At 65.4% G+C, this 115,343-nt stretch carries 94 protein-coding genes, 1 tRNA gene, 1 rRNA gene, 2 pseudogenes and 4 riboswitches (1 of these 102 running past the window's edge); of the genes and pseudogenes, 55 read left to right on the forward strand and 43 right to left on the reverse strand.

Translation table 11 applies throughout. From position 1 onward, the window contains the following. The first annotated feature begins 44 nt into the window (after positions 1 to 44). A 5S ribosomal RNA gene (gene rrf / locus LY44_RS14700) occupies positions 45 to 159 on the forward strand. Positions 160 to 232: 73 nt separating this feature from the next. After that, a tRNA-Met gene (locus tag LY44_RS14705) sits at positions 233 to 309 on the forward strand. Here LY44_RS14705 and LY44_RS14710 read toward each other — a convergent pair. The 8 genes from LY44_RS14710 to LY44_RS14740 all read right to left on the reverse strand — a co-directional run bounded on the left by LY44_RS14710 (position 266) and on the right by LY44_RS14740 (position 9,219). Continuing rightward, complete coding sequence (locus tag LY44_RS14710) at positions 266 to 2,014, reverse strand: recombinase family protein (RefSeq protein WP_081024477.1); 1,749 nt, start codon at positions 2,012 to 2,014, stop codon at positions 266 to 268. The genes LY44_RS14705 and LY44_RS14710 overlap by 44 nt on opposite strands. 743 nt (positions 2,015 to 2,757) lie before the next feature. Next, positions 2,758 to 4,980 carry an AAA family ATPase gene (locus LY44_RS14715; RefSeq protein WP_055210847.1) on the reverse strand — a complete coding sequence of 741 codons (2,223 nt, stop codon included), beginning with the start codon at positions 4,978 to 4,980 and terminating at the stop codon, positions 2,758 to 2,760. Between the two features lie 78 nt (positions 4,981 to 5,058). Next, entirely contained in the window at positions 5,059 to 5,595 is a 537-nt protein-coding gene (locus tag LY44_RS14720) for a hypothetical protein (protein ID WP_055210845.1), read from the reverse strand. 142 nt (positions 5,596 to 5,737) lie between these two features. Next, the gene (locus tag LY44_RS14725; RefSeq protein ID WP_146707253.1) at positions 5,738 to 6,238 is read right to left on the reverse strand and encodes a hypothetical protein; all 501 of its coding nucleotides are present in this window, start codon (positions 6,236 to 6,238) and stop codon (positions 5,738 to 5,740) included. 872 nt (positions 6,239 to 7,110) lie between these two features. After that, entirely contained in the window at positions 7,111 to 7,668 is a 558-nt protein-coding gene (locus LY44_RS17710; protein WP_146707254.1) for a hypothetical protein, read from the reverse strand. A 420-nt stretch (positions 7,669 to 8,088) separates the two neighbouring features. Continuing rightward, positions 8,089 to 8,586: a hypothetical protein gene (locus LY44_RS14730; protein WP_146707255.1), complete on the reverse strand. Its 498-nt coding sequence runs from the start codon at positions 8,584 to 8,586 to the stop codon at positions 8,089 to 8,091. Between the two features lie 25 nt (positions 8,587 to 8,611). Then, positions 8,612 to 8,956, reverse strand: coding sequence for a helix-turn-helix transcriptional regulator (locus tag LY44_RS14735; RefSeq protein ID WP_055210839.1), 345 nt, complete (start codon positions 8,954 to 8,956; stop codon positions 8,612 to 8,614). Beyond that, positions 8,953 to 9,219, reverse strand: coding sequence for a type II toxin-antitoxin system RelE family toxin (locus LY44_RS14740; protein ID WP_055211120.1), 267 nt, complete (start codon positions 9,217 to 9,219; stop codon positions 8,953 to 8,955). Before LY44_RS14740 ends, LY44_RS14735 begins: the two co-directional genes overlap by 4 nt. A 184-nt stretch (positions 9,220 to 9,403) precedes the next feature. Here LY44_RS14740 and LY44_RS14745 point away from each other — a divergent pair, with 184 nt between their 5' ends. From LY44_RS14745 to LY44_RS14755, 4 genes are all read left to right on the forward strand, one after another. Then, positions 9,404 to 9,640, forward strand: coding sequence for a hypothetical protein (locus tag LY44_RS14745; RefSeq protein WP_188323864.1), 237 nt, complete (start codon positions 9,404 to 9,406; stop codon positions 9,638 to 9,640). Positions 9,641 to 10,014: 374 nt separating this feature from the next. After that, on the forward strand, positions 10,015 to 10,974 hold the full coding sequence (locus tag LY44_RS17715) for an ATP-binding protein (protein ID WP_146707256.1): 960 nt from the start codon (positions 10,015 to 10,017) through the stop codon (positions 10,972 to 10,974). Between the two features lies 1 nt (position 10,975). Continuing rightward, entirely contained in the window at positions 10,976 to 11,329 is a 354-nt protein-coding gene (locus LY44_RS14750) for an STAS-like domain-containing protein (RefSeq protein WP_081024476.1), read from the forward strand. A gap of 1 nt (position 11,330) precedes the next feature. After that, the gene (locus tag LY44_RS14755; protein WP_081024475.1) at positions 11,331 to 11,879 is read left to right on the forward strand and encodes a type II toxin-antitoxin system VapC family toxin; all 549 of its coding nucleotides are present in this window, start codon (positions 11,331 to 11,333) and stop codon (positions 11,877 to 11,879) included. Positions 11,880 to 12,161: 282 nt separating this feature from the next. Here LY44_RS14755 and LY44_RS14760 read toward each other — a convergent pair whose 3' ends face one another. After that, positions 12,162 to 14,798: a relaxase/mobilization nuclease domain-containing protein gene (locus LY44_RS14760; protein ID WP_081024474.1), complete on the reverse strand. Its 2,637-nt coding sequence runs from the start codon at positions 14,796 to 14,798 to the stop codon at positions 12,162 to 12,164. Then, the gene (locus tag LY44_RS18580) at positions 14,795 to 15,163 is read right to left on the reverse strand and encodes a plasmid mobilization protein (protein WP_081024473.1); all 369 of its coding nucleotides are present in this window, start codon (positions 15,161 to 15,163) and stop codon (positions 14,795 to 14,797) included. The genes LY44_RS14760 and LY44_RS18580 overlap by 4 nt, the downstream gene beginning before the upstream one ends. A gap of 936 nt (positions 15,164 to 16,099) precedes the next feature. On the opposite strand from LY44_RS18580, the gene LY44_RS17720 reads away from it, so the two are divergent. The 5 genes from LY44_RS17720 to LY44_RS14790 all read left to right on the forward strand — a co-directional run bounded on the left by LY44_RS17720 (position 16,100) and on the right by LY44_RS14790 (position 32,941). Continuing rightward, entirely contained in the window at positions 16,100 to 16,576 is a 477-nt protein-coding gene (locus tag LY44_RS17720; RefSeq protein ID WP_146707257.1) for a hypothetical protein, read from the forward strand. Positions 16,577 to 16,664: 88 nt separating this feature from the next. Continuing rightward, positions 16,665 to 19,811, forward strand: a complete 3,147-nt coding sequence (locus LY44_RS14770) for a hypothetical protein (protein ID WP_146707258.1) — start codon at positions 16,665 to 16,667, stop codon at positions 19,809 to 19,811. After that, positions 19,808 to 25,846, forward strand: coding sequence for a DEAD/DEAH box helicase (locus LY44_RS14775; protein WP_055210831.1), 6,039 nt, complete (start codon positions 19,808 to 19,810; stop codon positions 25,844 to 25,846). The genes LY44_RS14770 and LY44_RS14775 overlap by 4 nt, the downstream gene beginning before the upstream one ends. A gap of 146 nt (positions 25,847 to 25,992) precedes the next feature. Then, positions 25,993 to 31,908, forward strand: coding sequence for an ATP-binding protein (locus LY44_RS14785; protein ID WP_146707259.1), 5,916 nt, complete (start codon positions 25,993 to 25,995; stop codon positions 31,906 to 31,908). Positions 31,909 to 32,344: 436 nt separating this feature from the next. Further along, positions 32,345 to 32,941 (forward strand): hypothetical protein, encoded by a 597-nt coding sequence (locus tag LY44_RS14790; protein ID WP_055210828.1) that lies wholly within the window; start codon positions 32,345 to 32,347, stop codon positions 32,939 to 32,941. An 18-nt stretch (positions 32,942 to 32,959) separates the two neighbouring features. Here the strand turns inward: LY44_RS14790 and LY44_RS14795 are convergent, their stop codons facing one another. Continuing rightward, positions 32,960 to 33,829: a hypothetical protein gene (locus LY44_RS14795; protein ID WP_055210826.1), complete on the reverse strand. Its 870-nt coding sequence runs from the start codon at positions 33,827 to 33,829 to the stop codon at positions 32,960 to 32,962. 396 nt (positions 33,830 to 34,225) lie between these two features. On the opposite strand from LY44_RS14795, the gene LY44_RS14800 reads away from it, so the two are divergent. From LY44_RS14800 to cas2, 6 genes are all read left to right on the forward strand, one after another. Then, positions 34,226 to 35,950 (forward strand): hypothetical protein, encoded by a 1,725-nt coding sequence (locus LY44_RS14800; protein ID WP_055210824.1) that lies wholly within the window; start codon positions 34,226 to 34,228, stop codon positions 35,948 to 35,950. Then, positions 35,947 to 37,830 (forward strand): hypothetical protein, encoded by a 1,884-nt coding sequence (locus LY44_RS14805; RefSeq protein WP_055210821.1) that lies wholly within the window; start codon positions 35,947 to 35,949, stop codon positions 37,828 to 37,830. The genes LY44_RS14800 and LY44_RS14805 overlap by 4 nt, the downstream gene beginning before the upstream one ends. After that, positions 37,830 to 39,404, forward strand: coding sequence for an RAMP superfamily CRISPR-associated protein (locus LY44_RS17725; protein ID WP_055210818.1), 1,575 nt, complete (start codon positions 37,830 to 37,832; stop codon positions 39,402 to 39,404). Before LY44_RS14805 ends, LY44_RS17725 begins: the two co-directional genes overlap by 1 nt. After that, entirely contained in the window at positions 39,401 to 41,377 is a 1,977-nt protein-coding gene (locus LY44_RS14810) for an RAMP superfamily CRISPR-associated protein (protein ID WP_055210817.1), read from the forward strand. The genes LY44_RS17725 and LY44_RS14810 overlap by 4 nt, the downstream gene beginning before the upstream one ends. 401 nt (positions 41,378 to 41,778) lie before the next feature. Next, positions 41,779 to 43,791: a CRISPR-associated endonuclease Cas1 gene (gene cas1 / locus LY44_RS14815; protein WP_055210815.1), complete on the forward strand. Its 2,013-nt coding sequence runs from the start codon at positions 41,779 to 41,781 to the stop codon at positions 43,789 to 43,791. A 2-nt stretch (positions 43,792 to 43,793) separates the two neighbouring features. After that, complete coding sequence (gene cas2, locus LY44_RS14820) at positions 43,794 to 44,081, forward strand: CRISPR-associated endonuclease Cas2 (RefSeq protein WP_055210813.1); 288 nt, start codon at positions 43,794 to 43,796, stop codon at positions 44,079 to 44,081. A 422-nt stretch (positions 44,082 to 44,503) separates the two neighbouring features. On the opposite strand, the gene LY44_RS14825 is transcribed toward cas2, so the two are convergent. Together LY44_RS14825 and LY44_RS14830 are read right to left on the reverse strand one after the other, a co-directional pair. Then, positions 44,504 to 45,274 carry a hypothetical protein gene (locus tag LY44_RS14825; RefSeq protein WP_055210811.1) on the reverse strand — a complete coding sequence of 257 codons (771 nt, stop codon included), beginning with the start codon at positions 45,272 to 45,274 and terminating at the stop codon, positions 44,504 to 44,506. Then, positions 45,271 to 46,902 carry an ABC transporter permease gene (locus tag LY44_RS14830; protein ID WP_146707260.1) on the reverse strand — a complete coding sequence of 544 codons (1,632 nt, stop codon included), beginning with the start codon at positions 46,900 to 46,902 and terminating at the stop codon, positions 45,271 to 45,273. Before LY44_RS14830 ends, LY44_RS14825 begins: the two co-directional genes overlap by 4 nt. 81 nt (positions 46,903 to 46,983) lie before the next feature. On the opposite strand from LY44_RS14830, the gene LY44_RS17730 reads away from it, so the two are divergent. Then, positions 46,984 to 47,220, forward strand: a complete 237-nt coding sequence (locus LY44_RS17730; RefSeq protein ID WP_146707261.1) for a hypothetical protein — start codon at positions 46,984 to 46,986, stop codon at positions 47,218 to 47,220. Positions 47,221 to 48,615: 1,395 nt separating this feature from the next. Here the strand turns inward: LY44_RS17730 and LY44_RS14835 are convergent. The 15 genes and pseudogenes from LY44_RS14835 to LY44_RS14905 form a co-directional block, all read right to left on the reverse strand. Further along, a pseudogene (locus LY44_RS14835) lies at positions 48,616 to 49,320 on the reverse strand (IS30 family transposase); the annotation flags it as partial. 104 nt (positions 49,321 to 49,424) lie between these two features. After that, a pseudogene (locus LY44_RS14840) lies at positions 49,425 to 49,926 on the reverse strand (IS66 family transposase zinc-finger binding domain-containing protein); the annotation flags it as partial. Positions 49,927 to 50,228: 302 nt separating this feature from the next. Then, positions 50,229 to 50,831, reverse strand: coding sequence for a GntR family transcriptional regulator (locus LY44_RS14845; RefSeq protein ID WP_055209144.1), 603 nt, complete (start codon positions 50,829 to 50,831; stop codon positions 50,229 to 50,231). 43 nt (positions 50,832 to 50,874) lie between these two features. Further along, on the reverse strand, positions 50,875 to 51,603 hold the full coding sequence (locus tag LY44_RS14850; RefSeq protein ID WP_055209145.1) for a methyltransferase domain-containing protein: 729 nt from the start codon (positions 51,601 to 51,603) through the stop codon (positions 50,875 to 50,877). Next, on the reverse strand, positions 51,600 to 52,196 hold the full coding sequence (locus LY44_RS14855; RefSeq protein ID WP_055209146.1) for a pimeloyl-ACP methyl esterase BioG family protein: 597 nt from the start codon (positions 52,194 to 52,196) through the stop codon (positions 51,600 to 51,602). Before LY44_RS14855 ends, LY44_RS14850 begins: the two co-directional genes overlap by 4 nt. Beyond that, positions 52,196 to 53,467, reverse strand: coding sequence for an adenosylmethionine--8-amino-7-oxononanoate transaminase (bioA, locus tag LY44_RS14860; RefSeq protein WP_055209147.1), 1,272 nt, complete (start codon positions 53,465 to 53,467; stop codon positions 52,196 to 52,198). Before bioA ends, LY44_RS14855 begins: the two co-directional genes overlap by 1 nt. Further along, positions 53,464 to 54,081 carry a dethiobiotin synthase gene (gene bioD, locus LY44_RS14865; protein WP_055209148.1) on the reverse strand — a complete coding sequence of 206 codons (618 nt, stop codon included), beginning with the start codon at positions 54,079 to 54,081 and terminating at the stop codon, positions 53,464 to 53,466. The genes bioA and bioD overlap by 4 nt, the downstream gene beginning before the upstream one ends. Beyond that, entirely contained in the window at positions 54,078 to 55,211 is a 1,134-nt protein-coding gene (locus LY44_RS14870; RefSeq protein ID WP_055209149.1) for an 8-amino-7-oxononanoate synthase, read from the reverse strand. The genes bioD and LY44_RS14870 overlap by 4 nt, the downstream gene beginning before the upstream one ends. Next, positions 55,208 to 56,155 carry a biotin synthase BioB gene (bioB, locus tag LY44_RS14875; protein WP_111396050.1) on the reverse strand — a complete coding sequence of 316 codons (948 nt, stop codon included), beginning with the start codon at positions 56,153 to 56,155 and terminating at the stop codon, positions 55,208 to 55,210. Before bioB ends, LY44_RS14870 begins: the two co-directional genes overlap by 4 nt. Before the next feature lie 215 nt (positions 56,156 to 56,370). Continuing rightward, positions 56,371 to 57,057 carry an adenosylcobinamide amidohydrolase gene (locus LY44_RS14880; RefSeq protein WP_055209151.1) on the reverse strand — a complete coding sequence of 229 codons (687 nt, stop codon included), beginning with the start codon at positions 57,055 to 57,057 and terminating at the stop codon, positions 56,371 to 56,373. Beyond that, positions 57,054 to 57,788: an ABC transporter ATP-binding protein gene (locus LY44_RS14885; RefSeq protein ID WP_055209152.1), complete on the reverse strand. Its 735-nt coding sequence runs from the start codon at positions 57,786 to 57,788 to the stop codon at positions 57,054 to 57,056. The genes LY44_RS14880 and LY44_RS14885 overlap by 4 nt, the downstream gene beginning before the upstream one ends. Next, positions 57,785 to 58,768, reverse strand: a complete 984-nt coding sequence (locus tag LY44_RS14890; RefSeq protein WP_055209153.1) for a FecCD family ABC transporter permease — start codon at positions 58,766 to 58,768, stop codon at positions 57,785 to 57,787. Before LY44_RS14890 ends, LY44_RS14885 begins: the two co-directional genes overlap by 4 nt. Further along, on the reverse strand, positions 58,765 to 59,574 hold the full coding sequence (locus tag LY44_RS14895; protein ID WP_055209154.1) for an ABC transporter substrate-binding protein: 810 nt from the start codon (positions 59,572 to 59,574) through the stop codon (positions 58,765 to 58,767). Before LY44_RS14895 ends, LY44_RS14890 begins: the two co-directional genes overlap by 4 nt. Positions 59,575 to 59,576: 2 nt before the next feature. After that, on the reverse strand, positions 59,577 to 61,430 hold the full coding sequence (locus LY44_RS14900; protein ID WP_055209156.1) for a TonB-dependent receptor plug domain-containing protein: 1,854 nt from the start codon (positions 61,428 to 61,430) through the stop codon (positions 59,577 to 59,579). 128 nt (positions 61,431 to 61,558) lie between these two features. Then, positions 61,559 to 61,754, reverse strand: a riboswitch (cobalamin riboswitch). Positions 61,755 to 61,773: 19 nt separating this feature from the next. Further along, positions 61,774 to 62,637, reverse strand: coding sequence for a DUF4198 domain-containing protein (locus LY44_RS14905; RefSeq protein ID WP_055209158.1), 864 nt, complete (start codon positions 62,635 to 62,637; stop codon positions 61,774 to 61,776). Between the two features lie 153 nt (positions 62,638 to 62,790). Then, positions 62,791 to 62,953, reverse strand: a riboswitch (cobalamin riboswitch). Between the two features lie 82 nt (positions 62,954 to 63,035). After that, a riboswitch (cobalamin riboswitch) is annotated at positions 63,036 to 63,222 on the forward strand. Between the two features lie 209 nt (positions 63,223 to 63,431). On the opposite strand from LY44_RS14905, the gene LY44_RS14910 reads away from it, so the two are divergent. The 7 genes from LY44_RS14910 to LY44_RS14940 all read left to right on the forward strand — a co-directional run bounded on the left by LY44_RS14910 (position 63,432) and on the right by LY44_RS14940 (position 73,369). Then, positions 63,432 to 63,803, forward strand: coding sequence for a thioredoxin domain-containing protein (locus LY44_RS14910; protein ID WP_146707262.1), 372 nt, complete (start codon positions 63,432 to 63,434; stop codon positions 63,801 to 63,803). Between the two features lie 69 nt (positions 63,804 to 63,872). Then, entirely contained in the window at positions 63,873 to 65,447 is a 1,575-nt protein-coding gene (locus tag LY44_RS14915; protein WP_055209162.1) for a cobyric acid synthase, read from the forward strand. Further along, positions 65,444 to 66,898 carry a cobyric acid synthase gene (locus LY44_RS14920; RefSeq protein ID WP_055209164.1) on the forward strand — a complete coding sequence of 485 codons (1,455 nt, stop codon included), beginning with the start codon at positions 65,444 to 65,446 and terminating at the stop codon, positions 66,896 to 66,898. The genes LY44_RS14915 and LY44_RS14920 overlap by 4 nt, the downstream gene beginning before the upstream one ends. A 109-nt stretch (positions 66,899 to 67,007) precedes the next feature. Then, entirely contained in the window at positions 67,008 to 68,045 is a 1,038-nt protein-coding gene (locus LY44_RS14925; RefSeq protein ID WP_081024430.1) for a homocysteine S-methyltransferase family protein, read from the forward strand. After that, positions 68,042 to 70,768, forward strand: a complete 2,727-nt coding sequence (gene metH / locus LY44_RS14930) for a methionine synthase (RefSeq protein ID WP_081024431.1) — start codon at positions 68,042 to 68,044, stop codon at positions 70,766 to 70,768. Before LY44_RS14925 ends, metH begins: the two co-directional genes overlap by 4 nt. A 59-nt stretch (positions 70,769 to 70,827) precedes the next feature. Beyond that, positions 70,828 to 71,023, forward strand: a riboswitch (cobalamin riboswitch). A gap of 57 nt (positions 71,024 to 71,080) precedes the next feature. After that, on the forward strand, positions 71,081 to 72,316 hold the full coding sequence (locus LY44_RS14935) for an aromatic ring-hydroxylating oxygenase subunit alpha (protein ID WP_055209165.1): 1,236 nt from the start codon (positions 71,081 to 71,083) through the stop codon (positions 72,314 to 72,316). Positions 72,317 to 72,319: 3 nt separating this feature from the next. Continuing rightward, a complete protein-coding gene (locus LY44_RS14940) occupies positions 72,320 to 73,369 on the forward strand; it encodes a hybrid-cluster NAD(P)-dependent oxidoreductase (protein WP_055209167.1) in 1,050 nt (349 codons plus the stop codon). A 75-nt stretch (positions 73,370 to 73,444) separates the two neighbouring features. On the opposite strand, the gene LY44_RS14945 is transcribed toward LY44_RS14940, so the two are convergent. Then, the gene (locus tag LY44_RS14945) at positions 73,445 to 74,566 is read right to left on the reverse strand and encodes a CobW family GTP-binding protein (protein ID WP_055209169.1); all 1,122 of its coding nucleotides are present in this window, start codon (positions 74,564 to 74,566) and stop codon (positions 73,445 to 73,447) included. 169 nt (positions 74,567 to 74,735) lie between these two features. On the opposite strand from LY44_RS14945, the gene LY44_RS14950 reads away from it, so the two are divergent. From LY44_RS14950 to LY44_RS14965, 4 genes are all read left to right on the forward strand, one after another. Then, a complete protein-coding gene (locus tag LY44_RS14950; protein ID WP_055209171.1) occupies positions 74,736 to 75,524 on the forward strand; it encodes an exodeoxyribonuclease III in 789 nt (262 codons plus the stop codon). 67 nt (positions 75,525 to 75,591) lie between these two features. Further along, complete coding sequence (locus LY44_RS14955; protein WP_111396051.1) at positions 75,592 to 76,503, forward strand: tetratricopeptide repeat protein; 912 nt, start codon at positions 75,592 to 75,594, stop codon at positions 76,501 to 76,503. A 26-nt stretch (positions 76,504 to 76,529) separates the two neighbouring features. After that, positions 76,530 to 77,168 (forward strand): LON peptidase substrate-binding domain-containing protein, encoded by a 639-nt coding sequence (locus tag LY44_RS14960; protein WP_055209315.1) that lies wholly within the window; start codon positions 76,530 to 76,532, stop codon positions 77,166 to 77,168. Next, positions 77,165 to 77,377, forward strand: a complete 213-nt coding sequence (locus tag LY44_RS14965) for a Trm112 family protein (RefSeq protein ID WP_055209175.1) — start codon at positions 77,165 to 77,167, stop codon at positions 77,375 to 77,377. The genes LY44_RS14960 and LY44_RS14965 overlap by 4 nt, the downstream gene beginning before the upstream one ends. Here LY44_RS14965 and LY44_RS14970 read toward each other — a convergent pair. Next, positions 77,374 to 78,600, reverse strand: a complete 1,227-nt coding sequence (locus tag LY44_RS14970) for a UbiH/UbiF/VisC/COQ6 family ubiquinone biosynthesis hydroxylase (RefSeq protein WP_055209204.1) — start codon at positions 78,598 to 78,600, stop codon at positions 77,374 to 77,376. The two genes, LY44_RS14965 and LY44_RS14970, sit on opposite strands and share 4 nt — an antisense overlap. A gap of 78 nt (positions 78,601 to 78,678) precedes the next feature. On the opposite strand from LY44_RS14970, the gene LY44_RS14975 reads away from it, so the two are divergent. The 4 genes from LY44_RS14975 (at position 78,679) to LY44_RS14990 (ending at position 85,097) form a co-directional block, all read left to right on the forward strand. Continuing rightward, a complete protein-coding gene (locus LY44_RS14975) occupies positions 78,679 to 79,995 on the forward strand; it encodes an amidase (RefSeq protein ID WP_055209206.1) in 1,317 nt (438 codons plus the stop codon). Positions 79,996 to 80,112: 117 nt separating this feature from the next. Next, positions 80,113 to 81,291 carry an aminotransferase class I/II-fold pyridoxal phosphate-dependent enzyme gene (locus LY44_RS14980; RefSeq protein ID WP_055209208.1) on the forward strand — a complete coding sequence of 393 codons (1,179 nt, stop codon included), beginning with the start codon at positions 80,113 to 80,115 and terminating at the stop codon, positions 81,289 to 81,291. Between the two features lie 12 nt (positions 81,292 to 81,303). Beyond that, positions 81,304 to 84,402: a DNA translocase FtsK gene (locus LY44_RS14985; protein WP_055209210.1), complete on the forward strand. Its 3,099-nt coding sequence runs from the start codon at positions 81,304 to 81,306 to the stop codon at positions 84,400 to 84,402. An 83-nt stretch (positions 84,403 to 84,485) separates the two neighbouring features. Next, positions 84,486 to 85,097 carry a LolA family protein gene (locus LY44_RS14990; protein ID WP_055209211.1) on the forward strand — a complete coding sequence of 204 codons (612 nt, stop codon included), beginning with the start codon at positions 84,486 to 84,488 and terminating at the stop codon, positions 85,095 to 85,097. 5 nt (positions 85,098 to 85,102) lie between these two features. Here the strand turns inward: LY44_RS14990 and LY44_RS14995 are convergent, their stop codons facing one another. Then, complete coding sequence (locus LY44_RS14995) at positions 85,103 to 85,681, reverse strand: transglycosylase SLT domain-containing protein (protein ID WP_055209213.1); 579 nt, start codon at positions 85,679 to 85,681, stop codon at positions 85,103 to 85,105. A 188-nt stretch (positions 85,682 to 85,869) separates the two neighbouring features. Between LY44_RS14995 and hspQ the strand changes: the two genes are divergently transcribed. Beyond that, positions 85,870 to 86,196, forward strand: a complete 327-nt coding sequence (gene hspQ / locus LY44_RS15000) for a heat shock protein HspQ (protein ID WP_013069021.1) — start codon at positions 85,870 to 85,872, stop codon at positions 86,194 to 86,196. Here hspQ and LY44_RS15005 read toward each other — a convergent pair. Both LY44_RS15005 and LY44_RS15010 read right to left on the reverse strand, forming a co-directional pair. Continuing rightward, the gene (locus LY44_RS15005) at positions 86,189 to 86,680 is read right to left on the reverse strand and encodes an ATP-binding protein (protein WP_055209215.1); all 492 of its coding nucleotides are present in this window, start codon (positions 86,678 to 86,680) and stop codon (positions 86,189 to 86,191) included. The genes hspQ and LY44_RS15005 overlap by 8 nt on opposite strands. Then, entirely contained in the window at positions 86,670 to 87,017 is a 348-nt protein-coding gene (locus tag LY44_RS15010; RefSeq protein WP_055209217.1) for an STAS domain-containing protein, read from the reverse strand. The genes LY44_RS15005 and LY44_RS15010 overlap by 11 nt, the downstream gene beginning before the upstream one ends. Before the next feature lie 91 nt (positions 87,018 to 87,108). On the opposite strand from LY44_RS15010, the gene LY44_RS15015 reads away from it, so the two are divergent. Beyond that, positions 87,109 to 87,564 carry a GAF domain-containing protein gene (locus LY44_RS15015; RefSeq protein WP_055209218.1) on the forward strand — a complete coding sequence of 152 codons (456 nt, stop codon included), beginning with the start codon at positions 87,109 to 87,111 and terminating at the stop codon, positions 87,562 to 87,564. A 38-nt stretch (positions 87,565 to 87,602) separates the two neighbouring features. Next, positions 87,603 to 88,256, forward strand: a complete 654-nt coding sequence (locus LY44_RS15020; RefSeq protein WP_055209220.1) for a pseudouridine synthase — start codon at positions 87,603 to 87,605, stop codon at positions 88,254 to 88,256. A gap of 191 nt (positions 88,257 to 88,447) precedes the next feature. On the opposite strand, the gene LY44_RS15025 is transcribed toward LY44_RS15020, so the two are convergent. Beyond that, entirely contained in the window at positions 88,448 to 89,029 is a 582-nt protein-coding gene (locus LY44_RS15025; RefSeq protein WP_055209222.1) for a LabA-like NYN domain-containing protein, read from the reverse strand. Between the two features lie 96 nt (positions 89,030 to 89,125). Here LY44_RS15025 and folK point away from each other — a divergent pair, with 96 nt between their 5' ends. From folK to recO, 12 genes are all read left to right on the forward strand, one after another. Continuing rightward, positions 89,126 to 89,761, forward strand: coding sequence for a 2-amino-4-hydroxy-6-hydroxymethyldihydropteridine diphosphokinase (gene folK / locus LY44_RS15030; RefSeq protein WP_223230707.1), 636 nt, complete (start codon positions 89,126 to 89,128; stop codon positions 89,759 to 89,761). A gap of 60 nt (positions 89,762 to 89,821) precedes the next feature. Continuing rightward, positions 89,822 to 90,175, forward strand: a complete 354-nt coding sequence (rpoZ, locus tag LY44_RS15035) for a DNA-directed RNA polymerase subunit omega (RefSeq protein WP_055209224.1) — start codon at positions 89,822 to 89,824, stop codon at positions 90,173 to 90,175. Between the two features lie 18 nt (positions 90,176 to 90,193). After that, on the forward strand, positions 90,194 to 92,311 hold the full coding sequence (locus tag LY44_RS15040; RefSeq protein WP_055209226.1) for a RelA/SpoT family protein: 2,118 nt from the start codon (positions 90,194 to 90,196) through the stop codon (positions 92,309 to 92,311). A 21-nt stretch (positions 92,312 to 92,332) separates the two neighbouring features. After that, a complete protein-coding gene (locus tag LY44_RS15045) occupies positions 92,333 to 93,004 on the forward strand; it encodes a DUF2062 domain-containing protein (RefSeq protein ID WP_055209228.1) in 672 nt (223 codons plus the stop codon). Between the two features lie 61 nt (positions 93,005 to 93,065). Beyond that, complete coding sequence (locus tag LY44_RS15050; RefSeq protein WP_055209232.1) at positions 93,066 to 93,809, forward strand: pyridoxine 5'-phosphate synthase; 744 nt, start codon at positions 93,066 to 93,068, stop codon at positions 93,807 to 93,809. Positions 93,810 to 93,826: 17 nt separating this feature from the next. Further along, on the forward strand, positions 93,827 to 94,273 hold the full coding sequence (locus LY44_RS15055; protein ID WP_055209234.1) for an ABZJ_00895 family protein: 447 nt from the start codon (positions 93,827 to 93,829) through the stop codon (positions 94,271 to 94,273). Then, positions 94,270 to 94,671 carry a holo-ACP synthase gene (gene acpS / locus LY44_RS15060; RefSeq protein WP_055209236.1) on the forward strand — a complete coding sequence of 134 codons (402 nt, stop codon included), beginning with the start codon at positions 94,270 to 94,272 and terminating at the stop codon, positions 94,669 to 94,671. Before LY44_RS15055 ends, acpS begins: the two co-directional genes overlap by 4 nt. Before the next feature lie 52 nt (positions 94,672 to 94,723). Further along, complete coding sequence (gene lepB, locus LY44_RS15065) at positions 94,724 to 95,521, forward strand: signal peptidase I (RefSeq protein WP_055209237.1); 798 nt, start codon at positions 94,724 to 94,726, stop codon at positions 95,519 to 95,521. Continuing rightward, a complete protein-coding gene (gene rnc / locus LY44_RS15070) occupies positions 95,518 to 96,204 on the forward strand; it encodes a ribonuclease III (RefSeq protein ID WP_055209239.1) in 687 nt (228 codons plus the stop codon). The genes lepB and rnc overlap by 4 nt, the downstream gene beginning before the upstream one ends. After that, positions 96,201 to 97,112: a GTPase Era gene (gene era / locus LY44_RS15075; RefSeq protein WP_055209241.1), complete on the forward strand. Its 912-nt coding sequence runs from the start codon at positions 96,201 to 96,203 to the stop codon at positions 97,110 to 97,112. The genes rnc and era overlap by 4 nt, the downstream gene beginning before the upstream one ends. A 2-nt stretch (positions 97,113 to 97,114) precedes the next feature. After that, positions 97,115 to 97,450, forward strand: coding sequence for a DUF1491 family protein (locus LY44_RS15080; protein WP_055209243.1), 336 nt, complete (start codon positions 97,115 to 97,117; stop codon positions 97,448 to 97,450). 85 nt (positions 97,451 to 97,535) lie between these two features. Further along, on the forward strand, positions 97,536 to 98,258 hold the full coding sequence (gene recO / locus LY44_RS15085) for a DNA repair protein RecO (RefSeq protein ID WP_055209245.1): 723 nt from the start codon (positions 97,536 to 97,538) through the stop codon (positions 98,256 to 98,258). On the opposite strand, the gene LY44_RS15090 is transcribed toward recO, so the two are convergent. The 4 genes from LY44_RS15090 to LY44_RS15105 form a co-directional block, all read right to left on the reverse strand. Beyond that, the gene (locus LY44_RS15090; protein ID WP_055209320.1) at positions 98,249 to 98,752 is read right to left on the reverse strand and encodes a GNAT family N-acetyltransferase; all 504 of its coding nucleotides are present in this window, start codon (positions 98,750 to 98,752) and stop codon (positions 98,249 to 98,251) included. The genes recO and LY44_RS15090 overlap by 10 nt on opposite strands. 44 nt (positions 98,753 to 98,796) lie before the next feature. Then, positions 98,797 to 100,440, reverse strand: a complete 1,644-nt coding sequence (locus LY44_RS15095) for an acyl-CoA dehydrogenase family protein (protein WP_055209247.1) — start codon at positions 100,438 to 100,440, stop codon at positions 98,797 to 98,799. 149 nt (positions 100,441 to 100,589) lie between these two features. Then, on the reverse strand, positions 100,590 to 101,690 hold the full coding sequence (locus LY44_RS15100; RefSeq protein WP_055209249.1) for a Hint domain-containing protein: 1,101 nt from the start codon (positions 101,688 to 101,690) through the stop codon (positions 100,590 to 100,592). Positions 101,691 to 101,697: 7 nt separating this feature from the next. Beyond that, complete coding sequence (locus LY44_RS15105; protein WP_074555245.1) at positions 101,698 to 102,315, reverse strand: Hint domain-containing protein; 618 nt, start codon at positions 102,313 to 102,315, stop codon at positions 101,698 to 101,700. 279 nt (positions 102,316 to 102,594) lie between these two features. Here LY44_RS15105 and dapE point away from each other — a divergent pair, with 279 nt between their 5' ends. The 5 genes from dapE to LY44_RS15130 all read left to right on the forward strand — a co-directional run bounded on the left by dapE (position 102,595) and on the right by LY44_RS15130 (position 110,069). Continuing rightward, positions 102,595 to 103,734, forward strand: coding sequence for a succinyl-diaminopimelate desuccinylase (dapE, locus tag LY44_RS15110; protein ID WP_055209253.1), 1,140 nt, complete (start codon positions 102,595 to 102,597; stop codon positions 103,732 to 103,734). Next, the gene (locus tag LY44_RS15115; protein ID WP_055209254.1) at positions 103,731 to 104,150 is read left to right on the forward strand and encodes a GNAT family N-acetyltransferase; all 420 of its coding nucleotides are present in this window, start codon (positions 103,731 to 103,733) and stop codon (positions 104,148 to 104,150) included. The genes dapE and LY44_RS15115 overlap by 4 nt, the downstream gene beginning before the upstream one ends. Before the next feature lie 114 nt (positions 104,151 to 104,264). Further along, positions 104,265 to 108,125: an EAL domain-containing protein gene (locus tag LY44_RS15120; RefSeq protein WP_055209255.1), complete on the forward strand. Its 3,861-nt coding sequence runs from the start codon at positions 104,265 to 104,267 to the stop codon at positions 108,123 to 108,125. Between the two features lie 98 nt (positions 108,126 to 108,223). Further along, a complete protein-coding gene (locus tag LY44_RS15125) occupies positions 108,224 to 109,405 on the forward strand; it encodes an anaerobic sulfatase maturase (protein ID WP_236692507.1) in 1,182 nt (393 codons plus the stop codon). A 97-nt stretch (positions 109,406 to 109,502) separates the two neighbouring features. After that, a complete protein-coding gene (locus tag LY44_RS15130) occupies positions 109,503 to 110,069 on the forward strand; it encodes a hypothetical protein (protein ID WP_055209258.1) in 567 nt (188 codons plus the stop codon). Here LY44_RS15130 and LY44_RS15135 read toward each other — a convergent pair. Beyond that, a complete protein-coding gene (locus tag LY44_RS15135) occupies positions 110,061 to 110,945 on the reverse strand; it encodes a choline sulfate utilization transcriptional regulator (RefSeq protein ID WP_055209260.1) in 885 nt (294 codons plus the stop codon). The two genes, LY44_RS15130 and LY44_RS15135, sit on opposite strands and share 9 nt — an antisense overlap. 103 nt (positions 110,946 to 111,048) lie before the next feature. On the opposite strand from LY44_RS15135, the gene LY44_RS15140 reads away from it, so the two are divergent. Next, positions 111,049 to 111,993: a choline ABC transporter substrate-binding protein gene (locus tag LY44_RS15140; protein WP_111396052.1), complete on the forward strand. Its 945-nt coding sequence runs from the start codon at positions 111,049 to 111,051 to the stop codon at positions 111,991 to 111,993. 15 nt (positions 111,994 to 112,008) lie between these two features. Continuing rightward, positions 112,009 to 113,523, forward strand: coding sequence for a choline-sulfatase (gene betC / locus LY44_RS15145; protein WP_055209262.1), 1,515 nt, complete (start codon positions 112,009 to 112,011; stop codon positions 113,521 to 113,523). A gap of 31 nt (positions 113,524 to 113,554) precedes the next feature. Here the strand turns inward: betC and LY44_RS15150 are convergent, their stop codons facing one another. From LY44_RS15150 to LY44_RS15165, 4 genes are all read right to left on the reverse strand, one after another. Beyond that, positions 113,555 to 113,833 (reverse strand): hypothetical protein, encoded by a 279-nt coding sequence (locus LY44_RS15150; RefSeq protein WP_055209263.1) that lies wholly within the window; start codon positions 113,831 to 113,833, stop codon positions 113,555 to 113,557. Between the two features lie 72 nt (positions 113,834 to 113,905). Then, positions 113,906 to 114,931 carry an FAD-dependent oxidoreductase gene (locus LY44_RS15155; RefSeq protein WP_055209266.1) on the reverse strand — a complete coding sequence of 342 codons (1,026 nt, stop codon included), beginning with the start codon at positions 114,929 to 114,931 and terminating at the stop codon, positions 113,906 to 113,908. A 32-nt stretch (positions 114,932 to 114,963) separates the two neighbouring features. Then, a complete protein-coding gene (locus LY44_RS15160; protein ID WP_055209268.1) occupies positions 114,964 to 115,221 on the reverse strand; it encodes an RnfH family protein in 258 nt (85 codons plus the stop codon). Then, positions 115,218 to 115,343, reverse strand: partial view of an electron transport complex subunit E gene (locus LY44_RS15165; protein ID WP_055209269.1) — the 3' portion only. It continues 606 nt past the right edge of the window; the window shows 126 of its 732 coding nt (coding positions 607-732); its start codon lies off the right edge, out of view — the gene reads right to left on this strand; it ends in the stop codon at positions 115,218 to 115,220. Before LY44_RS15165 ends, LY44_RS15160 begins: the two co-directional genes overlap by 4 nt.

Raw genomic sequence — 115,343 nt, forward strand, 5'->3', positions numbered from 1 at the left:
AGCTTCTCCTGATACTTGACTTGGACAGATGGCTTCTTCCTCGGTTTGGTGGTCATAGCGTTGGCTAAACACCCGATCCCATCCCGAACTCGGCCGTTAAGGGCCAACACGCCGATGGTACTGCGTCTCAAGACGTGGGAGAGTAGGTCACCGCCAAACCTAGTAAGAAGCCAAAGTTCTCTCAAAACGATACCAATAAACCCCGATCGCAAACAAAGCCCTCGGGACATAACGCGGGGTGGAGCAGCCCGGTAGCTCGTCAGGCTCATAACCTGAAGGCCGCAGGTTCAAATCCTGCCCCCGCAACCAACACTAATTCCTCCATAATATCAATGGCTTGCGAGCGCGACGCCGTCCCGTTCGACACAAGTTGCATCTCCGCGGCCCCAGTTCCCGTCGCAACGCGCGTCACCACATGCACGGGCTGACCCGTCGCCAAACGCAACAGCCCTGCCAGCGAGCCGTGAAGATCCGCAACCAGCTCAAAGCCACCCTTCGCCGTCGTTGACGGCACAGGATGCAGCACGATTTTCTCGATCAGGCCGCGGAGCGCATCCTTCGCCTCGCTCGCATGCGCAGGCTCGGTCAGCGCCGCGATCAGCTCCCGGATCCGCTTCCGATACGTCCCCGCCATCGACGGGTGAAACCGCACCACCGACGGGGCAGGGGAGGCCGTAAGCAACGCCTCAAGCTCCGCCTGACGCGCCGCAAGCGCCTCCATCTTCGACTTCACCCGTGCGGCAGGAATGCCTTCCAGAAGCGCATCGACCAGCTTGTCGTGGTCGCGCTTCACCTGGCGCAGCTCCGCCTCTCTCGTCGCCCGAAAGGTGTCCGCCGCCTTCTCGAGCCGGTTCCGCTCCGCTGCATATTCCTCGCAGAAGACCCGCACCGCCTCGTCGTCCATCAGATGGTGCTCTAGCGCATGCAGCACCCGGCCCTCGATGTCGTCCTTCTTGATCACCGTCATGTTGGTGCAGACCGCACGGCCCTTGTTGCGAGCGCCGGAGCAGCCAAACCCGTCCTTGCCGACCTTCGCGAACCCCGAACCGCAGCAGCCGCAAACCATCAAACCCGAAAACAGATACTTCGGCCGACGACGATCCCAGATCGGCACATCGGTCCCCGTCGACTTCAGCGCCCCCTGACGGGTTCTGGCGGCTTCCCACAGCGCCTCATCGACGATCCGCAGGTGCGGCACGTCGATCCTCTCCACGATCTCTTCCGGGTTCTGACGCGACACCCGTTTGCCAGTGTCCGGATCTTTGGCGTAATTGAGCCGGTTCCAGACCCTGACCCCGGCATAGAGAGGGTTGTTCAGGATCCCGGTGCCGCGTTCCCGATTGCCGTGCAGCGTCGAGGCGCTCCAATGCCTGCCGCGCGGGGCAGGGATCCCCTCGAGGTTCAATGCCTCGGCGATCTTTTTCGGCGAGAGCCCTTTGACCGCGTAATCTTCGAAAATCCGCACTACCACCGCAGCTTCCAGAGGAGCAATCTCGAGATCGCCCCGTTCCTCTTTGCCGTTCGCCTCCACGGGGGCCAGCACCTTGTACCCGTAACTCTTTCCTCCGGCATTCTTGCCAGCCTTGATCCGGCCTTTCTGGCCGCGGCGCGTCTTCAGGGCGATGTCTCGCAATTGGATCTCGTTCATTGTCCCCTTCATACCGATCAGCATCTTGTCGATCTTGCCCTCGGTCAGGGTGTGCAGTTCGATCTTGCCGAACTCCAGATCATCGTGAAATCCCGCGATGTCGGCCAACTTGCGCGACAGTCGGTCCAGTGCCTCAGACAGAACGATATCGAACTCCCCTGCCTTGGCATCCCGCAGCAACGCCTTGATGCCGGTGCGGAACATCGACGCCCCGGAAACGGCCTTGTCGCTGTATTCGCCAGCGATCTGCCAGCCCATCCGAAGCGCATGCTCGCGGCACGAATCCAGTTGGTCCTCAATCGAGGCGTCACGCTGCTTGTCCGTTGAAAACCGCGCATAGAGCGCAACACGCTGGGGCTGGGTCATGGGTGTCTCCTCCAAGATAGGGCGCCCATCGGAACGCCACGATGATCGGCGGGCTGCTGCGCTCGCGCAAGAAAGAAATGCGGCCAAGGAAGAGCGCGGTCTTTACCGACGCCGCTTTGGGCTCCCAAGCTTCGTGGCAATGCCCCTGTGGGATGTGTTGCCCGCTGCCGCGCTTTGATGGTCCAACCGCGCGGCCTCCCGCGCCAGGATCCGGATGAAGTGGAGATACTGTTCTCTCAGCATCTCCCTCTCGGCGTGCGAAATCGGTCGCGTGACCAGTCCGGCGGTTGCCGGTGTCGCCAGCACATGGACCGGCGGCGTTGACGCCGCGTCCGCACCCGGCGCATCCGGCCCGGCCTTTTTGTTGACATGCCTCGTTCGATCCCGCGCCATCGGCCGAGTTTCTCCGTTCTCGCGAACGAAGAATCATTCGCCGCTTCGATATGTTTTCGGTGGGGGCGGGGTTTTAAATCCGCGTCCTTCCCGTCAAACATAATCTGTAAGCTGAAGTTTTTAAATGCTCGATCGGAATTGCAGGTTGTCAAGTATGTGGATAACCGTATTGCTGGAAATTTGGTCGCCATAAATTTTTGAAAAGATGTGACAATATTATTTTTACGGAATGGTTTTCGGGCAATATTTTTCCGCATATTTCCGCGGTTTGCGAAAAAGAATTTCACATCCCGGCGTTGAGGTGTCGCGTGAGGCGGCAGGAAATATTTGGTGCTCGCGGTCATATTCCATTACTCCCCTGAGAAATTCGGAAACGGGATCACCTCGGCGCCGACATTGGGCGCGTCCTCATATTCAGTGACCTCCAGCATTTTGAGGATCCCGTCAGAGTTGAGTTCCCGCTCCCGCATCAGCGCTTGCGCAATGCGCTGCACATAGGGCAGACGCCGGGACAGAAGGTGCATCGCCTCGGCCTCGGCGGCATGCAGCCGGGCCTCCACGCGATCTTTCAGAAGCGGATCGGCCACCAGGAGCGGCGTGTTTTCGGTATCGTGCCAAGCGAGTCCGCTGTCGGTCAGGCACCACTCCCGCTCGATCTGCAGGGCGAGCCGTGTCGCAAGCGCAAGGTCGCTGCGGCGCCCTTCGCCCGCCCCGCTGGAGGCGTTGCCGAAGAAAAGCTTTTCCGCCACCCTGCCTCCGAACAGGGCCACGAGTTCGTCATTCGCGCTCCGCAGCGTGTGGAACGCCGCGCGCCGGGACTCGACGAACCCGCCCTGCCGGGTCAAGCGGACGAGATGCGGCACCGGACGGCGCATCGCCCAGGCGGCTAAGACATGGCCCGCCTCGTGAATCGCGATGCGCTCCTCCTGCTCGAGATCAGGCTTCGGAGCAATTTTGTCCGCCGCGGCCTGCAGATCCGCCGCAGACAGCCTGCGGCCCGCCTCGCGGGCGCGGGTTGCCGCGGCCCGCAACAGGGCGGCCACATCGGCGCCGGAGCAGCCGAGGATCTGGCGCGAGATCTCGGCGACCGTCTGGGCCGAGATCCGGGGGCGCGGCTGCAGTTTTGCCAGCGAGGCGGCGATCTGTGCGGAAATCCCGGCTAGATCCGGCGCCGTGAGACCGATCCGCAGGTCGATACGGCCGCTGCGAATGACCGCGTCATCAACTTGATCGGGATAATTGGTCGCCGCCAGCACGATGACGCCGGGCGTCTCTGCCAATCGGGTGAGTTCGGTCAGCAGGCCGTTGACCACGCCGCGGAGGTAGCGATCCGTCTGGCCGTTGCCGCCGCGCTTCGCGAAACTGTCGATTTCATCGACAAAAAACACCGAGGGCGCTCGCCGGATTGCCTCACTGACCTTCGCGCTCAGCGCCGCCAGCATATCCCCTTGGTGGCCATGGCGCTGGCAATCGGCATACGAGGTGCTGATCAGAGGGATACCCGCCGTCCCCGCAAGTGCCTGGGCCATCAGCGATTTGCCCGTGCCGGGCGGCCCAAACAGCAGCCCTGAGGCCGTCACCTGCGCCCAGTCGAGGCTGCCCTGCGCCCAGCGTGACAGATCCGTCGCCATCACACGCAAGGCCCGCACGGCCGTGTCCTGACCGTAAACGTCATCAAGCGTGACGCCTGTCGCCGCGGCGGACGACCGCGCGAGATCCGCCAGACGGCGCGCCGCCTCGGCGGCGGTTTCGGCGCGAAACGCCGCGCCGATCGATCGGGGGGAGAGACGCGCCAGATCGGCGGGCGACGGCAGCAGTGTGGTGATGTCGGCTGCCTCCCAATCGTCGGGGTGCGTGAGGCGCAACACGGCAAGCACCGCCTCCGGCGTGGGGCGCGGCAAGGCCAGATGCAGCACGGTCACCTCGGCAAGCTCGTTGTCGATCACGTCACGGTCGGCGGTCACGAGCAGGATCGACGCGCCTTGCTCCAGCAGCGGCTCAAGTTTCACGCGAAAATTGCGCTGGTCCGCCGTGCGGTCTCGGGATGCACTGGCCCCTGACTTGAAAACCCGCAGTTTCGGATCGGCGTGATCCGTGCCGACAGCAGCCAAGGCACGCAGATGGCGCAACGTTGGCCATGACAGGGCCTGCGCGACGGCGGATTCATAACCGGGCGGCGTCTGCAGGACGGTGACGGTGCCCGGCCAATAGAGGCGGCCCAGCGCCGCTGTCGCGGGCAGGGCGGTGGCGAATGCGGCGAGAGACAGGAGTGTGACCGCCTCCGATCGGTTCGGGCGGCGCCGTTGCGGTCCCGCTTCTGCCGCCTCTCGCCGGGCGATCTCGGCTTCCGCTTCGGCGATGCCCTTGCGCATCAGCTCAAGCAACGGATCGGGCGAAATATCCGGATTTGTCAGCCCCTCCGAGCCCGGAAAATGCGGATAATCGCTCTCGGCGGGCTGAAACTCGGGCGGATCGTCTTCCGACGAAAAATCCAGGGACAGATAGGCTGTCAGAAATTCCGCAATTTTGTCAGCGGCGACGGGCGGGATGGTGTCGTTCTGGCGAGTGGTCATGGCGCACCTCAAGGCATGTGGAGACTGGCCCCGACCGCGGCGGTCGGGGAGAATGGCTGTGCGGACTGGGGGGGGAAATCAGGCGCCGAGGGCGCGGCGCTCCCGATAGGCAGCTATCGCATCGAGAAAACTGGCCTGCGGTTTGCGCCGGAGATAAGCGATCTCCGTGGTTGCCACGCGCTGGACGCGGTGGGGATCGGCGCTGAAATAGATCACGTTCTCCGGCAGGATGACCAAGGCCGCGACATCATAGGCCCCGTGCCGATACTTGTGTCGGCCGCCCGGACTGCGCCGGTAGCCCTGTTCCAGGGTGAAGGTGAAGAACCCGCCGCGGGGGTGTGTGACGGTTTTGACCTGAACCTTGATCGGATCGTCCCCCACGAACAGCAGGCGATCATAGGGCTCGGACTCGGGCGCCTCGAGCGGGTGAAACCCCCAGCGTATTAGAAGGGAGTCGGTGAGCCGCTCCCCGGCGGCGCCAATCCTTTTTGCGTGGGTGGCGCGAATGGTTCCCGGAATGTCGGGATAATCGATCATCTCCGTCGGCGCGCTGACGGCACGCAGCGGCGGCGGCTCGACGGGGGGCAGAAGCCCAGGCAGGAGCATTTGGGACATGGGTCACCTCGGCAATAAGGGAGAGACCCCCGGCCGGGGGCCGGGGAGGCATGCGCTGTCGGCCGCGCAGATTGCGCGCTGCGCCATCACATCAGGGCGATGGGGAAGAGCCCAACGGGATAAGATCTGTTCGGGCTGGATCTCAACTCGCCGTGGCGAGCTCTGCCTCGACCTCAGCGTCATAGGGATCGACGCAGGCGGAAAGCGTTCCCAGCTCGGCGAGCCTCTCGCGGGCGGTTTGCAGCATCTGTTGCACCCGTGCTGAACTGCCAGTCGGCGCCCCAAATGCGCCGGGATGAGAGCCGAGGAGTGCGTACGCCTGCAGAAATTCCGCGGTGGACGAGGCCCGGATCAGGATGCCTGCCAGCATCGCCGTGGCCTTGAGCGCAAAATCCCCGTGGTCACGCAAGGTCTGATCCGTGATACTCTGGATCTGGCACAGAACGGTGCTGCGCGCCCGTTCGGCATCGTGCAGCCATTCCATGCAGGCGGGGTCGGTGGCCCAGTCGCTCTCGGCGTCGCGTTCCGCCTCGATGTACGCCGCGAGGGCGACGATGACGCGGGGGAACATCCGCGCGATCGGCGACGGTTGAGGGACGGGTTTCATCACGGCACGTGCCGTGGTAGGGGAATGGGTAGCCATGAGTGATCTCCTCGTAAGATCAGTTGTGGTCAGGATTGAGGAGGTGTTGGTAGCGCCTCCTTGATCCGCATATCGGACATATGCTATATTCTCGGTATTGTCAATATGCGATATATCGGTTATGTGGTTTTATGGCTAGAGAAACCGCATACCCCGTCAAGAAGCTTGTCAACCTCACCGACGAGCAAGCGAAACGCATATCCGATTTCCGGTTCGATCAACGTTTGCAGTCTGAGAACGAGGCGATCCGACGGCTGATAGAGCTGGGTCTAGAGGCGATCGAAAAGGATCGCCCTTCGGGACAGTAACAGCGTCTCCCTTTCGGCTGTCACGAATGTCCGGGGCTTCACGAAATGCCAGATCGGCAGGGGTGATCTGAACAAACGGAAAGCCGCGACCACTTTCCGCCAAAACCGCGGTTGGAGCATGCTGTAGAGATTGCACCGATCAACTCTTTGCTGTCGATCCTGCGTGGCGCAGCACGAAGCTTGGCGCCGTCGAGCAGGGCGGAGAACCGACTGTTAGGTCGCGGCATCATGCCTGCGGCAATCGGCGATAGCCGCCGTTCGAGGGCTCCATGGTGCGTGGCTGCGAAGCGTAGAGAATGGACACTCCACTCCTGCTCGACACCGCGCGTCAATATGGCGCCTCGGGCACTGGGCGAAACTCCACTCTCTGGCCCTTGTGTCATCTCCAATTGTTTCGCCGTAACCCGCACCGCATTCGCCTAAGGCTATCAACGCCTCTTGCTACAGCAGGATAGAGTGCGCGCTGTGAATTCTTGCGCCGGGAGGGTCTATTGGCCGGTAATTTCGCGACATTCAGCGATAGCAGCCATTCACTTTTAAAGATGTCCGGAAATTTGCGGGCCATCATATTACAAAGCCTTGAATTTCTGCGGCAACACGCTTTAGATCATCTACTCTTCTCGCGAGGATCCAGTTACTGGTGTCAAATCCGCCGTTTCTTAGGGATCCAGTTATGGCGCCTACCATTGAATTCGATCCTTGCTGCATCTTAAGAGTGAACGTCCCGCTTTCTGGGCCATTTTTCTCTTCCCAGTAACCATGAAGGGTCCAGCGATCAGTTAGGTATCCAACCCCTCTCCAGTCGTAGTCTAAAGAGTTAAATGTTGTGGAAAAATGCACTTCTCGGCGGAAAGACTGATATTCCCTCCGGAATCCGAAAAGTGATACTTCTTTCTTCACGTAGAATGGCGTTATTTCGATACACTCAGAAATGGCGCGATCTGGCTGTTCTCCTTCATTGGGCTTCCAAGCCGAGTGCCATGATCCATTAAGAAATCGAAACTTATCGGTATCAAAACTTCGCTGCCAAAAAATCCACGCCAGTGCCGCGCTCATAAATCCAAAAATCAGAGAGGCAGTGACACTCGCGACCACTGACAGAAAAAAGCTCCAGCCATCCATCTCAATCACTCGGCAGAGGTTGAACTTGCTCGAATGCTCGCAGGTATGTGTTCTCAGATCAAGATTCGCCTGATGAGACTACGACAGCAGTTTTCGTTCAGTTCTAGGCAGCAGTCCTTAGCGCATCGGCTGGGAATGCTCACTTTGTCCAAGCTTGGCAAGTCGCACCAAGTTCACATAGCGGCCAAGTCCTGCCCCTCGCGTCAGCGCTTGCCGTCGTTCGGCCCCGCGCATGCACGAGGGGCAGGACTTGGCTGCTCGGTCCCTTACTGCGCAAAGCTCGACCGGCCGCTTCGGCGGCATCCGCTAGGAGGGCCGACCGGCGGCTCAGGGCCGTCAACGCCCCATGGATCCGGCTCACCTAGGCGAGGAGCCTGCTGCGCCGCCGCATGACCGCTTCGAGCCCGTTGCGGACGGTCGCTAGGCTGCTTTGTATAGCGTCCTGAAAGCTGATCTCTTCGGGTCAAACGCGATGTCGGCGTCGATCAGGCTGATCCCCATGCCCATATCGTGGCAGGTCGCGATCACCGATTGCAGCATATCTCGAACCTCCCCAACATCGTTGCGCACCTTTCTCTTCGGATAGGAGAACCCGGCAAAATCATCGTGATTGCAGAGATTTTTCCAGCCATTCGCTTCGAGGGCCGGTCTGGCCATCACATAGCGGGCAGGGTCGCCAACGAGGTAAAGCGTCAGCCAGAATGTCCCACCCGGAGCGAACACCTCGGAAGGCAGAGGGAACTGCGCGAGTGCGATTGCAAGTATATCCTGAGTGGAGGTCATCTCCGAATAAAGCCGCAAATCGGTCGAACAGGCAACGTCTGCAAGGTCCGCATCAGCGACATTCGGCCCAAGATTTTTCTGCGCCAAGCCATGACTAACCGCTTCGGGGAAGCCGCGCTGCGGCGTATGTGTCACCCCAAACGGCTGCATTGGGCCGACGTTACTCCGTCAGATCATCCAGACTCACACCAAGCGCATCGGCCAAGGCGCGCAATGTTGCGATCGAGCCGTGCTTTCGTCCGGTCTCGATCTCGGCAACGGTGACCCGCTTCACGCCCGATTTTTCGGCCAGCGCCGCCTGGGTCAGGCCGCGCAGATCGCGGAAAACGCGCAAGGCGCTTTCGCCATTCAGAAGGCGGTTCGCATAGTCCGCCGGTATCAATTCGTCCTCTCCCGCCGCGAGCCGCGCCCTGGCGCGGTCATAGCTTTGCAGGTCGGCCAGATCCTCCGCAGCGGCCCGCAGGCGGTCATATTCTTCGCGCGGGATCGTCACCATCTCGTTCATCTCAAACCCTTTCCGTCGTAGACGCCGCCGCGCGGCCCGATATCGAGAACGGCCAGAACATTGCCCTGATCATCCATGATTACCCGCCAATCCCCCACCCTCAGCCGGATACCCTCCCGGCCTTTCAAGGGCTTCACGTTATTGGCCTGCGCGCTTGGGTCCTGCGCATAGGCTTCAATCTCGGCGCGGATCGGCGCAGCGGTATTCGAGGGCATCCGCCGCAAGGCCTTGATCGCGGCTTTGGTGTAGCTGATCTGCTTCATGATGTAGCTTTGCGCGACATTCTCGCGGAAGTCAAGCGCAATGTCGCCTTGCGCGACATGCCTGGCCGACCGGGGCCGGCCAGGCAAAGGTCACAGATCAATCCCCTCCGACAACGTCAGCGCATCTTCCAGATCGACGCCCAGATACCGAACGGTGCTGTCCAACCGACGCGACGTGGGGAGTTTGCACATCGATGAGTTGCGGTGCGCCGCCTCGGATCTCGCCCAAAGAAACATGCTTGCAGTCCACCCAGTTGCAGGTTGGTGGAAGTCGAAGTCGGCCCAGAACGTCGGCCAAAAGACGGTGCGCTTCGCTCTCGTCGTTGAACTGGATACCGGTGATGTCGAAACGGACCTCTATACGGAGGTTGAAGCAGCAATTGCAGCGATGAACGCCGCGCAGGTGCAGGTGGTTGTTTGAGTGGAGATCTTTTCGGTGGCACCCGCGATGCGCTTGAGGACCGAGCGCGCTGGTCAGGTCGTCCCCTTCGCAAGGGGCGGAGAGCGGCCTGTGAGGTTGCGGCGTTGCGGACGCAGCAAACGGCGATAGCGGCCATTCGCGCCTCGCGCGGAGAGACTCGCACTGCGCAGTTTGCGGACATGGCGAAAAAGAGGGCGCGCCTTGCTCGGTCGATGCAGCGGTCCCAAAGTGGTCGTTGATTTCTGCAAGTCCCTCGCAAATTCCTGAATGAGATGCCGTGACTCGCGCAAGGGTTGCACTGAAGTTTGGCGGGCGGAAAGCCAGGTTGCGTATTTGCCAAAGCAATCTAGTATCATGTACAGAATCCGGGATAGATGAGCAAAACGACCGCCAGTTGGCGTGGCGCGCACTGGAGGCCGCAAGATGTGCAACTTTCACATGAGGATTGGATCACACCTGTGACCCGTGACGTCATGGTAACTTTGGGGACGCGTGAAGTCGCCGCTGATATCGCCGGCTTTCAAGCCTTGGCAACGTTGCATGGCCAAATCTCAGAGTACGAGCATACAAAAATCGGGATCGACTGCTCAAGCTTGCGGTGGATCGATGCACAGCTCGGGGCATGCCTGATGACGATTGTCAACTCGTGCCGCGAAAAGGGCAATGAAGTTATTATTTATAATATATCTTTCAACATCCAGACCATCCTAAAGAAAAACAAAACACTTCAGGGGTCTTTAAGCGATAATTACGGGACCACAATTCCAGTAACAGGCTTCAAACTCGATAACGAGGTTGAGTTCTCGCGGTATTGCAGTTCAAATATCCTCCGGCCTGAAGTTCCTAAAATGAGTCGAGGCCTTAGAGAGAAATTTCTCGAAGGTTTGGATGAGCTTTTCGCCAACAGTTCACTCCACTCTAAGGCGAAAATTCCGGTGTTTGCCGGAGGTCAGTTTTTTCCAAAAAAGGATCGACTCACTTTCGTTATTTCGGATGCTGGACAAGGTATAAGCGGATCTCTTGGGGCCGCTGGGCTGCATTTTTCCTCAACTTCTGATGCTATTGACTGGGCGATGCAAATGAACAACAGCGCAAGGAGCGGAGATATACCGGGTGGCCTCGGCTTGGGGATTTTGCAGGAGTTCGTGAAATTAAACGGAGGCTGCCTCCTTGTTTGCTCCCATGATGGCTACTGGGAGTTGAGAGGCAATCGAGTTTCAAAGCACGACCTTAGAGGCATCTTCCCTGGAACGGCCGTGTCACTGGAAATTAACACCGCGGATACAAGGTCGTACCACATGGCCTCACGCGTGAATCCACATGAGATCTGGTGAAATGACAAAAGTAACTCGGATAACGATATCGTCAATTGTGGATGGGGGCATCTGCGTCGCGGCATCTGATGGGCAAAAGGTTTATCGCGCGCTCCACGAAGTGATTGAGCGTGGCGGCAGAGCCGAGATCTCATTCTTTGGTGTTACAAGAATGACGACTGCTTTTCTAAATGCCGCTGTGGGTCAACTCTATGGGGAGTTTGATGAGGCTACTCTGAAATCCCGCTTGGCATCTCCTGTCGATTTTGAGGATTGGCATCTCAGAAGACTTAAGCTCGTTGTGGATCGTGCGAAACTCTATTTCTCGGATCGCGAGCGAGTTGAGGCAGTTTATCGAGACAATTTGGAAGATTAGAATGGCGGAAATATTTGATGCGCGCGCGGAGTGTGTGTTTGAAGGGAAGAATATTCTCTTTGACACAAATGTCTGGATCTCAATTTATGGAAACGATCCGACGGGAGAGCACGCAGTCTATAGTGATTTTTATCGAAGCGCCATTAAAAACAAAAATTCCATTGTGACCAATTCATTGATTATATCGGAATTATTTAACAGAATGTGCAAGATCGAGTACGAGCTTCTGTTTGGAAAAGAAGAGTATCATCTCCTGAAGGAGAGAAGAAAGAGTGACGCGGATTATGTTGAAAGGGTGGAGTCTGTTCGAGACACTTGCCTGAATGTGCTTGATGACTGTTCTTTCCTTTGCCGTGAGGTCAATGCTGCATCTCTTGGAGGGCATCTTGAAGCAGCAGCCAAAGGGAACCTCGACCTGACTGATGCCGCTTTGGTCGAATGCTGCATTTCAAAAGACTTGATATTCGTCACTCATGATAAAGACTTTGAAGGCATCGACTTCAAATTAGTGACGGCCAACAGGGGGATACTAAAGAGGGCGGGCCTATAATTCCGCGCGTGCAGTTTGATCATCAAGTTGTTTGCACCAGCCGGTCACTTTCGGAGCTAACCAGTCAATCTTGTTGATTGAGACGGATGCTCGTCCCTCCTGGCCGGCCCCTTGGTCATGCTGCGCTACGTACGACCGACAGTAAAGGCCTGCCTAACCCTGTCGCTGCAGCTCGGTCGAGCGGCAGCTTCGAAAACAGGAGCGTTGAGGCCCGACCGGCGTCAATGGGCCGGGTGCATCAATGACGCTGGACGCGCTATCCTCGTATTGCTGTTGGGCGTTTCAGGTGAAGTCGGGACTGGTCCGATCTTCCTCTGCCCCGAGGCGTTCGTCGTTGTCGCTCTCTCGATTGATCCCGGTGACGTTCTCCGCGCTGATCCGGTGCGCCGCGCTTGCTTCTTTTCGGGCATTCAGAACGTCGAGCCAATCATTGCAGTTCACATCCGCCCCCGGCACCCGGCTTGGCGGTGCCAACCGTTTTGTCCCGGTCACGATCTTCGCAAGCGCCGCATGCATGGACTCACCGGCGCGGTCATTGTCGAAGCCTCCAAGCGTTTCCCGACTAGCGGCAAGCCTCACCAAGGCGCGCTCGGTCTCCGGGCCGAAGCCGCCTCCCGTAGACACGTAAATCGTGTCGAGCCGGTTCTCGATCTCCGCCAGTGCCAGGGCGTCAAGGCCGCCTTCGAGGACGACCATGCGAGAAGACGAGTTCGGGTCGCCCAATATGCAGACCGACTTGCGTCCACCTTTTCCAAATCGAGCCTTGTTCTTTTCCCCATCGCGCTCCCACCGCTGCTCGAAACCCTGAATGTGCCCCGTGGCCAGATTGCGATGCGCGAAATAGATGCCGCCGAATGCCCCACAGCGTAGGGCGTCGGCGAAGCGATGCAGGGTCGCTTTCGAGATCCCACGCTTTTCCGCATAGCTCGTGCTCTGGCCGACGAGTCCGGCAGCTTCCCAGCGGCGCCGAACCTCGGTGTGATCGGGCGGTGTCGGAGATCTGCCGGTCGGTGCTGCCTCGACCATGACAGGCGCGGTGCCCGCGAGATCCCGCAGCGCCGCCCGCGCGTGGCCCAGTGTCCGACCCGGATTGTCCCGCCGCCACAGGTCAAAGGCGGTGCCGCTTTCACCGGTTTTGTTCGAAACCCAAAGCCAGCGGCCATCGGGCTTAAGTGTGCATTTGATCGTGTCGCTGCCGCGCTGATAGATGCGGAAGGCGCGGCCTTGCTTGTCCGAGCTGTCGCGATGCGTCCGCGACACGTCCACCCAGCCTCCGGCCGCCGCGATGACGCCGATATCGAGCCGTTTGAGATGTTCCAATTCGTCGCGATCATTGTCGCGAACGGTTTTCCGGCTGTTCCTGATCTTCGCCAGAGCGTGACGCGCCGCATTTGGGGCAGGTTGCGGTTCAGGCACATGTCGCGCATCCAACGGGGGAGATAGTTCGTGATCGCGCCGGCCGTCCATGGCGCGTTTCTCGGCCGCGACCTCCATCCGAAACCGGCTATTTCGTTGCAGCGCATCTTCGCGCTCCGTCATCTCTTCGAGATGGGCCGCCTGCGCCGCATGCTCGGCAGCTTCGAGACGTCGTCTCTGCCTCTGTGCCTCGATAATCCGGTCGGCCTCGGCCTGGACATTGGCGGGAACACCCGTCACCCGCAGCCCCGCCTGCGCGGCCTCGACCGAAATCTGCCGAACGTAGTCTGCGCTGCCCGTCGGGGTCACGCTCGACCAACCTTTCGCTTTCGCCATCGCGATCATCGTTGCCCTCGTCTCGTGCGAGGAGGCCGTCGTCGACAGGCGCGCGCCATGATCCATGACGACCGCGCCGGAACGGAACGTGATCTGCGGCGGCAGTTCTGCCAGATCGACGAAGCGGATTTCCCGCGCGACATGCGAGTCGATGTGAATTTCAGTGTAGATGCGGCGCAGAAGGGTTGTCTTGAACGCTGCGGCGCGCGTCGCCTTCTCGTCCTCGGGCGCCACCTGACCGATCAGGCCGCAGGTAGAGGATAGATCGCTGCCGGGATTTCGTTTCGGCATAGCCTCGGCTGGCTTTAAGGCGCCGAATAGCTTTTCCATCCGCGAAATCGAGAGGCGCGCGCCGAAAGAGCTGGCCTTGGCGAATTCCGTCGAGCCGACCAAATAGACCCGCGCACCGGATCCGAACCTGTCATACCGAAGCCCCAGATCGTGAAATGCGGTGTGAACGTCTTGCCAGGTCCTGCATGTGTCGAGCGCTTTCCAAAGCTTGATCTTGAGCGCGTCGGGGATCGCGTGATCGAATACCTCGATCCCTGTCTTTTTTTCGACCTTGATCTGTGCCGAGGTCCTCTTCCGCCGCCCGTGTTCACGTGCCATCTTGATCTCCCGGTAGTACTCCTCCGGCCGCGCGACCAACTTGGCGGTTTTTCTGCCCTCGATTTCCTGCACGACGACATCATACTGTCCGCGATCGTGGGGCCATCCCATCTCGAGCTCGATCTGCCGACACGCCTGTTCCGCTCTGCGTCGATCATTCGATTTCGACCAGGCCCTCCCGGTGAGCGGATGGACCGTATTGATCACGGCATGCACATGACGGCGCGGTGTATCATCGTGCGTTGCGATAACGGCCTGATGCTCATGCAACCCCAGGGCCCGGAGCATGCGGTCCATCGCCGCGATTTGCTGCGCCTCAGTTGGACGCTCGGTCTCATGCCAGGAGAGGACAATATGATAGTACGGCTTTTTCACTTTCGCAGAAAGCCGAGACATCAAAATCATTTCCTCAGCGGCATCCGTCCAGTTGCTGCATGACAGATTTCGCAGTTCGACGCGCGAAGCTTTTTCGCAGTCGTAAAGAATACCGGGATGGAAAGCATTGCGCCCTCCACCTGAACCGGGTTCTCCTTCCTTGGTAATCACCTCGCAGATCATTTCAACGTATCTCGTATTGCCCTGCCGAACGACTCCAGTTGGCTGGGAATTTCGGTAATAATATTCATGTCGTCAACACTGATCTTGTTAATTTTCCCCGAGTTTAGGCGTCGCGCGATCTGATTGATGTTCGACCCGAGTTTGCCGATGTGTCCGAGAATCACGGTCAGGTCACGCCGTTGAATATTCCTAACCTCTGTGTCCCCCAAGATAAGCGCATTCAGAAATTCCTGCCCGCTCTCGAATCCCTCTGCGCGAGCGCGCTCCTGAAATGCGCCCCACTCGTCCGCTGAGATCCGCTTTGAAATCCTATGTGTCGCGCGCCGTTTCTCAGATCGTGGTTTTCCATCCCCAGCCCGTGCCATTTTTGCTCCGTGTTTTTTTTAGTTCCACACGAATCATAACTATTACCCCTGAAAATCTTTGCAAACATTTTTCTCTCTACCGCCCCACCTGCGGCGCGGAGAGCTCTGCTCGACAAGCTGCAGGAAATAATAGGAAAAACTATTTCACGAATCGAGTACCTGATTTGGCGACAAAAAGACCGCTCGACTGAATCTCTATCCTTCTTAGGTGGGTCGCATGCCGGGTCGAATATTTTCCGGATTTTGTGTTCAGGGATGCGGCTGGTCATCCAAGCTGAAATTTCCGTTGACCCGGTAATGATGTTGATTTTGTGGGAGTATGCGAATAAGGATATGACAATCAGCATTTGAAAAATGACGTTCAAATTCTTTAGCAGGGTATGGGGACGGGTTCCCGTCCCCCGACTGCAAGCAGTCGCCCTGACCCAGATCTCGGCGCGCCCGGCAGCGCTTCTCGATTGGGTAAAAAGCGAACCGTCGGCGCGCATCGGCTGCGCGTCTCGGGTTCGGTTGGGGCGGTAGAAAGTGGGAATGATGGATAGCTGCGGCACAAGTCGACAGGCACGACGACGAGGCCCAGTTCATTGGTTCGACGGCAACAACGCTCTTTGATTGGCTTCTTTCTCGACCCTGTCGGAACTCCGGTTCGCGGAGTGGAGTTGGCTGGGGATCACTTGATGCGGTCAGGTTTGCGTTGGGCCTAGATCATATTGCGGATGTATCTCTCCGTCACAAGAATTGCTTGGATTTGCAAAAAGATGCTCTTTTGCGAGTTATTTTGATCGGCGGTCGGTCATGCCGGATTTCGAGGTTTTCCACAACGTCGGCGTACCAGAAGCCCAATTGTTGCTCGGGACGGCCAAGAATATCTTTCGGTCTTTTTGAGTTTTTCTTCGGGACCCCGGACGATGGGGGTGAAAATCTCTTGAGGCTGGCATGCACTATGAACAGAGCGACTTGTTTGCAGATATTCACTGTGCCGACCGTTGGGGTGCGGTTGCTGGTTTTGACCATCAGCAACCGCGATCCGCGACCGACAAAACCGATGGAGAGGTCATCTCCGCGCGCCTGTTTGACGACATCCATGCGCTGGCGAACCTTTGCGCCAATGCCGTCATCCCTGAGAGTTCGTCCGCACCGACTGCTCTGGAAAGTGTTCCAGATTTCGTGCCGCCGCGCGATGATGCACGGTCGTTTCCTCTGGATGGACCGATCGGCACGGCCCCGTCGTTTTTCGTGCCCGTCTCGGTACCGCTCAAACGACGATGGGGTGCAATGCGTCGAGCCGGATCCCAGAAGAGGCTTCGGATCGACTGCAAATTCCGGGGACGGGAAGGGAATTGGGTCCGGCGACAAGCTCCGCGCGAAAGGAACCAGAAGCGATTGCCGCGTCGCGCATCGGCAAATTCGTGAGGCCTGTCCTTGACGCATCGGCCTGAGCATGTAGAAGTCTGGGGAGTGGAATCCTTTTTTGTTAAGGGCTTACAATCTTTGCCCTGAAATGGGGCAGACCTGTCAACGACCTGAGCATTCCTTTTGTTTCCCTTTGGTCATCGGGGCGAACATGACATATGACGAGCGTTTCTTTGCGTCACGCGGACTGGAGGGAGCCGATGGCCGCCCGCTGCACGGTTGGCGGGTCTCCGACGTAGAAAAGGCCGAACTGAGGCGAAATCTCTTTGTTCGGGTCTCTTCCGGGCAGGTTCTCGAAAGCACGGCAAAATGGTTTGTGCTTTGGGCTGCCGAGCATATCAACCGGACCTATGCCCGCGGTGTGCTTTCCTGGGAGCTCGTTTTCGGGGGGCTTGGGGTATCGGTTGACATTAAGCTGGCACACGCTCTCACGGGGCTGGGGCTGAAAGCCTGGGGGCGGCCGTTGCGTCGTCGCGCGTCGGACAATGCGGCGCTTTACCTGCAATCGCTCTTGGCAGAGGGGGGGCTTCCCGACGCACTCCTGAGCCGCGAAAGCGGCTATCAAAAGGCGGTTCTGGCGGCGGTGGAGGAATTGGAGCGCCACGGCAATGCCGATCCTGAAACGGCTCGGCTCATCGCCGATCGCACCCTGAACCGGCTGCCGGAGGTCTTCGGTCACGCTGACTCGAGCTTGCTTCTGGCTGAACTTGCATTGGCGATCGTCGAACTGCGCCGCGCCCTGCCGCCCGAAATCGACGAGGCTGCGATCGAGACTTGGCTTGATCGCGCCGTGCCCGGCTGGGCGGATCGCTTCCCGATCCGATTGTCGGAGGCCGCGCGGGCGGCGATCTTGCGTCCGGCATTGCGGCGCGAAAGCACGCGTTCCGAAAGCAACGGGCCGCCGCTGTTGCGGGCGCTGCGGCCCCGCGCCGATGGGGCGGGCTGGCTCGGGATCATCAAGGCCACCGGAGGGGTCCTGCCCGATGCGCTGATACCCGCTGCGGCTCGGGGGCAGATCCTGCGCCTGACCTCGGAACAGGGGTTGATCCTGCGCGCGCATCCCGAAGCTGGCGGCTGGCGACTGGATCCGGTCGGTCGCAACTTCACAGTTATGCCACTTGTCGAACCGGCAATCTTTACCGCCAACCTTGACGGAAGGGCGCTGTGCGATGTCGTGCTGGAGGCTGGTCTGCCCGAGCCTGAAGAGATCCTCAGCTTTTGGGTTTCGGGCGAGGAGGGCGGCTTGAAGCCCGCGGCACAGCCGCGAACACGCTCGGACCGGATCTGGGTCTTGGCTCCTGAGGGCGTGACGGGGGAACCGGACGCGGGGGTAACGATCCTCGGGGCCGCGTCAGCTCCCGGCGGGCGGCTCTGGGAGCTTTCCGGTGTTGGTGAGATCAGGTTCGGTCCTCACAGGACGAGCATCGCAACCGGTGCCGAAACTGATGCGCAATCGTTGCAGATCCTGCCTTTCGGCGAGATTTTCCGGGGGTGGCGGGCGCTGGGCAGACTGCCGGTTTATCAAGGCAGGATGCGTTACCTTGGGGCGGATCTGGGGCTTCCTTTGCGCGATCTTCAGGGGCAAATCCGCGAAACCCCGATGCGGCGCGTGCTTGGCGGGCGGATCGTGCAATGGCATCTCGGGGGAGACTTGTGCGCGGCGCTGCGTTGTGTCGTTCTGCCGGCCGATCTGCAGATCGATGCGGGGGAAATCGCCCCCGGGGTGGTTGAAGCGCGGGCCAAGGGGTTGCCGGTCGGGTGGCGGATGAGCCTTGCCGCAGCGGGCGTGCAAACGCCGTTCGGAACCGAGGCCCGGCTTGACGTCGGCGCGCGCGATCCCGGTGATATCGTGCTGACCCTGCATGACACCGCCTCCGGCCTTTCGCTCGATCTGGTTCGAGCCTGGCCTGCGCGTGCGCCGCTGCTGATCTCGCCCGAGGGGGAGCGTTTGCGGTCGAACCGGGTCTTGGCGCTGCGATCGATCCATGGTTGGCGTGGGGTGCTGCCCGAGCAAGGGGCGGCGGTGCAACTGCGTATCGCGAAGGCCGCGCACGCGATCGGCTTCGCTGAAGCGGGGCAGATCCGTCTGGCCAGCTACGGCGCGTTGCTGGGTCAGGCCCTTGCGATGACCGGGGCCGATGGCAAGGTCAATTTGCGGCTTGTTGCCGGGGTGGAAACCAACCGGCTCGAGATCGGGCGCTATGACTGGGAATTGCCGCGCGGCGATGCGCCGGACCTTGGCGCCGAGCCGTGTCGTCTGACGGCGCTGACCGTGGCGCCGCCCCATGAATTGCGGGTGAAAGAGGTGGAGGGGCCGCTCGATCTCTCGGGCTGGTTGTCGGATGTGTCCGGGATCTGGTTCGTGCAGGGGCAATCCGCGCGCGGGGTGATGCGGCCATTCCCCTGGTCGAGCGATCCCTTACCGCGATCGACCCGCGAGGCCCGCATCGAAACCTATCTGGCGCAAATACAGGGTCTCATGCGTCGGCCGACAGATCCGGGATGGGGGGAGATCGAGGCGCTGATCCGGCTTGGCCGCGCGGGGGGAGATTGTGGCGCGCTCGATCAGGTCCAGGCGCTGGGAGCGGTGCCCGAATGCGCCGTTGCGCTGCTGTTGCGCACGAATACCCCGGCAGAAATCCTCGATCTGGAAACCGAAGCGCCACTGTGGTGGCCCCTCACACCCGTTTCCGCCTGGAGATCGGCGGTGTTGCATCTGCGCGATCTGCTCATGCCCAAGCTTGAGGCCGCAGGATTTTCGGCCGCCGAGGCGAAAGAAATGTTCTTGACCCGACTGCGGCAGCAGCTGGGCCACGTCGTCTCGCTGCGGCGGGAATTGAGCGGGCACGTGGCGCAGGCGCTTGGCGGGCTGGGATTGGCGCATGAGGTGATCGGGCCTGATGGCAAGGTGATTTCGCTTCGGGTGATGAATGCGCCCGCGCTTTTGACGGTGAGTGCTGCGGGACTGGTCGCCCGCTCGCCGGTGATGCCGCAAGGCAGCGGCGGGTTGCATCCGAAACAGTTGGTTGCGCCCAAGGGCTTCAGTCGCAAGGTTTTACCGGCGCTCGAAGCGCCTCTGATCGTCGCAGAGGTGGCCGCGGGGCTTGCGAAGCACCCGGTGCCTGCCGACATTCTCGAACTTCTGGCGCTGCGCCTCGTCGATCCGGACTGGTTCGACACCGCATTGCCGTTGGCGATTCAGATTGCGCTCTCAAATCCAGGACAGCGGAAATGACCCTGACCAACTCCAATCTCGATCACGCCCTGTCGCGCATGGCCCGTCGCTCTGCCTCCGCCGTCGTCGCCAGGGCCCGCACGTCGAATACGGCGCTGAATTCGGTGCTGTTGCGTCGCCTCGCTGCGGCACCCGGGCACCCCGAGGCACTTCTCGCGGCGCCGGTATTTGAGGCGGCAAAGGCTTGGAAACCGGGCGACAAGACCCTGGGCGATCTTTCGGGCACCTTGCTCGAGCCGCAGTTGGTCGAGGCTTTGAGTGCAGGACAGAAATATCGCCTGCCGAAGGAACGTCCGCCCTATTTCCATCAGTTGGAAGCCTGGCGCGCGGCACTCGAGGCGCAAAAATCCGTTCTGGTGACTTCGGGGACTGGTTCGGGCAAGACCGAATGCTTCCTGATCCCCTTGCTCAATGACATTCTCAAGCGCGTTCGGGTGGGGGCCGGGGTGCAGGCGATCCTGCTCTATCCGCTCAACGCGCTGATCGAGAGCCAGCGTGAGCGGCTCTCGGACTGGGCCGAAGGTCTGGACGGGCGGGTGAAATTCGCCCTTTACAATGGCGACACGCCCGAGACGGCCTTCAAGGCAGGACACCCCTCGACGCGCGTCGAACTGAAAAACCGCAAGGATATCCGGGACAATCCGCCCGACATTCTGGTGACCAACATCACGATGCTGGAATACCTGCTGTTGCGCGCGCAGGATCGGGCAATCCTCGAGGCCTCGCAGGGGGCCTTGCGCTGGATCGTCCTGGACGAGGCTCATTCCTATGTCGGCTCGCAGGCCGCCGAGATGGCGCTGCTGTTGCGCCGGGTCCGGGCGGCTTTCGGTGTCGCGCCAGAGGATGTGCGGTTGATGGCCACCTCGGCGACGATCGGGGGAGAGGAGAACGCGCTTGAAAAGCTGACCGATTTCACCGCGGCTCTGGCCGGGGTTGGCCGCGACCGGGTCGCCGTGATCGAGGGGGTCGAAGAAGACCCGCAACTGCCGATGCCGGGTCCGGATGGGCCGCTTGACCCCGCTGCCCTTGCCGCGATGACGCCGTCAGAGCTTTGGTCCGCACTTTCACCGCATCCACGGATTCAGGCGCTGCATCGGGAGTTGAAAGCCGACCCGTGCAGCTTGACACAGATAGCGGGGGTGCTCTTTGCCGATCAGGGTCGCACTGAAGCGGCACAGCAGGTGCTTGATGCCGTGGCGCGGGCCGAGGGCAACGGTCGCGCGCTCTTGGCGTGGCGAGCGCATCTGTTCCATCGCGCGCAAGGCGGGGTTTATGCCTGTGTCGATCCGGCCTGCCCGCATCGCGATGCAGAGCTGATCGCCCCCGAAAGCGGCTGGAGCTTCGGCGCGGTTTACACTGCTCCGCGGCCGCTGTGTCGCTGCGGAGCGCCTGTTTTCGAGGTGGTAGCTTGTGGCGGCTGCGGCGCGGTGCATCTGCAGGCGCGGCTCATCTCTGGCGCTCAAGCCCGCCTCGAAACCCCCGATCCGGTCGAGGGAGATGACTTCGCGCTTGACGCCGAACCCGAAGAAGATGTGGCCGAGGGCGCGGCATCGATGGTGCTTCTGGCCGGTCCGCAGGGCAAGGGGCGGCGCGTCCATCTGGAAAAGACGACCGGGCTCATCTTCGACAACGCGCCGCCTGAAGGCACGACGTCATGGCCGGTGGCGCTGGTCGAAGAGCCCGCAACACGCGCATGTTGCGATCAGGCCGACGAAGCGCGTCTGCAAGAAATGCGCTTCGGGCCAGCGTTCTTCATGGGTAATGCCTTGCCGCAGGCACTTGAGGACCTGGCCGCGCCCGAGGATCGTCCGGGTCTGCCTTCGGGCGGTCGGCGCGCGATCAGCTTTTCCGACAGCCGTCAGGGTGTGGCACGGTTGGCGGCGAAGCTGCAACAGGAGGCCGAGCGCAGCCTGACGCGCGCCTTCCTTTATCATGCGGTGCAGGAGGGTGGGGCCGCGGCCGATCCGCACCAGCTGGCCGAACTCGATGCGAAGATCGCCAAGCTGAAAGCTGTCGATGCCGAGATGTTCGCACGCGAGATCGCCGATGCCGAAGGCAAGCGCGCCGAGATGACGGGCGATGCCGGGGCGGTGGTGCGTTGGGCCGATCTGGTTGCCCGCTTTGCCGCGCATCCCGAGCTGCGCAATTTCGCTGGAGAGGTCTGGCGTCGGCGCAAGCTTGGCGGGCGGATGGGCGACAACCCTGCGGATCTGGCGCAGATGTTCTTGTTGCGCGAACTCTTCCGCCGTCCGAAGGTCCAAAACAACCCCGAAACGATGGGCCTTGTGCAACTCGTGTTTCCCGAGCTCGATGCCGCGGCGCTGAATGATCCGGTGCCGGGGGCACTGGCGCGCGCCGGTGTCGATGCTGCGGGCTGGCTCGGGCTTGCCCGCGCCGCGATCGACTTCGTGTTTCGGGATGCACTGGCTTCGCGTATTCCCGACTGGATGGTGCCAATCGTCTCGCCGCGCTTTGGCAAGCTCAACATGATCGCCGCGCCCGAGTTGCGCTTCGAGGACCGCCCGAACAACACCCGTAGCTGGCCCGGCCCGGTCTGGAAAAGCCGTCCGATGCGGCTGCAATCCATGGTCTATGACCTGATCGCTGGTGACCCCGCCAATCCGCAACATCAGGACCTCGCGGGAGAGGTGCTTGAAAAACTGTGGAACTTGCTCAAGCGCACGGTTCTGGTCAGTGCCGCGCCCGGGGCCTACCAGCTTGATTTTGCGAAAGCCGCCGTCACGCGCCTCGACGCGGCCTGGCTTTGCCCGGTGACGCGGCGCCCCTTCGGCTATTCGGTGGCCGGGCGAAGCCCGTTCGACTGCAAGCGCAAGATGGACAAGGTGATCTTTCCGCGTCTGCCTGTGGCCCGGGCGGTCGGGGTGACGACCGACGAGCGGCGAGCCCTGTCGCATTGGTGCGAGACCGACCCGGAGGTGGCTGAATTGCGTCGCCGCGGGCTTTGGAGCGATATGACCGATCGCGTTGCCGCCTATCCGGCGTTTCTGCGCGCGCAGGAGCATTCGGCGCAGATAAAACGAATTGAGCTGAAAGACTACGAAGACCGGTTCAATGCCGGTGAAATCAACCTGCTGAATTGTTCGACGACGATGGAGATGGGTGTCGATCTGGCTGCGGTGCCGCTGGTGGTCAATGCCAACGTGCCGCCCGCGCTCTCGAACTATCGCCAGCGCGTCGGGCGCGCCGGGCGGCGGCGCGAACCCTGGGCCTTTGGATTGACCTTTTGTCGCGATCTGCCGCTCGATCGCCAGGCCTTCCTGAACCCGGCCGCCTTCCTGACCCGCAAGATCGCAGCGCCGAAGGTCTGGTTTGACAGCGCGCCGCTCGTGCAGCGGCATGTCAATGCCGCGCTGATCGGGCGGTGGCTGGCCGAAGATGGCGGGATGAAGATCAAGGCCAACACCGGGTCGTTCCTTGGTTTGCCGGGCTCCATCGAGAACGCGACGCCCACCGAGGCGCCCGTCGATCAGTTCTTGCGCGCTCTTGCCGGAGAGTGGGGCAGGGGAGCGGCGCTTGCAGCGTCTCTGCGCGATCTGGTGCGAGGAACCGCGCTCGAGGCGGTGACGCCCGCCACGCTGGTGGCACAGACCTCCGCCGCGATGGAGCGCCTGACGGTGAGTTGGCGACAGGAATATGCCGCCCTTCTCGATCGCAGCCTTGGTGCCGATGAAGACACCGCCAAAGCCTTCGAATTCCGTGCTCGGCGCATGGCCGGTGAATTCCTGCTGGGCGATCTTGCGCGGCGTGGCTTCACTCCGGCCTATGGCTTTGCCACCGATGTCGTCAGTTTCGATCCGCTGGTTTCTGGTCGCTCCGATGTCGATACCGAGATCAGTTTCAATGCCCGCGGCGGTGCCTCGCGCGAATTGCATCAGGCGATCCGCGAATATGCCCCGGGGTCAGAGGTGGTGATCGATGGTCTCGTCTATCAAAGCGAGGGGGTGAGACCCGCGTGGGGGGGCGAGCAGGATAGCTCGAAACTCGAAGATTTTCAGGAGATGTGGGACTGCGGCAACTGCCATGCTTTCGGCGTTTCGGCGCTGGGGCGGCCCGACACCTGCCCCGACTGCGGCTCGATTGTGAGCGACCTGCGCAGGATCCTGCGCCCGGCAGGGTTTCTGACGGCCAAGCCGCCGCATACCGGCTATGAATCCCTCGCCTTCAGCCCCTTTGTCGCGCCGCGCGTTTCGGCGCAGGGCGGCGACTGGGTCGCCTTGCCCGATCCGGCGGCGGGGCGCTATCGGTATGATCCCGCAGGCTTGGTGGTGACGCGCGCGAGCGGTCGGTTGGGGGGCGGTTTCGCGATCTGCCTTGAATGTGGTCGCGCAGCGCCGATGGAGGAAGGTGTTCAAGGCGTCGCGGCCCCTGTGCCCGAAAGCATGGTCCGGCATTACCCGCTGGCGCGCGGGCGGGCGACCAAATTGACGTCGGATGGTCATTGTCCGGGCGGCTACACCCTGCCGAACCGGCTGCAAAAGCATGTGCATCTGGCGCAGACCAGCCATACGGATGTGTTCGAATTGCAACTTCCGCCCCCCGCGACCGAGGCGCAGGCACTGGCGCTCGCGGCTGCGTTGCGCGAGGTGCTTTGCGCGCGGCTGGGGGTCGAGATCCCCGAGATCGGTCTGACCAGCGGGCCCTCGGTCGGAGCCGATGCGACGCGACAGGTCTCGGCCTGGCTCATTGATCGCGCGGCCGGTGGTGCTGGTCTCGTGGCGCGTCTGCAGGAGGTGGATCTGTTCTCATCGGTGCTGGCGGAGGCGGCGCAACGTCTGGCTTGCCCCGAGGAGTGTGCGCATGGCTGCCCCTCGTGCATCTTGCAACCCGATCTGAGCCTGCGCGACATCCGGCTGGACCGACGCGGCGCGCGCAGGCTTGCTGAGGCGCTCGTCTTGCGGCTGCAGATACCCGAGGCGTTGCGGGTGTTCGGCCCGCAGACCCGATCGCTTGGCGGTGCGCTGGTTCCCGCGATCGATCGACTTCGTCGTGGCGGCACTCTGGCAAAAGTCGTTCTCTGCCTGCATGGGATGCCCGACACATGGGATTTTCAGGGCTGGCCGATGCGGGCATCGCTGGCAATGCTGGCCTCGGCGGGAATTGCTGTCGAGTTGCGGCTGCCGAGCGGCGCATTGACCCATGCGGGGTTCGATCTTTCGATCAAGCTGGCGCTGCACCGGATCGCGCAACATGCGCGGATATCAGCCGTCGAGAACGCACCGCATGTTGGGGGGCTGCCGGTCGTTTCGATGCTGGCCGATGCTGCCGGCGGGTGGCGTGGCGTCGCGGTTCATGCCGCCGAAGAGGCGCAGACGAATGAGTGCTGGGCGATGGGCGGGCAGGGAACAGTCCTGATCGGGCCAATGGAGCCGCCGGCGCTGCTTTCCTCGCTCTCGATTGAAAAACTCTTCGAATTCGGCACCGGCAATGGTCGGGTGCTCACCCCCGAGGGCGATCTTGACGGCCCGGTCGCAGGTTTCGGGCGCCGGTTTTGGGGCTGGATCGGCAAGACCGCTCTGCTGGAAGTCGGCGCGATGAAGGCAGTTGGTGTGACCGAGGTCAGCTATTCCGACCGCTATCTGTTGACCCCGATCACGCTTTGCCTTCTGGCCGAGACGATCAAGGCGACGCCCGGTCTGGGGGGCGCTGCGGTTCATATCGATCTTGCACCGAACGGTGAGCGTCGCGGTTTGAGAGATCCCTCAAAAATCTTCGAAGGTTACGACGATGATCGGGCTCGGCAGCAGACCTTGGCTGCGCTATTGCCCAAGGCGAAGTTGCGGATGGCGGCGCAGAAGAACGATCTGCCGCATCGCCGGGAACTGGCTTTCACCCTTAGCGACGGGCGACGCTATCGGCTGCTGTTTGATCAAGGCTTCGGCGGTATGCGCGCCGAGGGCCGTGACCTGCGCCACGATTTCCGCGCGCCGCCGGAACTGCAGGCGGCAAAGTTGCACCAAATCGATCTCAACGTTCATGCTGGCGATGAGCCGGTGATTCTCGAGACACGACCATAGCGCGGTACGTGCAGGGTGACAAATTGGGACATCCTCGCGCTTGGAAAGATGGCCGCACCGAAGATCGGGGCTTGCCGACTATCTCCATGATTGTATGGTCAAACAATTGACGTGACACTGACCTGTCCAAAGAGCGGATTGCCGAAATGCTGGAACTGGACGAGAAAACTGACGCCGCGGATGTGATTGAGCTGACTCCTGAAATTTTTGCGAAGATTTTCCCGGTTGCCCGGAGTGATCGCCGGAGGTTCTCGAAGCTTTTCGATTTCATTGATCGAAATCATCTTTTCGATGATAACGTGTTCTATGAGGCCTTGCTGCAGCGATTGCGCGAAGATGATGAGTATTGTTCGCGCTTAAATCGTGCTTATTGGCGCACATCCCGGCCCAAGGACAAGAGCCGATCCTTGGCAGTGCGACTGACCCAATGGTTCAGAGTGAATGCGCCTGATTGGGATTTGGCGAATGCACCGATGAACGAGGCCAAGGCCGTTTTCCTTTCACCAATCGAACGAGAATTGTCTGATTTGTTCTGCCGGATGTGCGTTGGAGGAGAGGACCTCTCCGCAATTACGCCAATTTCGGACGACTACTGTGAGGAAGAGGAGACTGGCTGCATTGACTGGTCCGAGTTGCTCCACGACGTTAACGAGGAACTTGGTGCCCTGGCAACGCGCGAGACCGATCGGGCGGAAGAACTTCTTGCCCTCGCAAGGACACTGGTAGAGGCCTGCCGAGAGGACCGTCAATCGCATGCGCAAACGGCGGCGAAAGTCCTGCGTGCGAAGCGAGAGGCGTTGTTGCAGGCAATCGGCGACCTCCACACCTGTGAAGCAGGGGCGCAATTGTCTGCGATTGTTGCCGCCTGCGAGGATTCCGATATCGTCGATCGTTTGGGAGAAGTGTGTGCGACGCCTCTCGAAGCGTTGCATGACCTTCACGACGCGGAGGATGAACTGCGCGCAGTGCAGGACAAAGAAGACGCCCTGCGAAATGATCGAAGCGCAGGACGAGCGGAGTTGCGTGCTGCAATGGATGAGGTCGACCGTGCTGATGCGGCTGTGACTGAACTTCGTCGAATATTTGCGACGGCCGTCGAGAGCGCGCTAGAGGCCGCAATCTCCCTCGCGGGTACGCCGGCGTGTATTTCTGCGGAGGATGTGATCGGGCAAAAGCCTGCCTTGATCCCGGTTGTTCCGACTATGAACGACACGGTGGCCTCCTCCGAAGCTTTCGACGGACCGATGGGCGAGACTGCGGAAGAGCTGACCGAGGTGCCACTGATGTCAGATGCGGCGCAGGTCGCGCAGATGACCGAAATGCCGGATGAAGGTGTCGCGGCGGTCAAGGAAGACGTTACCGTCAGCGCCGCCTTGAATGAAGAAATCGAAAACGAAGGCAATTTCGACACCGTTATTTCCGTGCCGCTCGAAGAGTTCCGTGCCGAACTGCAGATCGAAGCGCAGCCGTGTCAAGAGGCCGAGATTGATACAGATGATCTGCCGGCTGTCTGGACTGCTTCGAAATCGCTGGAGAGCTTGATCACCGATTATCTCAATGATGGTGAAACGGCGCTTGCTTGGCATCTGACATCGCTTGCGAGCGAGTCGGGATTTGAGACGCCGATACCTGCGCCGTTGTTGAAGGCGCTGGCGGCCGCGCCGATGATCACCGGCCCGTATGATCACTCGATGCAGGTGATGGGCGAGATTTTGGCGGATGCGATGTCCGCCGTCGACAGCACCGAGGAACAGGGAGCCGCCGCCGAATTGCGGGCACGCTCGATAGCTTTCGCAGCGCTGTTGCGCCCCGCCCTGATGGCACGTGATACCAACGCGCGCGAACATCTGGCCAATCTTTCGATGGCAGGGGGGCTCTCGGGCTATGCCAGCCTCGCCAATACGCTTGCAGGGCTACGCCATGATCTGCAGCCGGGTCTTGCAGACCTGAATGATCTGGTTGGCGCAGAACAGACGCGTCGCCTGCCGCAGATTTCGTCCGAAATCCGGGATTGGTTGCCGAGGGCACGTGCTGCACAGACGATGCACGCCCCTTCGAGCGTGGTCTTGCACAATCTTCTGGCGCCCGATCATACCCTTGGCCGCCTTCTCGAGGCGGCGTTGACACAGGATCTTGCGAAGGTCGAGGAGGAACTCGATTTTCTGTCCTCGCTGGCTGAAAGCCGCGCGACGGCGGAGGCTTTGGTGGAGGAGGAGGAACGCGCGCTGGATCGTCCACGCCGAGATCGCATCCGCGGCATGGCCTTCGACTGGATCTGGCGTCGATTGCAGGAAGGGGCGTGCCTTCTGTTGCGCTGGCAGGAGGCCGCGCGCGTTGATGCCTGCTCTGACGACCGTCGCAGGGAGGAGTTGCGCCGGGTCGTGAACAATCTGCGCAAGGAACTCACTTCGGTGCGGTCCTGGAGCTCGCAGGAGGACGGTCTTGACTCGGCCGTGCAGCGTCGTCTGGATGCCGCGATCGAGGATTTGATTGCTGCCGTCGAGGGGAAGCAAAGCAGCGGGTCGCGGCTGCGTGTTCTTGAGGCTCTTGATTGGCCCTTGACGCGCTTGCGCGGGCCGTGCCAGCCCTTCGAACGCGACGGCGAGAGGTTTGATGCCGAGGTGAGGGAACGTCGCGCGGTCCTGTTTGACACGCTGCGGCTGCCTGCTCGGGTCGCGAAAACCGAAATCGAGGCGTTGGAGTGGCACATCGAGGATGCGGCGATCCTTCCCGCCCGTTCGCTGCTTGCGAACCTAGAGCGCGATCAGGTCCTGCCCGCCGAGCAGATTGAACGATTGCGCCAGCGCATCGAAGAGGCCCGGGTTGCCGCTGAACAGCGGGCCAAGGACATGATGATGGCTTTGCGCCACGAGTTGGAGCCCTTGCAGAGCATCGATTTGCAGGAATCGCAAAAGATCCAGATATGGCTGGATCGGCTGCAGGTGATCTCCGAGGCGATCGCGGGCCGCAGTGGAGAGTTGTGTCTGCCGATGCATGATGATGTGCGATCGCCTGACGTGCCGCCCGATTTCCCGCAGCTTTGGCCGTTGCTTGATCAAGCTCGTGTCCTGCGTGATGACGTTCGCACGCGGATCATGGGCGAGCAGAAGGCGCGATTGGAGGCGCTTGCCAGCCGTTTTGATGCTGATCGGCGGGCCGATCTTGCCCGCGAGGCACGCGAGGTGATGGCGGAACTCGCCGATAGCGATCTGATCACGGTCGAGGATACCCTGATCCGGTTGCAGGATGGGCAGAGCCTTTTGGCGCAACGCGAGGAATCTGAAGACCACTTTGCGACCTTCTATCCCGGTTTCGTCACTGATGTGACGGCGGCTTCGATCGAGATGGGCGCGATCATGCAGGCGATCGAGGCGGGCGCGCGAATCGATCCGCTCGACTATTCCGCACTTGAAGAAAACAACAGGGCACGGTCCAAGGATCTCTTGGAAAACTGGCGCCAGGTCGGAAACTCGATGCGCTCGAACCGCGCCGATCTCAGCGGGGCGCTTCAGCGCTTTATCGAGCGGCTCGGATTCACTTCGGTGGTGATCGAAAAGGAAACGACGCTCACCCCGAACCTGCGCTGGATGCGGATGCGCGCCGATGTGCCGGTGGCAACGCATTGGTTCTTGCCGCCCGTGTTCGGAAGCGGTTCTGGGGGCAGCTATCCGATATTTCTCGCGCGCCGCGAGGTCGAGGATGCGCAGCTTGTGTCGGAACTTGCAAAGATTGGCCGTGATGCGCCCTGCATCTTGCTTGTTTTCGACCGCATGACCAAGGCGCGGCGCGAAGGTTTCGCGCTGGCGATGCGTCGGGCAAAACAGACGGTCTTGTTGATTGATGAGACGCAGGTGCTCTACTTATCCACCCGAAGCTCGTGGATGGAGCGGATTTTCGCCTGCGCCACCCCGTTTGGCTATCTGCAGCCCTACACGACGTCTTCGGGCAACATTCCGAGCGAGATGTTTTTCGGACGAGAAAAAGAGATTGCCGCGATCGAGTCCGTCGAGAACAACGGCTGCCTCGTTTATGGGGGGCGCCAGCTTGGCAAATCGGCTCTGCTGCATCATGTGCGCAAGCGCTTCGATCAGCCTGTGACCGGCCGCCGCGCCTATTATCTCAAGATCGACGAATTCGGCGGCCCGGTTCAGCCCGCCACCCAGATCTGGGAAGAGATCCGTCGGGTTCTCATCCCCGATCAGGTTGTCCCGAAAACGGCCGATAGCCCCGAGAACATTGCCGCAGCCATTCTTGACTGGCTGGCGCGGGGCGGTGAACGGCGCATCCTGTTCCTGATCGACGAGGCGGATATGTTCCTTGCCTCAGAGGTTCGAAACAATTTCCCGAACCTCAATCGGCTCAAGGACATGATGGAGTCGAGCGCACGGCGCTTCAAGGTGGTCTTCGCGGGCTTGCACAACGTCCGCCGTCTGGCGAAGGCGCCGAATTCGCCGTTGGTGCATCTGGGCGAACCGATCTGCATTGGCCCACTCAACACCTCGGCCGAGAGCGGGCATCAGGCACGTCGACTGGTGATCGAGCCGATGAAGGCGGCGGGCTTCGATTACGCCGCGCCCGATCTGGTGCATGCGCTGTTGACGCGGGTGAACTATTATCCCTCGCTGGTGCAGGTGTTCTGCAAGGCGCTGCTTGAGGGAATTGCCAATCTGCCACGCCCGCCGGGCACGGGGCCGCGCTGGCGGCTGAATAAGGAGCAATTGTTCGAAAGCAGTTCCGCCGGGGGCATCCGGTCGCAAATCCGCGAGCGGTTCCAGTGGACGCTCAACCTTGACCCCCGCTATGAGTTGATCGCCAAGGTGTTGGCGCTGCACCGGCTCGAAGGGGCCGATGCGTCGGGTGGCGCGATGTCTGTCGCTGAACTGATGCGTGAAGTGGACGTTTTCTGGCCGCGCGATTTCGAGCGGCTCAACCCAGATGACTTCCGTGCTTTCCTCGATGAGATGGTCGATCTGGGCGTCTTGATCCAGCAATCACCGGGCCGCTACGGGCTGCGTGGGGCGCAAGTGGCGCAGATGCTGGGCGATCGAGAGCAACTTGAAAACGAGATCGAGGAAATCGCCACCAAGGAGCCGCGCGTCGATTATGATCCGGGGCTCTATCACCGCCGTTTGCGGGCATCCTCCGGCGAGCAAAGGGCGCCGCTTTCTGATGGCAGCCTTGCGACACTCCTTGATCCGCGCAAACCCGGATTGCGGTTTGTCGTCGCCACGTCGGCGGTCTGGGGCAATGACCTGCCGAAGCTTCTGGCCGAGATTGCGAAAGATTGGCAGGCACAGGACGGCAGGCTCACCGGGGATGTCTTCCGCGGCACCGAGAGCGAGCTGCGTAGCGCGGTTGATCGCGGTCAGTCGCGTCATGTGATCGTGTTTTCGGCGTCGGGGCGGATTTCCCCCGCTTGGCTGATCTGGCTTCGCAAGCATCCGCGGGTTTTGCGGGGCGACATCCTGCCGGTCTTCATCGGCGATCCCGAACACATCGCCGCTTTGTTGCCGAACGGCCCGGTCGAGGGCGACTTCGGCCTCTACAAGGCACGCAGCTGGGAGCGCACCATGGTGCGCGCCTGGTTGGCAGAATTTGGGCTTTCGGTGCTCGACACGCCCGACTGCCGCGAGGCGATCCTGTCGGTGACCGGCGGTGTTCCCGCCTTCATGCCGAAATTGCGCCCGAAGCTTGAGGCCATCGTCGCGCAGGGTCGGGGCGGCGACTTTGAACCGCGGATCCGTGACCTTGCCGGAGAGTTCCAGCTGCGCCCTGCGGATGTCGGGTTGCCCGACACGCTTGTGCCGATGTTTTGCACCGTGGCCGAATGGCTCGGCGTCGAATACCAACCCCAGCGCTCGACGGGGGGACGTTGGAAGGCCGAGAATGTTGACGATCTGGTCGAATTGCTCGCGTCGGAGGGCAACGCGAATCCTGACAGGGCCTTGCGGCAGATGGCAGATCTGGGCCTCTTGCTGCGCGAACAGGATCAGGTTTCGTTGACCCACCTCGGTGCCTTGCTGGCGCGTTCCGCCGAGGCGCCCGCGACGCGCAAGGGCTGAGCGGGTGAGCACTGGCAAGCCGACGCAATGGCAGCTTCCGTCGGCGGGGGAATTCCTCGCCGACGTGGAAGCGATGATCTGGGGCGGCGGCGGCATGATCGGCGTTGACGCCGCCATGCCGCCTGGCCTTGCTTGTGAGGTCGCCCGTCGGATGCGCGACGATATGACGGTGACACAGGTTGCAGCGACCGCAGATGACCAGCCGCTCGCCTCCCTTTGTGGCGCGACCGGGGTGGGCGTTGATCTTGGTGCCTTTGCGGCCATGTCAGGCGCACTGGTGATCGTCGATCTTACCGGGCTCGATACTGCGGCCGCGCGCCCTTGGGCGACCTTTTTACCGCGGTTTCACGAGGTGAGGAACGCTTTGCCGTGCGGCATCGCTCTTGTTGCGCTTTGCCCGCCCCACTTCGTCCCTAAAGGCTTGCCCCGATTGCAGATGTCGGGCCGCATCCGTCGCGGCGATGCGATGATCTGGGCGGAATTCGGCGTTGGCACGCAAAACTCCGACGTTGTCACGCATCTGGCGGTCAGTCTTGCCGTCGAACTTTGCGGCTGGCGGCTCGATCTGATCGAGGATCTGGTGAGCCAGCGCCCCGAAGACATTCTGGACCCGAGAGGATGGCTGAGACGCAACTCCGATCTGCGCAGCGATCTGGTGGCAAGTTTCGCCGGAAAACCCTTTGCCTGTCCGATCTCGCTCATGGCCGATGGCAAGGTGGCCGAGGTCGAGCATCGGATCTGGAAGGCGCAGGTCAGTGCCGTCTTTCCATGGATCGAGCAGCAGCGGTTGCAATGCATCGACCATTTCCGCAAATCCCTGCGTCTTGATGAGCAGGCGGCAAAGCTGGGGGTCACGCAGGTCGAGGATCTCGAATTCGGTGCGCTGAAATACCAGCTCCGCTCGACCGCCTCGCGCAATCAATCCGAATTGATCAGTGCCTTTGCCACGATGCGCAACGCGCTGGCGCATCGAAAGCCCGTCGCCCCCGCCGATCTTGGTTTTGCGCTTTCGGCGGCCCCCGCCTTTGGCTGAGCGGCGAAGGCGGCCGCGCTACCACGGACGCGGATAAAGGTCGTATCGCCCGCAGCCTTTCGAGACCGACCCGCCCGCGTGCAGCACCGTTCCGGCGGCCAGCAGCGCCAGAACCTCCTCGTCGGCGCCCGTCACCGCCAGCCGCCCGATATAGCCCGAGGCCTTGGTGCGACCGTTGACCGAGGAATACATGTCCCATGTCACCGGACGCAAACCGCTGCACTCATAGTTCAGCGCCCGGGCCCGGTCGCGCCACCAGCTCAGCCGCGGCTCGAAGCGCAGCCCGATCCACGGCTCCATCTGCGCCGCCCGGTCGGCCAGCCCCACCAGAATGTCATCGAACGCGGTGCCAAGGACGCCCGACGGGCCAAGCATCAGCGGCGTGTGAAACTCGAGCACCACGGCCCGGGCGGGGTCGGGCGGCTCGACCCCTTCGCTGCGGGTCCAGTTGGCCGACACCAGCCGCAAGGGCGCGCGGCGGCCGTTGCGCCGATCCAGAAGCAGCCCCGGCGGAGTGGTCAGCGCGGTGATCATCGCCTCAAAGGCGGCGTCGCGCCAGCGCCCGGCAAAGCCGATCAGCATCAGCGTGACGTGAAACCGGCCGCCCTCGATCCGCGCGGCGAGGCGGTAGGGCGGCCCGGCATGGCCCGCCCCCCCGATCTTGTCGGGAAAGAACAGCGCATGGGCCCGGATCGCTTCGGGCTGACCCGCTGCGGCGGCGGCGCGCAGCGCATGGCCCCATGCCCCGCGCAACCGCGCCACCAGTTCGAAATCGGCGTCAAGGCGCGGATCGGCCTCGCATTGCAGATCAAGCCGCGTGACGGCAAGGCCCGCGACAAGATCGCGGGCTGTTTGCGCGCAAGCAAGGGGAGAGGGGGCTGCGGTCATGGTGCAAGGATGCACCGGAAGAGCGGAACCGGCAAGCATCGGCAGGGGCGCCGGACGTGGTGCCAGACTGATGAAACTGATCAGCGCGAAGCAATTCGTGCCAACCGGCAGGGGCGCCGGACGTGGTGCCAGACTGAGCCCTTGGAAACCCTCTGTCAAGAAGGGAAATTTCCACCATTTTCCAATGGGTCAGCATGTTTGGCCTTGCTGGCTTGACATAATTCCTTCGGGGCTTAACCAACATCATGAATAATAATGACAATATGCACTCCACTGGGTCCTTTGTTCGCCGTGGACTGGTTCACGCTGCCGCACCGGCGCATCCGTCCCTTGCAAAGGCTTGATTTGATGCGGGATTCGACGCAGGCTTGGGCCGGGTCAAGGTGGTTGGGTGACGTGGGCAAAGCTGCGTGCTGGGTAATCCTTGAAGGTCAGAATTTCGCGGCGTCGATCCTTGATACGCAGGATCTTTCGACGATCCGCGGCGGCTCGCTGTTGCTGCGCGATCTGGTGCCCAAGGCCGGGGCGGCGCTGGAGCGGCATTTCCCCGGCAAGGTGCGCTGTGCGACGGCGGGGGGCTCGCTCGGCATCTGGCAGGTTGCGGCGGATCAGGGGGCAGTCGCCCCGGCGCTGGAAAAGATCCGTGCAGAGCTGACGGCCGGACCGGCGCGGCATCTGGGTTTTGGTCTGGCGGCGGTGGTCGATGACGGCACCGGCTATGCGCGCCAGCGGTTGCGGCTGCGCGCGGCGCTGCAACGGGCACGGCTGGCCGAGGTGCGTGTGCCCTATCCCGATCTGACCGATACCGAGCCGATGGTCTGTCAGGTCGATTTCGTGCGCCCGGTGGGCAAGGGCAAGCGCCAGCGCATCGACCGCGAAGAGGCGGGGGAGCGTGCCGTTCTCAAGCTCAGCACCTCGGTTTACGATCGACGCCGCTTTGGCATCGACAAGAAACAGGCCTTGATTGCCGAGGAAACCGACCCGAAAAAGCTGAGCCACGCAGCGCAAAAAGCTTTGGCGCGCGCGGGGCGGGCCTTTGCGATGCAGATGGGCTCGATTTCCGAACAGGCGGCACCGCCGGAGGGGCTCAAGCAGAGCCTGCAGGACAAGGTTTGCGTCATCACGCTGGACGGCAACGGCTTTGGCGCGATTCAGGATGCGGCGCTTGCGAAGTCCGACACGATCGAGGCGCAGATCATGTTCGATCAGGCCCTGGCCGGGATGCGATCAGAGCTGATCGCGCAGGTGTTTTCGCAGGTGATCGACGCTGGCGGCGAGGGGGTGCCCTGCGCCGAAGAAGAGGCGGTGCGGCGGGAATTGAAAGACCCGATCCGCGATGGCGCGCCGGTGATCCGGTTCGAATTGCTGCTGTGGGGGGGCGACGAGATCATGTTCGTCGTACCCGCCCGGATCGGCTGGCAGGTGCTTGAAAGCATCGGCACGGCGGCGGCGCGGCTGCGGGTGCTGGAAAAGCCGGTCAGTTTTTCGGTGGGGGCGGTGTTTTGCCATCACGATGCGCCGATCGTGCGGGTCAAGGCTTTGGCCGATGGCTTGTGTGGCCATATCAAGCGGCTCAAACCCGATACTGGCGGTGGCCGCGATGGCAAGGCGGCGACGCTTTTCATGATCGAGGTGCTCGAGTCCTTCGACCATGTGGGGATGGATCTTGCGGCCCATCTGGCGCGGCGTTTGCCGAAGCCGATGGGGGAAAAGCTTTCGCCCGGTGCAGAGGGGGCCTTTGCGGTGCTTGATTGCGCCGAACTTGCGGCCTTGCGGCTTTCGGCCGAGGCTTTGGCGGCGGGGACCGGAGGGACGGTGTCACGCGGGCGTTTGCGCCAGACCGCCTTTGCGCTGCATCGCGGGGCGGTGCCGGGGGCGGAATTCGTTGGTCCGAAATGGGTCGATTATGTCCACGACAGCACGAAACGGCTGCGCGGCAAGGCGGTCGAACTGGCCGCGACGGTGTTTCATGTGCATCACGGCGAAGGTGCGCCGAAGGGGGCTGCCATATCGGCCGACGACATCGGTCAGGCGCGGTTCTTCACCTTGCTTGATGCCTATTGGGACTATTTGACACCGATCCGGCAAAAGGCTGAAGCGACCGAAAGGGGGGGCAGATGATTTCCATCGTGCCACTGCGTCTGATCGTTCGGGCCCCCTATGCCAGCCGAGCTTCGGAAACCGGGGCGATCGGTGTGGATTTTCCGCTGGCGCGGGATGCCTTGGGGCGCGTGATGATCCCCAATTCGCTTGTGATCGGCAAGATGGCCGATGCGATGCGGGAGTTGCGCGATCTGCTGCAGGGCGATCCGCTCGAGGACGAATTCAAGCGTGATTTGGCTGAACTCTTTGCCGATGATGGCACGGAGCGCTCGGAGGAACGCGACGAGGAGAGCGATGGGCGCGATGCACGGCGCAATCTGACCGCATCGGATTTCGTGTTGCAGACCGAGGAACGTCCCACCGGCATGCGCACCCGCATTGCGATCGAAAATGCCACCATGACGGTTCAGGACGGCATGTTGCAGGTGATCGAGCAGCCCTTTGCTGCGGGGACAGAGCTTGCCTTCGATGGCTGCCTTCGGGTCTTTGGGGAGATTTCGGACGCGCGCAAAGCCCGGTTGCGCAAAGCTTTGGCCTTTGTCACGCAGGTTGGTGCGCTGCGCAGCGTCGGTTTCGGTGAGATTGTCCGGCTGGAGGATGGCACCGCGATCGTGGCCGAGAAACGGGAGTTGCCGGAGGCCCCATCGAACAAGGTTCTGTTACGGCTTTCCTTTGAGGACGTGTTCTGTGCGGGTGAGGCGCGCAATACCCCCAACACCTTTACCTCGGCCGATCACGTTCCGGGCGGGGTGATCAAAGGCGCAATCGCGCGCCAGATGCTTGCTGCCAAGGCGCGATCGGGTTTTCTGGATGAGGCCCCTGAAGATCTTTTCGACGGGGATGTCGGTGCTCTGGCGCAGTCGTTTTCCGCCGTGAGGGTCCGCCATGCGCAACCGGTGCCAAGAACCCAGATGCACAGGCCGTACCGGTATCTTCCGGAGTCGCTTGCAGCGATCGATGGGCCCGATGGACAGCCTTGCATCGTCGATCTGGCCGGACTGGTCGATCCCTCGGCAGCAGTCTTGATCGACGGACAGGTCCCGCTTGCGCCCTTTGACTGGAAGCAAAAGCACTTAGATGCGGCGCTGGCACTCATGGGGGTTGGGGAGGGGCCGTCACGCGTTCTTCGGATCCGCACGCAGATCAGCGAGGACAATCGTGCTGCGATGACCTCCCGTCTGTTCGGGGTGGAATATACCCGTGGGGATCAGCACGATTTTCTGGCCGAGGTCGATCTTTCGTCTTGCGCGGACCCCGAGGCCACGCTTCGCGGACTGGATGAGGTTCTGACCACGGGCCTCGGGGGTATCGGACGTGGCGGCGCATATGCCAAGGTGTCCCTCGAACCGGGATGCGCGGCAGAGCGTTCGCAAGTTGGGCAACGCGTTGTTGCGGTCCTGCAATCTCCGGCGCTGCTTCGGGATCCGAGCGATCCTTCAATCGGGTTACTTTCCGCTTATGCCAACGCCTTCGCCGAACTCGGATTGCCGGATTGCTGGCGGCTGATCTCGGTTTTCGCGCGCGAGCGCTTGGCTGGCGGAACCTTTTTCCGCAACCGGCTCGAGGGGGCGGGGGGGCGTTATGCGCCTTGGCTCTTGACCGAGCCCGGTGCGACCTTCGTTTTCGAGTGCGAGGACGATCATACATCCTGGCCCGCAGAACTCTTTGCGCGAGGACTTCAGGTCCCGCTGACGGTAAAGCTGCACAACGGCATCGAAAGCGTTCCCAAGCTTTACCGGGTCTGTCCCTATCTGCCCGAAAATGGCTTTGGGGACCTTGTCGTTGATCCGTTCTGCATCGGTGGAGTACCAGTTTGGCAGGTCAGATCCCCAACAGCACTGGGGCTTGCGGTCGAACCGGTGGGTGATTTCGGGCCAGACCGCGGGGGAGAAGGCTGATGCGCTGGATCATCCGTGGTGTTTTCGAAGCGCTGAGCCCGATTGCCATCCATACCGGGAGTGATGAAGACGAATGGCCCGAAGGCGTCTGTCCAACGGAGATCAATCATCTCTCTCAGATCGCTTCCGAACAAACACGCATCATTCCAGTGCAGGGGATCGAACTCGACGCAACTGGGCGGCCATTTCTGCCGGCAACTGCGATCAAGGGTTTGTTGCGCGCCAAGGCTTCCCAATGCTGCGACCTTGATCTTGACCAGACGACGCGCCTGTTCGGCGATGCACCGCAGGAAGATGCATCGCAAAGCGCAAAAGTTCCGAAGGGCGGAATGATCGAGTTTCGGAACGCCTGGGCATCCGCTTCCGGCCGCGTCATGCGTCCGGCGGCGCGCGGCAAGACTGAAATTGCGGAAGGCACACGCACTGCCGACGATGGGCAGTTGCGGCATGATCGTGTGGTGGCAAAGGGGGTTTGCTTTGATGTCGATCTGGTGCTGACCCGGGCCAACCGGTCCGATGTCGAAACCGTGCTTAGCCTTCTTGCGCAGGTCAATGGCGCATCCAGTGAAAGCGCAATCGGTTCTTCCACTTCGCAAGGTGACGGGCGCATCAAATGGATCAAAGAGCAAGTCCTGTGTTTTGACAGGGTGCAGGCGCAGGAATGGCTCAAGGCTGGTGCTGAGAAACCTTGGGCAGACTACGCGACCGAGGTCGACGTCGCCGCCATTCCGTTGACGTTTCAGTCGCGCTTGCTTCTTGAAATCTCGCTCGAGATTCACATTGAAGGCCATTTCCTGGTTGCCGCTCTGGGCGAATATGTGAATGAAGAGGGCAAGAAAGCGTCGCTTCATCGGCCCTTCAGGCTTGCTGCCAGTGATGAGACGACGGCCCGACTTCCCGGAGCGAGCCTTGATGGCGCGTTGCGGGCACAGGCGCGGCGCATCTATCGCACCATTAGCGGCGATGCCCTTCCCTGGGCGCCGAACGACACCGAATTGCCGATCGCATTTGCCTCTCTCTTTGGTTCGCCGGATTATGGGTCGATGCTCGAAACCGAGACGCTCCTGGCCACCGATATCACCCCGGTTCGACAAGAATTCGTGGCCATCGACCGTTTTACGGGCGGGCAGACCGACGGGAAGAAATTCAAGCTCGAAGCCTTCGAGAAACCTGTTCTCAAGGGCAAGCTGGTTTTGCAATTGCTGCGACGCGCCACGCAGGACCTCTCGGGCAAGCGGTTGACTGTCGCGAAACACGCCCTGACGCCCGAGGCGCTGGGCCTGCTTGCGCTTTGCCTCAAGGACCTTGCGACCGGGGACATCCCGCTCGGTCATGCCACGCGCAAAGGGTACGGCGGCGTTAAAAAAGTCATCTTCGATGACGGGGATTGGCCCGGCATGCTTGAAACCCTCGGCAAGACGGCGGTGTCTCACGCGGCTGATCTACCCGAGTTCGAGGTATTCGAAGGCCTTTCGGGGCGCGAAGCCATCGGCAAGGCCGTCGCGCTCCTGCATGACGAAGCGACGGCATGGGCCGATCGGCGCAAAGGGGCAAAATCCGGAGAGGTGACATGACGACCTTCCGCAACAGCTATCACTTCGTGCCCCGGGCGCCGAACGATGCGAAAGCGAAGGGGCGAACCCTGCCCGACAAAGCGCGTGACTTCGGGCTTCGCCCCGGGCACGAGGCCGAAGGTCACGCCATCTACGCCGCCGACGCCCATTCCGGACGCATCACCTGCACGGTAACCCTTGAATGCCCCACGATCATCGGCGGCCAGCGCCTGAAAGGGGCCGACAACACATCTCCGGCCCGTGTCGCGCCGTTCCTTTTCGTTGGCAAACCGGCGATCCCGGCGTCCAGCCTCAAAGGGATGCTGTCGGTCATTGCCGAATCCGCCGCCCGCGCGCCTTATCGCGTTCTGCGCGACATGAACCTGACAGTTGCCTATTCCAAACGGGATCCAGAAGCGGGAAATGCACTCTTCACCGTTCGGCATCAGGTTCTGGACGGCAAAGCCAGCCGCAACCGCCCCAAGCTGAGCGCCGCCACTCAGATGCAAAGCAGCCGCGCCTATTTTGATCCCTCTCTGCTCCCGCTCGAGATCAAGAACCGGACCGTGTCGCGCGCGCTTGTCAACCCGGTCGAGTCGATGTTCGGATTTGTGGCCGAGGCGGAAAAGGGACAGGCAAACGCAGGACGCGGCAAACTGGTCAGTGCGGCGGGCAAGTTGCGGTTCAGCCACGCGCTGCCGGCGGGTGCATCGGCAGACAAGGAGACATCCGAGTTCTTTCTGAAGGGCAATATCGATCCGAAGTTCGACAAGGTGCCCGATGGCGTCAAGCTCACCCTGCTGAAGGAACAGGGCGCACCGATGAAGCCGCCAAAGCGCGTAAGCAACCCGCCGCGCCCGCCGCAGTTCCCGGACAAGAATTACGAAGAACTCAATTCAGCGACGCCGAATTTCTATTTCTTCGAAAAGAACAACCCCAAGGCCTTCATCTCCAAGAAGGATTTCGCCACCAAGGGCCCCGAAACCTACGCCGCCCAAGGAGCGAAATTCTATTTGCACACCTCTGGCACTCCTGTCAGCCAGCAGTGGAAATCGGTGGCCCCCGCGACCGGGACCGGTGTCGAGCGCAAGGCTGCGGCCGCCGTGCTCGCGCCGAAAAACACCTTTGAATTCCACATCGATTTCGACAATCTGACGCAGCACGAGTTGAACATCCTCTGCTTTGCCTTGCGCCCGAGCGAACGGTTCCGCCACAAGATCGGGCTGGGCAAGGGGCTGGGTCTGGGCTCGATCTGCCTCGAGGTGACCGGGCTTGTCCTGATTGATCGCAACGAACGCTATCGGGCGGATACCCTTTTCGCGGCGGACCCTCGGGCGGGCTCTGCAACCGGGGCAGAGAGCGCCAAGCGCTTCGCCAAGGCACATTCCGATTGGCTGGAGGAAAACGACAAGGGCGCCAAGCGGGCACTTCTTGCCATTGGCGAGACGCATCGGTTTTGCGAGGGCGACCCGGAACCGGAGCCTGTTCTTTGGGTGCCGCTGACCGAGGAGAAGTATCAGGCTGCGCAGCGCGGCGGCGCGGAGGCCGAGGATGAAAGTTTCGAATGGTTCACCAATAATGACCGTTCACGGGCGCAGAAACTGCCCCCCATTGGCGACTCGGGTGTGCCGCTGCTCAAGACCAATTCTCGCCCGCCGAAACCGCCCAAGACCGGGGCGAACGCGGGGGCCGCGCGAAAGCCGCAGCAGGACAGCGCAGGTCGCGCCCCCGCGCAGGCGATCCGCCCCGAGACGCAACGCGATCCGGGCGAGCGTCGGGGGGTGCTGGCGTGGCATGTCGTGCCCGCGACGGGCACCGTTTTCGGCAAGGTGGTCGATGCGCAGACCGGGCAACGGTTTCACGTCATCCTGAAGCACTTGCAGGAGGCTGGTCTGGGCGCGGAAGACACCGGTGCCACGGTAGTCTTCGTGCCTGACAAACGACCACCCAAGTCCGGACATGACCCCGCCGTCTGGAGAATTCGGAAGGCTTGAGCCGCCGCAATCTCGGAGATTTGGTGCATATGACAAAGGACGCCTTCGGGCGTCCTTTTCCGTGTTGCACATATGCCAAAACCGGCAGGGCCGCCGGACGCGGTGCCAGACAAAAGCGAACACTTCCACGACTCGATCGAGTGCCAACCGGCAGGGCCGCCGGACGCGGTGCCAGACATCTTCAAAAACTTATGAGGCAGTAAAAGTGCCAACCGGCAGGGCCGCCGGACGCGGTGCCAGACTGAGCCTCTGGAAGGGCTTCGTCAAGAATGATTTTTTTTATCGCTTTTCCAATGGGTTCATGTTTTCATCATCAAGAATTGGGCCGGATTCATCCAATCCCCACTCAAGTCATTGGCGAACATGAAGAATAATCACTCCACTGGGTTCCTTGCATGAGAATGTTCGACGCTGCCACCTCGGTGCCCGCGCTGACCGAGGCCTGGATCAAGACCCTGCGCAAGGGCGGTGGGCCGGGGGGCGATGGCGAAACCATCGCGCATTTCGCCCGGCAGGCCGAATTTCGCCTTGCCCGGCTTGCGCATGAATTGCAGGCTGACCTGTATCGCCCCGGCCCGCTGCGGCAGATTTCGGTGCCCAAGCGCAAGGGCGAGGGGATGCGGGTGCTCTCGATCCCCTGCGTGGTCGATCGCATCGCGCAACGGGCCACTGCGGCGGTGCTCTCGGCCGCGCTGGAGCCGCAGTTTTCCGATGCCAGTTTCGGCTATCGCCCCGGCCGTTCGGTGGCGCAGGCGGTGGCGCGGGTCGATGCGCTGCGCCGGCAGGGGTTCACCTGGGTCGTCGATGCCGACATCAAGGCGTTTTTCGACAGTGTTCCTCATGCCCCGCTTGCCGCGCGGCTGCACGCCGCCGGGATCGAGCCGCAACTGATCGAGCTGATCGACCTTTGGCTGGACAGCTTTTCCGCCGAGGGGGTGGGGCTGGCGCAGGGCTCGCCAATCTCGCCGGTGCTGGCCAATTTGCATCTTGATGCGCTTGATGACAGTTTCGGGCCGCGCGGGTCGGTGCGGATCGTGCGCTTTGCCGATGATTTCGTGCTGCTGACCCGTTGCCGTCCGGGGGCCGAGGCGGCGCTGGCCAAGGCGCGTGACCAGTTGGCCGAGGCGGGGCTGCGGCTCAATCTCGCGAAAACCCGGATCGTGCCTTATGATCAGGCCTTGCGCTTTCTGGGCCATCTGTTCGTGCGCGGCATGGTTCTGCCCGAGGGCGACGACGAGGAGCCCGCCGAACCCACGCGTGCCCTGACCTATGGGGGTGTGCCCCCGGAAGAAGAGGCCGCGGCGCAGGCGGTGCTGCGGGGCGAAGAGCCCGAGGCGCCGCCCGAAGATCCCGCGCCGATCCTGCCCGAGGAGATCGAGGCGGACGATCTGTCCCCCGGTCAGGTGCCGCTTTATCTTTTCGAGCCGGGCTATCGGCTGGTGGCCGAGCGCGAGGGGTTTACGGTGATCGGCCATGGCCGGGCGCGGCTGCGGCTGCCCGCTACGATGATCTCGCGCATCGATCTGGGGGCCGAGGTCGAGGCCGAGGATGCGGCGCTGCGCCTTGCCGCCGCGCATGGCATACCGGTGGCGCTGTTGAACGAGGCCGGGCTGCCGCAATCGGTGCTGATGCCCACGCTTTCGGGGGATGCGGCGCTGCACATGGCGCAGGCGCGGCTGGCGCTGGATCCGGTCCGGGCAGCGGACCTCGCATCGCTTCTGGTGGCGGGCCGCATCCGCAATGCGCAGGCGCTGCTCAAACGGCTTAACCGGCGCCGTGCCGATGCGGAGGTCGATCAAGCCTGTGAGCGGCTCAAGTCCCAGTGGCGCAAGCTCGAGGTGCCGCGCCCGCTGGCCGATGTCCGCGCGATCGAGGCCGAGGCGGCGCGCAGCTATTGGCCCGCGCTGTCGGCCTGTCTTGAACACGGCTTCGCGCTGCCCTCGCGCCGCGATCCGGGGCGGGCGACGGCGGTCAATGCCGTGCTTGACTACACCGCCGCCCTGCTGACGCGCGACATGCGCGCCGCCGTGTTGCGGGCGCGGCTGCATCCGGGCTTTGGCGTGCTGCATGTGGCCAGCGACGGTCACGATGCCTGTGTCTATGACCTGATCGAGCCGTTCCGGGCGCCGCTGGCCGAGGCGCTGACGGTTTACCTGCTGAACAACCGCATCCTGAAAGCCGAGGATTTCCACCTCGAGCCGCCCAAATCCGCCCGCGCGCATGGGGTGCGGCTTTTGCCCGCCGCCGGGCGCAAGCTGGTGCAGGGCTACGAGGCCTGGGTGGCGCGGGCGATCATCGACCCGGTCGCGGGCCACCGCACCACCTGGCGCAGCCTGATCGGGGCCGAGGCCCGCCGCTTTGCCCGAATGGCGCAGGATGGCACCCCCTGGACCCCCTACAGGATGAAGCACTGACCATGGCCGACCGTCCGCAATTGCGTCTGATTGTTTACGACATCGCCAGCGACCGGCGCCGCCGCAAGGTGGTGGCGTTGCTCGAGCCACGTGCGGCGCGGGTGCAGGAAAGCGTGTTCGAGGCGCGGCTGAGCCAGGCGCAACTGACCCGCCTGCGCGTCAAGCTGGAGGCGGTGATTGCCCCCGAGGATTCGCTGCGCATCTATACCGTCCCCGATGCCGCCCTGCGCCGCTGCCACATTCAGGGCGGGCCGATGCTGGCAGACGGGGCACGGTTCTGGCTGATTTGATCGCCGGGACCCAGTGGAGTGGCGAAAGTTTATCTATCACAGTGGGTTAGGCAATGTCCGTGGGAATTATGTAATCCGCCTCACAGCGAAATGCCTAACCTAGTGGAAAGTGGCCAAAAAATCCCTTGTTGACAGAGGGCTTCCAGAGGCTCAGTCTGGCACCATGTCCGGCGGCCCTGCCGGTTGGCACGTGACCGTCGCCATCAGAACGCCCCCGTTCGTCTGGCACCATGTCCGGCGGCCCTGCCGGTTGGCACAATATCAGTGACCCCCCGACATCAGTTTTGTCTGGCACCACGTCCGGCGGCCCTGCCGGTTGGCACCCACGGGTTGCTCTCCAGGCCTGTGTTGGTCTGGCACCGCGTCCGGCGGCCCTGCCGATGATGCGGAGTGCGTACGGTGATCTGAGGGAAAGGCCCGGCTCAGCCGAGAGCGGCGAGAAGCGCGGGCAAGGGGGGGCTGGCGGCAAGGCCCCAAAATCCGCGCCGGGGCAATTCGCCACCGCGCCAGCCGCCGGGAAAGGCCGCATCGAGCCGCGCGATCCGCGCGCCCGCGCCAAAGAATTGCACCGTATCCGGGCACAGGATCAGAAGATCGCGCCGATCCCCCGCCGCCACCAGCGGATCTGCCACCGTTGCGGTGCGCCCATGCGGCAGGGTGATCACGATCAGACTGCCCGCCAGCGCGGTCTCGGCCTGCGCCAGCGCCGCAAGGCCCTGCGCCTCTTCCTCAGCGGTGATGCCCTGCGCCTGCCGATCGCGGCGGCGGATTTCGGCGATCTCGGCGGTCGTGGCGCCGAACCGCTCCAGCGCCGGAATGTGGCCGATATCATTGGCGGCAACCAGTTCGAAATCCCGCGTCCAAAGGCTTTCGGGCAGATCGAGCAGCGTAAAGACCTGTCGCAGCGCCGCCGGTTCGGCGCTGCGGGGCCCGTGGTGGTCGATCTCGAAACAGCCGGGGGGCAGGGGCATGTCGCACGTCAGTTCCACCAGCACCGGGCTCAACCCGCGCGCCGCCGCCGCCGCGATTTCGCTGCGGTAATCCGAGGCCCGTGCGCCCCAGGGCAGGCCCTTGTCGCAAATCTCGGCCACGCGCGGATCGCCCGCGCTCTGCCGTTCGTGCAGCAGTTCCGCAATGGTGACCATTTCCAGATCATGGCCACCCAGAAAAAACACGTAGCGCGGCGGGATCATCGCGGCCAGACCGCGACCGAGGCCAGCGCCGCGCCCAGAAAGAACAGCACGGCGAGCCCCCTGCGCACAAAGGCCTCGGCGGGCCGTATGCGGCGGTGATCGGTGCCGGTGCGCACGGCGATGGCATGCGAGAGGATCCAGGCAAGGCCCGCCGCAGCCAACAGGCCGAAGCCGAAAGTCGTGACATGCATGATGGGCTTGTCAGAGGGGGAGGGCATTTTGAACAGCCCCTCGATCAGGCTTTCGGTGCTCAGGATGTTCATCGAGAAAAAGCCCATCACCAGCGCGATGACCACGCCGAGGCTGGCGATGATGTTCAACCGCTCTGCCGCTTCGGTGGCATGGCGGGCCTCGCGGCCCTGACGCTCCGCCTCGCGGGAGGACAGGAAGGCGACGGCGGTTTCCAGCTCGGATTTGATGTCGGCAAACATCGCGTCGAGCCGCATCACCCCGCGCAGTCGGGCATAAAGCTCGCCTGCCTGCAATTGCCCCGAGACGCCGGTGAAGCGGAAACGATGGACGTAATGCAGGAAGTCGCGTTCGATATCCTGCAGACCGGTGGAAAGTGCGGGTTCTGACCGGGTTCTGTCAAAGCGCGCGACGGCACGGGTGATGCGCGAGGACAGGCCCAGCATCATCGCCTTGTCGATCACCTGCAGAAGGAACATCTGATAATAGTGTCGCTGCATATGGACTTCGAGGGTTTCGGCATAGTCGTTGCCCTCGGCATATGTCACTGCGGTCATCGCGTAATCGCACATCAGATACCGCGTGCAGGGAACAGGTTTTCCATTCTCCTCCAGTTCCTTCGCGTGGTGAAAGCGGTCGTAGCAATGCCCCTCGAAGCCATTGCGCAAGAAGGCCTCGGCATAAGGGAAGGGGCTTTTGCCGGGTTGCTCGACGAAGGCCAGCCGCATCCAATGGCCGTCGGAGAGCGCGTAATAATCGGCGCGGCTCCGCAAGATGACCGTGGTCATCAGCGGTAGCCGGTCATCGGAAAGATGCCGCCAGCGAAAGCCGCCGCGCGCGGCGCAAAGCGGCATGCGTTCGGTGTTTTCTTCGTCTCCGTTCAACAGCCAGCGCCAGTGCCGGGCGGGCAGAATACGGCGATCCTCCGGCGGGGTTTCGAGCAGTGTGGAATAGGGGGTGCGGGTCCGGACGTGCTTGCGTTCCGAAGGCGGGGCAGCCTCTGCGGGCACAGAGCGAAATTCCACCCCTTCGTCGCTGGGCAGGAAGGCGCAGGATGTGCCGTCTTGCAGGTGCCAAGCGACGCTGTCGGGCAGGCCGCGCGGCCCGATGGTTGTGTTATGGTTCGCGAAATAGGGAATGTGCGACCGACGCATGCTTTCGTTGAAGCGCAGGACATCCTTCAGGTTAAGATCTGCGGCCGCTTCGGCACGGCATTGCAGCGCGACGACCGCGATGCCGCCCGAGAGCAGATAAAGGTTCAGTCGCTCGACGGCGAAACGGCGCGGGGCCGTCCAGTCGAAGAACTTCACATCGGCGGCACGGATGTCGCTACGCTGGAACAGGCGCAACGGGCCGGCCCCAGGACCACCGGTCTTGCCGAAAAGCGCGCGCTGAACGAAGTCGTGGAAATAGGCGAATTCGCCATAGGCCAGGGCCATCGCGTTGTTCTGCTCGGTTGCGGCTGCGAGACCGCCATCCGAGGCACAAGATGCAGGCCCCGCGGGGTCGGGCAGGGGCAAATGCAACAAACCGTCGTCAACCCTCTTCCAAGGCGACCCCTCGGGGCAAAGCCACTTTTCCTGTGCTTGCAAGAAGGCCGCGTTGTCGAAAGCCGCATCCGTTTCTCGGTCGCTGATCTCGAGCGTCAACGGCCAGAAGAAAGTCGTCCGAAGCTGCGAAATCTGGATATCATCAAGCGCGGTGACGCCGCCCGTATTAAGGTCGGAAGCCTTTTCCCCAGTGGTGATGTTTTCTGACAAGCATGTACCTTACGCTGCAAACCAACGAGACGCAGTTGCGTTTGAGGAATCCTCAGAATCTTGACGCATTTGACCCCACTTTCGGCAAGGGGCGCTCAGATATCAAGCTGCGTTCTGCAACTGCGGCAAGTTGAGCGCCCTTGAGAGTGTAAAACAGTGTTGTGATCCTGCCCCCGCAACCAAAATCTACTAGCTAGATCAACTACATGCGCCCCGCCATCCAGCGGGGCTTTTTGCTTTGGTAAGTCGCCCGGTGCTACGCCGGTGCTACGCTGCGGCGCAATGAGGGGAGAGGGCGAGGGGGCAGGGGACAGGGAGCGCGCACTAAGCCGGATCGGAAAGGCCCAAGCCCAACCCGCGCCCCTAGGCGTAAGCCGATGGGTGCACGCCGAACGGCACAGCGCAACCACCAATGAACTTACGGCTCGAATTGCGGGTCGGCACTGTGCCGCCAATACGGCCCTTCGCAACGCTTCGGCGAGATCGTTGCAGCAAGAGGAGCGAAAGCAATTGGCCGCGCCCGGCATGGCCGCAAAGCGGTATTCGGATGGCTAAAGAACTCCCATTGAGATCCGCCGCAAGAGCGCTCACCAAGGGGTGAAATGCGGTCAGCACGCCCGCTCGCAACGTTTGTGCTTGTAAAAACGAGCCTTGCCACGCGAGGGATTGTGAGTACAATTCAAATTTTAATTGAGCCGCTAGCGGGGTGAATGCATGATCAGTGAAATCCAGCAACGAGGTGTAACCCGACAAAAACACCCGGTACATCGGACAAAAACCGGGAACAGCTGGGAATAGCCGGTAACAGACGATTTGTGTCTATAGATCATAGCGTTATGGATGCTATGGGCTTTCAAAGTGAGCTCGAACTTTGCACTTTGTGCCACGCGGTGATGACGGTCCCATCGCCACATGACGCTTGATCTCCTATCCACGTCACTTCGGTACGCTCCAGTGCAAACCCCATTCAAGCCTTATTTTATTGGGATTTTGCGTTGCGGTAGCGACTTTGGCGCGGCGGGAACTTTGCACTTTTGACGCATCTTGTTGCGCCTGGTGCAAAGTTATTTAATATCAGTTACTTACACGGTAAATCCATGCAGAGGCGCCGCTTTGGCCGCGCCTGGCACCGGAAAAGGGCAATGCGATCAAGCTATGCGCCCACCGCATAGCCTTGCGGGTACAGCCCAGACCTGCCCCTCAGTTCTCGACGCGCAGCATGCGGTATCCGGTGCCGCCGCTGTCCGCAGCACCTACGCGGACCTTTTTGGCCACAGTGACGCCACCGATCTGCGTCAGCAGTGTCGCCGAGGTTTGGTTGTCGCCTTTGGGCGAGGTGAAACTCGCGATGACCAACCCCGCCGCGATCAGACCCCAATAGTCATCGCTCGCCAGCCGTTTCATTCGCCGGGTGAAGCCTTCCAACGCCGCGTCAGCGGTGCAGCCGCGCATCTTGCTGAGAATGAGATAGCGGGTCTTGCGCTCGACCACCGTACCGACTGCCGAGCGGTTGAACGCCCCCTTGATCAGATCGCCCTCCCAGTGGCCGGGAACAAGACGGCCCTCGATTTCTTCGGGGCGGTGGATGATCCGCAACGATTTCGGGGCGATAGAGCCGCCAGACAGGGTGGTGCGCCGCAACCCGCGGGCGGGTTTCGCCTGCCGCAATGCCGCGAGCATCTCCGCCTTCAGCCCACCCCTCGGTTGCGCGTAGATCGCGGCATAGATGGTCTCATGGCTGATCTGGCGGGTCGGATCCTCGGGATGCATGGTCCGTAGTTTGCGCGCAATCTGCTCGGGTGACCAGCGCCGGTAGATCAGCTTGCCTTGCACAAAGTCATGCAGCCAGCCGCCAAGAGCAAGCTTTCGCCGCCGTCCGCAGTGCTTGCGGCGCGCCCGATACGCCAGCCCGCCGCGGTGCGCGCAGTAGGGCTGGGCGGGCAACCCATCCGGGCGACCACGCCGCAGTTCCCGGCCGATCGTGCTCGGCGCACGCCCCATAAGCTCACCGATCTCCCGAAGGCTCGCCCCGCGACGATGCTCCGCCAAAATCACGCCACGTTCCTCGCCGTCGAGGTGCTTGTATCGTTTGTCCATCGCAACATCCTATGCCCTGCGGGCCGTGGGTGTTGCACTTGAAGTTTGAGTCTAAGCTGTTGCTGAACGTGCGAAAGCGCATGGGGCCGCATGGCATCGGGAAAATCTACGGGCAGGCCGCGCGGCACCAGCCATTCCGGCGCGGGAGCCTGGGCGTGCTGCGCCCCCGCGCAGGTCCGGCAGACGTATTTCGGGCGCACCGTCACCAGCACGCGGAATTGTGCCGGGATCACATCGAGCCGCTCCGTCCGGCTTTCGCCAACCCGTTGCATCGCGCCGCAGCCGCAGGGGCACAGGATGCTCTCCGGTTCGAGGATCTGCTCGATCCGGGGCAGATGCGCGGGAAGATTGCCCGTCGCCAGCGGCGCTCGAACCGATGACGCGCTCGCTGCCGACTGCGCTGCGGCGGCGACATCGGCGCTTTCTTCGGGCCAATCACCTTCTCGGCCGCGTCGCTGGCCGCCGCCAGCATCCCGGCCGCGGCTTCGACATCCTCGAATGGCAGGTGATGCTGGTCGGGATCGCCCTTCTCGGACTTCGCGCCGAAAGCATCGCGGCGCAGTCTCGCGAGAGTAGCCGTTCCAGCCGCGCACGCGCCTCCTCGACCGCGGCAGGATGCCCTCGCCGGTTCGTTGGAACCGGTGGCGCTCACCGGCTTGACCTCAAGGCCTTCAGCGACTGCATCGCCGCAAGAGACCCGGACCGCCAGACCGCCGAAATCCGGATCCGAGTTCTTCGCGGCGGCGTTTGACCCAATGGCACTTGCCGCTCAGTCATCAACCGCTTCGATGACCTCGGCACCGCCGGGGTCGTTCGCGTGACGCGAAGCCTGACGGGAAAGGAGACATTGCGCCTCACGCCGACGTTGTGCAACAAGCCCAACAAAGCCTCCCTTTTGTCAACACTTCCTAGCTCAGGCGTTGCAGGTGGCGTTCGAGGATCGCGGCCGCGCCCTTCGCGTCCCGGCGGCGGATCGCGGCGATGATGCCGTGGTGATCGGTGTCGATCCGCGGCCGCCAGCGCGCCCGGTAGTGGACAAGGATGTAACGGGCCGCAAGATTTTGCATGTTCTCGACCGTTTCCAAAAGCCGCGGCATCTCGCAGGCCGCGTAGATCTGCATGTGGAAGGCGCGGTTCATCTCCTCCCAGCTGTAGATGTCGGCGGCCTGATCGCAGGCCTCGCGCAGCCGGTCGGCCTCGCGCACCTGCGCGGCGTTCAGATGCGGCACGGACTGCAGCAGCGTCAGCGGCTCCAGCGCCAGACGCATCAGTTTCAGCTCGCGCTGCGCCAGCGGATCCAGCGGGGCGACCTGCACGCCCTTGTTGTGCTGCGACACCACCAGCCCGCGCGCGGCCAGCTTCAACAGCGCCTCGCGCACCGGGACATGGCTGACGCCGAATTCCGCCGCCACATAATCCTGCCGCAGTCGTTCGCCCGCGATCAGCTCGCCGCGGATGATGCGGCGGGCGATTTCGTCGGCGATCAGCTGCGGAGTGGGCGAGACGGGCATGAAAGGCGGTATCCGAAGGGCTTTTCAACGGCGAGAGGGCCGCTCAGCACTTGCGCGCCATACAGTAAGACGGGCGATAGGTCAAAGTTGTCGGCCCGGCGCGGTTCATCTGCCGCATCAGGTCGCGCAGGCCCGGCGCCGACAGATGGCCCGCCCGCAGCCCGTTCACCCCGGTCGCGCGCAGATGTGCCATCAGCGTGCGGGCATCGGGGAAGACCAGGGGAATGCTCTCGTCCCAGGCGGCAAGCACCTGCATTCCCTCGGGCAGAGCGGCGCAAAGCCCCGCCGCATCGCGATAGCCGGGCGCCCCGGGCGGCAGGCCCAGCCCCGCCAGTTCGGGAAAATTCCCCGGCCCGAAACTGCTGACCGCCAGAATGCCCCCCGGGCGCAGCGCCTGCGCGGCCCGGTGCAGAAGCGCCGCCGGATCGGCGAGCCATTGCAGCATCGAGGCCGAGGCGATTAGATCCAGCCCCGCGGGAAAGCGCAGCGCCGCGGCATCGCCGGGCAGCGCCCGTACCCGGGTTGCATCGGGCCAGCGCAGCGCGGGCAGCGGCGCGACAAGGTCATTGAGCCAGACCTCTCCGGGGTCAAGCCGCGCCAGCTGGCGCGTCAGAAACCCGGTGCCATGGCCCAGTTCCAGCATCCGCGCCGCGGGGGTGATCAGCGGCGCGATCCGGGCCGCCAGCCGGTCGGCGATCTGCGCCTGCGCCGTGGCGGCGGTGTCGTAGCTTGCCAGATGGCGGGCAAACCCCGCGGCGATGCGCGGGATCATCCGGTGATCTCCTGCCAGTCCCGCCAGCGCGCAAAGGGGCTGTGGCCGCCTGCGATCCAGTCGATCTCTGCGCCGGGCCAGGCGGTTGCCATCGTGGCGCGGGGAAAGATGCGATCTCCGGTCGCGGCAAGGATGCGGTCGAAAGCCGGGGCGGGGGCGGCCGGGCGGGAGGCCAGCGCGTGCAGTTCCGCGGCCAGTGCCGCGATCTCGGCCCCGGGCAGCACGGTGGCCCCGGCGCGGCGGGAAAATTGGTCAAGGCTTCGCGGGCTCAGCCCGGCAAGGGTGGCGTCATAGATCGCGGGGCCGATCACCGCGCGCGGATCGGGGGCGCCGCAGATCGCCACGGCGCGCTTGTGCCGCAGCCGCGGCAGATGCCGGGCGGCGACGGCCACGCCCATCGAATAGGCCACGACATTCAGGCGGCTGCGGGACGCCCAGAGCGCCTCGGGCAGAGTCTCGTCGCGATAATCCGACAGCACCAGCACATCCGCCGCGCCGGTCAGATGCCGGAGCGGATCAAGCCCCACCGCCCAGCCCGCAAAGACCAGGATCAGATCCGCGCCCCCCCGCCGTCGCAGCCAGTCTGCCCGCATCACAGCCCCCCGGCGATCGTCCGCATCGCGGCGCTGACGCGGCTCAGCTCGTCCGGCGCGATCGTCAGCGGCGGCATCGCGTAAAGAAGTCGGCCAAAGGGGCGCAGCCAGACACCGGTTTGCGCGCAAAAGCGGTGGATCGGGTCCAGCGGCAGGGGGGCTTTCATCTCGATCACGCCGATGCCGCCCAGACAGCGCACATCGGCCACGCCCGCAAATCCGCGCGCAGGCGCCAGCTCCTGCGTCAGCTGCGCCTCGATCCGGCGGGCCTCGGCCGACCAGTCGTGGCCTTGCCACAGATCCATCGCCGCTGCCGCCACGGCGCAGGCAAGCGGATTGGCCATGAAGGTCGGCCCGTGCATCAAGGTGCCCACGCGCCCGGCCAGATCGCGGCGGGCGACCGTGGCGGCAAGGCTCATCATGCCGCCGGTCAGCGCCTTGCCGAGGCATAGGATATCGGGCACGACCCCGGCCTTGTGCAGCGCGAAATCGCTGCCGGTGCGGCTGAAGCCGGTGGCGATCTCGTCGAAGATCAGCGCGATGTCATGGCGGTCGCACAGCGCGCGCAGCCCCTGCAGATAGGCGGGGTGGTAGAAATGCATCCCGCTGGCGCCCTGCACCACCGGCTCGATGATGAAGGCGGCGATCTGATCGCCGTGCCGGTCAAAGAGATCCTCGACCTCGGCCAGCCCGTTCAGCCGGCCCTCGTCCGGCCAGTCGGCGCCATGGGCCACCGGCGGGCGGGCGACGAAATGTTGCGGCGCGATGGCGCGGCCGAAATGGGCATGCATCCCGGTCTCCGGGTCGCACAGGCTCATCGCCGTCCAGGTGTCGCCGTGATAGCCGCCGCGCGCCGTGGCAAGGCGGGTGCGTCCGCGTCGCCCCTGCGCCAGCTGCGCCTGAACAGCCATCTTCACCGCCACCTCGACCGCGACCGAGCCGCTGTCGGCGTAAAACACCTGATCCAGCCCCTCAGGCAGGGCCTTGACCAGACGGCGGGTCAGATCGATGGCGGGGCGATGCGTCAGCCCGCCGAACATCACATGCGGCAGGGTCGCGGCCTGTTCCTGCACGGCCCGCACCAGCGGTTCGGGCGCATGGCCGAAAGCCGCGCACCACCACGACGACATCGCGTCGATCATCTGCCGCCCGTCTTCCAGCGTCAGCCAGATCCCCTTGGCGGCCACGATCTTGTGCTGCGGCGCGGCAGAGACCCGCGCGGTATAGGGATGCCAGACATGGGCGGCATCAAAGGCCAGATCGTCGGTCACAGCGCCCCCCGGATCGTTGGCAGGTCGATGGTGCGGAAGGCCTGGGCCAGCGTCGCGCGGCTCAGATCGGGCAGCTGCGGCAGACGGCCGAGCGATGGCAGACCGGCCAGACGGCAGATCGTGTCCTGACTGTCGCGGACCTCCGCACCGATGAAAGCCAGGCCCAGCAGCGGCACGCGGCGGGCACGCAGCGCCTCGATCGTCAGAAGGCTGTGGTTGATCGTGCCAAGCCCCGTGCGCGCCACCACGATCACCGGCGCCTGCCAGTCCGCCATCTGATCGGCGTAAAGCCTGCGCCCCGCCAGCGGCACCAGCGCGCCGCCCGCCCCCTCGACGACCAGCGGGCCGGGCAGATCGGGCAGGGCCATCGGCGCGATCTCGACCCCGTCCCGCGCCGCTGCAAGATGGGGCGAGGCCGGGCTGCGCAGCCGGTAAGCCTCGGGCAGGGTCGGGCAGCCGGTCAGCCGCGCCACCGTCTCGCGGTCGGTCTCCTCCTCCAGCCCGGCCTGAACCGGTTTCCAGTAGGTCGCCTGCAGGGCCAACGTCAGCCCGGCGCTGAAGACGGTCTTGCCGACGCCGGTATCGGTGCCGGTGATCACCAGCGCAGAGGTCATCGCAGCCCCCCGATCCGCAGGCTGGCAAGCGCGTCGAAGAGCGCGTCGATATCCGGGACCTGCAGCCCGCCGGTGAGCGAAAGCCGCAGCCGCGCCGTGCCCTTGGGCACGGTCGGCGGGCGGATGGCGCGCAGATCGAACCCCGCCCGTTGCAATTCCTGCGCGGCCTGCAGCGCGGCGAAATCCGTGCCCAGGATCAGCGGCAGGATCTGGCTTTGCCCGGCCTCCCAGCCGATCTGCGCCGCGCGGTGCCGCGCCCGTGCCCGCAGGGCCGCCGCATGGGCGCGCAGCCCGGGCCGCGCGGGCAAGAGCCGCAGCGCCGCCCGCACCGCCGCCGCCAGAAGCGGCGAGGGCGCGGTGGCATAGAGGAAGGGCCGGGCACGGTTCACCAGCGTCTCGATCACCACCCGATCGGCGCAGATCAGCGCGCCGCTTGCCCCCAGCGCCTTGCCGCAGGTATGCACGACGATCAACGCCAGATCGCCCGGATCGGGCGCCAGACCGCGGCCGTCGCGGCCGTAAAGCCCGGTCGCATGCGCCTCGTCGAGGATCAGCACGGCGTCTTCGCGCCGCGCAAGGGTGGCGAAATCGTCAACGGGGGCGAAGTCGCCCTCCATCGAATACAGCGTCTCGAGCGCGATCCAGACCCGGCCGCGCCCGCCCGTCGCCCGCCAGAGCCGGATCTGATCGGCCGCATCCTGCGGGTCATTGTGGCGAAAGCTGCGCGCCTCGGCCGCGCCAAGCCGCAACCCCTCATGCGCGCTGGCATGGATCAGCGCATCATGCAGCACCAGATCCCCCGCCATCGGCAGCGTCGCAAAGACCGCCTGATTGGCCTGAAACCCGCCGCCCATGTAAAGACAGGCCTCGGCGCCGAAGAACGCGGCGGCTTCCTGTTCCAGCGCCTCAAATTCCGGGTCATTGCCGCGCAGAAGCCGCGATCCGCCCGCCCCCACGGCGACCCCGCGCGCCAAAGCCTCGGCCACCGCCTGCGCCAGATCCGCCGAAGCCCGCAGGCCAAGGTAATCGTTCGAGGCGAAATCAAGCCCCCGCGCCGGGGTCAGCGCCCGCGCCCGCCCGCGTTCGGCCATCCGGGCAAGCCGCTCGGCATGGCGGGGATAAGGGCTCATGCCGCATCCCCACAGGGCCGCGGCGCCTCGGGCTGCAGGCCAAGCTTGGCGAAAAGCCGGGCATCGGCGCTGTCATCGGGGTTTTCGGCGGTCAGAAGCGTGTCGCCGACGAAGATCGAATTCGCCCCCGCAAAGAAGCACATCGCCTGCAGCTCGTCCGACATCGCGCTGCGCCCGGCCGAGAGCCGCACATAGGATTTCGGCATCAGGATCCGGGCGGTGGCGATGGTGCGGACCATCTCGATCGGGTCGAGCGGCGCGACATCGGCCAGCGGCGTGTCGGCCATCGGCATCAGCATGTTGATCGGAACCGATTGCGGCGGCTCGGGCAGATCGGCGAGCGTCTGGATCATGCTGATCCGGTCCTCGGCGGTCTCGCCCATGCCGACGATCCCGCCCGAGCAGACATTGATCCCCGCCGCGCGGACGCGATCGAGCGTGTCGAGCCGGTCGGCAAAACTGTGGGTGGAGATGACCGAAGGGTAGAACCGCTCCGAGGTGTCGATATTGTGGTTGTAGTAATCGAGCCCCGCGGCCTTCAGTTGCATCACCTGCGCGTCATCGAGCATGCCCAGCGTCATGCAGGTTTCCAGACCGAGCGCCTTCACCCCCTCGACCATCGCCAGCACCGCGGGCATGTCGCGGTCCTTGGGCGAGCGCCAGGCCGCGCCCATGCAGTAGCGGGTGGCCCCCGCCTCCTTGGCCTTTTGCGCCTCGGTCAGAACCTTTTGCACCTCCAGCAGCTTCGCGGCGGGCAGCTTCGCGCCGTTGCGCCGCGATTGCGCGCAATAGGCGCAATCCTCGCCGCAGCCGCCGGTCTTGATCGACAGAAGCTTCGCGCATTGGATGCGGTTGGGGTCGAAATTCTGCCGGTGCACGCTTTGCGCCCGGAACAGAAGATCCATCAGCGGCAGGGTGTAAAGGTCTTGGGCTGTGCTGTGCATGGCGATCCTCTCGGCTGTCGTGGTCAGGGGATCGCAAATCGGACGCGGCCTCAATTTCGAAAACTATCTATGATCCTGTCGCTTGTCCGCGACTGTCTTTGCCCTGTTTTCAAGGACTTGGGCGTTTTTCGGCCGGAAGCCCCGGCGAAAGTTCCGCGACTGCCTGACTATAATATATGATCCGAAGGCCGGATCGGTCCGGGCCGGGGCGGAGGCTATCCGGCGCAGGGCCGCCGGTTCTCTTCCATCCAGTCGCGGGCGCCGCGGCCCACGGCCTGCAGGACGGCATGGCCGATCGCCTCGCCAAGCGCGGTGTGCAGCCCGGCATGGGCTTCGCGGCCGGGGCTTGCGGCGATGGCGATGCAATCGGTGCCGGTGCCGGTGGCGCGTCCGGTCGGCAGATCAAGCCCCACCGCCATCACCGCCGCCGTGCGGGCCTGCGCTACCAGGCTCAGCGCCTCGATCTGCGCGGCCACCGTCAGACCATGACCGGGCAGGGTGGAGGCGATCCGCAGCGCAAGGTTGATCGTGCCATAGCCCGCGGCCTCGGGGTCGCGCGGCGGCAGGCGGTGCCCGACCGCTTCCGCATTGCCCAGCCCCACCGTCGCCAGCGCCTCCACCGTCCAGTCCGCCACGGTGCAGCTGGCGCGGGTGACCCGGCGGATATCGCGCGAGGTCAGCATCGCCACCGCATCCTGCAGCCCGCGCTCGGCCAGCACGTCGGCAAACCACGGCCCGACATCAAGCCCCGGCGGCAGATCGGCGTTGCGCACCTCGCGCCAGACGATCTGCCGCGCGGTGACCAGACCCGGCCGGTGCGGCGCGAAGGACAGGACCTGCAGCGGTGCCCCCAGATCGACGACCAGCCAGGGCGGCTGCAGCCCGACCTGCAGCGGCGTCATGGCGCGACCCCGGCCAGCGGCTGCAGGATCAGCCCGCCCTCGGCCTCGGCCAGATGGCAGCGGATGGCGAAGACCTCGCGCAAGAGCGCGGGGGTCAGCACGGTGCGGGGCGGGCCGTCGGCGACGATCCGGCCCTGATGCAGCACCCAAAGCCGGGTGCAATGCCGCGCCGCCAGCCCCAGATCATGCGCCGAGGCGATCACCGTGCGGCCCTCGGCGGCAAGGCGGGCGAAAAGCGCCATGCAGGCGATCTGATGCGCCGGGTCCAGGCCCGCGATCGGCTCGTCGGCCAAAAGAAGCGGGGTGTCCTGCGCCAAGGCCCGGGCAATCAGCACCCGCGCCTGCTCGCCGCCCGAAAGCGCCGTGGCCGGGCGCTGCGCCAGCGCCGCCACATCCATCCGGGCCAGGGCGGCGGCCACCTGCGGCGCGTCTTCGCGCCCGTCCTGCGCCAGCGCCACCAGCGCCGCGACGCGCAGCCCCCAGGCGATCTCGCGCTGCTGCGGCAGCCAGGCGGCGGCCCGCGCCCGGGCCCGCGGCGAAAGCTGCGCCAGCGAGGATTGGCCCCGCGCCGCGATCAGCCCCAGCGCGGCGTGCAGAAGCGTCGATTTCCCCGCCCCGTTCGGGCCGATCAGGCCGATGAACTCGCCCGCCTCGACGCGCAGGCTGGTCGGATGCAGCGTCACCCGCCCGCCCCGCCGCACGGTCAGATTGTCCAGCTGCATCAAGCTCATGGCTGGCCCCGCATCCGCCAGATCAGGTTCAGGAACACCGGCGCCCCCACCAGCGCCATCAAGACGCCCAGTTTCAGATCCTGCCCCGGCAGCACCTTGCGCACCGCGATATCGGCGATCAGCACCAGCACCGCGCCGCCCAAAGCCGCCGCGGGCAAGAGCCGCGCCGGGCTGGCGCCGACGAGCGGGCGCAACAGATGCGGCACGACAAGGCCGACGAAACCGACCGTCCCCGCCACCGCTGTCGCCGCCCCCACCGAGGCCGCCGTGCCCAGGATCACCGCCAGCCGCAGCCGGGTCAGATCGATGCCCATCGAGGCGGCGGCCTCCTCGCCGAGCGTCAGCGCGTCAAGGCCGCGGCCGGTGCGGGCCAGAAGCAGGCCGCCCAGCGCCATGAAGGGCGCGGCGATCGCGACATGGGTGAAGGAGCAATCGGCCAGCGACCCCATCATCCAGAACACGATATCCTGCGCCGCAAAGGGATTGGGCGAGAGGTTGAGCACCAGCGAGGTCAGCGCCGAGGCCAGCGCCGAAAGTGCGATCCCGGCCAGGATCAGCGCCAGCGTGCCGCCGCGCCCGGCCAGAAACAGGATCGCGGCCACGCCGATCAGCGCCCCCAGCAGCGCCGCCAGCGGCAGGGCCAGGGCAAAGCTGGCGGCAAGGCCCGTCTGCAGCGCGATCACCGCGCCCAGCGCCGCGGCGGCGGAAATGCCGATCACCCCGGGCTCCGCCATCGGGTTGCGCAACAGCCCCTGCATCGCCGCGCCCGACAGCCCAAGGCTTGCCCCCACCAGCACGGCCAGGATCGCCCGCGGCAGCCGGATTTCCCGCATCACCAGGCCCAGCGGCCCCTCGCCCCCGGTGACCAGCGCCTTGAGCGCAGTCAGCGGCGCCACCTCGGCCACGCCGGTCAGCAGCGAGGCGACAAGCAGCCCCGTCAGCGCCAGCCCAAGGCCGATGTGCAACGATCTTTCCGTCATTTCATATCCTTGAGCCGGTCGGTGGCATCGAGAACCGAGGGCAGGCCGCAGATCCAGTCGCGGTCTTCCACGGCGGCGCGGTGGCCGGTCAGCGCGCCGAGCGCCGGATGGGTCAGCGGTTCCTCGGCGCGGGAGGACCCGGGACCGATCCGCCCGGTGACCACCAGATCGGGATCGGCCAGCACCAGCGCCTCGAGCGGCAGGGTGCTGCCCTGCGCCCGCCCCATCCGCGCGGCCAGCGTGTCGAAGCCGGCGGTGGTCAGGATCTCTCCGGCAAGGCTTTCATGGCCAGACATGTAGCCGCGCGCCGACCAGGTGGCGGCGAGCGGCCGCGGCCCGGGCAGGCTTGCCGCGCGGATCCGCGCCAGCCTTGCGGCGAAAGCCCCGGCCATCGCGGCGGCCTCGGGCTCGCGGCCGAGCAAGGCCCCCATCCGGGCGATGTCGGCCTGCATGTCGGCAAAGCTGTCGGCGGGCTCGAAGACCGCGACCGGGATGCCAAGGCGGCGCAGCATCGCCACGGTGGGCTGCGCCGTGTAGCGCCCGGCCAGCACCAGATCGGGATGCAGCAGATAGACCTCCTCGGCCTGACCGCGGTTCACCGGCCAGGCCATTGCGGCCTCGGCCATCACCGAGGCGGCGGGATCGCGGGCCAGACGGGTGATCGACACAAGCTGCCCCGGCGCGGCCAGCATCATCGCCAGCTGATCGGTGCACAGGTTGATCGAGACGACGCGCCCGGGCGCCGCTGCAACGGGCAGCACCGGGGCAAGGCACAGGAACAGGCCGCAAAGCAAGGCAAGGCGCATGCTCAGAACGTCGTGCCGATGCCAAGATAGATGGCGCGCTCGGGCTGGTTGAAGCCGGTGGCGGTCTCGTAATCGGCGTCGAACAGGTTCTCGATGCGCAGGCTTGCCCGGGTCGTGTCGGTGATCGCAGCGCTCAGGGTCATGTCCGCAACGGTGTAATCGGGCATCGACACCAGCGCGCCGTTGACCTTGTCGAGCCGGTCGGCCACGTGACGGGCGCTGAAGGCCGTTTGCCAGCCCGAGGCAAACTCGCGGCTGAGCCCTGCCACGAGCACATGGCGCGGCGCGCGGGCGGCGGGGGTGGTAAGCCCCTTGTCGTGCACATCGGCATCGGCATAGGTGTAGGTGCCAAAGACCTGCCAGCCCGCCGCCAGATCGGCCTTGCCCTCAAGCTCGATCCCCCGCGCGCGGGTGGTCCCCGAAACCGTCACATAGCAGCCCGGCCAGCCCGTCGTCGTGACGCTTTTGCAGCTGGTCGCATTCTGGTCCCAGTCGATCTTGTCGGTGATCCGGGTGTCGAACAGCGTCGCCTTGATCGTGCCAGAGGCAAAGATCCGCTCGGCGCCGATCTCATAGCTGCGGCTCTGCTCGGGTTGCAGTTCCGTATTGCCGAAGTCGCTCCAGAGTTCATAGGGCGAAGGCGCGCGGAACCCGGTGGCGGCGACGGCGCGGATCACCCAGGCGTCCGAGGGCCGGAACGCCAGACCGAGCCGCCCGGAGGTTTCGCCGCCGAACAGGCTGTGCTGATCGTGCCGCAGCGCGACCGACAGGTCGAGATCGTCGCGCGCGGCCCAGAGCGCCTCGGCAAAGACCGCATTCGTGGCGATGCCCTTGTCGATCCGGCTGCCCCAGGAGGACACATCGAGATTCTCCTCGGTCCGGTCCGCCCCCCAGCTGAGCGACACCGGCCCGCTGCCCGTCCAGCGCCCGGTATAGGCATAGCCTGTCCGGTCGCCCTCATAGACCGCAGGGTAGGAATAGTCCCGCTCGGTGCGCAGCCGGGTCAGTGCCAGCTCCTGCGTCACCGCCCCGGAGATCAGCGTGCCGAACACCCGCGCCCCGCGCAGGCGGCTGTCCACGGTGTCGGCGCTGTCGGCGCCGGTTCCGTCCAGATCGGCCCGGCTGTCCTCGGCAATCAGGTTCGCGCCAAGGCTCAGGCTGTCGGTCAGCGCGTATCGGCCGTGAAGGCGGGCCGAGGTGCCGCGGAAGCCGTCCTTTTCGGTGCCGCGCGAGGAGGCGGAAAACCCGTCGGTCAGCGTGCGCGCAAGGCTCAGCGCCAGTTCGGCCCGGTCGGACTTGACCCCTACCGACCCGGCAGCCGACAGCGTCCCCATCGAGCCGCCCTCAAGGCTGGCGCGGCCGGAGGTGCCCTCGCGTTCGGGCCGCCAGCTGGTGATGTCGATCACCCCCGCCACCGCCTCCGAGCCGTAAAGCGCCGATTGCGAGCCGCGCAGCACCTCGATGCGCGACAGGCCCGCCGTGGTCAGCCCGCCGAAGTCGAATTTGACCTTGTCCGAGGAGGGGTCGGAAACGTCGATGCCGTCGATGCGGGCCCCGACGTAAGACCCCGGCAGACCGCGCAGGCGCAGATCGGACAGGGTGCCCAGCCCGCCGTTCGAGGTCAGCGTGACCCCGGGGAGCCGCGCCACCAGCGCACCAAAGGAAAGCGGCGCGCCGATCAGATCGGCCTCGGTCAGCACATCGACGCTGGCGCCGGTGCGGCTGAGCTTGACCGGCTCCGCCGAGGCGGTGACGGAGATCGTGTCCAGATCGGTGATCTCCTCCTGCGCCAGCGCGGGGGCGGCGGCAGAGGCGAAGGCGGCAGAGAGCAGGGCAAGACGCGACAGAGGCGGCATAGGACAGACCTTTTCCGTTCGGGCCAAACGGCCCGGCATGAGAGAAATCGCGGAAAAGCAGGGGCTTTCCGCAGACGGCGACAGCTCACCTCTGCGGAAAGACCGCTCCCGGGGCGCCCCTCGCGCCCGGGTGGGTGATCGTCCAAGCAGGTCTCCTGGCTCACGGGTCTTCGCTCGGTCGGCCTTCCCGGGCTGGGCCCAGTGGCAGTTCGACGTCGCTCGCCGCTCACAGTTGCGGGGGCAGCCACGGTCTGGGCCCTGCGGCCGTTCCGTGTTCCCTTTCAATCCGACCCGCAGGCCGGAACTTGGACGGCGTGCAGCCAAAACGAAATCGCCCGGCGCGTCAAGCGGTGCTTTCGCGCGGCCGCGGCGCGGCGGTGGCGCAGGCAGGATCCGGCGCGGCCGCGATTTCCCAAGCCGTTGCAAGGGCTTCGACGTCCTTTTCGGCGCCGCTCGTCTGCCCGCCGAAGCGCTGCCAGAGCGTGGTGACATGTCGCACCGGCCGCAGCCCGGACCAGCCGATCGGCCCCGTCGCGGTGACCGCCCAAAGCCCGGGCGCGGGCAGCGAGACCCGGAACCGGCCCTCGCGGTCGGTTTCGGCCACGATCCAGAGCGGCGCCCCGTGGCCTGGCAGGGCTTTCACCTGGCCGCCGACGGGTTCCGCCCCCACCCGTTCCAGAAGCACCGTCGTCGCCGTCAGCGCCCGCCCCTGTGCCAGCACCCGCGCCGAAAACCCCATCCCCGGCAGGAACCCGGGCAAGAGCAGGTCGGGCAGGATCTCGACGGCAAGGCCAAGCGGCTCCGGCGCGGCGGGCGCGGCGCCGCGCAAGACGAAGCACGCGGCCGCATGCTGTACCAGCCCGCGGCCTTCGGGATCGCGCCCGACCGGGGCCTCGGCGTGGATCCGGTGCAGCCCCGGCGCCGACAGATCAACCCGGGTCCGCCAGGCGCGCGCGGCATTGCCCGCGCCCTGCAGCAGATCCGCCGTCAGCCCGGAGGTCAGATCGGTGCGCCGGTCCCCGTGCAGGTGCAGCGCCGCGCTTGGCGGGGGCAGGTCCAGCACCACCCCCCCGCCCAAAGGATCGCCGAGGGCAAGGGTCAGCAGGCCGCCCGTCTCGGGCAGATGCGCCATCAGCCCCGGCGTGGCGGGGCGGGGGATCGCCAGCAGCGCGCGGGCGGCGGCCATCAGGTTTCCGTGCAAGAACATGGTCGTTTCCTTCCGGGGCGCGGTCCGGACAACCGGCCGCAAGACGCGAAAGGACGAAGGGATGTGGCCCCAGAGAGCCGGGCAGAGAGCCGGGCCCCCGGGGGCCAGACGCGCACCCCGGCGTCCGGTGAAACCGGGCCTTGGCCCGGGGGGTGGCAGGTCTCCTGGCTTGCGGGTCCGGGCTCGGGTCGGCCTTCCCGGGGTATCCCCAGTGGCATCGTCGACCGTCGCTCGCCGCTCACAGTTGCGGGGGCAGCTGCGGCTTTGCCCGAAGGCACACCGCATTCCCTTTTCATCCCCGCCGAACGGGGAACCAATCCCGCCTTGGTTGTGCCAGCCCCCGCCGCCCGCGTCAATCGGCTTCCGTCGCGGGCAGTTGACAGTCACCCGGCAAGCGCGCATGTTGCCCCCGCCTTGGTTCCGCGGCTGATCCCGCGGACGAAGAGGGAAGCCGGTGCAAGTCCGGCGCTGCCCCCGCAACTGTAAGCGGCAAGCCCCGAGCACGGCCACTGATCGCAGGATCGGGAAGGCGCAAGGGGCGTTCGAGCCGCAAGCCAGGAGACCTGCCAGGCCGAAAACCATCCCGGGCGGCGGGCCCGGAGGCAGGGTGCTTCGGCTTGTCCGGGGCCTGTCCCCTTACCGCTTTCCGGCCCAATGCCAGAGGAACGGTATGGCGCCGAAAGACACGACCCCGATCACGGCCCCGATCACGGCCCCGATCACGACCTGGGGCGGCCTGTCACCCGGGCATCGCCCCGCCCCGCAGGCCACCTCGCAGCCCGGGGAGCGCCGCCATGGCTGACGGAGGATCCCCGCCCGGAGCGCGCCCGTTCCGGGTGCTGGGCTGCAGCACCTGCCGCCATGCCGACGCGCCCTGCCGCCCCGGCCTCGCCTTTCTGAACCGGCTGTGCCAGGCCCTTGCCCTGGCGCCGGTGGGGGCGGATTTCGACATCAGCGGCTCCGCCAGCCTGTGTTGCGGCACAAGGCTTTGCCCGGTGGTCTGGTGCGCCACGCCCGAAGGCGCGCGGCTTTGGGGCGATGTCCCCCCCGAGGTGCCGGTGGCGGCGCTTCTTGACCCGGAGCAGAGCGAGGCTCTTCCCGGCTCCCTCCACCCGCCCGTCCGCGCCGCCGCCGAGATCACCGCCGGGCCGGGCCTGCTGCACTGATCCCCCCGACCTTCCGGTGTCGGGCTGCCCCGGCGCCGTCCTTGCCTTGCCGACCGAACGGACCCTGCCATGACCCTCTCGCTTCCCGACCACGATCCGGTGCCGCCGCTGCCGGAACTCGATGTGCCGTTCCTGACCCCGCCGCCGCCGCGGCGCGGCCGGGCGCTGATGATCCAGGGCACCAGTTCCGATGTCGGCAAAAGCCTGCTGGTGGCCGGGCTGTGCCGCGCCTATGCCCGCCGCGGGCTGAAAGTGGCGCCGTTCAAGGCGCAGAACATGTCGAACAATGCTGCCGTCACCGTGGACAGCGACCTGCCCCCCGGCCCCGACGGTCAGGCCCGGCGCGGCGAGATCGGCCGGGCGCAGGCGCTGCAGGCCCGCGCCGCCGGGGTGGCGCCCTCGATCCACATGAACCCGGTCCTGCTCAAGCCGCAGGCGCTGGTCGGCTCGCAGGTGGTGCTGCGCGGCCGGGCGCTGGGCAACTGGCCCGCGCGGCATTACCACCATCTGAAACCCTTCCTGCTGCCCGCGGTGATGGACAGCTACCGCCGCATCGCCGCCGAAGCCGATCTGGTGCTGGTCGAGGGCGCGGGGGCGGCGACCGAGACCTGGATCAAGCATTGCGACATCACCAACATGCGTCTGGCCGAGGAGGCCGATCTGCCGGTGGTGCTGCTCACCGACAACGACCGCGGCGGCGCGCTGGCCGCCGTCGTCGGCAGCTGGATGCTGCATGACGAGGCCGAGCGGGCGCGGGTGAAAGGCATTCTGGTCAACAAGTTCCGCGGCTATTTCTCGCTTTACGAGCCCGCCTGCCGGACCATGACCGAGATCACCGGCTGGCCCTTTCTGGGGGTTGCGCGCTGGTTCGAGGCGGCGGGGCAGCTTCCGGCCGAGGATGCGCTGGCGCTGGAACGTCCCGCGACGGGCAATGGCGCGGGGCTGATCGTCGCCGTGCCGCATCTGGATGGCGTGGCGAATTTCGACGACCTCGACCCCTTGGGCGCCGAGCCCGGCGTCGATCTGCGCTGGGTCCGCCAGGGCCAGCCGATCCCGCCCGAGGCCGATGTGGTGCTGTTGCCGGGATCAAAAACCACCCGGGCCGCGCTGGCCACCCTGCGCGCGCAGGGCTGGGATGTGGACATCCGCGCGCATCTGCGCCGCGGCGGCCGCGTCGTCGGGATTTGCGCGGGGTTTCAGATGCTTGGCCGGGTCGTGCGCGACCCCGAAGGGATCGAGGGCCCGGCGGGCGAGACCGAGGGTCTGGGGCTTCTGGACCTCGAAACCGTGATGACGCGCGACAAGATGCTGACCGAGGTGCAGGCGACCGATGCGCGCAGCGGTCAGGGTCTGGCGGGCTACGAAATGCACATGGGCCGCACCACCGGGCCGGGGCTTGACCGGCCGTGGTTCCGGCTCGACGGCCGCCCCGAGGGGGCGGTGTCCGGCGATGGAAGGGTGATGGGGACCTATCTGCACGGGCTCTTCGGGGCGGATGGCTTTCGCGGTCATTGGATCACCGCGATGGGCGGGCGGGCCTCGGGGCTCGATCATGCCGCGCAGACCGAGGCGACGCTGGAGGCGCTGGCCGATCAGCTGGAGGAAGACCTTGATCTGGACGCGCTGCTGGCGCTGGCGAAATGACGGCGCGGCGGCTGATGGTGCTGGGCACCGGCTCGGATGTGGGCAAAAGCCTCTTCGTCGCGGGGCTGGCGCGGGCCTTCACCCGGCGCGGGCTGAAGGTGGCGCCCTTCAAGGCGCAGAACATGTCGAACAACGCGGCGGTGACGGCGGATGGCGGCGAGATCGGCCGGGCGCAGGCGCTGCAGGCGCGGGCGGCGGGGGTTCCCCTGTCCGTCCACATGAACCCGGTTCTGCTCAAGCCCGACAGCGATGTCGATGCGCAGGTGGTGGTGCAGGGGCAGGTGCTGGGGCGGTTTTCCGCGGCGGACTATCAGGCGCTGAAGCCAAGCCTGCGGGGGCGGGTGATCGAGAGCCTGGATCATCTTTCGGCGACGCATGATCTGGTGCTGATCGAGGGGGCGGGCAGCGGCGCCGAACGCTATCTGCGGCCGCAGGACATTTCCAACATGGGTCTGGCCGAGGCCGCCGATCTGCCGGTGCTGCTTTTGGGCGACGAGTCGCGCGGCGGGGTGACGGCGGCGGTGATCGGGCATCATCACCTGTGGACCGCGTCTGAGCGCGCCCGGGTGGGCGGCGTGATCGTGACCAAATTCCGCGGTGATCCGGCGATCTTCGCCCCGGCGGCGGCGGATATCCGCGCCGAGACCGGCTGGCCGGTGCTGGGGCTGATGCGCTGGTCCGAGGCGGCAAGGCGCCTGCCCGAGGAGGATTCGCTGGGTCTTGCGCGCAAGCGCGGCGCGGCGGGGGCGCTTGTCGTGGCGGTGCTCGAGCTGCCGCGGGTGGCGAATTTCGACGACCTCGACCCGCTTGCCGCCGAACCGGGCGTCGATCTGCGCTGGGTCCGTCCGGGGCAGCCGATCCCGGCCGAGGCCGCGGTAGTGATCCTGCCCGGGTCAAAGGCCACGCGGGCCGCGCTGACGGCGCTGCGCGCCGAGGGCTGGGATGTCGATCTCCGCGCGCATCTGCGCCGGGGCGGGCGCGTCGTGGGGATTTGCGCGGGGTTTCAGATGCTTGGCCGCGTCGTGCGCGACCCCGAAGGGATCGAGGGCACCCCGGGCGAAACCGAGGGGCTGGGGCTGCTTGATCTTGAAACGGTGATCGGGCCGACGAAGCGGCTGGCCGGGATCGACGCTCTCGACTATGCCAGCGGCGCCGGCGTGAGCGGCTACGAGATGCATATGGGCCGGAGCTTTGGCCCGGATCTGGCCCGGCCGTGGCTTGTTCCGGACGGGCGGCCCGAGGGGGCGGTCAGCGTCGACGGCAAGGTGATGGGCAGTTATCTGCACGGGCTTTTCGGCGCGGCGGGCTTTCGTGGCCATTGGCTTGCGCAGCAGGGCATCACCGCCGCAGCGCAAGACCACGGCGCCCGGATCGAGGCCGCCCTTGATGCCTTTGCCGCGGAAATCGAGGCCGATCTCGACCTTGACGCGCTTCTGGATCTGGCGCGATAGGGTCGCAGCCCGGCAGGGACATGAGTGAGCCTCATAATTATCCTGATGATTATGAATTTGCTGAAAGGTGACTTGTGGCCTATCTGCCTTCCACCCGAGGGAGATTGCCATGCTGACCCAGACCCTGCCCAGATCGACGGCCTTTGCCGCGCTTGAGGCCCTTGCCCGTGACCGTATCCTGATCCTTGACGGGGCGATGGGCACGCAGATCCAACAGCTTGGCCTGAGCGAGGCGGATTTTCTGGGCCGCGGCTCGGGCTGCGCCTGCCGCCATGCCACCGATCACCCGCAAAAGGGCAACAACGATCTGCTGGTGCTGACCCAGCCGCAGGCGATCGAGGAGATCCACTTCCGCTATGCGATGGCGGGGGCGGATATCGTCGAGACCAACACATTCTCCGCCACTACCATCGCGCAGGCCGATTACGGGCTGGAGGGCGCGGTGTTTGACCTGAACGCCGCGGGTGCGCGGGTGGCGCGGGCGGCGATGGACCGTGCCGAGGCCACCGACGGGCGGCGCCGCTTCGTTGCGGGGGCCGTGGGGCCGACGAACCGCACCGCCTCGCTCTCGCCCGATGTGAACGACCCGGGCTACCGCGCCGTCACTTTCGACGATCTGCGCACCGCTTACGGCCAGCAGGTGCGCGGGCTGATCGCGGGCGGCGCCGATATCCTGCTGATCGAGACGATCTTTGACACGCTGAACGCCAAGGCCGCCATTTTCGCCTGTTTCGAGGCCTTTGCCGAGCGGGGCGAGCGGTTGCCGGTGATGATTTCGGGCACGATCACCGATGCCTCGGGGCGCACGCTCTCGGGGCAGACGCCGACCGCGTTCTGGCATTCCGTGGCCCATGCCCGGCCCTTCACCGTCGGGCTGAACTGCGCTTTGGGCGCAAGCGCGATGCGCCCGCATCTGGCGGAACTGGCGGGCGTCGCCCCCTGCGCGATCTGCGCCTATCCCAATGCCGGGTTGCCGAATGCCTTTGGCCAATATGATGAAACCCCCGACCAGACCGCCGCGCAAGTGGCGGAATTTGCCCGCGAAGGGCTGGTCAATGTCGTGGGCGGCTGCTGTGGCACCACCCCCGATCACATCCGCGCCATCGCGGCAGCCGTGAAACCTTTCCCGCCGAGGGCCCTGTCATGAGCCGTTATCTGCGTCTTTCCGGGCTCGAGCCCTTCACCCTGACGCCCGACATCCCCTTCGTGAACATTGGCGAGCGGACCAACGTCACCGGCTCGGCCCGGTTCCGCAAGATGATCGTGGCGCGCGACTATGCCGCCGCGCTGGATGTGGCGCGCGATCAGGTGGAAAACGGCGCGCAGATCCTTGACATCAACATGGACGAGGGGCTGATCGACAGTCAGGCGGCGATGGTCGCCTTTCTCAACCTGCTCGCGGCCGAGCCCGACATTGCCCGGGTGCCGGTGATGATCGACAGCTCGAAATGGGAGGTGATCGAGGCCGGGCTGAAATGCGTGCAGGGCAAGCCCGTCGTCAATTCGATCAGCCTCAAGGAAGGCGAGGAAATCTTCCGCCATCACGCGGCGCTGTGCCTTGCCTATGGCGCGGCAGTGGTGGTGATGGCCTTTGACGAAGAGGGGCAGGCCGACAGTTTCGCCCGCAAGACCGGCATCTGCGCCCGGGCCTACCGGATTCTGGTCGAGGAAATCGGCTTTCCGCCCGAAGACATCATCTTTGACCCGAACGTTTTCGCCGTGGCGACGGGCATCGAAGAACACGACAATTACGGCGTCGATTTCATCGAGGCGACGCGCTGGATCAGGCAGAACCTGCCCCATGCCCATGTCTCGGGGGGCGTGTCGAACCTGTCCTTCAGCTTTCGCGGCAACGAGCCCGTGCGCGCGGCGATGCATGCGGTGTTTCTGTATCACGCCATTCGCGCCGGGATGGATATGGGCATCGTCAATGCCGGGCAGCTGGTGGTCTATGACCAGATCGACCCCGAGCTGCGCGAGGCCTGCGAGGATGTGGTGCTCAACCGCGTGCCGAAAGCGGGCGGCACCGCGACCGAGCGGATGCTGGAGGTGGCGGAAAAGTTCCGCGGCGGCGCGCGCGAGGAAAAGACCCGCGATCTGGCCTGGCGCGACTGGCCGGTCGAAAAGCGGCTCGAACATGCGCTGGTCAATGGCATCACCGAATTCATCGAGGCCGATACCGAAGCCGCAAGGCTTCTGGCCGAACGCCCGCTGCATGTGATCGAAGGGCCGCTGATGGCGGGGATGAACGTCGTCGGCGACCTGTTCGGCGCGGGCAAGATGTTCCTGCCGCAGGTGGTGAAATCGGCGCGGGTGATGAAACAGGCCGTCGCCGTTCTGCTGCCCTACATGGATGCCGAGAAAGCCGCGCGCGGCGGCGAGGGGCGCGAGACCGCGGGCAAGATCCTGATGGCCACGGTCAAGGGCGATGTGCATGACATCGGCAAGAACATCGTCGGCGTCGTGCTGGCCTGCAACAATTACGAGATCGTCGATCTGGGCGTGATGGTGCCGCCGCAAAAGATCCTCGAGGTCGCGCGGGCCGAAAAGGTCGATGCGATCGGGCTTTCCGGGCTGATCACGCCGAGCCTGGACGAGATGGTGCATCTGGCCGCGGAAATGGAGCGCGAGGGCTTCGACATTCCGCTGCTGATCGGCGGGGCGACCACCTCCAAGGTGCATACCGCGGTGAAGATCGCCCCCGCCTACAGCCGCGGGCAGGCGGTCTATGTGCTGGATGCCAGCCGGGCCGTGGGGGTGGTGGGGGCGCTGCTCAGCCCAACGCAAAAGGCGGGCTATCAGGCGCAGATCCGCGAGGACTATGCGCAGATCGCCGCCCGTCATGCCCGCGACGAGGCCGCCAAGGTCCGCCTGCCGCTGGCCGCCGCCCGGGCCAATGCTTTGCGGCTCGACTGGTCGGGCTATGCCGTGCCCGCGCCGCAGGTTTTCGGCCCGCGGGTGATCGACGACTGGGATCTGGCCGAGGTGGCGCGGTTCATCGACTGGACGCCCTTCTTCCACGCCTGGGAGTTGAAGGGGGTCTATCCGCGGATTTTCGAAGATTCCGAAAAGGGTGAAGCCGCCCGGGCGCTCTTTGCCGATGCGCAGGCGATGCTGGCGCAGATCATCGCGGAACGCTGGTTCACCCCCCGCGCCGTGGTGGGCTTCTGGCCCGCGAATGCGCAGGGCGATGATATCCGGCTTTACACCGACGAGACCCGCGCCGAAGACCTCGCCACCTTCTTCACCCTGCGCCAGCAGACCGGCAAGCGCGAGGGCCGCCCGAATGTGGCTTTGGCCGATTTCGTCGCGCCTGCGGGCACGGTGCCCGATTATCTGGGCGGTTTCGTGGTCACGGCGGGCCCCGAGGAAGCCGAGATCGCCGCGCGGTTCGAAGCCGCCAATGACCATTATTCCGCCATCATGGTCAAGGCGCTGGCCGACCGCTTTGCCGAGGCCATGGCCGAAGCCCTGCACCAGCGGGTGCGGCGGGAATACTGGGGCTATGCGCCCGAGGAAAGTTTCGCCCCCGATCAGCTGGTGGGCGAGCCCTATCGCGGCATCCGCCCGGCGCCGGGCTATCCGGCCCAGCCCGATCATACCGAAAAGCTGACGCTGTTCCGGCTGCTTGATGCCGAGGCCGCGACCGGGGTGACGCTGACCGAAAGCATGGCGATGTGGCCCGGCTCTTCGGTCTCGGGGCTCTATATCGGCCATCCGGAGGCCTATTATTTCGGTCTGGCCCGGATCGAGCAGGATCAGGCCGCCGATTACGCCGCCCGCAAGGGCATGGCTTTGACCGAGGTGCAGCGCTGGCTGGCCCCGGTGTTGGGGTCGGCCGCGCCCGCCGCCGCTTCGGTGGCCGCGTGATCCTGTCTTAAAACGTGGGCAGCGCGTCGTTTTTGGCGCGCGCCTTCTGCGACAATCTGTCAGGCTGAAGGCCTCAGGGTGCCCGTCCGCAAGGCCGGGAGAATTGGGAAGCCGGTGCAGGACCGGCGCTGCCCCCGCAACGGTCAGCAATGAGGGACGGCAAGGCCACTGGACCCAAGGTCCGGGAAGGGGCCGCGCCCGGGTGCGACAGCACGCATTGCAAGCCCGGAAACCAGCCCCGAGACCGCCGGGCCCAAGGGCCCATCCATCCAACCAGCCCTTGCGGGGAGGCAGGGGCAAGTGAGGTGCAAGATGCCGAACGCATCCGACATCCGTGCGCAGCTCGCCGCACGGCGCAAGGACCATTCCCTGCCGCAACCCTTCTACTGCGATCCGGGGATCTTCCAGACCGATCTGACGCAGATCTTCTACCGCGAGTGGCTGTTTGCCATTCCCGCCTGTCAGCTGCAAAAGCCCGGCGATTACGCGACGTTGCAGGTGGGCGCCTGTCCGGTGATCCTGGTGCGTGGCGCCGATGCGATGATCCGCGCCTTTCACAACGTCTGCCGCCATCGCGGCCAGCGGCTTTGCGCCAAGGCGACGGGGAACAGCCCGAAGCTTGTCTGCCCCTATCATCAATGGACCTATGACCTGGACGGCAAACTGCTCTGGGCCAAGGACATGCAGGCGGATTTCAACCCCGCCGCGCATGGGCTGAAAAAGGTGCATTGCGTCGATATCGGCGGGATGGTCTTCATCTGTCTGGCCGAGGTGCCGCCCGCGATTGCCGATCTGGCGGGCACTCTGGGCCGCTATCTGCTGCCTGCCGGGCTGAAACAGGCCCGCGTTGCCCATGTCTCGACCATCATCGAGAAGGGGAACTGGAAGCTGGTGATCGAGAACAACCGCGAATGCTATCACTGCGGCGGCGCGCATCCGTCGCTCTGCCGGACCTATTCCGACAATCCGCGGATGACCGCGATGGAGGGCCCCGAGGCGGCAAGCCCCGACATTCTCGCGCATTGGGCGCGCTGCGAGGCGGCGGGTCTGCCCTCGCGCTTCGTGCATCATCCGCAGATGCAATGGCGGCTGGCCCGCATTCCGCTGCTGAATGGCGCCGAGAGCTACACGATGAGCACCAAGGCCGCGGTGAAGGGCAAGCGTCTGGGCGAGATGCCCTTCAACGATGCCGGAAGCCTGCTCTTCTTCCACTATCCGAACACCTGGAACCATTTTCTGGCCGATCATGCGATCGTCTTCCGGGTGCTGCCGATCTCGGCCACCGAGACCGAGGTGACGACGACCTGGCTTGTGCCCGGCGAGGCCGTCGAGGGAGTGGATTACGACCTGACGGAACTCACCGAGGTCTGGACGGCGACGAATGACGAGGACCGGCAGGTGGTCGAGGAAAATCAGGCGGGGATACTCTCGCCCGCCTATGAGCCCGGCCCCTATTCGACGCTGCAGGAAGAGGGCGTGATCCAGTTCGTCGACTGGTATTGCGGCACTTTGGACGCGCGGCTTTCCCCGCCGCTGGCGGCGGAGTGATCGATGGACCGGATCAACTGGGCCAGCGCGCCGTGGAGTGACGCCGAGCCGCTCGAATGCGCGATGGTGGTGCCCGAAACCGCCGATACCGCCACGATCACCTTCCGCGCGCCTTCGGGCGCGTGGTTCGACTACCTGCCCGGGCAGTTCCTGACGCTGGATCTGCCGGTGCCGGGCCAGCCGGTCAGCCGGACCTATACGATCTCGTCTTCACCCTCGCGGCCCCTGTCGCTGTCGGTGACGGTGAAGGCGCAGCCCGGGTCGGTGGGGTCACGCTGGCTGATCGACGCGCTGAAACCGGGGATGCGGCTGCGGGCGCATGGGCCTGCGGGCGATTTCAGCCTGCGCCAGCATCCGGCGCGCAAATATCTGTTCATCTCGGCGGGCTCGGGCATCACACCGATGATGTCGATGACGACCTGGGCCTGGGACAGCGGCGAGATGCCCGACATCGTCTTTGTCCATGCAGCGCGGCGGCCCTCCGACATCATCTTCCGCCCCCGGCTGGAACAATTCGCGGCGCGGGTGCCGGGGTTGCAGCTGCGCTTCACGGTGGAAGAGGTCGAGCCTTTCAGCGTCTGGCACGGCTTTCGCGGGCGGCTCAACCAGATCATGCTGGGGCTGATGGCGCCGGATTATCTGGAACGCGAGGTGTTCTGTTGCGGCCCCGAGCCCTTCATGCGCTCCGTCAAGGACAGCCTCGCGGCGCTGGGCTTCGACCTTACCCGCTATCATCAGGAAAGCTTCGGCCCGCCCGAGATCGCGCCCGAAACGGTGCCCGAGACCACGGAGGCCGCCGAGATCCGCTTCACCGCCTCGGGCGTCAGCACCGCTTGCGCGCCGGGCGAAACCGTGCTGGCGGCGGCGAAACGGGCGGGGCTGAACATCCCCTCGGGCTGCAACTTCGGTCTTTGCGGCACCTGCAAGGTGCGCAAGACCGCGGGCGAGGTGCAGATGCTGCACAACGGCGGGATCTCTGAAGACGATATCGCCGCGGGCTATATCCTGGCCTGCTGTTCGCGTCCCTCGGGCAAGGTGGCGGTCGAGATCTGACCGCCGCCCCTGGCCCGCGGCAAAGCTGTTTCGAGAGGACGGCCGGGGCGTCATCGGGGCGAAGCCCCGGCGCGCTCAGGCCGTCAGCGGGTGCACCGTCGTTCCGGCCCGCAGCATCTCGACACTGTCGCGCAGGGCCTCCTGCGGCAGATCCCGCCCGATGATCACGATGCGGCTTTTGCGGTCGCTGCCGGTCCAGCGCGCCAGCCGCACCGGCGGATCGACGATATGCTGCACGCCGTGGATCACATAGGGCGTGTCGATCCCCTCGGCCCAGAGCACCGCCTTGAGCCGCAGGATCTCTGCGCCACGGGTGGCCAAGAGCGTCTCCAGCCAGAGATCGAGCATCACCGGGTGGATCGGCGTATCGATCACCATCGAGACCGAGCTGATGCGGTCGTCATGCCGCGACGGCGGCGGCATCGCGCCGTGCAGGGCCGGTCTGGCCGCGGGAAGGCCGAAAAGCCCATGCGTCGGGCCCTCGGGCTGGGCGACGGGCGCGGGGAGGAGAGTGGGCGCAGGGAGGAGAGTGGGCGTCAGCGGCGCCTTGATCCAGGCTCCCGCCGCGGGCAGGGGGGCGCCGGTCTCGGGGGCGCCGTGGCCGAACAGCGCGGCCAGCGGCAGCTGGCCCGGCCGAGCCTGCAACAGCCTGGCGCCGGGGGCAAGCGCCGCCAGACGCGCGCTCAGCCGGGCGATGTCGAAGGGGCGGGCCAGATCGGTCTTGGTCAGCACCAGCACATCGGCCATCGCCACCTGCTGCACGCTTTCAAAGCCTGCATCAAGCGTCGCCGCCCCGTTCACCGCATCGCAAACGGTGATCACCCCATCCAGCCGCAGCCTGCCGCGCAGCTGCGGCGCCACGACCAGCGTGTGCAGGATCGGCGTCGGATCGGCAAGGCCGGTGGTCTCGATCACGATGCGCGCAAAGGCGAGATCGCCCCGGTCACGCCGGTCGAGCAGCCCCTCCAGCGCCGTCACCAGATCGCCGCGCACCGTGCAGCAAAGGCAGCCCGAGGCGAGCAGCACGGTTTCCTCGGTCGTGCCGACGATCAGGTCGTGATCCAGCCCGACATCGCCGAATTCATTCACCACCACCGCGATCCGCCCCGACGAGGCATCGGCCAGCAGCGCATTGAGCAAGGTGGTCTTGCCGGCGCCAAGGTAGCCGGTCAGAAGCGTCAGGGGGATGCGGGTCATGCTGGCCTCATGATTGTTATAATGTAACATATACGAGGCCGCGGGGCAGGGCGCAACACCTCGGGCGGCGGGGCCGGGTCCGCAGCGCAGGCCCGCAGGGCTCCACGCCCGAAGGCTTGCCCTTTCCGCCGCGCCGGGCGATGCTCGCGCAGCCCAAAGGAGCCTGCCCATGAGTTTCACCCTTGCCACCTGGAACATCAACTCGGTCCGCCTGCGCGAGGCGCTGGTGTGCAAGCTGATGACCGAGGAGGCCCCCGACGTGCTCTGCCTGCAGGAATGCAAGAGCCCGGTCGACAAGATCCCCTTCGCCGCCTTTGCCGCGCTGGGCTACCGCTATCACGTCGCGCGCGGGCAAAAGGGCTACAACGGCGTCGCGATTCTTTCGAAACTGCCGATGGTCGAGGCGGGGGCGGGCGATTACGCCAACCTTGGCCATGCCCGCCACATCGCCGGGCGGCTGGAAAACGGCGTCACCATCCACAATTTCTACGTCCCCGCGGGGGGCGACATCCCGGACCGGGCGGAAAACGAGAAATTCGGCCAGAAGCTCGATTTCCTCACCCATATGCGCGACGATTTCCACGCCCAGCGGCCGGACCGGGCGATCCTGGTCGGCGATCTGAACATCGCGCCGCGCGAAGATGACGTCTGGAATCACAAGGCGCTGCTGAAGATCGTCTCGCATACGCCGATCGAGGTCGCGCATCTGGCCGCGGCGCAAGACGCGGGCGGCTGGGTCGATGTCACCCGCGCCGATATCCCCGCGGGTCCGCTCTATTCCTGGTGGTCTTACCGCTCGCCCGACTGGGACGGCGCCGACAAGGGCCGCAGGCTGGATCACATCTGGGCCACGCCCGACATCGCGGGCGCGGCCCACGGCAGCCGGATCCTGCGCGCCGCGCGCGGCTGGGAGCAGCCCTCGGACCATGCCCCGGTCTTTGCCAGCTTCGATCTTTGAACGGCGCCCCTTGGCGCGGCCCGGGCGGCGGCGCATATAGGGGCAAAGATCCAAAATGAGGACCTCCATGTTCGGAACCGACACGAAACCCGCGCAAACGTTCGTCAAGGATGTCACTGAAACCACCTTCATGGCCGAGGTGGTCGATGCCTCGATGGCCGTTCCGGTCATCGTCGATTTCTGGGCGCCCTGGTGTGGCCCCTGCAAGACGCTTGGGCCGCAGCTGGAAGCCGCCGTCAACGCGCTCAAGGGGCGTGTGGTGATGGCCAAGATCAACGTCGACGAGAACCAGCGTCTGGCGCAGGTGCTGGCGCAGCAGGGCCTGCCGCTGCAATCGATCCCGACCGTCGTCGCCTTTTATCAGGGCCGCCCGGTTGACATGTTCCAGGGCGCCGTTCCCGCCTCGCAGGTCAAGGCCTTTGTCGAGAAGCTGGCCGGTCTTGCGGGCGACGGCGGCCTGGGCGAGGCCCTCGCCGCGGCGGAAGAAATGCTGGCCGAAGGCGCGGCGGTCGACGCCGCCGAGACCTTCGCCGCGATCCTGGGCGAAGAGCCCGAGAATGCCGAAGCCTACGGCGGCCTTGTGCGGGCGCATCTGGCGGCGGGCAATCTGGAGCAGGCCGAGCTGATCCTGGCGGGCGCGCCCGCGAAGATCGCGACCGCAGCTCCGGTCGAAGCCGCCCGGGCGCAGCTGGCGCTGGCGAAACAGGCCGCGAAGGCCGGGCCGCTCGATGAGCTGAAAGCGAAGCTGACCGCCGATCCGGACGACCATCAGGCCCGCTTCGATCACGCCACCGCGCTGCATGCGGCAGGTCAGGTCGAAGAGGCGGTCGAAGAGCTGCTGGAGCTGTTCCGCCGCGACCGCGACTGGAACGAGGGCGCGGCGAAGACGCAGCTTTTCACCATCTTCGACAGCCTCAAGCCCGCAGATCCGATCGCGGTCAAAGGACGGCGGCGTCTGTCGTCGATGATATTTGCCTGAACGCGGGGGCGGGCTATCTGATGCGGATGATCAAACCCAGTGACCTGCCTGCCCAGATCCCGCTCTTCCCGCTTCCGGGGGCGCTTTTGCTGCCCCGGGGGCGGCTGCCGCTCCATATCTTCGAACCGCGCTATTTGCAGATGATCGAAGACTGCATGGCGACCCCGCAACGGCTGATCGGCATGATCCAGCCCTGCAAGGGCCGCGACGGTGCGCAAAAGCTCTCCGCCATCGGCTGCGCCGGACGGCTGACCGGCTTTTCCGAAACCGAGGACGGCCGCTACATGATCACGCTTTCGGGCGTGTCGCGGTTCCGGCTGCAGCGCGAAATCGCGGGCAGCTGCCCCTATATCCGCGCCGAGATCGGCTGGACCGATTTTCCGCGCGACATCGGCAACCCCGAACATGACCCGGGTTTCGACCGCGACGGGCTTCTGGACCTGCTCGGCCGCTATCTGCACAGCCAGGGTCTTGATACCGACTGGGAGGCGCTCAAGGATGCCGAGGATGAATTCCTGATCAACGCGCTCTCGATGCTTCTGCCCTTCGAACCCGAGGACAAGCAGGCGCTTTTGGAAGCCCCCAGCCTGCCGACCCGGCGCGAAACCCTTGTGACGCTGATGGAATTCGCGCTGCACGGCAACATCGAGGAGCGGCCGCAATGACCGAAAGCCTGCCGCAGCTTGCCCCCGAGGCCGAGCGCGGCGGCTTTGACCGGCGCATGCTGGAGGCGCTGGTCTGCCCGCTGACGCAGGCGCCGCTGCAGTATGATGCGGAACGGCAGGAGCTGGTGTCAAAGGCCGCGGCGCTGGCCTTTCCGATCCGCCGCGGCATTCCGATCATGCTGGTCGACGAGGCCCGGCCGCTCGACTAGATCTGCCGCCCCTGCAGCAGTTTCGGCTGCGGACCCGAGATCCCGGCCGCCTGCCGCATGAAGCCGCGCCGCAGCGGGCCGATCGCCTGAACCAGCCCCATGCCCAGATCGCGCCCCGCCCGCAGCAGCGGATTGTCGTTCGAAAAGAGCTTGTTGACCGTGTCCATGCCGAGTGCGAGCGTGGTGGCATCAAAGCGCCGCCACAGCTGATAGCGTTCGAGCGTGTGGATCGAGCCGATATCCTCGCCCCGCCGCATCGCGCCGATCAGCACCTCGGCCAAGGCCGCGACATCGCGCAGGCCCAGGTTCAGCCCCTGACCGGCAATCGGATGCACCCCATGCGCCGCATCGCCCACCAGCGCCACCCGGTCTGCCGCATAGGCCCTGGCCAGCGTCAGGTTCAAAGGATAGCTGAAGCGCGGCCCGACAAGGCTGATCTTGCCCAGAAAATCGCCAAAGCGCGGCCGCACCAGTTCCATGAAATCATCATCCGACAGTTTCGCGATCACGGCGGCATTCGCGTCCGTCTCGCTCCAGACGATCGAGGAGCGATTGCCGGTCAGGGGCAGGATCGCCAAGGGCCCGTTCGGCATGAACAGCTGATAGGCGATGCCGTCGTGCGGTTTTTCATGCGCCAGCGCCGCGACAAGGGCGGTTTGGCCGTAGCCCCAGCCCTCGCGCCCGATCCCGGCGCGTTCGGCCACGCCCGAGCGGCGCCCGTCCGCCCCGATCAGCACCCGGCCCGAGAGGCTTTCGCCATTCGAAAGCGTCACCCGGATCGCGCCGGGCAGAACGTCTTGCGCCACGACCGAGGTTTCGGAGATCAGCGTGATGCGCGGGTTCGCCTCCATTGCGGCCAGAAAGGCGCGATACAGGAAGCGGTCCTCCAGCATGTAGCCGACCGGCTTCTGATCCAGCTCGCGGCTGTCGAAATGCAGAAAGAACGGCGCGGCCCCTTCGCCCGGGCGGCCGTCGAAGGCCTTCACATCGTTGATCGGCTGCGCCTGCGCGGCCACCGCGGGCCAGAGCCCGAGCGCGGCCAGCAATTTCTGCGACGCCAGCGCCAGCGCATAGGCGCGGCCGTCAAAGGCGTCCTCGGCGCGGCGCGTCGCGGGGGCGGCGTCGATCACGGTGACGGAAAGGCCCGCGCCCGCAAGGGCAAGGGCAAGCGCGGGGCCATTCAGACCACCGCCGGCGATGAGAACGTCGTGAACATGTGTCATGCGCCCAATATGGCGCGGGCGGCGGGATTGTCCATTGCCTGCGCGCCCGTTAGCCTGTGCAAAACGAAGGGGGTTGCGATGCTGGAACGGTTCTGGTCGGCCACCACGCAGGGGCAGGCGATGGCGGAAGGCAGGCTTGATCCTGTCGAGATGGTCGAGGCCTATCTGGACGCCGCCGCGGGGCGCAGCGATGTCTACGCCCGGCTGCCCCCCGAACGCGCCCGGTCCGAGGCGATGGCGGCGCGGACCCGGCTGCGGGACGGTCTGGCGCGCGGGCCTTTGGACGGCGTCGCGCTGAGCTGGAAGGATCTGTTCGACACGGCGGGGATCGCGACCGAGGCGGGCTCGCAGCTGCTGGCGGGCCGGGTGCCCGAAGCGGATGCCGCGGTGCTGCAGGCGGCGACGCTGATGGGCAGCGTCTGTCTGGGCAAGACCCACATGACGGAACTGGCCTTCTCCGGGCTTGGGATCAATCCGATGACTGCGACGCCGCCGAATGCGGTGACCGCGGGTCTGGCGCCGGGCGGGTCGAGTTCCGGCGCGGCGGTCTCGGTCAAACTGGGTCTGGCGGCGGCGGCGGTGGGCTCGGATACCGGCGGCTCGGTGCGGATCCCGGCGGCGTGGAATGATCTGGTCGGGTTGAAGACGACCGCGGGGCGGGTCTCGACCGCGGGCGTCGTGCCGCTTTGCAAGCGCTTCGACACGGTGGGGCCGCTGGCGCGCACGGTCGAGGATTGCGCGCTGGTTCTGGCGGCGATCGAGGGCCGCACCGCCCCCGATCTGCGCGGGGCGACGCTGTCGGGCACGCGGCTTCTGGTGCTCGACGGGCTGCCCTTTGCCTCTGCGCGCGCGGTGCCGGTGCGCGGGTTCGAAGCCGCCGTGACCCGGCTGGAAAAGGCGGGTGCAAGGATCGAACGCCGCGTGCTGCCGATGCTGGAACCGGCCATGGACCTGTCCGGCACTCTTTTCGCCCCCGAGGCTTACGGGCTCTGGGCCGAGGTGATCGAGGCCGCGCCCGAAAAGATGTATCCGGTGACCCTGCAGCGCTTTCGCGGCGGGGCCGGCATCGCCGCGGCGGATTACGTCAAGGCCTGGGATGATCTTGCGCGCTACCGGGCCGAGTGGCAGGCGGCGGTGGCGGGCTATGATGCCGTGCTTGTCCCGACCGCGCCGATCCTGCCGCCCGATGCGGCGCGTCTGCTGACCGATCCGGCCTATTTCGCCGCCGAAAACCTCCTCGCCTTGCGCAACACCCGCATCGCCAACATCTTCGGCCTGTGCGCGCTGACCCTGCCCACGGCCGAGCCGATGTGCGGGATTTCCCTGATCGGCAAGCCGATGCAGGAAGCCGCGCTCTGCCGTCTGGGCCTTGCGGCCGAGGCGGCGCTTGGCTGAAAAGTCACAATCCCGCTCGCCCAATGGCGCAGCAGATGCGCTTTTTCTGGACGTGACCCGCAAGCTTGGGTAGTTTTGCCGCAAACGGGGCGAAACGACCCCGGAGATGAGGCATAGATGGAGTTTCCCGAGCGGTTTGCGAACCTGCCCGAATATGCGTTCCCGCGGTTGCGGACGCTGCTCGACCACCTGAAACCGGGGGGCGAGCCTGTTGCCATGACCATCGGCGAGCCGCGCCACCCGATGCCCGATTTCGTCGGGCCGGTGCTGGCGCAAAGCCTGTCCGAATTCGGTCAGTATCCCGCCAATGACGGCACGCCCGCGCTTTTGGCGGCGATTTCCGGCTGGCTGGGGCGGCGTTACGGCGTCGAGGTGGCGGAAAACCGGCTGATGGTGCTGAACGGCACGCGCGAGGGGCTGTTCAACGCCGCCATTGCGCTGTGCCCCGAAACCAAGCGCGGCAAGCGCCCGGTCATTCTGGTGCCGAACCCGTTCTATCAGGTCTATGCCGTCGCCGCCGCGACCGTGGGCGCCGAGGTGGTCTTCGTTCCGGCGAGCGAGGAGACCGGCTTCCTGCCCGATTACGAAAGCCTGCCCGCCGAGATCCTCGACCGCACTACGATCGCTTATCTCTGCTCGCCCGCCAATCCGCAGGGTTCGGTCGCCGGACGCGATTATCTGGCCCGGCTGCTCGCCTTGGCGGAAAAGCATGATTTCCGGCTGTTTTCCGACGAATGCTATTCCGAGCTTTGGCGCAATGCCCCGCCGCCCGGCGCGATCGAAGTCGCCGCCGAGACCGGCACCGATCCCGAGCGGGTGGTGATCTTTCATTCGCTCTCGAAACGCTCGAACCTGCCCGGGCTGCGATCGGGCTTTTGTGCCGCCGGTCCGCAGGCGATGCAGCGCATAAGGCAGCTGCGCGCCTATGCCGGGGCGCCCTTGCCGCAGCCGATCCAGCGCGTCTCGGAACGCGCCTGGGCCGACGAGACGCATGTGGTCGAAAACCGCGCGCTTTATGCGGAAAAATATGCCGATGCCGCGGAAATCTTCAGCGGTGTCAACAGCTTCCGTCTGCCCGAGGGCGGCTTCTTCCTGTGGTTGCCGGTCGAGAACGGCGCGGAAGCGGCGGTGAAGCTTTGGACCGAAACCGGGGTGCGTGTCCTGCCGGGGGCCTATCTGGCCCGCGACGTGGACGGCGAAAACCCCGGCAAGGGCTATATCCGGGTGGCCTTGGTCGCCCCGAGAGACGAAACGCGGCGCGGGCTGATCAGGCTGCGCGACTGCCTGTTCACGTAAGGAGGGTTCAGCATGGCATCCTTTCAGGCGCGGCAACGCGAACCGCTGCTCGACCAGGACACGCAGGCCGTTCTGGAACGCCGCGGGCGGGAATTGCTGGGCGTGGTCTTTCTGGCGCTTGCAGTCATGACGACGCTGATGCTGGCCTCCTATTCGCCGGAAGATCCGAGCTGGATGGCGGTCTCGGATGCGCCGGTGCAGAACTGGCTGGGCCGGATCGGCGCGGGCATCGCCTCGCCGCTCATCGTGATCGTCGGCCGCGGCGCCTGGCTTTTGCCGATCTCGCTGGCGATCTGGGGCGGCCGACACATCCTGCACCGCGGCGAAGAGCGCGTCACCGGCCGGATGGTCTTCCTGCCGATCGCGATTGCAGTGGCGGCGGTCTATGCCGCGCTGCTGGTGCCCGGCGCCGAATGGGGCCGCGCCTATGGTCTGGGCGGGAATTTCGGCGACATGATCGCCGGATCGCTTTTGGGGCTGTCGCCAGTCGAGGGCTCGATCGGGCTGAAGCTGATGACCGTGGTGATGGCGGTGCTGACGCTTCTGATCACGCTGTTCGTCACCGGCTTCGACCGTCTGGAACTGGGCGCGCTGACCCGGTTCCTGATGCTCGGCACGGTGGCCAGCTATGCCGCGGCGATGACGGCGCTGGGCAAGGGCGCGTCGGCCTCGGTGCGGATGGCGCGCGAGGCGGCCGAGCTGGCGCGCGAACGTCGGGCCCAGGCGGCGGCGCTGGCGCAGCAGCAGGCGGCCTGGCAGGCGCAGCAGGGCTGGCAGACGGGCGCGCAATATGCGCAGCCGCAACGCTCCGATATCGTGCGGGCGGCCGTGGCCTCGCGGGTGCGCCGTCCGGTCGAGCCGGAACCGGCCTATGCCCCCTATGAAATCTATGACGCTCCCGAGGCCGAACTGGTCGAGCCGGTGCAGGCCTGGCCGATGCCCGAGTCCGAGGCGCCGTCCGAAGACCGGATCAAGGCGCGCATTCAGCATGCGGTGAAGACCCGGGCTCCCGCGCCGGTTCCTGTCGCCGCGCCGGTCGCCGCGCCGCAGATGCGCGTCGAACCCGAGCTTTATGCCCCGCGTGTCCAGGTCCAGCCCGCGCCGCAGCCCGAAGCCCCGGCCTCGGTTCTGGCGGCGGTTTCGGCGCGGCTTGCCCGCGGCCCGAAGACCCCGGCCGCGCCGCTCAAGCGTGTCGAGCCGCCGCTGCAGGCGCGTCCGCGCTACATGCCCGGCACGGCCCCCGCCGCGCCCGCCGTTGCGGCGCCGATGATGGCCGCGCCCGCGGTGACGGCCCCGCCGATGCCCGCGCCGCAGGAGCCGGACTGGTCGCAGCCGATGTCCGTGGCGCGTCAGGTCGAGGAGGCCCCGGCCGAGGACAGCTGGGAAGAAGAAGCCTTCGAGCGCAATGTCTTCTCTGATCTGGGCGAGGATCTGCCGCCGCCCGCGCCGATGCCGAAGATTTCGGCGCTGCGCGCGACCGTGGCCCCGCCCGCGCCCGAACGCCGCGTGGTGGCGCCCATGCGCAAGCCGGTGGCGCCCTCGAAACAGGCGATCGCCGAGGAACAGCCTGCCCTGCGCTTCGAGACGCCGGACAAGCCCGCCTATGAGGTGCCGCCGCTCAGCCTTCTGACCAATCCGGGCACGATCCAGCGGCACCAGCTTTCGGATGAGGCGCTGGAGGAAAACGCCCGCATGCTGGAAAGCGTGCTGGATGATTATGGCGTCAAGGGCGAGATCGTCTCGGTCCGGCCGGGTCCGGTTGTCACGATGTACGAGCTGGAACCGGCGCCGGGGCTGAAAGCCAGCCGGGTGATCGGTCTGGCCGATGACATCGCGCGCTCGATGTCGGCGCTCTCGGCGCGGGTCTCGACCGTGCCGGGCCGTTCGGTGATCGGGATCGAATTGCCCAATGCGCATCGCGAAAAGGTGGTGCTGCGCGAGATCCTTTCGGCGCGCGATTTCGGCGACAGCAACATGCGGCTGCCGCTGGCCTTGGGCAAGGACATCGCCGGTGAGGCCGTGGTGGCGAACCTGGCGAAGATGCCCCACCTGCTGATTGCGGGGACGACGGGCTCGGGGAAATCGGTGGCGATCAACACGATGATCCTGTCGCTGCTCTACAAGCTCTCACCCGAGGAATGCCGGTTGATCATGATCGACCCGAAGATGCTGGAACTGTCGGTCTATGACGGCATCCCGCATCTGCTCTCCCCGGTCGTCACCGACCCGAAAAAGGCGGTCGTGGCGCTGAAATGGGTCGTCGGCGAGATGGAAGAGCGCTATCGCCGCATGTCGAAGATGGGCGTGCGCAACATCGAGGGCTACAACGGCCGTGTCCGCGAGGCGATGGACCGCGGCGAGATGTTCAAGCGCACCGTGCAGACCGGCTTTGACGAGGACACCGGCGAGCCGGTCTTCGAGACCGAGGAATTCCAGCCCCGGCCCTTCCCCTATATCGTCGTCATCGTCGACGAGATGGCCGATCTGATGATGGTGGCAGGCAAGGAGATCGAGGCCTGTATTCAACGGCTTGCGCAGATGGCGCGGGCCTCTGGCATCCACCTGATCATGGCGACGCAGCGGCCCTCGGTCGATGTCATCACCGGCACGATCAAGGCGAACTTCCCGACCCGGATTTCCTTCCAGGTCACCTCGAAGATCGACAGCCGCACCATTCTGGGCGAGCAGGGGGCCGAGCAGCTTCTGGGCATGGGCGACATGCTTTACATGGGCAATGGCGCGCGCATCACCCGGATCCACGGGCCCTTTGTCAGCGACGAGGAAGTCGAGGAAATCGTCAGCCATCTGAAAAGCTTCGGGCCGCCCGAATACATGTCGGGCGTGGTCGAGGGGCCGGACGAGGAAGCGGCCTCGGATATCGACGCGGTGCTGGGTCTGGGCAACAGCGGCAACGATGCCGAGGATGCGCTTTACGATACCGCGGTGGCGATCGTGATCAAGGATCGCAAATGCTCGACCTCCTATATCCAGCGCAAGCTGGGCATCGGCTACAACAAGGCGGCGCGGCTTGTGGAACAGATGGAGGAGCAGGGCGTGGTGACGCCCGCCAACCATGTGGGCAAGCGCGAAATTCTGGTGCCCGAACAATAAGGGCGCAGGAACGTGATCCCGGCCCCGCGCGATGTGACCCGCGCGGGGCTTTTTCTTTTCCCGATCTGGATTAAATTGATCGCATGACCCTGACGCGTTTCGCCCCCGTGGCCGCCCTCCTGCCCGTTCTGATGCTGGCCCTTGCCGCCCCGGCCTGGGCGGAGAAGATCCCTTTGGCCCAGCTTTCGGCCTATCTGAACGGGCTGACGACGGCCGAGGCGGCTTTCACCCAGGTGAATGCCGACGGCTCGAAATCGACCGGCAAGCTTTACCTCAAGCGGCCCGGGCGGATGCGGTTCGAATACACGGATGACAAGACGCTGGTGCTGGCCTCGGGCGGGCAGGTGGCGATCTTCGATCCGAAGTCGAACCAGATTGCCGAGCAATATCCGCTCAAGCGCACGCCGTTGAACCTGATCCTGGCCGACCGGATCGATCTTGCCCAGGCGCGGATGGTGGTCGGCCACGAGGCGGAGGGGGCGAATACCGCCGTGGTGGCGCAGGATCCGCAAAACCCGGAATACGGCACGATCCGGCTGGTGTTTTCGGCCAATCCGGTCACGCTGCGGCGCTGGGTGATCACCGACGATGCCGGGGCGAAGACGGTGGTGATCCTCGATCAGCTGAAGCCCGGGGTCGATCCGGGCTCGCTGATGTTTTCGATCGTCGCCGAGACCGAGGCCCGCAAGAACTGACCCTCTCAGCCGCCACAGCGGCTGAGTTGGGCGCGATACATCTCGGCGCGGGCGGCGACCTTGTCGGCGACGGCCAGAAGCCAGCCCTTGTCGTTGTAGCTGCCCTTCGCATAGCCGGTGCGGCCCTCGTGATAGGCGAGATACTGGTCCCGGGCGTTCCATTTCGAAATCCCGAGCCGGTCGGCCGAGCCGTCCATGTACCAGCCCATGAAATCGGTGGCGTCGGAGATCCGGGTCCGTTTCGCGCCCCAGGAATTGGTGTCGCGCCTGTAGTCTTCCCAGGTCGAATCAAGCGCCTGGCTGAAGCCATAGGCCGAGCTTTGCCGCCCGATCGGGATCACCCCCAGCGCGTAGCGATGCGGGGTCTTGGCATTGGGGATGAACTTGGATTCCTGATGGATCGTCGCCATCTGCACATGCACCGGCACCCCCCAGCGCTTTTCCGCGCGACGCATCGCCTTGAAATAGGCGGGCTTTTCGCGCGCCAGCAGGCAGGCGTTGTCAAGATTGCGCGGCGCTTTTCCGCCGCCGCCGCCACAGGAGGCGACGGCCACGAGAACGGCCAACATAAGGAATTTTTTCATGTCTGCTCTGCCCGCTCGGCTTTGTTTTGCGACAGTTTAGGGAATTTCGCCCCGCAACGAAAGCAAAACCGTGTCGCGAAGCCGTGAGCACTGTTGGGCGCGAGTCCACAGATTGTTTCCGCGCCCCGGGCGGGGCGGTGATGGACAGGAAACGCCGGAAGGTTTAAAAATGATGATCGGGGGTTACCATGCAGACGACGCTTGCCAAATATCACATCGGTCAGATCGTCCGACATCGCAAACACCCGTTCCGCGGGGTTGTCTTCGACGTGGATGCGATGTTTTCCAACACCGACGCCTGGTACGAGGCGATCCCGGAAGAGAGCCGCCCCGCCAAGGATCAGCCCTTTTATCATCTGCTGGCCGAAAACGATCAGACCTATTACGTCGCCTATGTGTCGGAACAGAACCTTCTGCCCGACAATTCCGGCGAGCCGATCGACCACCCCGATCTGAGCGACCTGTTCGGGGATTTCGAAGACGGGCGTTACCCGTTGCAGTTCCAGCTCAACTGATCGAACCCGGTTTCAACGGCAGCCGGAACGCCAGCAGGTTGCGGCCGTTTTCGCGGTGATAGCCCAGCTCCTCGACCAGATCGCGGATCAGGAACCAGCCGAAGCCGCCTTCGGGCAGGGTATCGGGCGCGGGGCGCAGCGAATCGTCGATGCCGAGGTCAAGGCAGGAATGCGGCAGTTCCACCCCGTCATCGCTGATCGAGCAGCTCAGCCCGCGGTGATCGCGCACCAGCGACAGCGTGATCGTGCCATTCCCGGTGTCGCCATAGCCATGTTCGACGATGTTGTTCAGCACTTCGGCCAGAACCAGCTCCAGCGTGCCGGCCTCGTCTTGCGACAATTGCCGCAGGAACCGGGCCAGCGCGGTGCGCAGGGCGAAACGGACCGAAAGCGGATCGGCCGCGAAGGAATGGTGAAAGATCTTCGGCTCGGGCCTTGGCGCCTCGGTCGGGCTGCGGCCTGGTTGGGGACGATCAGCCAACATGGCGCAGCCCCGCCCGCAGAGCCGCCTCGACATCCTCGTGCATGACGAAGACGGTATCCATCCGTGTCAGCCGGAACACCCGTTCGACATTCGCCGTCAGCCCCGCCAACTCCAGCCGCCGGTCCGGGGTCAGCGATTTCATCACCGCCACCACCGCGCCCAGCCCGGAGCTGTCCAGAAATTCCACCTGCGACATGTCCAGCACCACCCGTCCGCCGGGTTGGCTGGTCACTTCCCGCATCCGCTCCTTGAACCGGATGGCGATGGCGGCATCGAGACGTTCCTCGTTCACCGAAACGACCAGCGCGCCCCCGCGTGATTCCGCATAAAGATTCATCTTGCCTCTCCGGCCCCGAAAGATTTGGTTCAGACTAAGGGCGAAAGCTTACCAATCCGTATCCGACGGAAAGAATGATGAAGGAAGACCGATGACCTTTGACCCCGCGGTGCTGGCCCGCACCATCGCCGCCCTGACGGAAGGCGAGACCGACGAGGTGGCGCTGATGGCCACGCTCGCCTGCGAGATCCACCATGCCGACGACCGCTTCGACTGGACCGGCTTTTACCGCGTCACCGAACCCGGCGTGCTGAAGATCGGGCCGTATCAGGGCGGACACGGATGTCTGGTGATCCCGTTCACGCGCGGCGTCTGCGGCGCGGCGGCGCGCGAGGGCCGCACCCGGCTTGTCCCCGATGTCGAGGCCTTTCCGGGCCATATCGCCTGTTCCTCCTCGACCCGGTCGGAACTGGTGATCCCGGTCTTCGGCGCGGGCGGGCGGCTCATCGGCGTGCTCGATATCGACAGCGATCAGCCCGACGCCTTCACCGAGGCCGATGCAAGGGCGCTGGAAGCGATCCTCGCCGATGTCTTCGGCACGCTCTGAGGCTTGACGCCGCGGCGCCCCCGCGCCATGCCGGGCCGATGACCGAGCATGTCTACACGCCCCCGTCCGAGCCGCCGCGCATCCTGCATGCCGACCATGAAATCCTCGTGGTCGACAAGCAATCGGGGCTGCTGTCGGTGCCGGGCAAGGGCGATCACAAGGCTGATTGCCTGATCGAGCGGCTGAAGGGCGCCTTTCCGCAGGTGCTGCTGGTGCATCGGCTGGATGGCGACACCTCGGGGGTGATGGTCTTTGCGCTGACCGCGCATGCGCAGCGCCACCTTGGGCTGCAATTCGAGACCCGGCAGACGAAGAAGCACTATCTGGCCCGGCTCTGGGGGCATCTGGAGCCGAAGGCGGGCCGGGTCGATCTGCCGCTTTGCGTCGATTGGCCGAACCGGCCGAAGCAGCATGTGGATCCCGAGAACGGCAAGCCCGCGCAGACCGACTGGAAGGTGCTGCGCCACGATCCCGACGGCACGACCCGGGTGCGGCTGACCCCGCTGACCGGGCGCAGCCATCAGCTGCGGGTGCACATGCTGGAACTGGGCCATCCGATCCTCGGCGATCCGTTCTATGCCACCGGCCCCGCGCGCGACTTTCCGCGGCTGATGCTGCATGCCGAAAGCCTGCGCCTGCGCCATCCCGACGGCGGGCAGTTCATGACCTTCACCGCGCCCTGCCCGTTCTGAACTCTGCCCGGCCGGGGGCTTCGCGCCCCCGGACCCCCGCGAGGTATTTGGGCCAAGATGAAACGGACCCCGGCGCTGCTTTCACCTTGGCGCAAATATCCCGGGGTGCGGGGCAGAGCCCCGCTCCGCCCGCCGAAACGAAAAAGACGGCGGGAGTGGACCGCCGTCTTCTCCTGTCCTGCCGTGAGCGGTCAGGTGTCCGAGCTGTCCGCCGAGGGGGCGGGCGGCGCGATCTCGCGCGGTTCGCGCGGCGGGCGGCCGATCACTTCGCGCAGCGCGTCGAGTTCGATGAAATTGTCGGCCTGACGGCGCAGCTCGTCGGCGATCATCGGCGGCTGGCTGCGGATCGTCGAGACGACCGAGACCCGCACGCCCATCCGCTGCAGCGCCTCGACCAGCGGCCGGAAATCGCCATCGCCCGAGAACAGCACCGCATGGTCGAGCCGCGGCGCGAGTTCCATCGCGTTCACCGCCAGTTCGATGTCCATGTTGCCCTTGACCTTACGCCGCCCCATCGAGTCGGTGTATTCCTTGGCGGGCTTCGTCACCATCGCGTAACCGTTGTAGTGCAGCCAGTCGACCAGCGGCCGGATCGGCGAGTATTCCTCGTTCTCCAGCAGCGCCGTATAGTAGAAGGCCCGCACCAGCTTGCCCCGACGTTCGAATTCCTGACGGAGCAGCTTGTAGTCGATGTCGAAGCCGAGCGCCTTTGCAGCCGCATAGAGGTTGGACCCGTCGATGAAAAGGGCCAGCCTTTCGTCCTTGTAAAACATTATAAGTCCTTTCGTCGTGGCCCCGCGGTGTGGCGTCCGGAGTGGTTGACGGGGAAAAATTGTTCTACCCAATACGCCGCGAGAACCAGTTCAGCAGTGCTTTCTACCAAGCGCCGGGAGGTCGAGATATCTGTCTTTAAAGATAATAGCACATTTTTTGTTGCGCTAGGGGCGAATCTTGCAACTGAGGCGGGTAAACCCCCTCAATCTCTGGTTGCGGCCCTGAAAATGCTGCCCGAGGAGGGGATTCGGCTGCGCGCGCTCAGCCGATTCTGGCGATCTCCGGCTTTTCCGGCCGGGGCGGGGCCGGATTATGTCAATGCCTGTGCCGTGATGTCCGCCGCGTTGACGCCCGAAGCGGTGCTTGCGGCGCTGCATCGAATCGAGGCGCGGCTGGGGCGCCGACGCGGGGCGCGCTGGGAATCGCGCGGGATCGACCTTGATCTGCTGGCCTGGGGCGGGGCGATCCGGCCCGATGCGGCGACCGAGGCGCTTTGGCGCGGCCTGCCGCTGGAGGCGCAGATGCAGCGCGCGCCCGAGACGCTGATCCTGCCGCATCCGCGTCTGGCCGACCGGGCCTTCGTGCTGATTCCCCTTGCCGAGATCGCGCCCTTGTGGCGTCATCCGGTCACCGGAAAGACGGTCGGCGAAATGCTTGCGGACCTTGACGCGGCCGAAAAAGCGGCGCTGGTCCCGTTTTCTGTTCCTTTCGACGGGCAGGGCCGCTTGTAAAGGCCCCGGGAAGGGGCTAAGGGAGAGGTTCACACCTCCCCCTTTGGTCTGGAGTTGCCGATGGCCCGCGTGACGGTTGAAGATTGCGTTGACAAGGTTCCGAACCGCTTCGAGCTGGTGATGCTTGCCGCCCACCGCGCCCGTGAGGTTGCGGCCGGGGCGCCGATCACCGTCGAGCGTGACAATGACAAGAACCCGGTGGTCGCGCTGCGCGAGATCGCCGAGGAAACCCAGCTGGCCGATGATCTGCGCGAGCGTCTGATCGAAAGCAACCAGACCCAGATCGAGGTCGACGAGCCCGAGGAAGACGCGATGGCGCTTCTGATGTCGGGCGAGATCGACCGGCCGCGCGTCGATGACATGGACGAGGAACGCATGCTGCGCGCGCTGATGGATGCGCAGGGTCGCGACTGACAAGGGGTTCGAGCGCGGATGATCGATGTCGAAGACCTGATCGCGCTCGTTCGCAACTACAATCCCCGCTGCAACGCCGATCTGATCCGCCGTGCCTATGCCTATGGGCTGAAAATGCACGACGGGCAGTTCCGCCACTCGGGCGAGCCCTATTTCACCCATCCCGTCGCCGTTGCCGCGATCCTGACCGAGCAACGGCTGGACGATGCCACCATCGTCACCGCGCTTTTGCATGACACGATCGAAGATACCCGCTCGACCTTCACCGAGGTCGAGGGGCTGTTCGGCACCGAGGTCGCGGAGCTGGTCGATGGCGTCACCAAGCTGACCAATCTGCAACTGGGATCTTCGGCCAGCAAGCAGGCGGAGAATTTCCGCAAGCTCTTCATGGCGATGTCGAAGGATCTGCGGGTGATCCTGGTGAAGCTCGCCGACCGGCTGCACAACATGCGCACGATCAAGAGCATGCGGCCCGAGAAGCAGGCGCAGAAGGCCCGCGAGACGATGGAGATCTTCGCGCCGCTGGCGGGCCGGATGGGCATGCAATGGATGCGCGAGGAACTCGAGGACCTCGCCTTCAAGGTGCTCAACCCCGAGGCGCGGACCTCGATCATCCGCCGCTTCGTGTCGTTGCAAAAGGAATCGGGCGACGTGATCTCGCAGATCACCGCCGATATCCGCAACGAGCTGGAAAAGTCCGGGATCGAGGCCGATGTTTTCGGCCGTGCCAAGCGCCCGTATTCGATCTGGCGCAAGATGGAGGAAAAAAGCCTTACGTTTTCAAGGCTTTCCGACATCTACGGTTTCCGTGTCATCACCCGCTCCGTGCCCGATTGCTATGCTGTGCTGGGGCTGATCCACCAGCGCTGGCGCTCGGTTCCCGGTCGGTTCAAGGATTACATCAGCCAGCCGAAATCGAACGGCTACCGCTCGATCCACACCACCGTTTCGGGGCGCGACGGCAAGCGGGTCGAGGTGCAGATCCGCACGCGGCAGATGCATGAGGTCGCCGAAGCCGGGGTGGCCGCGCATTGGTCTTACCGCGATGGCGAACGGGCGCTGAACCCCTTTGCCGTCGATCCGGCGAAATGGCTCGCCTCGCTCACCGAACGCTTCGCCGAGGGCGATCACGACGAATTCCTCGAGAACGTCAAGCTCGAGATGTATTCCGATCAGGTGTTCTGCTTCTCGCCCAAGGGCGATGTGATCAAGCTGCCCAAGGGCGCGACGCCGATCGATTTCGCCTATGCGATCCACACCCGGATCGGCAATTCCTGCGTCGGCGCCAAAGTTGACGGCATCCGCGTGCCGCTCTGGACGCGGCTGAAGAACGGCCAGTCGGTCGAGGTGATCACGGCGGCCGGGCAGCGCCCGCAGGCGACCTGGCTGGATATCGTCGCCACCGGCCGCGCCAAGGCCTCGATCCGCAAAAGCCTGCGCGAGGAAGACCGGACCCGGTTCGTCAAGCTCGGCTCGGAACTGGCGCGGGTGGCCTTCGAACATGTCGGCCGCAAGGTCTCGGACAAGGCCCTGCGCACCGCGGCGAAGACGCTCGGCCTGCCGGATGAAACCGAGGTTCTGGCCCGGCTCGGCTCGGCCGAACTGACCGCGCGCGAGGTGGTCGAGGCGCTTTACCCCGAACTGGCGGCGCGGGGGCCGGAAACCGTCGATCCCGGCCGCGCGGTGATCGGGCTGGGGGCGGATCAGACCTTCCACCGGGCGAAATGCTGCCAGCCGCTGCCGGGCGAGCGGATCGTCGGCATCACCTATCGCGGGCAGGGCGTGGTGATCCATGCGATCGACTGCCCCGCGCTCGAGGAATTCGAGGAACAACCCGGCCGCTGGGTCGATCTGCACTGGCACGAGGGCAGCCACCCGCCGGTCTATTCGGTGGCGCTGAAGATCACCATCGCGAATGATGCCGGGGTGCTGGGGCATATCTGCTCGTTGATCGGCGCCCAGAAAGCCAATATCTCCGACCTCAAATTCATCGATCAGAAACCCGACTTTTACTCGCTTGTCGTGGAAGTCGACTTGCGTGATGCGGAACATCTGCACCGGCTTCTGACGGCGCTGGAGGCCGAGACGGATGTGGCGCAGGTGCAGCGCTGGCGCGACCTGTCGCGCAAACCCTGAGGGAAGAACGGAAGGCGGAACGTGGTTTTCAAGCGGCGGGAGAAGCGGAGCTGGGGCCAGTCGACGCGCGAACTGGTCTGGCCGCGCACGGGCTGGCTGCGGGCGCTGAGCTACATCCGCCACCGTCTGACCCGGCTGCCCGACAAGCCGCACCGCATCGCCCGGGGCGTTTTCGCCGGCATATTCGTGTCTTTCACGCCCTTGTTCGGCGTGCATCTTCTGGCGGCCGCACTGCTGGCCAAGCTGATGCGCGGCAATGTGCTGGCCTCGCTTTTCGCCACGCTGGTCGGCAATCCGCTGACCTTTCCGCTGATCGCGCTGGTCTCGATCAAGCTGGGCCATGCGATGCTGGGGCAAAGCTACGATCCCGCCCATGCCGCCGGTCTGCTGGATGTCTTCGCCGAGGCTTTCGCCGATCTGCGCCACAATCTTCTGGCGATCTTCACCGCCGAGGAGACGCATTGGGCCGGCATGGCGGATTTCTTCTACGGTGTCTTCCTGCCCTACACGCTGGGCGGGATGGTGCCGGGGGTGCTGGGCGGTCTGGCGGGCTATTTCATCGCCTTGCCGCTGGTCACCGCCTATCAGAACCGCCGCCGCCTGCGGCTCAAGGAGCGGCTGGCGAAACTTGCCGCGAAGCTGCCGCATCCGCCCGTGGTTGGCGCCTCCGATCACGACGACGACAAGGGCTGAGCGGCATCTTCCCTCGGCCGTCGCGCTTCGCCATAGTGGCGGCATCTGACCGGAGGTTTCCATGACCCGTTCCCTGCGCCTTGGCGTGAACATCGACCACGTCGCCACCGTCCGCAACGCCCGCGGATCGGCCTATCCGAGCCCGCTGCGCGCGGCCCTGATCGCCGAGGCTGCCGGGGCCGACGGCATCACCGCGCATCTGCGCGAGGATCGCCGCCACATCCGCGACAGCGACATGGCCGAGCTTCGGGCGAATCTGCAGATCCCGCTGAATTTCGAGATGGCGACGACGATGGAGATGCAGCGCATCGCCTTGGCGACTCGGCCGCATGCGGTCTGTCTTGTGCCGGAAAAGCGGCAGGAACGCACCACTGAGGGCGGGCTGGATGTGGCGGGCGATCAGGCCCGGCTGACCGCCTATATCGCGCCCTTGCGGCAGGCGGGGGCGCGGGTGTCGATGTTCGTCGGCCCCGATCCGCGGCAGATCGAGGCCTCGGCGGCGATCGGCGCGGCGGTGGTCGAACTGCACACCGGCCATTATTGCGACTTGCATTACGAGGGCCGTTTCGCCGAACGCGACGCCGAACTGAAGGCGCTGGAAAAGGCCGCGGCGCTGGCCGCCAGTCTGGGCCTTGAGGTCCATGCCGGGCACGGGCTGACCTATGAGACCGTCGCCCCCGTCGCGGCGATCCCCGAGATCAAGGAGCTGAACATCGGTCATTTCCTGATGGCCGAGGCGCTCTTCATCGGGCTTGAGGCCGCGATCGCCGAGATGCGCCGTCTGATGGACGACGCGCGGCGTTGAGCGGAAAGGGGGGCCGGATGCCGATCCTGCGCTATGGGCTGATTCTGGTTCTGACCGGGCTGGTCGTCTCGGGCCTCGTGCTGGCGCTGGAGCGCCTCGCCGGGGTCGATCTGGCCTCGGTCGGCATCGCCGCCGTGCCCATCTTCCTGACCGCGATGATCGAGGGGCAGTTCTTTGCCAAGCGCAGTGGCCGCCTGCCCGCGCGCGCCGAGGCGCTGCGCTTTGCCGCGCTGGCGACGGCGGTCACCCTGATGCTGCTTGGCCCGGCTTTGGTGCTGATCTCGCTGGGCGATCCGGCGCTGCTGGCGCTACTGCGGGGCTTCGATGCGGTGCTGTGGCTGGTGATCCTGGGCCTTGTCGTCGCGATCACCTTCCCGGCCTCGTATCTGTTCTACGGGCAGGGCGCCCGCAGCCAGCTGCGCGCAACCCGGCGACAAAAGATTCGGCAAGGCGGGGCGAAATGATCCTCGGCATCGGTTCGGATCTGGCCAATATCGAACGCATCGCGGCCACGCTGGCCCGCTTCGGCGACCGTTTCCGCAGCCGCGTCTTCACCGAGACCGAGATCGCCAAGGCCGAGCAGCGCGCCGATGTGGCGGGCACCTATGCGAAACGCTGGGCCGCCAAGGAGGCCTGTTCCAAGGCGCTGGGCACCGGCCTGGCGATGGGGATTTCCTGGAAGGACATGTCGGTGGCGAACCTGCCCACCGGCCAGCCGGTGATGCATCTGACCGGCTGGGCGGCGGAGCGGCTGGCGGCGATGACGCCGCCCGGTCACGAAGCCGTCGTGCACGTCACCCTGACCGACGATCACCCCTGGGCGCAGGCCTTCGTCGTGATCGAAGCGCGTCCGCTTGCTTGACTTGCCCCCCGCATCGGGCCAAGGAAGACAAGGTTTCAACAAGAGGCAGAGCATGGCCAGCAAATCCGAAGGCGGCATCGGCGAAATGGCGCGGACGCTGTTCTGGGCGCTCATCATCGCGGGCGTCTTCCGCACGTTGTTCTTCCAGCCGTTCTGGATCCCCTCGGGCTCGATGAAGGACACGCTGCTGATCGGCGACTTCCTGTTCGTCAACAAGATGGCCTATGGCTATTCGCGCTATTCCTGCCCGTTCTCCAGCGCCGATTTCTCGCCCTGCCCGATCGAGGGGCGGCTGTTCGGCGGCGAGCCCGAGCGCGGCGATGTCGTGGTGTTCCGCCATCCGATCCGCAATGTCGATTTCATCAAGCGGCTGATCGGCCTGCCCGGCGACCGCATCCAGATGGTCAATGGCGTGCTGCAGATCAACGGCGCCCCGGTCAAACTCGACGACGGCGGCACCTTCTCGGAAGTGTTCGAACCGCAAGGCCCGGAAAAGCGCTATCCTTTGTGCCGCAACGAACCGGTGGGCGAGGGTGGCGAGTGCCAGTCGCAGCGCTTCATCGAAACGCTGCCGAACGGCGTCAGCCATTCGATCCTGAACACCTTCGACGGCACCCGCGCCGACAACACGCCGGTCTTCACCGTGCCCGAGGGGCAGTATTTCTTCATGGGCGACAACCGCGACAATTCCGAGGACAGCCGCTTTGCGCAAAGCATCGGCGGCGTCGGTTTCGTGCCGGTGGAAAATCTGGTCGGCCGCGCCGACCGGGTGATGTTCTCCTCGGCGGGCAAATCGCTCTTCTTCTTCTGGACCTGGCGGGCGGACCGCTTCTTCAAGGCGATCGAATGAAAGTTGCGGCAGACCTCTCTGCCTTCATGGACCGGCTCGGGCATCGTTTCGCGACGCCCGAGCATCTTGTTCGGGCGTTGACGCATTCCTCGCTGGGTTCGGCCACGCGGCCCGACAACCAGCGGCTGGAATTTCTGGGCGACCGGGTGCTGGGGCTGTCGATGGCCGAGGCGCTGTTTGACGCCGATGGCTCCGCCTCGGAAGGGCAGCTGGCGCCGCGGTTCAACGCGCTCGTGCGCAAGGAAACCTGTGCCGCCGTCGCGCGCGACATCGATCTTGGGGCGGTGCTGAAACTCGGCCGGTCGGAAATGATGTCGGGCGGGCGGCGCAAGGATGCGCTTCTGGGCGACGCGATGGAGGCGGTGATTGCCGCCGTCTATCTGGATGCCGGGTTCGAGGCGGCCCGCGCGCTGGTGCTGCGGCTCTGGGCCGGGCGGATCCAGTCCGTCGACAGCGACGCCCGCGATCCGAAGACGGCGTTGCAGGAATGGGCGCAGGCCCGCGGCCTGCCGCCGCCGCGCTATGAAACATTGGGCCGCGACGGCCCCGATCACGCGCCGCAATTCCGCATCGCGGTGGTGCTGGCCTCGGGCGAGACCGAGGCCGCGCAGGCCGGATCGAAACGCAACGCGGAACAGGCCGCCGCAAAGGCCCTTCTGGAACGGTTGGAGAGAGGCGCATGACCGAAGAAACGCAAGCCGGATTCGTGGCGCTGATCGGCGAGCCGAATGCCGGGAAATCGACGCTGCTCAACCGCATGGTGGGGGCCAAGGTCTCGATCGTGACGCACAAGGTGCAGACCACCCGCGCCCGCATCCGCGGTGTCTGCATGGCGGGGCAGGCGCAGCTGGTCTTTGTCGACACCCCCGGCATCTTCCGCCCGCGTCGGCGGCTGGACCGTGCCATGGTCTCGGCCGCCTGGGGGGGCGCGGCCGATGCCGATATCGTCGTTCTCCTGATCGAGGCGCATCGCGGCCTGACCGAGGGCGCGAAAGCGATCATCGAGGCGCTGAAGGCGCGCGAGGGCACGCAGCCGGTGGCGCTGGCGATCAACAAGATCGACCGGGTCAAGGCCGAACGCCTTCTGGCCCTGGCCGAAGAAATGAACGCCGCCTTCCCCTTTGCCCGGACCTTCATGATCTCGGCCGAAAAGGGCTATGGCGTCGATGACCTGCGCGACTGGCTGGCGTCGCAGGTGCCCGCGGGCCCGTGGTTCTATCCCGAAGATCAGATCGCCGATCTGCCGATGCGGATGATTGCCGCCGAAATCACCCGCGAGAAACTGACCCTGCGCCTGCACGAGGAACTGCCCTATCAGCTGACGGTGGAAACCGAGGCTTGGGAGGAAAAGCCCGACGGCTCGGCCCGGATCGACCAGATCATCTATGTCAGCCGTGATGGTCACAAGGGCATCGTGCTTGGCAAGGGCGGCGAGACGATCAAGGCGATCTCCACCGCCGCCCGCGCCGAAATGACCGAGTTCATGGGCCGCCCGATCCATCTGTTCCTGCAGGTGAAGCTGCGCGAGAACTGGCAGGAAGAGGCCGAGCGCTACACGGAAATGGGTCTCGACTTCAAGGACGGCGACTGAGGATGCGACCGCGCCTGCGTGCCGAACTTTGGGTGCGTGCCTATCTGCGTCGGCTGGAACTGAACAACATTCCCGCCTATGTCGCGGCGCGGGGTCAGCCTGACTCCGGCGCCGTGATGATCAAATGCGCGACGCTTGACGGGCTGGCGAAGCTCTACACCCGCACCTTTGATTACGAGGCCGATTGCGACATCTGGACGGTGCTCACCGAAGGCCCCGAGGCCGAGGTCGATCAAAGCATCCGCAAGCAGTGCAGCTTCGACCCGGACCTTTGGGTGATCGAACTCGAAGCCCGCCACGGCCGCACGCTTCTGGACGAAGACGGCCTGAAAGACTGACCCCGGCTTTCCCTTTCATCTTGCCTCAAATATCCTCGGGGGGTTCCGGGGGGCAGACAGCCCCCCGGCCTGCGTCACGGGCACCATGGACTGGCAAGACAGCGGCACCATCCTTTCGACCCGCCCGCAGGGCGAAAGCTCGGCGATTGTCGAGGTGTTCACGGCCACCCATGGCCGCCATCTGGGCGTCGTGCGCGGTGGCGCCTCGCGCAAGATGGCGGCGGTGCTGATGCCCGGCTCGCATGTGGCGCTGAGCTGGCGGGCGCGGCTCGAGGACCAGCTGGGCAGTTTCACCGTCGAACCGCTGGCCTCGCGCGCGGGCGCGCTTTCGGATCGGCTTGCGCTGATGGGGCTGAATTCCATCTGCGCGCTTCTGTCCTTCGTGCTGGCCGAACGCGCGCCGCATCCGCGTCTTTACGCCGCCACCGAGCCGCTCTTCACCGTCATCGGACAGGCGGCCGAGGGCTGGGTGGTCGATTACCTGATCTGGGAAATGGCGCTGCTGGAGGACCTCGGCTTCGGCCTCGACCTGAGCCGCTGCGCCGTCACCGGCACGCGTGACGATCTCGCCTTTGTCTCGCCGCGCTCGGGCCGCGCCGTCAGCCGTCAGGGCGCGGGCGACTGGGCGCCGAAACTGCTGCCGCTGCCGTTGTGCCTTTTGGGGCAGGGGCCCGCAACCTGGGCGGAAATCGCGCAGGGATTGCGGCTTACCGGCCATTTCCTGACCCGCTTCGCCGAGGATCACAGCCGCCGCGCCCTGCCCGAGGCGCGCAACCGGCTGATCGCGGCGATCGCCCGTCAGGGCTGATCCCGGTCGTCCAGTTTCAGTTGCATCAGCAGCAGATCCAGCCAGCGGCCGAATTTCTGCCCGACCTGCGGCATCAGCCCCACCGCCTCGAAGCCCAGCCGCTGGTGCAGCACCAGCGAGCCGGCATTGCCCGCCTCGATCGCCGCCACCATCACATGCAGCCCCCGCGCCCGGGCATGCAGGATCAGCGCCGAAAGCAGCGCCCGGCCCCGCCCGCCACCGCGCAGATCGGCGCGGACATAGACCGAATGTTCGACCGTGCCGCGATAGCCGTCAAAAGCGCGAAAGGGGCCGTAGCTGGCATAGCCGACGACCTTCGCCCCCTCCTCCAGCACCAGCACCGGAAAGCCCGCCTGCTGCCGCGCCGCGATCCAGTCGATGCGGTCGCGCACCGTCACCTCGACCTCGTTCCAGATCGCGGTCGTCGTGCGCACGGCGTCGTTGTAGATCGTGGCGATCGCCGGCGCATCCTCGGGGGTGGCATCGCGGATCATCGGATCCTCCGTCAGAAAACGGGGCCCGAAGGCCCCGGTTCGGGTCAACCCAGCAGACGGCGGGCAATCACCTGCGCCTGAATTTCCGCCGCGCCTTCGAAGATGTTCAGGATGCGGGCGTCGCACAGGATGCGCGAAATCGCATATTCGAGCGCGAAACCGTTGCCGCCGTGGATCTGCAGCGCGTTGTCGGCGGCGGCCCAGGCGACACGGGCGCCGAGCAGCTTCGCCATCCCGGCTTCCACGTCGCAGCGGCGGCCATTGTCCTTTTCCCAGGCCGAGAAATAGGTCAGCTGCCGCGCGATCATGATTTCGACCGCCATCATCGCCAGCTTGCCGCCGACGCGGGGGAACGCGATCAGCGACTTGCCGAACTGCTTGCGGTCGATCGCGTAGCGCATGCCGATCTCGCAGGCGGCCTGGGCCACGCCGACGGCGCGGGCGGCGGTTTGAATCCGCGCCGATTCAAAGGTTTCCATCAGCTGCTTGAAGCCCCGGCCGGTCTCGCCGCCCAGAAGATTCTCGCCCTTGACGCGGAAGCCGTCAAAGCCGAGTTCATATTCCTTCATGCCGCGATAGCCCAGCACCTCGATCTCGCCGCCGGTCATGCCGGGGGTGGGGAAGGGGTTTTCTTCGGTGCCCGGGGTCTTTTCGGCGAGGAACATCGAAAGCCCGCGCCAGTCGGTCGTGTCGGGCTCGGTCCGTGCCAAGAGCGTCATCACATGGGTGCGGCTCGCATGGGTGATCCAGGTCTTGTTGCCGGTCACCACCCAGTCGTCGCCGTCCTTGACCGCACGGGTGCGCAAGGAGCCAAGGTCGGAGCCGGTGTTCGGTTCGGTGAAGACTGCGGTGGACAGGATCTGCCCCGAGGCAAGCCCCGGCAGCCACTTCTGTTTCTGTTCTTCCGTGCCACCGCAGAGGATCAGTTCGGCGGCAATTTCCGAGCGCGTGCCCAGCGAGCCGACACCGATATAGCCGCGCGACAGTTCCTCGGTCACCACGACCATCGAGGCTTTCGACAGACCAAGCCCGCCGTATGCCTCGGGGATGGTCAGGCCGAAGACGCCCAGTTCCGCCAGCTCCTCGATGATCTCCATCGGGATCAGCGCGTCCTTGAGGTGCCATTCATGCGCGTTCGGAATGACGCGGTCCTCGGCGTAGCGGTGGAACTGGTCGCGGATCATTTCCAGCTCGTCATCCAGCCCCGAGGCGCCGAAGAGCGCCCGGCCCTGATTGTCCTGCATCAGCGCCACCAGCGCCATCCGCGCCGCATCGGTGTTGCCCGCGGTCATCAGGCTGCGGGCGGCCTCGGACGGCGTCCAGCTGACGCCAAGATCGCTCAGACGCGCGGTTTCGACCTGGCTCATCGGGATGCCGCCGGCGATCTGGTTCAGGTATTCGCCAAAGCCGATCTGCAGGATCAGGCTTTCCATCGGCCCGAAAGCCCCCGCCTCGGCGACCCGCCCGGCCCAGCCGCGCAGCTGAATGAGCGACTGGTTGTAGGTCGCCAGCCAGGCCAGCGCATGGGCGGTGAACTGGTCTTCCTCCAGCGCGGCATTCGACACCTTGCCGCCGCGGCTGACCTTGGTTTTCAGCGCTTCGGTCGCCTGCGCCGTCAGCTGCGCAATCTCGGGAAGGGTGGCTTCGGTCAGCGCAAGCAGGTCGGCCAGAAGGATCTTGTCGGTCATGTCAGCCTCATCGACGCCGGGATTCGGCGGGTTTCTGCAGGTGCAGCCTGCTTAGGCATTTTGCAACCGCAGCGCAATAATAATTCGCGATCGATGCACGGCAAGACCGAATGTGTCGTGATGAAAATTCTTTCTTCAGGCTGTCCCGTTCAGGCCGCCACCGATCCGCGCCGCCGCCGCCGTTCGGCCGCCAGCGCCTGCGCCTCCGCGGGCGTCAGCCCGCGACGGGCCGGGAGGCCATGCAGCGGCAGATCCATCCGCGCCACCAGCCCCGAAAGCGCGGTGGTCTTCGCCAGCGCCGGGGTGCGGGCCAGACGGCCGATGTTCAGGCTTTCCACGCGGCAGCCGTCGGCGATCAGCAGATGGTGCCCCTGCAGAAGCAGCCCGTGCCAGCTCAGCACGCAGGGCCGGTCGGGCTGCTGCGCGCTGATCCCGTCCACCAGATGATGCGCGGGAACCAGAACCTCGGTGTCGCCGAACAGCGCTTCGACGGCGGCGCCGCGCAGCGCCACGCGGTGCTGCGGCAAAAGCCACAGATCGCGGGTGGCGCCAAAGGCGGGGGCGCAGAGCCGCACCGGCCGCAGGCTGCCCAGCGCAGGCAGGGCGATCCGCCCCGACCACAGCAGCGGCTGCGGCCCGGCATCGGCGGTCAGCACCAGATCGCCCGCCTTCAGGCTGGCGGCGGGGCATTCGCCCGCGGGCGTGGCGATGGGCGTTGACGGCGCGAAACAGCCGCCCGGCCCGACCGGCTGCATCTGGCTGCCGAAGGCCAGCCATTCGACGCGCGGGCCGATCTGCGCCGGGCTGCGGCCCTCGGCCAGCGCGGCCAGTTCGGCGCGCGAGAGCGGCATCGCCCCCGTGCCGAGGCGCTGGCGGATCTGCCCGCCGTCGATCGTCTCCAGCGTCAGCCGGGTCTCGTCGGTCCTGCAATCCCAGCTGAAGGTCAGCCGCATCCGCCCGCCCGCGGCGCAATCCTGCGCGATGTCCAGCGTCAGCGCCTGCACCGCCGCGCCCTGCCGCTGCACCAGCGTCAGCACGCCCTGCGCATCAAGCGAGATCGACAGGAACCAGGTCCAGCCATTCTGATCGCCCAGATGCAAAAGCGGCAAAGGCCCGGTCTCGCCCGGCAGCAGCGCGAATTCCAGCATCAGGCTGCCCCGGCCCAGCGCCGCGGGCAAAGCGCGATCGGACAGCCGCACGGGCCCGCGTCCGGTCAGATGCGCCGCAAACCAGCCGTGTTCCAGCATCATCGCCCCCTCAGATCACCAGCTTGCGCATCATCTGCGATTCCTGCAGACGCAGCATCCGCGGCGCGCCGACCTCGGGCTGCGCCTCGCCGGGGATCGGACGCGGACCGGGGCGGAAGCACTCCACCGCCAGACCCTCGGCAAAGACCATGTGGGCGCAGTCGAAGACGAGGCGGACATAATCCACCATGCCGCCCGGATGGCGCGAGACCATCTCGCCATCGACCAGCGTGCGGGCGGCGACCAGAACCTCGGCCTCGCCGAAGAGCATCTCCAGCACCGGATCGCGCACCAGCACGCGTTGTTGCGGCGCCACCAGCATCGCGCGCTCGGCGCCATGCGCGCCCGCGGCAAAGCGGATCGGCGCCTCGCTGCGCAGGGCGGGCAGGCGGGTCCGTTCGACGCTGACCACGGGCTGCGCCCCGGCCTCGCGGGTCTCGACCATGTCGCCCGGTTTCAGCGTCTCGACCCGGCGCAGCCCGGTCGGGGTTCGGACCCGGGTTCCGGCCGCGAACCCTTCCAGCAGGTTCGGCGCCGCCACCTCTGCCGCCCGCGCGCCGAAGATCGATTTCGCGATCTGCGCCGCCGCTGCCGAGGGATCCAGTCCCAGAACTCTGCCAAATGCCATCTCTTGCCCCATATGCCTGCGGGCAAAACATCATCGAGCCGGGAAAATCCCGTCCGTCCCGGCCATCCGGCCGTCCTGGGGGTGGGCGATTCTGCCCTGCTCGTGTGCCCTGCCTCGGGTCGTCTTGATTTTGTTCAACCGTAAGTCAGCTTTAGCCCCCTTGGAAACGAAAATTTCCGTGATGCCGGGGGATCGGGGCCGCGGTGACCCCGGGGCAACACCGGTTGTTGCGCGGGGGGGAAAGCGCGGCTAAGCCAAGGCATCGCACAGGAGCAACCGATGACCCTCGACCCCGTTCAACTGACTGCCGATCTGATCCGCTGCCCCTCGGTCACGCCTGCCGAAGCGGGGGCGCTGGTGCTTTTGGAACGGGTGCTCTCGGCGGCCGGTTTCGCCTGCACGCGGGTCGACCGCAACGGCACGCCCAATCTGTTCGCGCGCTGGGGGGCGAAGGGGGCGAAGACCTTCGGCTTCAACGGTCACACCGATGTCGTGCCGGTGGGCGACGCGGCGGCCTGGACGCAGGAGCCGTTCTCCGGCGCGGTGATCGACGGCGTGCTTTGGGGCCGCGGCGCCACCGACATGAAATCGGGCGTGGCGGCCTTTGTCGCCGCCGCCGTCGATTTCGTCACCACCACCCCGCCCGAGGGCGCGATCATCCTGACCCTCACCGGCGACGAGGAAGGCCCGGGCAAGGATGGCACCGTGGCGCTGCTGGACTGGATGAAGGCCGAGGGCGAGGCGATGTCGGTCTGTCTGGTGGGCGAGCCGACCTGCCCGCAGACGCTGGGCGAGATGATCAAGATCGGCCGTCGCGGCTCGATGACCTTTTACCTCGAGGTCGAGGGGGTGCAGGGCCATTCCGCCTATCCGCACCGGGCGAAGAACCCGCTGCATGCGCTGGTCGATCTGCTGGGCCGGATGACGGCGGAACCGCTCGACCGCGGCACCGAACATTTCGAACCCTCGACGCTGCAGATCACCACCATCGACTGCGGCAACCCGGCGAACAACGTGATCCCGGCGAAGGCGCGGGCGACGGTGAACATCCGCTTCAACGATGCCCATACGTCGGCGAAGATCGAGGATTGGGCGCGCGGGCTGATCGCCGAGATCGAGGCGGAAACCGGGACGCGCGTCACCTTGTGCAGCGAGGTTTCGGGCGAAAGCTTCCTGACGCCCCCCGGCGCCTTCGTCGAGCTGGTCAGCCGGGCTGTCGTGTCGGAAACCGGCGTCGTGCCGGTGCTCTCCACCTCGGGCGGCACCTCGGATGCGCGGTTCGTCAAGGATCACTGCCCGGTGCTGGAATTCGGTCTGGTCGGCAAGACCATGCATCAGGTCGATGAACGCATCGAAGTGGCGCAGATCACCCGGCTGAAGGCGATCTACGCCCGCTGCCTGCGCGACTTCTTCGCATGAGGATCGTCGAGACCGCCGATCTGACCGCGGTCCATGCGCTGCGCCGCGCCGTCTTCATCGAGGAACAGGGCGTGCCCGAGGCCGAGGAATGGGACGATCTGGACGGGCAGGCGGTGCATCTGCTGGCGCTTGCAGGCGAGGCCCCGCTGGGCACAGCGCGGCTGTTCGTGGCGGGCGAAACCGGCAAGATCGGCCGGGTCTGCGTCGCCCGGACCGCGCGGGGCAGCGGGCTTGGCACGGCGCTGATCGCGGCGGGCTGCGACCGGCTGCAGGCGCTTGGCTGCACCCGGGTCGAGCTGGGCGCGCAGCTGCAGGCGCTGCGCTTTTACGAAGGTCTCGGCTTTGCCGCTTTCGGCCCGATCTATGACGATGCCGGCATTCCGCATCGCAAGATGGCCCGCGCGCTGGCGCCCTGATCCGGGTTTTTGCGCTCAAAAGCGGGCAGGACGCGGCTTTTCGATATCTTCGAAGTGTATCTTTAAGGATTTGCGCGGACATCTGGGGTCTGGACCGGTTTCAACGAGGCATCCATGTCTGCGGATCTGGCGCAACTGCGCAGCCTGCTCGACGGGTTTCCCGGCGCGGCGCTTGCCGTGTCCGACGCGGCCCGGCTGCTTTGGGCCAATGCCGGGGCGGAAAGTTGCCTTGGCACCGCGGCGCGCCTCGACGCCCGGGTCGAGACGGTGTGTCCCGGGGCTTTGGGACAACGCATCGCCGGGATCGTCACCGCCGCGGACGGGACGGGGCTTTCGCAGCGCTTCGCCATCGATCCTGACGCCCCGGTCGCAGGGGCGGGGGCAGGGCGGCCGGTCGAGGTGACGATCTGGCCGGTCTGTGCGCAGGGCGGCGACAGGGTCTGGCTGGTGCAGATCGCGGTGCCGGTGGCCCCGCCCGAGGGCGGCGAGCTCCCGGCGCCGGAGATGGCGCAGGAAACCCGGCTGGCCGAGGCTTTGGCCGAGGCGCAGGCCGCCCGCATCGCCGCGCAGGCCACCGCCGATGCGCTGACGACGGCGCTGATCTGCGGCGAAACCGGGGTCTGGTCGATCTGCGCCGAGCTGGGCGAGGCCTGGATGCCCGACGAATGCTATCGTCAGCTGGGCTATGCGCCCGGCGATTTCATCCCCGACGAGATCGGCTGGCGCAGCCTGTTCCATCCCGACGATCTGGAAGCGGCGATGGCCCGGATGCAGGATCTGATCTGCGACCGGGCCCCGGTCTTCACCGCCGACCACCGGCTGCGCCACAAGGACGGCAGCTATCACTGGTACCGCACTGTCGCGCGCAAGATCGACCGCTCCGACCGGGGCCTGCCCTTCATCGTCAGCGGCGGCTTCACCCGCATCGACGAGGCGAAGGCGATCGAGCGGCGCTTGTCCGACGCGCTCGCCGATGCGCAGAAAAGCCGCGCCAAGGCCGAGGAACGCGGCGAGCTTTTGCGCACCTCGGCGCTTTGCGCCGGGATCGGGTCGTTCAGCGTCTGTCCCGATCTGGCTCTGGGCTGGACCCCCGACGAGACCTATCGCCTGTTCGGTCATGCCCCGGGGGCCTTCGCCGCGACCGATGCGGGCTGGCGCAGCCAGATCCATCCCGAGGATCTGGCCTCGGCCGTGACCGAGATGGAAAAGCTGAAATCCGGGGCCAGCGATCTTTACGTGCACGAACACCGCTGCCGTCATGCCGATGGCAGCTATCACTGGTATCGCGCCATCGCCCGTCGCGTCGATCGCTCGGACAAGGGGCTGCCCTATCTGCTGGCCGGGGTGATCATCTGCATCGACCAGAGCCGGGAAAACGAACGCCGTCTGGCCGAGGCGGCAGAGCGCGCGCAACAGGCCCGGGACCGGCTGGACACGCTGGCCGACAATGCGCCGGGGGCGCTGTTCGAATATCGTCGCAACGCCGACGGCTCGATCGACATGCCCTATTTCAGCGCCAAGCTGCCGATGATGGTGGGCGTCGCCCCCGAGGCGATCGTGGCGAATGGTGTGAATGTCTTCACCCACATGCCGCAGGACATGATGCCGGAGATCTTCGGCTGGATCGAGGAGTCGCGCGAACAGGGCACCCCCTTCGAACATCGGCTGCCGGTCGATCACCCCGAGCGGGGCCTGATCTGGCTGACCGTTTCGGCGCTGCCCTGCAACCAGCCGGACGGCGCGACGCTCTGGTTCGGCAACGTCTTCGACATCACCGAACAGATGTACATGACGCGGCAGGCCGAACGCTCGGCCGAAGCGGTCCGCCGCGCGCATGACCGCATGGTCACCATGGCCGAAAACGCGCCCGGGGCGATTTTCGAATGGCAGCGCGACACCGGCGGCCATTTCAGCTTCGCGTTCTTCAGCGCCGTCCTGCCCGATCTGCTGGGCCTGAGCGGCGAGGCGCTCGAGGCGGACGGGGCGGCGGTCTTCACCCGGATCCTGCCCGAGGACATTCCGGCGGTGCAGGCGGCGGTGATGCATTCGGTCGAGACCCTGACCCGGTTCGAGATCCTGCACCGGATCCGGCATCCGCAGCGGGGCCTGCGCTGGCTGCATGTCTCGGCCAGCCCGTTCCCGCAGGATAACGGCACCATCGTCTGGTATGGCAATGCGATGGACGTGACCGAGCAGATCGAGGCGAAAAGCCGCGAGGAACAGGCGGCCGAGGCGATGCATCAGGCGCATGAACGCCTGGCCTCGATCGCTTCGATCGCGCCGGTCGGGCTTTACGAATTCCGCCGCGATGCCGATGGCGGCACCTCTTTCCCCTATGCCAGCCCCTATCTCGAGGACATGCTGGGCGTGGGCTACGGGGTTTTTTCGCGCGTCGCCTCGACCGACTATCTTTTTGCCAATGTGCACCCCGACGATCGGCCCGATTTCATGACCGCGCGGGGCGACAAGGCGACCAATCTGGAACTGTGGAACCAGCGTTTCCGGGTGCAGCACCCGATCCGCGGCGAGATCTGGCTGGCCAATTCCGCCACGCCCAAGGCGCAGCCGGACGGGTCGGTGGTCTGGACCGGGGCGCTGCATGATGTCACCACCGATGTCGCGCGCGAGGCGGAATTGCGCCGCGCCCATCTGCTGGCCGAAACCATGCGCGCCGAAAACGAACGCCAGGCGCTGCATGACGGCCTGACCGGGCTGCCGAACCGGCGCAGCTACGACAATGTCCTCGCCCGGCGCATCGCCGGGGCGGCGGCGGGCGGTCCGCGCGACGGCGTGCTGATCCGGGTCGATCTGGATCACTTCAAACATGTCAACGACACGCTGGGCCACGAGGCCGGGGACATGGTGCTGCAGCGCGTCGCCGATGTGCTGCGTGCCGAATTGCGGGGCGGCGATTTCGCGGCGCGGATTGGCGGCGACGAATTTTCGATCATCCTCGCGCCCGGACAATCGGGCGGCCATGCCCGCGAGGTGGTCGAACGGATGCAGGCCCGCCTGTCCGAACCGCTGCTGTTCGAGGGGCGGCAATGCCGGTTCGGCGCCTCTTTCGGTGTCGCCGAGACCGAAGATCTCGCCGCCATGGGCTCCGAGATCCAGCTTTTCGCCGATGCCGCGCTCTATCGCGCCAAGGAGGGGGGGCGGAACCGGATGGAGTTCTTTACCCCCGAGCTGCATCAGAACATCCTGTTCGACCGCAAGCTGGCGGTCGAGATCCAGGAGGGGCTCGACCGCGGCGAATTCGTGCCGTTCTTCCAGTCGCAGGTCTGCGCCCGAAGCGGCCGGCTGACCGGGGTCGAGACGCTGCTGCGCTGGCGCCACCCCGAACGCGGCCTGCTGGCCCCCGATGCCTTCATGCATGTGGCGGTGCAGCTGCGGCTTGTGTCGGAAATCGACCGGGTGATGATGGAGAAATCGGCCACGGCCCTGACCTCCTGGCGGGCGCAGGGGCTGCGCGTGCCGAAGATCAGCTTCAACGTCTCTTCGGGGCGGATGCATGATCCCGATGTGGTGCGGGCGGCGCGGGCCATCGCCGAGGGCGAGACCAAGGTGACTTTCGAGCTGCTGGAATCGATCCTTGTCGAGGAGGAGAGCGAGGTGTTCCGCTTCCATCTCGATGCGCTGCGCGATGCCGGGATCGAGATCGAGATCGACGATTTCGGCTCCGGTCATGCCTCGATCATCGGGCTGATGCATATTGCCCCCTCGGCGCTGAAGATCGATCAGCGCATCGTGGCCCCGGTGGCGCGCGATCCGCGCTCGAAAAATCTGGTGCGGGCGATCGTCGAGATCGCCGAGACGCTGGGCATCGCCACCGTCGCCGAAGGGGTGGAAACCCGGGCGCAGGCCGAGATCCTGCGGGATCTGGGCTGCGACGTGCTGCAGGGCTTTTTGTTCTCGACGCCGCTTTCGGCCGAGGATTTCGCGCAGATCTGCACGCAAGAGATACGCCGCGCCTAGGCCGCCGTCGGGCCGCCCTTGCCGCGGGTGGGGCGGGGCCGCATAGTCCGGCGATGTCCAGCCTGCGCCGTCCCCCGCCCGCCCATCCGTTCCATGTCATGGCAAAGCCCATCGGGCCACGCTGCAATCTGGCCTGCGACTATTGCTATTACCTTGAAAAGGAAGCGATGTTTCCGCCCGGCCATCGCTTTCGCATCGATGATGCGGTGTTGGCCCGGTTTGTCGCCGATTACATCGCCAGTCAATCCGCCGCCGGGCTGCGCGAGATTGCCTTTGCCTGGCAGGGCGGCGAGCCGATGCTGATGGGGCTCGACTGGTTTCGCCGCCTCGTTGCGCTGCAGGCTCGGCTCTGCCCGCCGGGGCATCGGATCGTGAACCTGATCCAGACGAATGGCACGCTGATCACCGAGGCTTGGGCCAGTTTCTTTGCCGAGCAGGATTTTCTGGTCGGCCTCAGCCTTGATGGCCCGCCCGAGATGCAGGACGCGGCGCGGCCTGACCGGCGCGGGCGGCCCTCGTCTGCGGCGGTGCTGCGCGGGCTCGAACGGTTGCAGCGGGCCGGGGTGCGGGTCAATCTGCTGACGGTGGTATCCCGGGCGAATGTCGCCGATCCGGTTGCGGTCTATCGCTACCTCTCGGGGCTTGGTCCCGAGTTCCTGCAATTCATCCCGGCGCAGGAGCGTATCCTGCCCGATGGCCGCCGCGCCGGGGCGCCCGGGCGCGGCGACAGCGGCGCGGTGCCGGCCCCCTTCTGCATCACCGGCCTCGACTATGGCCGCTTCCTCTGCGCGATCTTCGACGACTGGATCCGCCGCGATATCGGCCGCATCTTCGTGCAGCATTTCGACGAGATGCTGGGCCTGCTGACGGGCGCCCCGGCGGGGCTGTGTATCTTTGCCGAGACCTGCGGCACGGCGCTGGCGCTGGAACAGGACGGCGGGCTGTTCCCCTGCGATCACTACGTCTACCCCGCGTTCCGGCTGGGCAACATCAAGGCCCGTCCGGTGGGGGAACTGGCCGCGCTGCCAAAGGCGCGGGCCTTCGGCAAGGACAAGCAGGCCGGGCTTTGCGCCACCTGCCGCGCCTGTTATTGGCGCTTTGCCTGTCAGGGCGGCTGTCCGAAGCACCGCACCGCGCCCGAGCCGGGCGGGCCGGGCCGGATCAACCATTTCTGCGACGGCTACCGGATGTTCCTGACCCATGCCGCGCCGACGCTGCGCCGGATCGGCGCTCTGATCGCCGCGGGCCGCCCCGCGGCGGCGATCATGGCCGAAGCCTGAACTGTTCGAATGCGGCGGATTTTCCGCGGTGGCGGCAGGATTTTCTTCATCCCCTTTTGCCATCCTGCTCGGGGACAGATCCAGAAGGACACTTGTGATGATCACTGCCGTTTCCAACGCGCCGCCCGTCGCGCAGGCGCAAACCGCCCGGGCCGCGACGGCCAGCAGCCCGGCCTTCACCCTTTCGGAGGCGGAGACCGCGCCGGAACCGTCTCAGGATCGGGCCGGTTCAGGGCAATCGAGCCGGATGCAGGAGGCCCTTTTGCAGGCACGCGCCGCCGAAGCGAACCAGACGGAAGCTCCGGTCCCCGCCGCGGAGGAGGGGGCGGCCGCGTCCGAGGCCGGTGCCGAGGCGGCGCCTGCGGGGGCCGCAAGTGCCGGGTCCGATCACATGGCCCCGGCAGGCACGCGCGCCGCGGGCGATGCCGCCCCGGAGAAACAGGAAACGAGCGACGCTGATCGCAAGAAGGCCGCGCGCAAGGCGGCGAAGGAGATCGAGGAAAGTTTCGACCGGATCAAGGAATTGCTGGCGAACCGGACAGAGGTTCCCGAGGCCGCGACAGGATCGCAAGCCGCCGCCAGCGCCTGGGCCGCCAGCCGCAAGGTGCTGGGCATTTCGTCTCTCCCCTCTGCCACGGCAAGCGTCAGCGCCACTTCAGCCTGAGGGCAGACCCGCCTCGGCCCGCAGCCACTGCCAAAGCGCCTCGGCCCCGGCGTCGCGCGGCGCGTTTGCGACCAGAAAATAGCCGCGCTCCGGGTTGGCCAGTTCCGGCCCCGCCTCGACCAGCTGATCGCGGGCGAGCAGCCGATCGACGAGCCCGCGCCAGCCCAGCGCCACGCCTTGCCCGGCCAGCGCCGCCTCGATCACCAGCGCATAGGTGTTGCAGCGCAGATCCCCCCGCGCGCGGCGCGGATCGCGGGCAGGCGTCAGGGCACGCTGGTAGGCCGGCCAGTCGAACCAGACTGCCCCCGGTTCTGCATCAAGATGGATCAGCGGCGCATCGGGCAGCACGCCTTCGGACAGGCCCGCCCGCAAGGCCGGGGCGCAGACCGGCACCACCGCCTCGGGCAGGATCTGCACCGCCGCGGGGCCCAGCTCGGCGCGGGAGGCGAAAACCACCGCCATCTCGCCCTCGGCCCGTGTCCCGGCATGTTGCAGCGCGACGATCTGCAACTCCAGTTCGGGATGGGCGGTGCGGAACAGATGCAGCCGCGGCATCAGCCACAGGCCTGAAAAGGCGTAATCGGTGTAAAGCCGCAGCGTCTTGCGCCGAGGTGTCGGGCGCAGCGCCTCGGCCAGGGCATCGACCTGCGTGACGGCGCGGGCGAGGATGTCATGCAGCGCCCGCCCCTCGGGCGTCAGCGCCACCCCGCGGGCCTTGCGCAACAGCAGGGCCACGCCGAATTCCCCCTCGGCGCGGCGGATCTGATAGCTGACCGCGGGCTGGGTGATGTTCAGGCGATGCGCCGCCTCGGACAGGCTGCCCGCCCGCCCGACCTCGACAAAGACCCGCATCCAGCCCAGATCGACGCGCCGCATCTGGTATAAACCTTTCTTATCGCAGGCATTCGGAAATTGCCCCTGTACAGGACAAACTGTCTCACCTTTCATAAGCGAATGAAATAGCTGACAGGGAACCGGAATGACCTTCGCCATCGCCTGCCGCACGGGGCTTTCCGTGGCCTTCCTTCTGTCCGGCGCCGTCATGGCGCTGGCCGATGACGCCAGCTGCGCCACGATCCGGCTCTCGGACCCGGGCTGGACCGACATCACCGCGACGAATGCCGTGGCCTCGGTGGTGCTGACGGGCCTTGGCTATGCGCCCGAGGTGAAGACGCTCTCGGTGCCGATCGGCTATGCGTCGATGAAGACCGGCGAGATCGACGTGTTTCTGGGCAACTGGATGCCCGCGCAACAGAAATTCATCGACGATCTGACCGCCGCCGAGGCGGTCGATCATCTGGCGCAGAACCTGACCGGGGCGAAGTTCACCCTGGCCGTGCCCAGTGCCGCGGCGGCCAAGGGGGTGACGGATTTCGCCGATCTGGCGGCGCATGGCGCCGAGTTCGACCACAAGATCTATGGCATCGAGCCGGGGGCCCCGGCGAACGCCAATATCCAGAAGATGATCGACAGCAATGATTTCGGGCTGAAAGACTGGCAACTGGTCGACTCGGGCGAACAGGCGATGCTGGCGCAGGTCGATCGCGCGGTGACGGAGGGCAAGGGGATCGTCTTCCTCGCCTGGGCGCCGCATCCGATGAACGCGACATTCGATCTGACCTATCTGTCGGGGGGCGACGCCTATTTCGGGCCGGATTTCGGCGGCGCGACGGTGCACACGCTCGCCCGCAAGGGCTGGGCGGGGGCCTGTCCGAATGCGGGCAAGCTGTTCTCGAACCTGGTCTTTGACCTGGGCATGGAGAACGAGCTGATGGGGTCGATCCTTGGCGGCGTTGAGCCCAAGCTGGCCGCCGCCGACTGGATCAAGGCGCATCCCGAAGTGCTGGGCCCCTGGCTTGAGGGGGTGACGACGCTTGAAGGCCAGCCGGGCGAGGCGGCGGTCAAGGCCGCGCTGGGACTGTAAGGACAAGGCCGGACCATGGATCCCCGCCCGAATATCCTTGTCATCATGGTGGATCAGGCCAACGGGACGCTGTTCCCCGACGGTCCGGCCCCGTTCCTGCACACGCCGCACCTGAAGCGTCTGGCGAAGCGGTCCACCCGCTTTGCCAACACCTACACGGCCAGTCCGCTTTGCGCCCCCGCGCGGGCGTCCTTCATGTCGGGGCAATTGCCGTCCCGCACGCGGGTCTATGACAATGCGGCCGAATTCGCCTCGGACATTCCGACCTTCGCGCATCATCTGCGCCGGGCGGGCTATGCCACGACGCTCTCGGGCAAGATGCATTTCGTCGGCCCCGATCAGCTGCATGGCTTCGAGGAACGGCTGACCACCGACATTTACCCGGCCGATTTCGGCTGGACGCCGGATTACACGAAACCGGGCGCGCGGATCGACTGGTGGTATCACAATCTGGGTTCGGTCACCGGCGCGGGCGTGGCAGAGATCACTAACCAGATGGAATATGACGACGAGGTTGCCTATCACGCCACGCGCAAGCTTTACGATCTGTCGCGGCGGCAGGATGAGCGGCCGTGGTGTCTGACGGTCTCCTTCACCCATCCGCATGATCCCTATGTGGCGCGCAAGCGGTTCTGGGATCTGTATGAGGAAAGCCCGGCGCTGGACCCCGTGGTTCCGGCTTTGGCTTTCGAAGATCAGGATCCGCAATCGCAGCGCATCTTGGAATCCTGTGATTTCAGAAATTTCGAAATCACTCCGGAAATGATCTGCCGCGCCCGCCAGGGGTATTTTGCCTCGATCAGTTACGTCGATGAAAAGATAGGGGAAATCATCGATGTTCTGGAGCGCGGGCGGATGGCGGAGAATACCGTCATTGTCTTCGTCTCGGATCATGGCGACATGCTGGGCGAGCGCGGGTTGTGGTTCAAGATGAACTTCTTCGAGGGCTCGGCGCGGGTGCCGATGATGATTGCCGCGCCCGGCTGGAAACCCGGGCGGATCGACACGCCGGTCTCCACGCTCGACATCACGCCGACGCTGGCGGCGCTGGCGGGGATCGACATTTCCACGCTGGCGCGCTGGACCGATGGCGTCGATCTGGCCCCGGTGGCCCAAGGCGATGCCCGTGCCGCGGTGCCGATGGAATATGCCGCGGAATCGACGATCGCGCCGATGGTCTGTCTGCGCGAGGGGCGCTACAAGCTGATGCTGTGCGCCGTTGATCCGCCGATGCTGTATGACCTTGAAGCCGATCCGCAGGAGCTGGTGAACCTGGCGAGATCGCCTGAACATGCCGGGACGCTGGCACGGCTGACCGATCAGGCGATGGCGCGTTGGGATCTGGCGGCCTTTGATGCCGATGTGCGCGAAAGCCAGGTGCGGCGCCGGGCGGTTTATGACGCCTTGCGCAACGGCGCCTATTTTCCCTGGGATTACCAGCCGCTGCAAAAGGCGTCTGAGCGCTACATGCGCAACCACATGGACTTGAACGTGCTGGAAGAAAACCAGCGTTATCCGCGCGGCGAATGACGCAAGGGGGCTGCCCGCAAAGGGCAGCCCTTCAATGCTTGAAGCGACGCACCAGCGTCCAGATCCCGAGCAACACGCCCATCTGGATCGCATTCGTCACCAGCCCGATGACGGCGGCGACCAGGAACCAGACGTTGCCATTCGGCAAAAGCAGCGGGATCAGCAACGCGACCAGAACCAGCCCCGCCGCAAGGGTCGGAATCCTGCCCAGCCGGTCTTCAAGCCGCGGTTGCAGCGCGATCACCCCGGCCAGCAGGATCAGGCGCAACGGATCCCCGATCTGGGCGATGAAAATGTCGACAGGTCCCAAGGCTCTCCTCCCTCTGAGCGTGACGGGGCGAGATTAGGCGCCGCCGCGCCTTTCGCCAAGGATTTTCCCGGCTCAGGCTTGCGCAACCGTTGCCGCCGTGACGGAGAGCCGGGCACCGTCCAGCGTGCGGGCCGCACCCTTGCGGGCATCGCCCAGAACGATGGCTTCGCTGCGCAGCATCGAGCGGCCCTGCGCGTCGCAGGGGCACCAGCCCGAGGCATCGACCAGACCCGCGGTGCGGGCAATCGCCCCGGCCACATGCGGCGGCACGAAGTTGATCACATCGGCGGTCAGACGTCCGGCCGCGGTCTCGATCCGGCCCGTCCGGGCGTCGACGGCCTGCACGGTGGCGCCCTCGGCGGCGGTGATCCAGGCCACCTGTGCCGCAATCCCCTGCAACTGCTTCGCCATCGCGAAGGCCTGCGCCAAAGCCGGGGTCGGCGTCGCATCAAGCACCGTCAGCCGCGCCGCCGGGCGGGTGGCGGCCAGATGCCGGCTCAGCATCAGGGCGCGGTGCAGCGCCACCTGCGGATGGCTGAGACCGGCGGGCAGGCGCAGCACGACATGACCGGCGTCCCGCAGCGCGGCGAGCTGTGCCGCCAGCCGCCGCGCCTCGCGCGCATTGCCCCAGGCGGCGGGCATCGCATAGCGGGCCGCGGCGTCGAGCCCCTCGATCGCTTCGGCCCTGGCCGTCGTGCCGGGGGCAAGATAGAGCCGGTCAAAGGCGGTCGCGCGGCCGGAAAACAGCGAGAGCCGCCCCGCCGTCCAATCGACATCGGTGACATCGTCGAGCATCACCTCGATGCCCTGCGCTTTCAGCTGCGCAAGCGTCGCCTCGGTCCGCGGCGGGCCAAAGGCGGCGGCGGTCGCATCCTGCGCCGCGCGCGCCAGACGGGTCGGGTCGCGTTCGAGAAGCGCCACCCGCAGCGCCGGATGAGCGGCACGGAGCGCCAGCGCCGCCTGTGCCCCGGCGGGACCGGCGCCGACGATCACGGCGCGCTCCGAAGGGGCAAGGGCAAGGCCGATCCCGCCCGCCGCCGCGACGGCAGAGGTGGCGAAAAGACCGAGGGCGAGGTGGCGACGGGTCAGACGGGTCATCGGGGATCTCCTGACGAAAGGGGGGAGGGCGGTCAGCTTTTCTTTTCCAGCAACTCGGCTTCGGGATGGATCGGGCGGTAGATCTCGACCCGGTCGCCTTCCTTCAGCGCCTTTTCCAGCGGGCAGATCTGGCCGAAGATGCCGATCTTTTGTCGGCTCAGGTCGATCTCGGGGAACTGGTCGAGCAGGCCGGATTTCTCGATCGCGTCCCGCGCCGTGGCGGTTTCCGGCACATCGACGTTCTTCCAGACCTGCACGGTCGGCTTGGCATAGGCGACACCGACGATCATGCCTCTTCTCCGGTTTCCAGTTTCGGTTTCAGCACCCCCGCCGCGGTGAACACGCGTTCGGTGCGCATCTGCTTGATTTCCTGTTCGATCGTCGGCTTGCGGGCGTCGATGATGCGCTTGAG

The organism is Rhodobacter capsulatus, assembly GCF_003254295.1.
Lineage (GTDB): Bacteria > Pseudomonadota > Alphaproteobacteria > Rhodobacterales > Rhodobacteraceae > Rhodobacter > Rhodobacter capsulatus.

Coding starts and splice junctions, on each gene's coding strand:
- LY44_RS14790 (WP_055210828.1), top strand. CDS start 32,345: ATGTCGGGCCGCATCCGTCGCGGCGATGCGATGATCTGGGCGGAATTC.
- LY44_RS14975 (WP_055209206.1), top strand. CDS start 78,679: ATGCTGGAACGGTTCTGGTCGGCCACCACGCAGGGGCAGGCGATGGCG.
- LY44_RS14925 (WP_081024430.1), top strand. CDS start 67,008: ATGCTGACCCAGACCCTGCCCAGATCGACGGCCTTTGCCGCGCTTGAG.
- bioB (WP_111396050.1), bottom strand. CDS start 56,155: ATGCACAGCACAGCCCAAGACCTTTACACCCTGCCGCTGATGGATCTT.
- LY44_RS14910 (WP_146707262.1), top strand. CDS start 63,432: ATGGCTGACGGAGGATCCCCGCCCGGAGCGCGCCCGTTCCGGGTGCTG.
- LY44_RS14710 (WP_081024477.1), bottom strand. CDS start 2,014: ATGACCCAGCCCCAGCGTGTTGCGCTCTATGCGCGGTTTTCAACGGAC.
- LY44_RS15155 (WP_055209266.1), bottom strand. CDS start 114,931: ATGACCCGTCTGACCCGTCGCCACCTCGCCCTCGGTCTTTTCGCCACC.
- betC (WP_055209262.1), top strand. CDS start 112,009: ATGGATCCCCGCCCGAATATCCTTGTCATCATGGTGGATCAGGCCAAC.
- LY44_RS14870 (WP_055209149.1), bottom strand. CDS start 55,211: ATGAGCCCTTATCCCCGCCATGCCGAGCGGCTTGCCCGGATGGCCGAA.
- LY44_RS14805 (WP_055210821.1), top strand. CDS start 35,947: ATGATTTCCATCGTGCCACTGCGTCTGATCGTTCGGGCCCCCTATGCC.
- LY44_RS15100 (WP_055209249.1), bottom strand. CDS start 101,690: ATGATGCTGGAACACGGCTGGTTTGCGGCGCATCTGACCGGACGCGGG.
- LY44_RS14845 (WP_055209144.1), bottom strand. CDS start 50,831: ATGCCCGTCTCGCCCACTCCGCAGCTGATCGCCGACGAAATCGCCCGC.
- LY44_RS15055 (WP_055209234.1), top strand. CDS start 93,827: ATGCCGATCCTGCGCTATGGGCTGATTCTGGTTCTGACCGGGCTGGTC.
- LY44_RS15040 (WP_055209226.1), top strand. CDS start 90,194: ATGATCGATGTCGAAGACCTGATCGCGCTCGTTCGCAACTACAATCCC.
- LY44_RS14715 (WP_055210847.1), bottom strand. CDS start 4,980: ATGACCACTCGCCAGAACGACACCATCCCGCCCGTCGCCGCTGACAAA.
- LY44_RS14965 (WP_055209175.1), top strand. CDS start 77,165: ATGACCGAAAGCCTGCCGCAGCTTGCCCCCGAGGCCGAGCGCGGCGGC.
- LY44_RS15005 (WP_055209215.1), bottom strand. CDS start 86,680: ATGTTGGCTGATCGTCCCCAACCAGGCCGCAGCCCGACCGAGGCGCCA.
- LY44_RS15140 (WP_111396052.1), top strand. CDS start 111,049: ATGACCTTCGCCATCGCCTGCCGCACGGGGCTTTCCGTGGCCTTCCTT.
- LY44_RS14915 (WP_055209162.1), top strand. CDS start 63,873: ATGACCCTCTCGCTTCCCGACCACGATCCGGTGCCGCCGCTGCCGGAA.
- LY44_RS14950 (WP_055209171.1), top strand. CDS start 74,736: ATGAGTTTCACCCTTGCCACCTGGAACATCAACTCGGTCCGCCTGCGC.
- LY44_RS15125 (WP_236692507.1), top strand. CDS start 108,224: ATGGCAAAGCCCATCGGGCCACGCTGCAATCTGGCCTGCGACTATTGC.
- LY44_RS15080 (WP_055209243.1), top strand. CDS start 97,115: ATGCGACCGCGCCTGCGTGCCGAACTTTGGGTGCGTGCCTATCTGCGT.
- LY44_RS17725 (WP_055210818.1), top strand. CDS start 37,830: ATGCGCTGGATCATCCGTGGTGTTTTCGAAGCGCTGAGCCCGATTGCC.
- LY44_RS15015 (WP_055209218.1), top strand. CDS start 87,109: ATGACCTTTGACCCCGCGGTGCTGGCCCGCACCATCGCCGCCCTGACG.
- hspQ (WP_013069021.1), top strand. CDS start 85,870: ATGCAGACGACGCTTGCCAAATATCACATCGGTCAGATCGTCCGACAT.
- LY44_RS14750 (WP_081024476.1), top strand. CDS start 10,976: ATGACAAAAGTAACTCGGATAACGATATCGTCAATTGTGGATGGGGGC.
- LY44_RS15050 (WP_055209232.1), top strand. CDS start 93,066: ATGACCCGTTCCCTGCGCCTTGGCGTGAACATCGACCACGTCGCCACC.
- LY44_RS14885 (WP_055209152.1), bottom strand. CDS start 57,788: ATGAGCTTGATGCAGCTGGACAATCTGACCGTGCGGCGGGGCGGGCGG.
- LY44_RS14995 (WP_055209213.1), bottom strand. CDS start 85,681: ATGAAAAAATTCCTTATGTTGGCCGTTCTCGTGGCCGTCGCCTCCTGT.
- LY44_RS14825 (WP_055210811.1), bottom strand. CDS start 45,274: ATGATCCCGCCGCGCTACGTGTTTTTTCTGGGTGGCCATGATCTGGAA.
- LY44_RS15020 (WP_055209220.1), top strand. CDS start 87,603: ATGACCGAGCATGTCTACACGCCCCCGTCCGAGCCGCCGCGCATCCTG.
- LY44_RS15135 (WP_055209260.1), bottom strand. CDS start 110,945: ATGCGGCGCGTCGATCTGGGCTGGATGCGGGTCTTTGTCGAGGTCGGG.
- LY44_RS14725 (WP_146707253.1), bottom strand. CDS start 6,238: ATGGCTACCCATTCCCCTACCACGGCACGTGCCGTGATGAAACCCGTC.
- LY44_RS14850 (WP_055209145.1), bottom strand. CDS start 51,603: ATGATCCCGCGCATCGCCGCGGGGTTTGCCCGCCATCTGGCAAGCTAC.
- LY44_RS15160 (WP_055209268.1), bottom strand. CDS start 115,221: ATGATCGTCGGTGTCGCCTATGCCAAGCCGACCGTGCAGGTCTGGAAG.
- LY44_RS14755 (WP_081024475.1), top strand. CDS start 11,331: ATGGCGGAAATATTTGATGCGCGCGCGGAGTGTGTGTTTGAAGGGAAG.
- LY44_RS14920 (WP_055209164.1), top strand. CDS start 65,444: ATGACGGCGCGGCGGCTGATGGTGCTGGGCACCGGCTCGGATGTGGGC.
- LY44_RS14955 (WP_111396051.1), top strand. CDS start 75,592: ATGTTCGGAACCGACACGAAACCCGCGCAAACGTTCGTCAAGGATGTC.
- era (WP_055209241.1), top strand. CDS start 96,201: ATGACCGAAGAAACGCAAGCCGGATTCGTGGCGCTGATCGGCGAGCCG.
- recO (WP_055209245.1), top strand. CDS start 97,536: ATGGACTGGCAAGACAGCGGCACCATCCTTTCGACCCGCCCGCAGGGC.
- LY44_RS17710 (WP_146707254.1), bottom strand. CDS start 7,668: ATGGATGGCTGGAGCTTTTTTCTGTCAGTGGTCGCGAGTGTCACTGCC.
- LY44_RS14960 (WP_055209315.1), top strand. CDS start 76,530: ATGATCAAACCCAGTGACCTGCCTGCCCAGATCCCGCTCTTCCCGCTT.
- LY44_RS14970 (WP_055209204.1), bottom strand. CDS start 78,600: ATGACACATGTTCACGACGTTCTCATCGCCGGCGGTGGTCTGAATGGC.
- lepB (WP_055209237.1), top strand. CDS start 94,724: ATGGCCAGCAAATCCGAAGGCGGCATCGGCGAAATGGCGCGGACGCTG.
- LY44_RS14810 (WP_055210817.1), top strand. CDS start 39,401: ATGACGACCTTCCGCAACAGCTATCACTTCGTGCCCCGGGCGCCGAAC.
- LY44_RS14735 (WP_055210839.1), bottom strand. CDS start 8,956: ATGAACGAGATGGTGACGATCCCGCGCGAAGAATATGACCGCCTGCGG.
- LY44_RS15010 (WP_055209217.1), bottom strand. CDS start 87,017: ATGAATCTTTATGCGGAATCACGCGGGGGCGCGCTGGTCGTTTCGGTG.
- LY44_RS14880 (WP_055209151.1), bottom strand. CDS start 57,057: ATGACGCCGCTGCAGGTCGGGCTGCAGCCGCCCTGGCTGGTCGTCGAT.
- rnc (WP_055209239.1), top strand. CDS start 95,518: ATGAAAGTTGCGGCAGACCTCTCTGCCTTCATGGACCGGCTCGGGCAT.
- LY44_RS14895 (WP_055209154.1), bottom strand. CDS start 59,574: ATGCGCCTTGCCTTGCTTTGCGGCCTGTTCCTGTGCCTTGCCCCGGTG.
- LY44_RS14795 (WP_055210826.1), bottom strand. CDS start 33,829: ATGACCGCAGCCCCCTCTCCCCTTGCTTGCGCGCAAACAGCCCGCGAT.
- LY44_RS15115 (WP_055209254.1), top strand. CDS start 103,731: ATGAGGATCGTCGAGACCGCCGATCTGACCGCGGTCCATGCGCTGCGC.
- LY44_RS14830 (WP_146707260.1), bottom strand. CDS start 46,902: ATGGCCCTGGCCTATGGCGAATTCGCCTATTTCCACGACTTCGTTCAG.
- LY44_RS14775 (WP_055210831.1), top strand. CDS start 19,808: ATGACCCTGACCAACTCCAATCTCGATCACGCCCTGTCGCGCATGGCC.
- cas1 (WP_055210815.1), top strand. CDS start 41,779: ATGTTCGACGCTGCCACCTCGGTGCCCGCGCTGACCGAGGCCTGGATC.
- LY44_RS14770 (WP_146707258.1), top strand. CDS start 16,665: ATGGGGCAGACCTGTCAACGACCTGAGCATTCCTTTTGTTTCCCTTTG.
- LY44_RS14855 (WP_055209146.1), bottom strand. CDS start 52,196: ATGCGGGCAGACTGGCTGCGACGGCGGGGGGGCGCGGATCTGATCCTG.
- LY44_RS14985 (WP_055209210.1), top strand. CDS start 81,304: ATGGCATCCTTTCAGGCGCGGCAACGCGAACCGCTGCTCGACCAGGAC.
- cas2 (WP_055210813.1), top strand. CDS start 43,794: ATGGCCGACCGTCCGCAATTGCGTCTGATTGTTTACGACATCGCCAGC.
- LY44_RS15025 (WP_055209222.1), bottom strand. CDS start 89,029: ATGTTTTACAAGGACGAAAGGCTGGCCCTTTTCATCGACGGGTCCAAC.
- LY44_RS14720 (WP_055210845.1), bottom strand. CDS start 5,595: ATGTCCCAAATGCTCCTGCCTGGGCTTCTGCCCCCCGTCGAGCCGCCG.
- bioD (WP_055209148.1), bottom strand. CDS start 54,081: ATGACCTCTGCGCTGGTGATCACCGGCACCGATACCGGCGTCGGCAAG.
- acpS (WP_055209236.1), top strand. CDS start 94,270: ATGATCCTCGGCATCGGTTCGGATCTGGCCAATATCGAACGCATCGCG.
- LY44_RS14905 (WP_055209158.1), bottom strand. CDS start 62,637: ATGTTCTTGCACGGAAACCTGATGGCCGCCGCCCGCGCGCTGCTGGCG.
- LY44_RS14945 (WP_055209169.1), bottom strand. CDS start 74,566: ATGACCCGCATCCCCCTGACGCTTCTGACCGGCTACCTTGGCGCCGGC.
- LY44_RS14890 (WP_055209153.1), bottom strand. CDS start 58,768: ATGACGGAAAGATCGTTGCACATCGGCCTTGGGCTGGCGCTGACGGGG.
- LY44_RS14935 (WP_055209165.1), top strand. CDS start 71,081: ATGCCGAACGCATCCGACATCCGTGCGCAGCTCGCCGCACGGCGCAAG.
- LY44_RS14990 (WP_055209211.1), top strand. CDS start 84,486: ATGACCCTGACGCGTTTCGCCCCCGTGGCCGCCCTCCTGCCCGTTCTG.
- LY44_RS15095 (WP_055209247.1), bottom strand. CDS start 100,440: ATGACCGACAAGATCCTTCTGGCCGACCTGCTTGCGCTGACCGAAGCC.
- LY44_RS14980 (WP_055209208.1), top strand. CDS start 80,113: ATGGAGTTTCCCGAGCGGTTTGCGAACCTGCCCGAATATGCGTTCCCG.
- LY44_RS14900 (WP_055209156.1), bottom strand. CDS start 61,430: ATGCCGCCTCTGTCGCGTCTTGCCCTGCTCTCTGCCGCCTTCGCCTCT.
- LY44_RS17720 (WP_146707257.1), top strand. CDS start 16,100: ATGCACTATGAACAGAGCGACTTGTTTGCAGATATTCACTGTGCCGAC.
- LY44_RS17715 (WP_146707256.1), top strand. CDS start 10,015: ATGAGCAAAACGACCGCCAGTTGGCGTGGCGCGCACTGGAGGCCGCAA.
- LY44_RS15105 (WP_074555245.1), bottom strand. CDS start 102,315: ATGGCATTTGGCAGAGTTCTGGGACTGGATCCCTCGGCAGCGGCGGCG.
- LY44_RS14740 (WP_055211120.1), bottom strand. CDS start 9,219: ATGAAGCAGATCAGCTACACCAAAGCCGCGATCAAGGCCTTGCGGCGG.
- rpoZ (WP_055209224.1), top strand. CDS start 89,822: ATGGCCCGCGTGACGGTTGAAGATTGCGTTGACAAGGTTCCGAACCGC.
- LY44_RS15090 (WP_055209320.1), bottom strand. CDS start 98,752: ATGATCCGCGATGCCACCCCCGAGGATGCGCCGGCGATCGCCACGATC.
- metH (WP_081024431.1), top strand. CDS start 68,042: ATGAGCCGTTATCTGCGTCTTTCCGGGCTCGAGCCCTTCACCCTGACG.
- dapE (WP_055209253.1), top strand. CDS start 102,595: ATGACCCTCGACCCCGTTCAACTGACTGCCGATCTGATCCGCTGCCCC.
- LY44_RS14785 (WP_146707259.1), top strand. CDS start 25,993: ATGCTGGAACTGGACGAGAAAACTGACGCCGCGGATGTGATTGAGCTG.
- LY44_RS17730 (WP_146707261.1), top strand. CDS start 46,984: ATGCAACAAACCGTCGTCAACCCTCTTCCAAGGCGACCCCTCGGGGCA.
- LY44_RS18580 (WP_081024473.1), bottom strand. CDS start 15,163: ATGGCACGGGCTGGGGATGGAAAACCACGATCTGAGAAACGGCGCGCG.
- LY44_RS14760 (WP_081024474.1), bottom strand. CDS start 14,798: ATGATCTGCGAGGTGATTACCAAGGAAGGAGAACCCGGTTCAGGTGGA.
- LY44_RS15130 (WP_055209258.1), top strand. CDS start 109,503: ATGATCACTGCCGTTTCCAACGCGCCGCCCGTCGCGCAGGCGCAAACC.
- LY44_RS14940 (WP_055209167.1), top strand. CDS start 72,320: ATGGACCGGATCAACTGGGCCAGCGCGCCGTGGAGTGACGCCGAGCCG.
- LY44_RS15120 (WP_055209255.1), top strand. CDS start 104,265: ATGTCTGCGGATCTGGCGCAACTGCGCAGCCTGCTCGACGGGTTTCCC.